Genomic DNA, 115,343 nt, shown 5'->3' with positions numbered 1-115,343 from the left:
GTCAGTCATTTGGGCATTCAAACGATGGAAGGTATTCAATCCCAGGGAATTATATCCACTGTAAAGCATTTCCCCGGACATGGAGATACAGATGTTGATTCCCATTTAGAGCTGCCTATTGTGAATAAAGACCTTGACTCCCTTGAAGAACTTGAGCTTCTTCCCTTTCAACAAGCTATTAAAAATGAAGTTGATTTAGTAATGGTTGCGCATATTTTGCTGCCTAAATTAGATCGTTCCTATCCTTCCTCCATGTCCGAAAGTATCATTACAGATCTTCTAAGAAGAAAGATGGACTACCACGGAGTCGTCATAACGGACGATATGACGATGAAAGCCATAACAGACCATTACGGCATAGGCAAAGCTGCAGTACAGTCGGTCAAAGCAGGTTGTGATCTTATATTAGTGGCTCATGATGAGAACAAGGCAATTGAGGCGATTAATTCAATGAAGGAAGCTGTACGCAGCGGAGAAATTACGGAAAACCAAATCAATGAAAGTGTTAAAAGAATCATTCATTTAAAACAACAGTACCATTTAGCTGATTTACAGACAGATGAACCTAACATATCTAAACTCAATGAATCAATTACTGAGTTAAACTCGGGACGGCCAAACTAATAAAGGATATAGTATAAGGGGATGTTCCATGCCCCTCTTATAAATTCTTTACTGGAAAAACATATAGAGAGCTAAGATTCTCACGAAAAGGATATGCGTGAATAGCAATAAGAGCATTGAATTGTTTTCAATGCTCTTACTTTTTATTGTTTAGTTTAGTTAGTAAATATCTCCTCTGGATGATCAGCAATGAAATACCATAATCCATCTTCTTCAAGCTTTCCTTTACCCGGCAGTTCCGACGATTCAATCTGTTTCATGGCGTGTGAATAGTTCGTATAAAGTCCCTTTAAGTCCTTCTCTTGTATATTCCATTGAAGATAGGGTGAGACCGTATCAAGCAACTCAAGGATTTTGCCGAAATCGTTCTGCTCAAGGAGCTTATCGACGGATGCCTTGATGACTTTCCGCTGCCGTTCGTTCCGGCCTTCGTCGCCCATGGGGTCCTGTTTTCTCATTCGGACATAGGCGAGTGCTTCGTCGGGAGACAAAGTCCGTTTCCCCTTGGAAAAGTGGTAGCCGTCAAACGTGAAGTCCAGTTCATTGTCGATGGTCAGTTCTCCTACTTCTTTGATGACTCCTTCGAACCCGTTCATATTTACTTTCGCATAATAGTCAATGTTGATGTCCAATAACTGTTGAACGGTCTGCACGGTGAGGCTTGTCCCTCCATATGTGTACGTATGATTCAGCTTGGTGCTTTCCTCTCGGCCCGGGATGGATACTTTGGTATCCCTGGGCAGGCTGACGACCTTCGTTATGTCAGACTTCGGATCAATTTCCACTACCATCATGACATCCGGCCTTCCCTTATCATGTGGCCTTTCATCGACTCCCATCAGCAGGACGTAGATTTTATCGTCTGGTGCAGGTTCTTTCTCTTCATTCCCTGCGTCAGGAACGTCAATCGGCTCATACGTTTCATCGAAGAACGCCCCCACTTTTGAAAAAACAAAGAACAGAAGTCCACCTGATAAGACCGTCAATCCAATCAGGACGGTTATGCCTACTTTCCATTTCTTATTCATTCTTTACAGCTCCTCTTTCGTTAAAATGTTACGGTGTCCATTTGTTCTGTCAGTGCCTTCATGCTGTATCCCTTTTCCGTCAGATCTACGAGAAGCTCTTCCAAATATTCAAGGGTCACATCTTTCTCATGAAGCAGAATGATTTTCGGAGATTCTTGATAAGGAAAATCATTGATCTGTTCCATCACATTCGGAACATATTCTTCGCTTAACAGCCTCCAGTCTTCGCTGTCAATGTTCCAGTCCCACATATGAAATCCTGCACGGTCGACGGCTTCCCGGTAGGCTGGAGTCATATTCGGCACCGATCCGTAAGGGACCCTGATCAGGTTGCTGTGAATTCCGGTGATGGACTCCAAGGTCTCTTGTCCTTTTTTCATTTCACCCACAACCGATTGACTAGATTGATAGAATGCCGCCGCATCATGGGTGACACCGTGCATGCCGACTGCATGGCCTTCTGCCGCCATGTCCTCTACGGAATCTTTAAATCTCTTCATATTCGGTTCAAGCATAAAGAATGTCGCCTTGGCATCGTAGCGTTCGAGGACGTTCAGGATGCCTTCTGTGTTTTCATTCGGACCGTCATCAAATGTGAGGTACACCGACTGGTGTACGGCTTGTTCTTCCTGATCCTGTTTATCCTCGGATGATTCCTCCACTCCAGGCTGGTCGACCGTCGATTCCTCTTGTTGAACCGGTTCATCAACCGTTACAGAATCGACTGGTTCATCTTCCTGAGCCACTTGATCAGGAAGCTCTACGCTTTCCTCTGATGCTTTCTTTTCCACTTTATCAGTTTGCTTTTCGGCAGGCTGCTGTTCTCCGGTTTCTTTCGCCATGACCTTTTCTAAGCTTTCCTGTCCCTCGTTACTTTTCGCTTCCCCTATATCCATCACCCAAATGGTCGATACTAGGATGAAGAGGGCTGACATCAGTGCGAATGTCAGCCGCACACTTTTCTTTAATCGTCTTTTCTTTCTGCTCATGCTTTTCACCTTTCCTCCGGCTGTTTTGATCTACTTATATCTTAAGAGAATGCAGTCCGGAAAGGGTTACTAGGCGGTTACAATGAAAGTGCGAAATTTGTTACTTTCTTGTTACTTTTGTCGAATGGATTTACACTATACTATTGAAAGCAAAGGCTAGGATGTGAAATACAGATGAAAAAAATGATCGTTCTCTTAACGGGGATCCTGTTTGTCACAAGTGGCTGTTCGTTATTTCAGTCAAACTCTTCTTTGATGAAGCCTCCGGAGCTTCCTGTTGAACAGCAGGAACTGAAGCAGGCCATTCAAAGCTTCGTCCCTCCACAGGCGGAGTGGCTCTCTCCAAACGAAGATAAAACGGCAGACACCATCCAGGAGACGGATCTCGATGGAGACGGGGAAGAAGAGTTGATCGTCTTCTACCGACTTCCCGAGGAAACATCTCAAATGGAAGGGATCATCCTTGAGAATAAAAAAGGAAAATGGACGAAGGTCGCCGGAATCAAGGATATTGGGAGGGAGTTGATGAAGGTGGAAGCCTCTGATTTAAACGGGGACGGTACGAAGGAACTCCTGATCGGCTTTTCCTATGCGGCAGAAGCGTCTGACTCTGCCCTCGTCGTTTATGATTTGGAAGGAAAAAAGCCCCACAAGCTATTCGAATCCCAATACAGCGCCTTCTTCGCGGATGATTACAATGAAGACGGCAAAGCCGAGCTGTTGCTTTCTTCCTTGATACCGAACCAAGAGCATACCGTCTCCCTCTATGCCTTCCCAAAAGGAAAATCGGAGAAGGTGGATGAACTGGAGCTCGATCCGTATGTCTATCCTTACTACAACTCGGCGTCTGGCTACGTCACCCCGTCCGTCAAAGGGGCGATATTCGATTCCACTGTCGGGGCCCATTCCTCGACTTCGTTCATCGTCGGTGTGAAAAATAAGAAACTCGTAGAACTTGTCCCAAAAGAATTCAAAGATCAATTATTCCGGGCAACATCCGCCAACAGCGAAGACAAAAACGGGGACGGCATTCTGGAGTTTCCCCTCCTGATCGAGGCGAATCCGGACAAACCGTATGTGGACATGCCGTTCATACATGAGTACTATCAATTATCCGATGACGGCCAACCGCAGTTCACCCTGCGCTCCTATCAGAACTATCCATATCAGTATGAACTGGTGCTGCCGGAAGACTGGCCTGATATCATCATCGAAGCCTCCGACGGACGGAGATATGTCAAATTCCTCTCGAAAGAGGATGGTTCCCTCCTTTTTGATGTGTATGTCGAGGACAAAGACGATACGGAATCCCTCGAAGGATGGAATGTCCTGATGGAAAGCAATCAGTTTGTCTATTTGACGAAATCACCGGTGTCCGAATTTAAGAAGTCCTTTCATCCGCTGTCTTCTGAATAGGAGCCACCGGTTTATTTTCAAATGAAATGCAGGTGTTGGAATTGAAGCGAATCATGATCATTGAAGATGAAGAATCGATCAGAGGCTTCATTGAAATCAATTTAAAACGATACGGATACAGTGTGCTGCAGGTGGACAATGCCGAGTCCGGCATCGAGCAGTTGAAAGAGGAGGATACGACCGTCGACATCGTCCTTCTCGATGTGATGCTGCCCGGAATGAACGGGTTCGAAGCGTGCAAAGAAATCCGGGAATGGAACTCATCCATCGGCATCATCATGTTGACGGCTAAAGTACAGGAGATGGATAAAGTCCATGGATTGATGAACGGGGCCGATGATTATATTTCGAAGCCTTTCAGTCCGAATGAATTGATCGCGAGGATTGAAGCGTTACTGAGGCGGATCCGTCCTGTTGAACCGGAAAAGCCTGCTCCATCGATCTATCTGGATGAAAGCAGGCGCCTCCTGAAGTTGAAGGGAAAGGAAGTCGATTTGTCCCCGGTGGAATATGAGCTGATCAGTACCATCCTGAAAGCAAAAGGGAAAGCCATCAGCCGCCACGACCTCCTGGACCAGGTGTGGGGGATCAATTATATGGGGGACCCGAAAATCGTCGATGTCAACATCAGGCGGATCCGGCGAAAAATGGAAGCAGATCCCTCCTCCCCCCGTTATTTGTTAACCGTATGGGGATACGGATACCGATGGGATGAATCCGGGGAAGGAAAGCATAATGGGAATTAGACGGCGATTACTCATACAGAATCTGACGCTGATCACCATGACAATCCTATTATTCCTCGGCATCGTCACTTCCGGCATCTATCATTATTATTACAACGGCACGGCTGAAATCCTGCAAAATCATGCACAGAACTCGGCCTCATTTGCGAAGCGCTATAGTCATTTATCTGCCTATAACTTGAGGGAGAATCTGCAGGATCTTCAAAGCAACTTCTCCATTGATCAGGCAGAAACACAAATTTTGAGCGGAAGTGGCAGAATCTTATCGTCCTCAAGCGGCTTCATTCCAGGGGGAAAACAGGATTATCCCGACGTGAAAGATGCTTTCTCAAAAGGAGAAGGAACCTGGTTCGGCACCAATCCCGCAACAGGCGAGCGCATCCTCGCCGTCTCGGTCCCATTAGAATCCAGCGATAAAACGATTGGCATCCTCCGCTTTGTCACATCACTCGAAGCGTTGGATAATAATTTTCAAACGATCCTGATCACCCTGTTAGCGATCGGAATCGGCATCCTCGGGATCGTATTCGTGGTCAGTACCTTTTTCTCACGGATCATCACGGAGCCCGTCATCGAATTGACGAACGTCTCGAACCAGATGGCAGAAGGAGACCTGGAAGCAAGGGTGGACGGGCAGTACAAAGATGAATTCCACACCTTGAGCCAGACGTTCAACAATATGGGACAAGAACTCCTCCGAACGGAAAAAATGAAAAATGAGTTCATCTCTTCCGTTTCCCATGAACTGAGGACCCCCCTCACCTCCATCAAGGGCTGGAGCGAGACATTGCAGACCGGAGACCCGGAGAATGTGGAAGAAACCAAAACGGGACTTTCCATCATCACGAAAGAAACGGACAGACTGATCGACATGGTCGAAGAACTGTTGGACTTCTCACGCTATCAGAACGGGACATTTGAAATCAACCCGTCCCCTTTTCATTTTGACCAGCTTGTGAAGGAAGTCGTGCTGCAGCTGGATAAAAAGCGCCAGCAAAAAGAACAGGAGATCATCGTGATCCATGATGAACCCTTGAAACTCGTAGCTGATCAGAATAGAATCCGTCAGGTGCTCATCAACCTCATCGAGAATGCCATCAAATATTCCAGTCGAAACAGCACCATCACGGTTCGTTATGGGAAGGGAGAACATGATCTAACGTTTGAAGTCGAAGATGAGGGCGAGGGAATTGATGAAGAGCACCTTAGGCATGTGTCCACCCTGTTTTATAAAGTGAACGAGAATACAGAAGGAGTCGGGCTTGGACTGGCGATTTGCAAACAAATTATCGAGCATCATCATGGGGAGCTTTTGATTAGAAGGAACAAACAGAAAGGGACGACGGTTGGGTTTACGCTGCCGCTGAAGGTGGGGAGAGATTGATGGATGGTGAAGAGGCAGGCTCTGAATGGGGCCTGCCTTTAATGGATTGAGAATCCAGGTGGCCAGCCCACTGGATCCTCATCGGGACACCGAACCTGTCTCCCTGTCCCACTCTCTCTTCAACTCCAGCAAAGACGGCTGACGCGCTTCCCTGTCATCACTCACAGCTCTCAGCGCCACTTCATATAACCCGTCGCTCAGTCTCCACTTTTCCTTGGAACGATCCTGCTCCCCGCCAAACAACGCAAAGGCGGTTGCCCCCATTACATACACGTTTGTGATCTCATCGATCTCGGCACCTTTCTGGAATTCTTCCGGAGACATGAAGCGTGACGCCCCCCACATCCTGCCCATCCTATTGGTATAAGGGCGTTTGGAATATAGGTCTATGTCGCAGATCAACGTCTTTTCTTTGGAAAAATCATAGAGTATGCTGCCGTCATAGAAATCGATGGCCACATATCCTTTCTCCACTGCATGGATGTGAAAGTCGAGGATATCGCGGAACATGTCAACCCTCGTACTGTCCGGAATCTGCATGAATGTTTCACGTGACCGGGGATACATCTTCCCCATGCACTCCCCGTCACTCCATTCAAAGATGGCGGCAAACCCACCACCGACTTCTTCTCCGCGAATCAATCTCACCAAATGGGGATGAGCCAAATCTTCATATATGTTCACGGCAGACTTCAACGCGGCGATCGCCTCTTCCGGCTCCCCTTCATATCGCGAGGTCGGGGCACCGGCGAATTTGATGAACAGTCTCTCATCACCGTTCAGGACCCCGAAACAGATATTGCCCGAGTCCTGATCGTCATAGACTTTAAAGACTTCTCCGTACTTTTTGATAAAAGAAAAATCAAACGGTGCCTTTAATTTATACGGAATATCATCGATGTACTGAACATAAAAGTCCTCCACATACCATGTCGGCACAGGATTCCTCATCCCGTCAAACCAGCCAATCACTTCCTTCGCCTGCTTCTTCATGACGGCGATTTCCTCTTCACCGAACCTCATCGCCCACGGGATGGATGACAGCATATTGCTGCTGATGTAAAAGGTCATGAGTCGGAAGAATTCCTCCGGCGGTCTTCCGTTAAAATAGCCATCGAGCTGTCCCGTGGCAAAATGGGGACTTGCCGATGCACTGAAGGCGATGCGGTTGAACTCTTCCCACGGATCACCGAAATCATGACGGTTAAAGTCGATGATGGAGAGTTCTCCGTTGTCCGAAATGACCATATTCCCGACGTGGTAATCACCGTGATGGAAGGTTTGCGGACGGCCGGCGAAGAGATGCCGGTTTGCTTCTATGTATTCTAAGATAAGATCGCCGGCTTCGATCTTAAGCGGACAGTCGTGGTACTGCCTGATCTTCGTATCTACCTTGCGATTAAACTTTGTTTGCCACACTTCTTCTTCGGGCGGAGCAGGAGTGGAATGGATCTCCTTGAGATAATGCCCCGCCTTCAGTCCGAGCACATATTGTTCCGTTTCCTTTAGTCTCGGTAGCACATCAGCCGCGTCTTTCCCTTCACACCATGTAAAGAGCGAATACACTTGACCGCCGTTTTCACACAACCCGGACTCAAGGGGCACAGACATCGGAATACCCGTATCAGCCAATCGCTTCATGGCCTCGAACTCGCTCTTCTTACTTTCATACTCAGAACAGTCCGCCGTCCGGAGTAGCAGCCTTTCCCCCGTCTCGGTTTCCACAAAATATTTCTTATCACTCGACCATCCCTTGTTGATCGGGTCGACCTTTTTAAACACGTAATCCGTTTTGATATCAAGCATGTGGCACCTCCAGTGAGCCATGAGTCCCCAGGCTCCATTGTCGTTTACTAGATTGGTAACCCTAATTTTACCAGTTTATATATAAAATAGATAGCTTGTAAAGGAGGTCATGGCATCGACTCCCGGACTTTCTCCCTGAACAGATTAGAAGGATATATCTGGGTGTGTTAAAATAATCCAAGTGAGCATTTTTTATAAAAGATTGGAGCTGTAATAATGAAGAAAAGCAATTGGTTGACCGTCACGACTTTATCAGCGATGGTCTTCGTCGGAATGTCCGCCTGTAGTCAATCTTCTGAGGAGGATGCCGCTAGTAAACCTGAATCCGAAGCGGCTGCAGTAACAAGTACTGATTCGGATGATTCACAGGCTGAAGACACGACGGCATCCAAACAAAACGAAAAGGCTCAGTCAGATGAAACATCCGTTGAAGAGAGTAGTCCGGAAGAGGATCCACTCGTCACAAAGGTGCAAGGAAAACAAGCGTACATAGAAAAACTGGACAACATCCAAAAAGAACTCGATGCCATGCCTGAAAAGAAGGATTCAGATAAAGGCGTCACCAACGCCATGAAAAGCTACTACGGAGTGTCTTACGAAAAATATGACGATGCCTTGAATGAGATTTATGCCCTTCTAAAGAAAGAGCTGTCTCCAGAAGTCATGGCAGAGTTAAAAACGGAACAAGTGCAATGGATCGAGGAAAAAGAAGCGAAAGCAGAGAAGGAAAGACTGAAGTATGAAGGTGGCACGTTCGAAAATGTGGCGTGGTATATCTCGCTATATGAATCGACGAAGGCTCGTTGTTATGAATTGGTGGAGGAGTATATGACGGAGTAAGAGTCAGAAATGAAGGCGGGGGCTTTACTGGTCCCCTGGTCCTCTAATTCTCTATAACCACCTCTCCCTCCCCATCGGATACTCCGGAGACGATAAACGAGTCATCTTCTGCATCGTCACCCGACTGGAAGAAGCCAAATTAAAATCGATCGTGGAAGAATTGGATCCTTCCGCCTTCCTTGCTGTCGCAGATATCAATGAAGTACGCGGGGGACGATTTAAGAAGAGGGACATTCATTAAAAATAGCCGTAAGAAAGTGAGCGTCGACCGAGTGTCGGCGCTCACTTCCGTTTACTCCCACGCATAAATTCATGAACGTATGGGCTGACGAACGCATATAGTATCCCAAAGACAAAAGAGGTGGGAAACTGTGCAGACTGTAGTAAACCTATACTGTATGAAGGTGAATAGCGTCTCTGGCAATGGTTCGATCACCATTGGAGAAGCTGTCCATAACAGTCATACGTCGAATAATAAGTCCCAGGGAATCAACTCTTCCTATGGTGATACTTCCCCTACAGAATCAATGATGGAAAATGTATATATCGATCCAGATGTGAATGATCAATCATCTTTAAGCAATGCGGATTCAGTCAATGCGGGAACACCTTTGCCGGTTCCTGTACCCGTAGACCCAAGAGAAACCGAAGAGGAGGATCCTCATGCCGTATCAGATCAACATATTTAATATCAAAGTCAATGGCGTGACGCAGAACGGGAACGTCGATATCGGTCCGACGGTTCACAACAGTCATACCGCCAATGCGAAACTATTCGGAGCCAACTTTTCATTCGGTGATTTCTCGCCTACCGGCTCACAAATGAATACAGGGGTACTCGATCCGGACGTCAGCGATCAAGACCAAATCGCCAACCCGGCCATCCCTTATACCGTTCAAGTTTAGGCGTTTTCATAAGAGGTGATAATCCATGGATATGGAAAAAATGAAAAAATGGCTGGAACTGACCAACCAATACAAAAGCGATAATTTCTGGAACAGCGTATTCGAAAACAATAACCCTTCCCAGTTCTTTTCTACAGATGACGAATTCCCTCGTTATGATGTGTATCAGAACGAATCCCATGTGTGCATCATCCTGGATGCCCCGGGGATCACCCAAGATGATATTAAGTTTTCATTGAATTCCAATACAAACCTTCTGATAAAAGGGAGGATCAGACCCGTATACCCGAAAGAAATGGAAGTCAAGGCAGAACGGTTCTCAGGGGAATTCGAACGAACGATTCCCCTCCCGGAACCGGCCGAAGCGAAAGCCATCAACATCCAGTTTCTCAATGGCCTCATCCAAGTGGCCTACCCCCGGAAAATAGAAGACGTTTCATTACACGGAGGCTCACAATGAAAAAATACTAAAAAGAATGTGAGAACATGTTGTATACTTACTTTCAAAAAAAACTAACTTCATACATTCAAAAAAGTATGAATGCTGAGCAAAATGAGATGAAAGACAAGATCCAGGCCCTTGAAAAGGAAATCCAATCCTTGAAACAGGGCTTAGCTTCAGACGTCAAAGACACGATCTCCAGCCAGCAGGAACCTGCAAAAATTGTGATTGAGCACTTATCCATTGAAAATGTAAACATCGATCACGCCGACCTGAGTAACAACTTCGGGAATCTCGGAATTAAAGACCTAAAGGGACAATTATACATCGGAACCACATATGACAAGTTAAAACCTCCTGCCACCATAGAAAAAGAGCTATCATCGCCTTCCCATCCCACTCAGAAGCCGGCATCCACTCATCCCTCTCCCACAATTAAAGTAACAACAAGAAAACGTTCGTAGAGACAACTGGGGACATTCCTTTGCGATGGGAATGTTTTTTTAATGCAGGTGACGATTATGGTTTATTACAGAGGAAATCATCAAGCACCATATGCCAATCCCTCAGAATGCTATACGCGACAATATCCTGGAGGGTTTGAAACACAGTTAGATATTCTCAGGAAACAATATGCCATGCTGGATCGAAGGGTATACTCACTGTCCCAGAGGCTTGAACAAGTTGAAAAACAACTCGGGATTATTCGCTAGGAAGCGGGGGGACGGTTCTTCTGCTTCCATGGTCACGATTATAGGAGCATGAGAACCGTCCCCCTGCTCCCCTTAATACTCCTCTACTACCGATTCCCCTTCGCTTTGTTCACGATCCATCCACTTCCATTTTTCATGCAGTCTTATCCGACCATCCTTCAGTATTTCAGGAACAGAGGTGCATTGACCTCCCCTGATTTCATGATTCACGTTCACATGGTTATATCTGAACACTAAGCTGCCATCGTCCTTCACAATGCCAATCAGGGTCCCTTTCGTAATATCTCCCCCACTGTACGTAGCTGAAAGGATCTTTCCTTCTTGCTTATACTCAAACACGGTCTTTGAGGACACCTCACCATTTGTTGTATTCTCAATGGATACGAATGTACGTCCGTCATAATTGATCATTTACCGCTCCTCCTTGTTTTGCAAAATTGGATGGGAACGGACCCTTGCTTAGAAGAAGCAAGGTCCGTCCCTCTTATGTACTGCCTGGAAAAAAGACGCTGAATGTCGTTCCCACTCCAGGTTCGCTTTCCACTTTGATTTCACCCTTCATCCGCTTCACGATCTGATAGCTCACCGTGAGTCCGAGTCCCGTTCCTTTTTCCTTCGTGGAATAATAGGGCCTGCCGAGTACTTTGAGTTGTTCAGGCAGCATGCCGGTTCCGTTGTCCTGAACGATGATCCGCATTCGGCCGTCAGGATGGCGACTCGCAGCAGCCGTGATTTCCCCATTTTCTTTTACCGCCTCGATGGCATTTTTCAAAAGATTGAGGAGGACCTGCTTCACCTCCAGTTTCATCCCTCTGATCATCAAATCTTCTTCAATATTCTTATTGATTTTTATGCTGTTCATCACGGCATAGGTCGTCATGACGTCAACGGATTCATTCATCGTCTCGGACAGACTGAACACCTCGTATTCCTCCGTCTGGGGCTTTGCCAGTGAAAGGTATTGATTGATGACGTCCTGGGCGTGATCGAGTTCCTGGATGCTAATATCGATAAAGCTCTTTTGCTGATCCGTTAACGCTTCTTTCTGCAGGAGCTGCATGAACCCCCTCACCGTCGTCATGGGATTACGGATTTCGTGGGCAACAGATGCTGCCAGCTCGCTCACCACGTTAAACTTTTCCGCTTTGATGAGCTCTTTTTTGACCCTGATCTGTTCCAAGCGGCTTTCAATCAAATAGATCGACAGAATCAAGGTGATCCCTATGATGGAGATGGAGCTTGCCATAAATAAAAGCTGCTCCGTTTCTTGGTGTGTGAGTAAATAAAGGGACCGTGTAACCGGGATGAATAAATAAAAACCTGAAATCAGGAGCATTTTGTTTTTCCAGGATAGCTTTCGATACCAGGTAGATAACGGGATCAGCAGCATACTGTAAATCGCATAATTCACGAGGAGAAACATCCATACATGGTCCGTGAACCAGCCGATGACGAGCATGGCAAAAAATGTACTGATCCCCACTCTCTTCCCTCCATAGAGAAATGAAAGGATCACCGGTATCACTTTAAAATCGTACACATAGCCACTGGAATAAACCAGGGGAAAGGCCATCGTAAACAAGAGAACAACAAGATTCATAAGGAAAAAAGGGACGGGAAATCCTCTAGTATCGCCATCCGATTCACTCGTAAACAGTTGAAATAGAAGAATCGTAAACAGAATAAATACCACATGTAATAGTAAATGATGGACCGTTTCTACCATAATGAATCTCCTTCAGGAAAAAATATCTACTCTAACTCTTCGACACTTTCCCGGGAAATCCTCTCTATGACGTGGCGGTTCGACAGAAGCAGAGGGAGGGTTCCGATGCTTCCATTTTGGAAGCACGAGAACCGTCCCTCTGCTTTTACAAATATCCCTTCAGTGTTTGTTGTAATGTACCCTTTATCTCTACCAAACTGTCAAATTCGACCCCTGAATCCACTATATTTCTAACAAGTTCTACCCGGAGGCCTGTAAGGATCGCTTTGCAGCCCATCATATTGATTCCGCTTAGGATCCTCTCAAATTGAAAAAGGACATCCATTTCCATTTCGGCCGTACCTGATAAATCGATAATCAGGGTTTGAATCTTCATCGAACTGATTTCCATCAACACTTTTTCTACCAATGCATGGACCCGGTAAGAATCGATCATTCCGATCAACGGTAATACCGCAATGGTGCTATTAACCGGGATGATTGGAACCGAAAGATTCTCCACCAATTTTCTGTGCGACCACAACTGCTCATCTTTGTAATCGGAGTAGCTGATAAAGAAATTATTCAGGAATTGATCGACGTTGTCATTGATCCTTTTTTCTAAGTCAAAGAAGGCCTTTCGTGGAGGTTCATCCTCTCCATTCTGCTCATCATATTGATAAAGGAAATGCCAAAGTGTCCTCCTTATGGCATGGACCCATTCCAGTTTGAATGCAAGTGTAAGCGAATGCTGCGCCCATGCAACCCCCTCTACTTTTGCAAATGCAATCAGCTCTTCTTCTTTGTCTTCAACGATGTAGTGAGCGACCAGTTCGGCATTCTTTAACAGATCAATGTTTCCTTTTTCGAGAATATCACTGATTTTCCCTTTGACATTTACAGCCTCAGATAATAGTTTCTGTTGAAAGTCCTCTCTATTGGCCTTAAGGAAGTCCGTTACGATTTCCTTATCCAAGGATTTGTAACTCATCATAACCCTCTCCTTTTTCACCTGAATATTTCTTAATTCGTGTCAACGAAAAAAAAATCCTGCTACAAAAAGGGAGAATTCAAAAAGAAGCAGAGGACGGGAACTTCCACCTTTCTACTCCACCACACCGGTCCTTATGATGACGAATTCTGTGTTTACTTTTACGTTAATGTCCTTATACATGTCATGCCATTTCTCATCCGTCAGGTCGGAATGAGATTCTTTTGTTCGGTATTCTTCACCAAAGCCAAATACGTCCGATTGTTTGGACTGTGAATACTTGATGAGCTGATCGATTTCTTTAGTGATTTTTTTACTGAGTTTTTTTTCAATCAAATCCAGGTTTTTGTTTTCCTTTAAATCAATGTCCCGATTGATTTCCTGCAAGCGCGCATTGATATGGATATTAAGGTCGAAGTCCAAGGAGGCGGGATCGATTAATTCAATATTACTTTTGCTTCTAATTGTATCCAGGGCAATCGCAATATCCGTTGATGGGGGGAGTGAGGGCATGAGCGGTTCTTTCTCCCCATTTTTAAAGGTGATCTCGAAACTCCCCGCTTTAAACCGGTCACTCACCAGTTTGACATAGAAGCTGTCACTCGGGGAAATCCTCCCCACCATCTTGTCTCCTTTCAGTAACGCCATGCCGGTAATATTGATCATTTCATCCTCTAATTTCAATAAGGGCAATACAGGGTCCACTCCAATCGAATAATAATCGTGAAGCGTCTCATGAAGGGTGGGTGAAGGAATGACCTCCCCTCTTATGTTTTGCTCAATTTCCTTATATACATATTGGCCGGCATCAGAAAACTGGGGATACTTATGCTTTAAGAGATCGCCTGCATTCCCTTCTACTATAGCGAGGAATGTTAAATCACTGATGGAATGATCCCGGGAAAACGTATCGGCAAGGTTGATCAAACCATCTTTCGCCACATCCTCTCCGAACAATGCCACACGGAGCTGACCTGACTCAAGCTTCTTGGGAGATTTCAAATTGCTTTCGATTCTTGCTCCTTTACTGGTTAACGACCGACTTGAAATCACATTTGTGCTATCCATTGATTGCGGATCCGTCTCAAGGATCAATGTCGTCGTATTGATCTTTTCACCTTCTCCTTTGTCATATCCCACCGTCGTGATCATCCCAATTTTCTCAAGCGTACTGGTTTCTGCACACGACGTGAGGATGAGAAGGAAGACGAGGGAAAGCGTCATGATGAAAGGCCACTTCATGATTTCACCTCTTTTCGAAAGACTTTTTTCTTCAGCCATACAATAAGAAACAAGAAGACTGGATAACAATAGACCAGGAAGAAGGCCAGCTGGGCAAAAACATTATTCAACTGATTGATTTGCTGTCTGGTCACAAACAGCTGAATACAGCCAAATAAAATAAAGGATAATGCCAAAATAAAGCCCCTTCTCCTTTTTTCACCGAACATGCGTGTCAATCCTCTGGAAGCCGACCAGAGGTACAGCATCAAGTTAGGCAGGATCAGGAGCATCCAGAAGGTGATTGCCACATACTCAAATCGTTCGATAAAAGGCAGCCGGACGATTTTAAACAGGGAGAGTGTCCCCCAGATGGTCCGCTCTAATTGACCGCCGCTGAAATAACTTAGTGTAACAAGCATGATGGCCACATAAAGAAGAGAAGTATAAAGTAATCCGATTTGCATATACATGTGAACCTTCTTCTTCTCTTTTATAAAAGGATAAAACGAATAAATGAGTTCGAAACCGATGACGGTAAAGGTCATGGAATAAGTACCTTTCAGGATGTCAGTTGCACTGGATTCAAGGATGGGCAGCAGGTTGGACCAATGACTGAATTGAAGCGGATACCCCAACAGACCCAAGAGCCATAAGGACAGGAACACGCTGAAGAACGAAACGCCTGCAATAATGCGAAAGCCTCCCAGTACCCCATATAGCACCAGCATCATGAGAGTCAGACTGAGGAACCAGGTCGGCACTTCCGGAAACACCCATGCTTGCAATACTTCAATATAATTTCGCATAACGACCAGGAAGGAGCCCATACAATAAAAGATGTAGAGTGCGTTCATGCAGGTGCCCAGCCATTTCCCGTATACATCCCGCTGGATCCCATATAGATCCGAGCTCTCATAGTAGTTCAGGGTTTTCACCATGATAAAGCCGATGATACAGGTCACCACCCCGGAAAGAGCGACAGAAATCCAGGCATCGTGCCCTGCATCCATATAAATAATCCGCTGAAACCCCTGCACCCCAACTCCCAATTGGACAGAATGGATGATGAACATGACCATGAAAGCATTGAGAAGTGATTGTGGTTGTGGGTGTACGTGAATCTTCATAGCTCCCTCCCTTCTCCTTTAACTGGCCTCATTCATCTCCATCGTACTTACTGGAGTCCAATGGCCTGGCCTGATAAGGACGTTTTGACGTATATTTAAGGGGCAGCCTGAAGATACTGTCCGCCCAATCCCTGATCCGCACAGGATAAAAAGGCGCAAGAAACGGGCTCCCCAGGCTTGTTTGTCTCAAGAGATGAATCAGTAAGAAACAAAAAGCAAACATCGTCCCATAAAAGCCCCAGAACCCTGCCAAAATAATGATCGGGAATCGAATGATGCGAATCACATTCCCCATCATGAAGCTTGGTGTGGTGAAGGAAGCCAACGCCCCGAGAGCCACGATGATAATCAGGATGTTACTGGTGAACCCCGCTTGCACAGCAGCCGTCCCGATGACGATACCTCCTACGATACCCATGGTCTGTCCCACTTTCGTCGGCAGACGGGCTCCCGCTTCCCTCAGCAATTCGATGATAAACTCCAATAACAAGGCTTCGATGATCGGTGGAAATGGGACCCTCGAACGGGATTCACTCAACGGAATCAGTAGGGGCTGCGGAATGATCTCATAGTGAAACGTCAATGAAGCAACATAGATTGCTGTAAAAAAGACCGACAGCACCATAGCAATGAACCGGAGAATGCGTAAAAAAGATGCGACCTGCCACTTTACATTCTGATCCTCCATACTTTGGAAGAACTCAACAAAGGATTGGGGGCATCCAATGACCAACGAACTTCCATCCACCAAAATGACGACCTTTCCATTCAGGAGCCAGGAACAGGCCCGATCCGGACGCTCGGTCAAGATCAACTGTGGAAAAATGCTCAAACTATTATCCTCGATCAATTGCATCAAAAGGGAACTATCCAATACTCCGTCTATTTTAATATTGGAAATACGTTCCGTTACGGTCTGCACCATTTGTTCCGAGGCAACCCCTTCTATGTATAAGAGGGAAACGGCCGTATGGGTTTGCTTGCCCAACGTGATGGATTTATTACATAAGTTGGGGTTCACAAGATATCTCCGGATAAGCGAAATATTCGTAGATAAACTCTCATTGAATCCCAACTGTGGCCCGATGACGATGGATTCATTTTCAGGCTTTGCCAAGGAACGGCTGTCTCCTGAACGGATATTCACGGCCACTGCACTTGGATACCCTTCAAGATGAATCAGTACCGCTCCGCCGAGAAGGCTGCTGACACATGGATTCACCTGGTTCTGAAGCTCTATATTTCCGACATTCAACTTCTTTTTCAATTCGTCGGGTGTAAGTTCTTCCCCACCCAGTTGACTGATGATGTCACGGTTTAACATCGTTTTGTCAATCAGCATATCGAAATAAATGAAGGTCACGCCTGGCCTCGGATTCATCATGATAAGATCTGCGCTTTCATGAAACACAGCTTTTATTTCTTTCGTAAAAGACTCACCTGAACTTGAAATGGGAAGGTCCGGCTTTGGTTCTGTTTCGCCTCCGGTTTCCCCGGGACTTCTTTGTTTCCTGCTAAAGAACATATGTAGCCCCTCCCGTGAAGTAGTAGTACCATCATGGTCTTATCCCGATGGAAATATACTCCTTCTTTGCGGGCATAAAAAAGATGCCTGACCCATTAGCCGGTCAGACATCAGATATGATTTTCCCTCATGAGTAGTCTATGTTATCCACATTCCTATGAATCTCGAAAAAGGAGGTCCGTCCCTCTAATTCAAAGAAAGCTCTTTCCCCTTCTCACCGAGGAGTACTCCCGCTGTTACTATGGCACATATGCCGAGTATGACTAAAATCATAAACACGGTATGGAGGCTTGACTCTAATACATGGCCGCTCAGCTGATCACTCAGCCACAGGCCGGAAACCGCAATACCGATGGATTGGCCGAGGTTCCGCATGAGGTTGAACGTTCCCATGGCAGCGCCCCGGATCTTCCATTCAACAGAAGATTGAACGGCCACCGTGAAAGCGGTCAGGGACAATCCGAAGCCAAAGCCGATCATCGCCGTGACCACCATCATAAGGGGAACGGTCGTATCGGCATGAAATAAGACCAAACCGAGACAACCCGCCGTAATGACGGAAATGCCCATGACCGTGATTTTCCCTATGGAGGTTTTGGCCATCAACCTTCCTGACAGCACAGCAGCGAGAGGCCAGGTGATGGACATCGGCAGCATGGTCACTCCGGAAAGGGTGGCATTTAAACCGGTGACCCCCTGAACCCATAAAGGGATATAGAACGTGACCGCAACCAGAATGAAGCCGTGCAAAAAGCCGGCAATCGTCGAAATCGTGATAAAGCGATTCTTAAACAGCGTCAGTGGAAGCATCGGTTCTTCCGCTTTTGATTCAATCCAGAGAAACAGACTGATTCCAGCGGCCGCCATAATGAGCAATGTGAGTATTCCACCTGTCATATGATTTTGTTCCTTAAGGAGAGTCAACGCATACAGAAAAGCAGTAATACTGATGGCAAACGTGAATATCCCGCTGTAATCGATTTTGTGCTTCTTCTTTTCGATGTTTTCCATTAACGACGTCCATAATAGGAACAGTGAGACGATACCAAATGGCAGATTCATATAGAAGATCCAATGCCATGAAATCGTATCGACAATAAACCCGCCTGCTAGGGGACCAGTGATGCCGGCTATTCCCCAGACGCTGCTCATCCACCCCTGCATCTTTGCCCGCATTTCAAATGTGAACACATCCCCGATGATCGTAAACGGCAGGGTGGTGAGTGCCCCCGCCCCGATTCCCTGGATCAAACGAAACAGGACGAGCTGCTCCATGGATTGTGATAACCCGGAGAGCATGGAGCCGATCAGAAAGATGCTGACCCCGATCGTGAACATGATTCTTCTCCCGAATAAATCTGCGAGTTTTCCGAAGACGGGTGTACTGATGACAATCGCTAATAAATAGACCGAGATGACCCACGTGTACAGCTCACTCCCGCCCAGGTCCTCCACAATCTTCGGCATGGCCGTACTGACGATCGTTCCTTCGATGGCGGTTAGGAACGTGGCAATTAATAGAGCAAAGACAACGGATTTTTGTTTGGTTTCTTGATTCATTTTGTCTGGTCCCTCTCTTGTATGTAAATTCCCGAAATACTAGACTAAGAGTCTTTACTATTAAGCGAAAAACACTATCACACATCTATTTTAACATGAAAGAAGCAGAGGGACGGTTCCTTTGCTTCCTGATAATCGATTATGATAACAGGAAGCAGGAGAACCGTCCCCATGCTTCTTATCCAGCCACTTCCCCAAACTGACTATTATACAGATCTGCATAGAAACCGTTCTGTCTGAGCAATTCTGCATGCGTCCCCTGTTCAATGACAGATCCCTGATCCATGACGAGAATCAGATCCGCATCCTTGATCGTCGACAGTCGGTGAGCGATGACGAAGCTTGTTCTGCCTTCCATCAATCGGTTCATGGCTTGCTGGATCAATAGCTCGGTACGGGTATCGACGCTTGAGGTCGCTTCATCCAGAATCATGATCGGAGGATCGGCAAGGATCGCCCGTGCGATGGTGATCAGCTGCTTCTGTCCTTGAGAAATATTCGATGCTTCCTCATTCAGGACTGTATCATAACCTTCGGGAAGAGTACGGATGAAATGATCCGCATGGGCCATCTCGGACGCCTGCATGATTTCCTCTTCTGTCGCACCCGTCTTTCCGTACGCAATATTTTCCCGGATCGTCCCCTTAAACAGCCACGTATCCTGCAGCACCATCCCGAAGCTCCTTCTCAATTCACTTCGAGGGACGGACCTCGTGTCGATGCCGTCGATCTTGATTTTCCCATCATTCAATTCATAGAATCGCATGAGCAGATTGATCAGGGTCGTTTTCCCGGCTCCCGTCGGACCGACGATGGCAACCGTCTGGCCGGGCTTCACATGAATGTTCATATCGTTGATCAACAAATTCTCCCCATATCCGAAGTCCACATGTTCAAACGCAACCTCGCCTTCCGGACGGGATAAGTGCGCCACGGTTTCTTCTTTCACTTCTTCTTCCTCATCCAATAGCTCGAATACCCGTTCCGCCGCTGCCACCGTTGACTGGATGATATTCGCGATATTTGCCGTCTGGGTGATCGGCTGGGTGAACTGGCGAGTATACGTGATGAACGCCTGGATATCCCCGATGGAAATCGCCCGATTCGTCACGAGGATCCCGCCGACGACACTGATAAGCACATAGCTGATGTTTCCGATGAACATCATGATCGGCATGATGATCCCTGAAATGAACTGGGCTTTGCTTCCAGCTTCATACAGTTCATCGTTCACCGAATCGAATTCGGCGCCGGCCTTCTTCTCATGACCGAATGCTTTCACGACCTGGTGACCGGTGAACATTTCTTCAATATGTCCGTTCAATTGACCGAGGGTTCGCTGCTGATCAGCAAAATGCTTCTGGGACCGTTTCAAGATTGGTCGGATGGCAAAGACGGAAACCGGTAAGCTTACCACGGAAATCAACGTCAATAGTGGACTGATCGAGAGCATCATGATGATGATCCCGACAATCGTCACGATCGACGTGATGAACTGGGTCAGACTTTGTTGCAGCGTACTGCTGATGGTATCGATGTCATTCGTCATCCGGCTAAGGGTCTCCCCGTTCGCACGGCCATCGTAATACTTCAGTGGAAGCTTCTCGATCTTTTGATTCACATCTTCCCTCAAGTCATACGCCGTCAACTGGGCGACACTCGACATAATATATTGTTGAATAAAATTGAACACGCTACTGAATACATAGAGTCCCGCAAGCAGCAGCAGGATCTCACCGATTTTTTCAAAGTCGATCCCTGCACCGGGCACTCCTTGGAACTTCGCATAGGCGCCTTCGAATAATTCCGTGATGGCGTTCCCCATGATCTTCGGGCCGATGATGGCAAAGACGGTACTTAAGATGGCGGCAAAAAGAACAGCGATCAACTGTCCGCGGCGCGGTTTCAGATAACCGAGGAGCCGTTTCAAGGTGCTCTTGAAATTCTTCGGTTTCTGCCCCATCATCATCATGTTGCCGCCGCCTGGACCGAATCCTCCACCGTGACCTCCGCCTCTTTGAGGTTTACGTTCCTTACTCATGCCGATTCCTCCTCTGAAAGCTGTGATGCGACGATTTCCTGGTACACTTCATTCGTGTCAAGGAGCTCACGATGAGTCCCGATCCCGGCCACTTCCCCTTTATCCAACACGATGATCTGGTCGGCATCGATCACCGTGCTGACCCGCTGGGCAACGATGAGCACCGTTGCATCAACGGTTTCCTGTTTCAATGCAGCACGGAGCCTGGCATCGGTTTTGTAATCGAGGGCTGAGAAACTGTCGTCAAATAAATAGATATCCGGTTTCCGGACCAGGGCTCTAGCAATCGACAAGCGCTGTTTCTGACCTCCGGAGAGATTCGATCCGCCCTGCTCAATTTCTGCCTGGAATCCACCGTCCATCCGGCTGACGAACTCCTCCGCCTGGGCGATCCGGGCTGCCTCTGCCACTTCTTCATCATTCGCCTCTTCTTTTCCGAAGCGGATATTTTCTGCAATTGTGCCGGTAAAAAGAGTCGCTTTCTGAGGCACAAGTCCAAGCTTCGACCGGATTTCTTCCTGGGAAGCGTCCCTTATGTCCACACCATTGACCCGGATCGTGCCGCTCGCAATCTCATAAAATCGGGGGATCAGATTGATGAGCGTCGTTTTACCTGAACCGGTCCCACCAATGATGGCCGTCGTCTCACCGGGATTCGCGGTAAAACTGACATCCGACAGGGCAGGCTCTTCTGCACCAGGATAGTGAAACGTGACAGAATCGAACTCGAGGGTCCCCTGTTGAACGTCTGCTGCTTTCGTTCCGTTATCTTTAAAAGAAGGCGTCATTTCAAGCACCTTATTGATTCGCTTCGCCGACACATCAGCACGTGGCACCATGACGAACATCATGGACGCCATGACCAGAGCAAACATGATCTGCATGACGTATTGAATGAACGCCATCAAATCCCCGATCTGCATCCCGCCGTTATCGATCCGGATGCCGCCGAACCAGATGACGGCGACGACGGTCATATTCATGACAAGCATCATCACAGGCATCATGAAGGCCATGATTTTATTTACTTTAATCGATACGTCTGTCAGTTCATGATTCGTCCGCTTCAGACGCTCCTTCTCTTCCGGTTCACGGTTGAAGGCACGTATGACGCGGATACCGGTCAAGTTTTCACGAAGTACGAGGTTCAATTGATCGAGCTTTTTCTGGACGGTCTGGAACAATGGAATCCCTTTATAAAGGATCAAAAGGATCGACCCGACCAATACCGGCATCGTCAGGATGATGACGAGGGATAACTTCGCATCCATCAACACCGCCATGATGATCCCCCCGACGAGCATGATCGGCGCACTGATGATCATCCGGAGCAGCATGATCACAACCTGCTGCACCTGGGTGATATCATTCGTCGTTCTCGTAATGAGGGATGCCGTCCCCACTTCATCGAATTCCTGGAGCGAAAATTTTTCAATATGATAGAAAAGCTTGCGACGGACATCGCGTCCCAACCCGACGGCTGCTTTAGAAGAATAGTAGCTCGCAACGATGGAGGCCACCGCACCGAGAGCTGAAACGACGAGCATGAACCCGCCAATCTTCCATATATACGGGATGTCCCCGACGACGACCCCTTTGTCGATGATGTCAGACATGAGGGTCGGTAAGTAAAGGGTCGACATGGATTGAATGAAGATCAACACGAAGATCCCGACGACCATCCATTTATATGTGGATAAGTGTTTCAAGAGCTTAATCATGTGGCATCCTCCTCTTTCCCTTTTTTATCAAAATAGTCGGCAATCCTCTCATGGGCCTCCAGAAGTCCGGCGAACTCTTCTTCGGACAACGTTTCGACGGCCCCGGCCGTCAGCTGATGAATGCTGCCTTCCTGCTTGTGGATGCCTTTTAACATCGTCTCCCCCTGATGGCTGAGGGAAAGAAGCATTTCCCGGCGATTGTCTTCTACCTGCTGCCGGTGGAGGAATCCTGCCTGAACCAGCCCATCGACGGCTTGACTAAGCGTGCTTTTTGGCAGGAAGGTCCTCTCCCCGATCGTCTTCTGAGTCAGCTCTCGCTCAGGGGCGATCGTCACCAATATCGTATATTGCGGGACGGATAAGCCGTTGTCTGCAGCCGTTTTCTGAACGAACCGCATCATCGTCTTATTCACCCTTGAAAAGGAACGCAATAATTGCAGTGCAGGAGTGATCTGCTGATTCCCCATGATATGCCCTCATTTCTAATGGTTAATATAATGAACTGTTCATAATGGAACTATATTAGTCTATTCCATTTGCCGGAGATAGTCAAAGGGAGAGATTCGACAAAATGTGGAAGAGTGCAGAGGTCCGTCCCTCACCTTTTACCATGGTGGATTCATATACTTTTTCATAAGGAGGAGTGAGGAATGAATCATGAGCTAGAGAGGAAAGGCTTGAATGGAAAAGCGGTGGCGTCTATCTTACTGGGGATCTTGTCCGTTGTGATGGTGATTTTTCCTATTGTAGGAGCGACTCTCGGTTTGGTGGGATTTACACTAGGGGTGTTCGGGCGGCGTGAAGTCAAGCAGAATGGCCAGGAGGGGAAGCATCTGGCCATTCTGGGGATCATGTTCAGTTTGGCGGGCATATTGTTCTCCATCTGCTGGGTGGTCATGTCGTATATGACGTTTTCTGGCATGAATTCTTTTTGAAAAGGTGAGGGAACTTCCTTATTGGGACGTTCCCTTTGTTATTTACCGGTTGGAGGATGGAACCTCATTGTGGTTTCCGGAGATTAGCTGGAAGCAGAAGAACCGTCCCCCTGCTTCACCTTCGCTACCCCCATGGCAAAGTGGCGGAACAGGATATTTTCGACCAGTTCTCCTTCATCCTCTTTGCAATCGACAATCATGATGAGTTCGGAGTGAAAGCCTTTCAGCACTCTTCTTCTCTTTTTCAAAACGAGCTCTGTAAAGAGACGGATGGCGAACCCGACCAGAAATCCGACTGCGGCCCCGATCAGTCCCCAGTAAATCGGTCCCCACGCCAACTCAAATCCGATACTGGCCCCGATCACGGCACAAGCCGTCGACAAGGCGGCTCCAATATCTATCAAGGACGTGCCATCTGACCTCTTTAATGTGTCAAATATCTTTCGCTCCTCCTTCATATTATCCAGTGGAACAACGAAGATGTTTTCTTGAGGAATCCCTTTTTTCTCCAATGTGGCAACCGCCAACTCGATGTGAATGGTGTGTTCGAATGTTGAGAAGAGCTGCATGGTTCACTTCACCTTCTGTCCTTTTAATACACGAAACGAGGGGGACTGGTAATTTTCCAAATAATATTTTCTCTGATTCTTATCGTACAATTTATTATTCTCAACCGTGTTCATATAGGAATCAAAAATCGAAAAACCGTACAACGAAGGAAAAAACAACAGCCATTCCGGCTCCAGTACGGCAGTCGCCTTCCCAATCTCACCCAGAAACAAAAGGGAAATTGCTTCAAGACCGTGAGAATAGTAAAAAAACACTACCGTCCAAATGATGACAAAGAATGCCGTCACAATCCGATGGATGTAGAGCTGTCCGAGACCGGGAATAAACAGCGACCAAAGCACGGCCATCACCGGATTTCGCTTATCCAGATAATTGATCTCCAACGCTCCGATACTGAACGTATTAAACCGGTGCTCTTCACGGTCAGCGAGGATAAAGACATTATTCAGGTCCACTGTCGTCCGGTAGCTGTCCCAAATACCAAAGATGTACACAGGGATGTAAATCAACAACCATTGTGTGTCCAAAACATCCTTTGCTTTCTCTATTTCTCCCTGAAAAGAATAAATCATGGCAAGATTGACATTGGACTGAATGTTGACAATAACCTCCCAAATGAACAGAACAAACCCCCTGAGATACTTCGATAGTAGAAGGTGACCGAATCCTGGAAAGGCCGCGCTCCACCATGCCACAATATAAGGATTACGCAAGTGGATTTGAGTAGTGCCCAAAAGACTTACATGAGCCCGGTACCACCTGGCCGTATTATCGTTCGAATAATTTTGCATAGTTCACCTTTATGATCAGACATCCATAACATTTATTCCCATATGAAACTTCTTTTATTCGAAGCGCGGGGAAGCAAAGGGACGGTTCTCTTGCTTCCATCCACTCTTTAGACAAGAAGCTAGGTTAACACACAATCATTCCATGTTTGTCCTGCTTACACTAATATGGAAGAACAATAAAAAAATAGAGGAGGTAACCAAATGTACAAAGGTCAACAAAACTGTCACTCCGGTCAATGCGGATATCCACAAGTATCTCCTGCCATGCAGATGCCTACACAGGTGATGCCAGCCCAATATAGTCCTGTGAAACAATTCACAGAAAATCAAAACCAGGAAGTTCAAATCCCGATGGTCCACCCTAGCCACACCACTCAGGTGCAACACACTCACTATAAATACATCCATTCATTCCCGCACACCCAATCCGTCGTACAATCTACGTCCTGCGAACATGTCTGTGCACCATGTCCGCCAAGACCCAGGCATCGGAGATTTTGGTAATAAACGACCCTCTCTGAAAAGCTGTCCCCCATTCCGGACAGCTTTTCTACATAAAAAAGGACCCTCTTTTATTCAAGAGGGGAGCATGGGGACGGTTCTTTTGCTTCCAGAATCATGTGGGGTTGGAACTTTGAAAATCAATCATCATGCCTCCGTGTCGAATACCCTTTATTAGAGCCACTTTTCTATTCACTCTGCTCCCTCATATACGCCCGATTCCTCCATTTAAACATAAAATAGGTACTCAAAAATAGAATGAGACCAACTTTATTAAAAAGGAAATAAACGTTCGCTATATCCCTAAACGAATCAATCGGGTAAATACCACTCAGAAGCAACGTTGGGAAAACCGTCACCAGCATGACCAGATAATGAACGAGTATCTGTTGGATGAATCGCCATCGCTTTACTTCATAGATGACACTTGCCACTCCGAGGAAAAATGCGATCAGACCGTAAAGGAATAACTGCTTCGAAATCGCTGATGTTCCTTCGAATTGCGTCCACATCAGCGAAGTGACGGTGAAAAGAATAAACGGGATGAGACCTCTAATTAATCCTTTTTTCAGTAGATTCATTGGTTTCCTCGCTCGTTTTCAAAGTATAGTCATTCCAAGCATAATACGTAATCCAAAACGCAATCACGACCAAAAAAGAATATCCCCAGTTATCCTCAGGAAGGATGAAGAAGAGTCCCAAAGTTGTTAGAAGAAATGGTGGCAAGAGAATCCAGTAACGCTTATTTCTATATGGGTTCATAAAGGTATGCCTCCTATTAGCTTTTACTCAAGATACGAAACCGAATTGTAAAAAGTTTCATATTCGGGAAGGTCCGTCCCTCTTCAGAACAAAAAAAGTGGCCTTCTTCAAAAAGAAAGCCTACCTTCCAAACCTCAACTCAACTTCACCGGGGAATGCAAATCATCAGCATCCCGGTAGGACCGATAGGAAACGAATCTCTTTCCATCTTTCGATCCATCCAGATGCAAAATACGGCCAGCCCTGGTTTCCAGGTAGAAATCATGCCTGTCCAGATTCAGTCTGAAAAAGGAAAATGAGTTCCCCAGCAGATTCTTCTTCGTTACGTGGGACTCAGGATTCAGCTGAATAAAAACCGCAAGCTCCTGTACGGACGATGACGGGATATCTGCCATCGAATAGTACGACCCTTTCACATTATCCTTCAACTTATGCATGGCTGCACGTGCCTTATCTTTTAACCTCTTACCGTCAAATTCCATACGTCCACTCCTCACTCCGTTCCTATTAAGAAGAGTCCCCTATCTGTAAGAGAATCATCCGTCATCAAGATCAATTCATAAGAACTTTACTGATGAGGTCCGTCCCTCAGAAGCTAAAAGATCACTTGTATTCCCTGCCAAAGCAGGACTCCACAGCCAGCCATGACAAAGACAATATTGGCGACCATTGACTTCTTATTGCCATTTCTTTTATCTTCAATCGCATCAAACAACCCCTTAGAAATCCAAAAAACAATCATCACTGACCACCCAATGCGGTCATTTGTTGGATCTTCATCGAATAAATACCTTACAAAAATGAACAGGATGATCACCAGTGTGAGTGTTCGAAAGGTATTCCATTTCTTTGATGGTGCTTCTTTCTTCAATATGATCCTCCTATCCACTAATCTTCTCGATCAACCCAACAACCTCTTCCTCATCCCCCGCATCAACCGACACCTTCTCCGTACCATCCACGATTTTCTTCGTATACTCTTCCATCGACTCCTCGATTTGCTCACTGCTCGGCCAGTGAGATGGAACATCGTACACATTGATCGTGCCGTCGCCGTTGCCGCTATAAGTGACGGTTCCGTCTGCCGACGCTTTGCCTGTTAACACGATGACGTCTTCTGGATAGGCGACGCTCTTGTCATCATAAGGATTCAGCTGCTCTCCGGCTGAAATGTGTTGCACGTTCAGTTCTTCTACGTCCCCTTTCCCAATCATCTGCAGCCAAACGCGGGCATATTCGATTTTTTCTGAAGGGTAGGTAGCAAGTGGATCCTTCGTAGTGTCCGATTCTTCTTGCACTTGTTCTTGTCCAGTTACTTCTCCCAAATCCACCGAATCGATTTCTTCATCCGTTACTGCCGCTGCGTCTTCGCTTTCCTTTTCCGGCTGTGCCTCTTCCACAACCTGCGGCTTGCCACCGCTGCAGGCCATCAACAGGAATCCTGTGGCGAGGATCATAATCATCAGCATTCGTTTCTTCAATTTTCTTCCCCCAATACTCTCTCTATAAATCCTGCTTTCCCATCCGAATACGCTTCCCGGTCGTCAGGGAATTGGTTCGCCAGACTTTTTTTCAACTCTGCGTATTCTTCCCTCATAGCAGGGTTGGCGTTCAACCGCTCCCTGAATAGCCGCTGCTGTTCCCACCGCGCTTCCCCTTCCAACATGAGATGCAGATGAGCGACACGCTTATCATGTTCAACCTTTATAAAAAACCTTCTCCACGGACGGTCATCAAGCTCCACCGGCACATAATGCCAATCATCCTCCGCAAGCTTTCCCGCAACTTCTTCCACTTCATGAAAGGATGGAATCTTCGCCATCACATCAATGATCGGTTTCGCCGGAAGGTCGTGGATCGACGTGCTCCCCACATGCTCGACTTCTTTGACACCATAGGGACTCAAACGCTTCATGAGTTCCTTCACTTCCGCTCTTCCTGCCTCAATCCAGTCCGGATTCGGAGGTACGACCTCTATCGATTCCACAGCCCATTTTGGCCAATCACTATTTCCCATCACCCGTCATTCCCTTCTCCAATTCAATCTCATCCCTGATTGGTATCCCGTCATTCCCGATCATCGGAATCTCAGGCTTGATCCGTCTTGCTTTCTCCACGGCATCCCGATGGATCGTCGATATCCTGTAGCCCCTCTTTTGGTAAAATTTCAGTGCCGGCAGATTGTCATTCGTCGTAATCAGCGTGATGCGTCTACACCCGTTTTCGGCAGCCACCCTTTCCACTTCTTTCATAAGCGAGGTGCCGATCCCCTTCTTTTCTTCCAAACTATCAAGTGAAATAATCTCGCATTCAGCGCCTTTCAACACATATGTAATCAAACCTGTGATTCGGTTATCTTTATTCAAAACGGCAAAGCCGTCTAAAGCTGCACAATTATAAACCCCGCTTGAAATCACCATCTTAGGACTTCCCCAATGCTGGTGAAAAAAATCGGTGACCTTCTCTTGCGGTAATTCTTCCAGTGAAACGATGTTCATCTGTTCTCTCCCCTTTTTGGGAAGCAAGGGGACGGTTCCCATGCTTCCATTTCGAGAAACCATTTGCGGTGGTAAGGCTTTGGAGCTCACTCACAAAAAAAACAGAAATCCCTTATGGAACTCCTGTCATCCTGAATCAAATTAAGTTCCCTGCCTTAAAAAGAAAGACTCTGAAAAAGCGAAATCGTCAAAACCAATGTAAGCAAGGAACCTGCCGCCGTAGAAAGGATGATGATTCGGTTATTCTGTTTTCGTTCAGGCTTTTGAAACTCTTGAATGGCGACAAGCCAGATCAACGTTGTAAGTAAGGCCATGATTCCAGTGGACATGGGCATATCTCCTTTTCAATCACTATACTCGAAGATACCATAGATTTAATTGTAAAAAAAGGAAAAAATAAGAATTCAGCGAACAAAAAAAGACCCATGGAATTCACTCCACAAGCCGTTATGCCATTGGATGTTCCACGATGAACGTGATCCATCCTTCCTTATATTCTGCACGGATACACCCCCCGTGCAATTCCATGATCCTCTGGGAAATCGAAAGCCCCAGTCCAGTACCCCTGTGATTTCTTCTCGCCCTGTCCCCTGTATAAAACCGTTCAAACCACGCTTCAAGATCTGTCTCTGGAGGAGCGTTTGTCCGGTTTGAAATCTTCAGGACAGCCATTTCATTCTCCACCTTCAAAGAAATGTATATATCTGAAGGTTTCAGGCTGTATTTCAGGGCATTCATCAACAGATTCTCATACACGCGCACCATTTTCTCCACATCCACCCTGACAGGTATTTCGTGATGAGGGATGGACTTTACGATCGTCAGCTGTTCGTTTTCAAACATGGGGACGGATTCTCCTATCACCTGTTCCAGTAATCCGGCAAGCTCCACTTCATGAACATCCAACGACACGTCCGGGCTTGATAAGTGGGTATATTCAAAGAGTTCATTGATGAGGGATTCAAGACGCTTGGATTTGCCGTACGACGTCTCAAGATAGTCCGGAAGCTGCCCCTCCGTATAGTTCCCCTTTCTCAATAAATCCAAATATCCGATGATGGACGTGAGTGGCGAACGCAAATCGTGAGAAACATTCGCGATCAGTTCATTCTTCGACAGTTCCAGCTGCCGTTCATACTCAAACTTGCTTTCAAGCTCTGTTGACAGATAATTGATATTCTGTGCAAGCTTGCTTAATTCGTCCTGCCCTTGAATATCAATGGTGAGTCCAAGCTCACCGTTCGCCATCTCGTGGACAGAATCTGTAATCTGTTTCAAGTACATCATTCGTTTTCGTACAAGTAGCAAGAATGCCGCCACAAATACGACAATGACAAAAAGAAGGGCAAGATTGTAACCTGCCACGCTGAATTCCGTTAAGTAATTTTGTTCATAAAAATGGAGCAGACCCATGGATATGAGGACCAGTACCCCATAAGCAAGCAGAAAACTGATCCCCACTGCCGCAAGTAACTTGACGAATAACGAATTCTTCAACCGGACACCCGTTTTCCTCATATTTTATAGCCAACTCCCCATACGGTTTGGATATACACCGGCCGTTTCGGATCTTCCTCAATCTTATCCCGGATATTGGTGATGTGGACCATGACCGTGTTATCCGATTTGAGGAACACTTCTTTCCAGACGGCCTCATAGATTTGGCCGACGCTCAGCACCTGGCCCCGGTTCCTTGCAAGGAGCTCGAGGATCGCAAATTCCTTTGGGGTGAGCCTGACCTCTTTTCCCCCGACGGATACTTGACGGTTCCCCGTGTCAATCGTCAGATTCCCGATCTCCAGCGTGCTTTGATTCTGTTCCGTACCGGCATTATACCTTCTATAGCGTCTGAGCTGGGACTTCACCCGTGCCGTTAGTTCAAGGGGATTGAACGGTTTTGTTAAATAATCATCTGCCCCGGATGCGAGACCCTGGATCTTATCCATATCCTGTGATTTCGCCGACAGCATGATGATCGGCATTTGACGCTCTTCCCTGATCTTCATGCAGGCATCGATGCCACTCATATTCGGCATCATCACATCGAGGATGATCAGGTCCACTTCCTTTGAAGAAAGCAGCTTCAAGGCCTCCATCGCATCTTCTGCCTGCACGGTGTCGATTCCTTCATTTTCTAAATAGACAGAGATCAGATTCCGGATATCCGGATCATCGTCCACGATTAAGATTTTTGTCCCCATCTTTATCCCCTCACTTTTCATTACGACAGCATAACACATAAGCAGGTGGAACATTGCGGTACTCACGCGTGACGTCAATATCATCGAAATACTGATCAAACAGCGCCTTTTTCAGTAGGCTGTATTGAAACGTGATGAACGCTCCGTCTGCTTTCAACGAATTTCTTGTTTTATTTAAGATAGCATTTGAAACAGGCTTCGGCAAACTGGCAAAAGGCAATCCCGAGATGACATAGTCGATGGATGTGAGCCCATAGACTTTTAAGTAGTGCTCTATGTTCTCTGCCGTATCGTTCAGGATGACGAGATTCGGTTCCTTTTCATACTTTTCTTGTAACAGTTCATAAAATGCTTGATTACTTTCGAACACGAGGATGATGGTTTCCGACTTCCGGTACTTCAGGATCTTTTCCGTAAACACACCCGTACCCGCCCCGTATTCCACGATACATCGGGCTGTTTGAAATTGGACGGATTCCACCATCTTTTCAGCCAGATAGTCAGAACTCGGCAGCACAGCCCCTGTCTTCCTTGGAAATAACACATATTGTAGAAAAAACGCAGTCGATTTCACGTTCCATTCACTCCTTATCATGATGCTCTATAAGAAGAATAGTCGTGAAATCTTAAGAATCAGGAGTGGAATTTCTTAAGATTTCTTAAGAAATCACAAGGAATTTTATGGTAAAATGAATTCAAATCTAATTTAAGGAGCTATAACCATGCGGACAAAACGGCTATTCGCACTGACTCTCTTTCTCATACTCTTCCTTTCTGCCTGTTCTGGAAAGGATAAAAATCTGGTAGATGGAGATAAACATGTGACCCCATCAATCAATGACGCTATTTCTGACTATATCGTCCAACATTCCGCTGAAGCCTATGCCGGCACAGAAAAGCAGTTTGAAGTCCATAAAGTCTATGGTACGAACGAAAAGGATGGGGTACTGAGCGTCTACATGTGGTCGTATTACGCGGGATTCAACCAAGCGACGGAAACTGAAGCTCAGTCCGGGCATTCCCTTCCTGCAGTCATCCGCTTAAAACAAGATGGCGACACCTATTCGGTCACCGACTACACAGTACCGCAAGACGGCAGTATGTACCAGTCTTCCTTGGAAAAAATGTTCCCGGCGAAGTACGTCAAATCCTCACAGAGGGACAGTGGGGATATCGGGGGACTACAAAAAGAAATGGACAAAAAAGTGAAAGCATGGCTGGAGAAGCCGGATTCCTAAGGGAGAAATAGCATGGAATTGACTATAAGAAGACGAACACAGGAAGATATCAACGAATTCATCACGTGGACGTATGACGGAATCTATTCGTTTTACGATAATAATAGCCAAATAGAAAAAATCCAAGGATTGAAAGAGAGCGTTCATTTGGAACGAGCCTTTTCCGTCGTGGACGAGAAAGAAAACCTTGTAGGAAATTGTGAGTTTTATGATGTGGAAGAAGACGGTGAAACCATCCTGGTCCTTGGGGTACAGATGAATCCTTCCATGACAGGAAAGGGACATGGTCAGGCATTCGTGCAAGCGATCATCGAACAGGGACGTGAACGCCTGAAGTTTTCCCATTTGGAATTGGCCGTAGCGGATTTTAATGAACGGGCGATCCGGACGTATGAAAAAGAAGGGTTCCGGAAACGGGGATCATTCGAAAATGAAATACGGGGCGAAAACTATCCATTTACTATTATGGCGAAGGATTTTTGAAAAAATAAAGGTCAGCCTTAAAGGTCTGACCCCCATCTCCATCACGTCACAGTGGAATCGATAAAATCCTGATCGATCCGATAAAAATGCTCTTTCAGGTTCTCTCTTCCACCCCATTTTCCGTACCAATCCTGCACCCGCTTCACATGTGCCTCGTCGCCCCTCACAAGGGCTTCAATCCTCTCATACTCTTCAAAACTGTCATATTCCCATATCGCAAACACTTCCACTTCCCCATCGCTCTCTTCCTTCATCCATCTCCCCACCAACCTGGATCCGTATTTCAATTGGGTCGGTAACAGCGTTCGATTAAAATGCAAATTAAAATCATCGATAATCCGCAGTGACACACGGTACATCTTTCTTCGGTAAATCATAATGATTCCTCCTTTCCTTTAATGAGGGACGGACCTTCCACACCTCGTTTTGAATGAAACGATTTAGAGGTCCGTCCCTCTTACTTCCCTCCACTCACACCCAATACCTTCGCTTTCACCCAGCTTCCGCCAAATAGTCCCGTGTAAACGAGAACGGTCCCGAGCATGACGATGAAACCGATATAAACGCTCATCATCGTCGGCATCAGGAAGGCACCGATGATGATTGTGGATCGTGCGACAAGGTCCGCTCCGCTGAAGGACAGGTTGGAGAAAGCGGAATACGATCCGCGCTTGTCGCTCGGGATCATGTTCGCCTGCTCTGCGTTTCGGATTGGCGAGTAGATCAGCTCTCCCATGGTCGCGATCAGATTGAAGGCGATCAGGACGTACCACGTGTTGGCGGATGTGACGGTCACATAGCCGATGCCATATAGGAGCAGCCCGATCAAGAGAGCGTTCTTTTTATTCAAGCGATCTGTATAACGATTGATGATGAACGTCAGGCAGACAACGAGCAGCATGTTCTCGATGTTCAGGATACTGAGCATCCTTACCCCGACAATTTCGAAACTTCCGATATTCACCGCCTTGAAGGTTTCTGCCAGGCGAATCCCGATATAACTGTTCAGGGAAAATTCCGCTGCGAAGATGAAGGTGGACCCTGCCACCACTTTCACGAAAGCGGAATCCCTGAAGGCAATCCGGTAATTGTTGACGAGATCGACGAACACATTTTCATGTTTTTTCTGAAGCTGATCTTTAAAATGGTCCTGAAGCCAGATCCCATACGCAATGGGGATCGTCGTCGATGTAAAGGTCAGCATCATGAATAATTCTGTTTGATGATTCAAATACAAGAGTCCCCCAAGGGCGGCCCCGATCGCCATACTCAAATTGACCAGCCAGTAATCCAGCGCGTAGACAGCTTTCCGGTTCTCCGGCGTGGTCGAATCGATGATGATGGCATGCATCGCCGGACGGCCGAGGCTGCTTGTGATGATGAATCCGATATACGCACCTGCGAACAGCAGGATCAGGTTCTTTTCTGGAAAAAGACTGACCGTCATGATGAAAAAGAACAGGGCATTCAGCCAAGATGTTGTGAGTAGAACCTTTTTCCGTGGAAAACGGTCCGAAATGTATCCCCCGACCAGATTGACACAGAATCCGATCACGACGGTCCCGATCAGAAAGATCCCTGCCCAGATTTTATTCAGTTCCTGTGCAAAGAACAGCGCCATGAACGGCATGACTGCGGATGAAACGGCACGATTGAAGAATGACGTGATCATCCGTACTTTAATGTTTTGAGGTAATTCCTTCCACTTCATGTTGTTCCCCCTCCTCTATTTACTGTATAGTAAACTAGACGGAACATTATAAAAATAGACACTTTTCAAATTGATGTCCCCTTTTAGGAGGAGAACCCGCATGGAAAACAAATTACTCACCCTATGGAGGTACTATCCCTCAGGCAGCATCCGCGTGGAGGAAATCTCTGAAACCCTGAAATTAAGCCATAAACAGACCTCCCGCTACTTGAAAAAATGGAATGAAGAAGGATGGATCGCTTTCACCCCGGGTCGCGGGCGTGGGAATGTATCGACCCTGAAATGGAAAAGAGATGTGGAGGAAGTGTTCGAAGAAGAAGTCGTGAAGCGGATGGAGCAGGAGCCGATTGACGAGAGCAGCAAGTATCTCATGTACGATTGGTCCACCGACAGCAAGATGAGGCTGATGAATCATTTCCACAGTAAGCTCGGATTTGTGAAGGAGCCCAAGGATAAGCTGATCGTCCCGAAGCGCTATCCCTTTTTCTCCATCCACCCGTTGGAAGCGGCCGACGTCATGAGTGCTCACCTCGTGGCAAACGTCTTCAACCGACTCGTTTCCATCACAGAAAAAGGGGACATCCTGCCGGAACTCGTACACAGCTGGGACGTTTCATCTAGTAAACTAAGACTTTATTTAAAAAAGGATGTCCGTTTCCATGATGGATCTATTCTGACCGCAAAGGATGTCGCCCATTGCCTCGACCGACTAAAGAACTGCCGGCATTACAGGGAACTATGGGAACCGATCGAAGAAATCGAGGTCAAAACCCCTCTCATCATCGACATCCATCACCCGAGGGGGTGCAGCTACATCCTCCCCATGCTCACCATGATGTGCGCGAGCATCTATAAAGAAAACAAGGGACGGACCTTGGGGACAGGCTGCTTCTCCCTTGAAGAGAATACCGATTCGAAGACCACCCTCACCGCTTTCAAGGAGCATTTCCAGGAAAGGCCTCTTCTCGATACGGTCGAATTCGTTCAGGTGCCTAAGGACTTCAGGGGAATCTATCACTCTCATATAGAAGAAAATCAGTCCCGTTCGGTCGAGTTTGAGAGTGATTCAGGATTCGGCATCGTCGTAATGAATGCACTTCCAGGACGAGATTCCCAGATTCAAAGGAAAGAAGTCCGGGATTATTTGCACTGGGTGATCGCGAAGAAACGCCACACCCTCCCTGACCTCGATCCACGCCTGACTCCAAACGGGAAAAGCATTCTCGTCGGGAAGGATCAAGGCATGACGATCCCAGAAGTCGACCGTCCCCACTTCACGGAACCACTCGTGATCCGCTCTGCCAATCATACGGCGAAAACGACCGAGTGGCTCGTGGAAATCTTTGAAAAAGAAGGGATTCCCGTTGAAGTTCGGTGGTTTTCATTTGCCGATACCCTGACACGGCAGCCGGAGACCTTCCATGTCGATCTGTTCATTCACGGGGAAATCTTTGAATCCAATCAGGATTTTTCGTTTTATCACTTTTTGAAAAACGGCTATTCCCCTCTTGACGGTCTTTTTGAAAAAGAAGGAATATGGAGGGAGCTTCTCGACGCATATCAACATACGCCCTTTGAGGACTGGACCGCTCTAAATATGAATCTGGAAAATAGCCTCATGAAGGAAGCGATCATGATCCCCCTTTATTATGAGAAGCGGTACATCCCTTTTTCCACCGACATTATGAACATCGAAACCAAGCATTTTGGGTATGTGGACTTTGCAAAATTGTGGGTTCGGCCGGAGGTTTAGGGGGAAGCAGGGGGACGGTTCTCCTGCTTCCTTTTCGGGGAGAATCGAGATGACTTATCGATCCGCCTTTTCATTACCAGTGGAATCCCTCCGAATCAGCCCCGTCCAAGAGACTCTTCTCAACCTACCTCCCATCTGTTATGCTATCAAAAACACAGACGATCAAAGGAGTCCCTTACAACCATGATTTCATTCTTCCTCACACTAAAGAGGCTGGTCAAAGCTTTATGGCAGGCTTTTAAACTAAAAAACTTCCAGGTTCTCTTTACCATGGTCCTGGTCATGTTATTCTCAGGCACCCTTTTCTATGTGAAGCAGGAAGGCCTGCCGGTAATTGACGCCCTTTATTTTTGCGTGGTCACGTTAAGCACAATCGGGCATCCTACCTTTGAGCCTCAAACGACTTTTGGCAAGATATTCACGATGATCTATATTTTTGGCGGGAACGGGGTCTTCATTGGGATGATCGGGTATGTGGCGTATGCGATGATCCAAAAACCGGAAAAACAAAAAAGGAATGCTGAGAGTGAATAGCATTCCTTTTTTATTTGGAAGCACGAGAACCGTCCCCTTGCTTACCTTTCAAACTCCAATGTCACCCCGTCCCCGTTCTCTTCGTCGGCTTTCATGATGTTGACGGTTTGGATGTAACCTTTCACTGCTTCATCCCCATGAACCATGGACGTATCGGGATCGGCTTCCTTCAACACCTGTAATCCGGGCAGTTCATCCAGATTTCCCGCTTGTTCGATTAATTGCTGCTTAATCTCTTCTTCTTGTCCCTCTGGCTCAAAGGTCAATTCAAATCGGTAACGTGTCGATAAATCCGGCCTGAAGTAGGATTTCTCCCTGATTGATCCGTCTTCTTCCACCGAAGTTCCGATCCCTACCGTATTGGCAGGCACTTCATTCAGAGTACCAGCCGTTTCCTCCTGAATTTCTTCAATCGACGCATTTCCCTTATACGGCTTTAACTTTATTTCTAGAATCGTGTCAGGCGGAAGATCCGTCTCCCCTGAGATCACCATATTCTCCCCATCCAACGTAAGCTTTGCATCAATATTAAACGCTGGTTCCTCAGGCTCCTCCTCCACGACGTCCTCCTGCTCCTGCACGTCCGCTTTTTGCCGATGTTCTTTTTGCACTTCTTTTTGTTCCGCGTTTTGAGCGAATGGATCAAAGACCACCCGGCAGGCAGTGAGAAACAAACAAGAGGCAGTGAGTAATACAAGTACAACTATTTTCCGACACATTTTCCTATCACCTTCGACAATATTTTCTGAATAGTGTTTACTATTACATACCTTTATTGTACCATTTATATAGTAAAAATTGTCATTTCCCCTAAAGTTAGTCAGGAGGATTCTATGAATAAAGCATTACGCACGCCTTTACAGTTTGTGATTGTGTTCGTTGGTTTGTTTCTACTCAGCGGCATCAGCGCCTTGTTGGATTATGATACAGAGCTTGTCATTAATGTGGGGGCATACGGCCTTAGGCTATGGGATACGATTCTAGAACTCGCTTCCCCTTCTTCCATTGTCGTCCTGTGGGGGGCTGGTAATAAAAAATACGGTATGTTCGAGATTTTTTCCAGCACCTATCCATATTCGTTCACCATTTTGTTCATCTCCTTTTTGGCCGCCATCATAATTTCGGTAGTAGCAAGTTACCTGATGATGCTCATGCCACGGAAGCTTTACCGCGCTTCGGAAAAGGTGGTCAACGTTCTCGACGGAATTCCGGATGTATTCCTCGTCGTATTATTCCAATTGTTTATCATCTGGCTATTTAAAAGAACGGATGTCCTCTTATTCGACATCTACACGACCGGGGAAGAAAAAATCTACACGCTGCCCGTCATTTGCCTCTCGTTCCTGCCCGTGGTGTTTTTAGTGAAACAATTCTTATTCCAGCTGAAGGAAGAAGAAGGTAAACCTTATGTAGAATTCTCCTATTCAAAAGGGTTCAAAAAGAGTTATACGATCTGGTTTCATGTATTCCGGAATGTGTGGATCCACTTCTTCCTGCATTTGAAGCCGATTTTCCTGCTCATGCTATCGAATCTTCTTGTCATTGAGATTTTATTCAATATCAAAGGCTTCATGACGGTCCTGCTGAGAACCGCCACCTCGTCATCGCCGGCCTTTTTCGTCGGGATGCTTCTGATCTTCGTCCCGTTCTATATTGTGTTTACAATCGGTTCATTACTATTGAAGAAATGGCTGAAAGGAGGAGAATACAATGTCTAAGACGGCCATGAAACGATTGGCATTTCCTGTGTTGATTATTGTCGGACTGCTTGTGGCAAGCTTCCTGGTTCCCGTTCTCAATCCCGATTATGACGAAATCACTCAATATTTATCGGATGAGAACAATAAGGTGATCGCCGCACCGCCTTTCACGCCTGAGGAAATGCCACTTCTCGGAAGTGATCGACTGGGCAGAAATTTCCTGCTCCTCCTGATTGCCGGTGCGAAATTCACGATCTTCGCAGCCCTGGTCATTGCGGCGCTCAGGATGATCTTTGGATTTGGTTTCGCCCTTCTTTACACGTTTCTGCCAGGTTCATTCACCCGCCCATTGAAAGGGTTGGGAGAGTCATTTCAATACCTTCCCCTTGCGATTGTCGTGTTTGGACTGCTGGCACCGATAGAGGGGGCCTTCCAGGGAGGGGCACTTCCATCCGGCCGCTACTTTTTCATCCAGCTTGCGGGGATTGCGGCCATCACAATCCCATCTCTCGGAATCTATCTGGGAGAGGAAATGAAGCTCTTTATGAAGCATGAATTCGTCGACGTGTCGAAGAGCATGGGGGCAAACCGTATTCATCTCATACGAAAACATCTCCTGCCACAATTTCTGCGTCATTCAATCGTGTTATTTTCCGAACAGGTATCACAAGCCCTATCCCTCCTCATTCAACTCGGCATCATCCTGATGGCCCTTGGCGGAATGAAGGTGGCGGAATTTGCAATAGGCTTTGAACCAAGCAACCCGGTCTATTTTTCCGAGACAAACGAATGGGCTGCCACCATCAGCATGAACATCCAGCAAGTATTCTCCACGCCCATGCTCGTGGTCGTTCCCTTAATCCTATTCTCCATCCTGATCCTAAGCATCAATTCCATCAGCGCCACCTTAAAGAAAGCACTGATCGACAGCGATCTACCAGTTAAAAAGAAGGTAAAAGAAGAGAAGAAATCAACCGAACGAGCCGTTCATTCCGAAGAATTGTTTACGTTAAAAGGGTGAAGCAGGGGTGAAGCATGGGGACGGTTCTCCTGCTTCCTTCCCGGCTCATATCTTTTTACATTCCGGTAAAGGAGACACTGAAAAATGGACTATCGAATTGAGCAATTGGATTTTGAACTCAGATTGGCAGGAAAAGGGGAACCCGTTAACACCAACCGAGCCTTTAACATCATCCCGACCCTCTGGAGCAAAGCGAAGAAAGACGGCTTCATGAAGGAACTAATCGATATGTCGTGGGAGAATCCGAAATGCTCCTTGGAAGGAATATTGGGGGTTTGCGGGAAGGAAGCGGCGATATTGGATGAAGAATTCACGTATTTCATGGGGGTACGGTATGACGGGGAGCCCCGTGAAGGAATGGAAACGCTCGTGATTCCCCAAAGTACTTGGGCCGTTTTTCCGAATGTGCGTGAAGCCTGGAAACGATTATATACTGAATGGGTGCCGGCATCAGGGTATGAACTGGCGAATGTACCTTGTATTGAATGTTATTATGGACCGGGACATAAACCCAGGCATGAGCTGTGGGTGCCGATCCTATCAAAGTAAGCACGGGGAAGCTCCCCGTGCTTACTTTTTTCTATTAAGAAGAAGCAACAGAACCGTCCCCATGCTTCCGTTCAATGATGTCCGAGATGAAGGAATAAATATTAGCCGGGTGCTCAGCGATTCGGTGAAGAAGATATAAGTACCATTCGCTTCCATATGTGACGTAGACTTTCGTCTGAATATGAGAGTCTTTTAGCGACGCCTGTAAGTCCGGACGCACTCCATCGAGCATTTCTACTTCTACAGTGGATCCATCGAGCAATCCTTTTTCTTTTAATTTCATTAAGATATTTTCATCATGCGTCGCAATGGACAGTGGGTGTTGATGTTGGACACATGTGGTGACAAATTCGATATATCGCTCATCAAGCTCGGCAGACCTCGGAATGTATAGCTCCTTTGGCTCCTGATAAGCCCCCTTGACCAATCGGATTCTGCCCGGATATTTCAGGAGGTCCTCCAGGTCACGATCGGAGCGTTTCAAATGCGCTTGTAACGTGATCCCTACATTGGGGTATTCAGTAGAGGCATTTTTGTAAATAGATAGAATTTGATCGGTCTTCGTGGATTCCTCCATACTGATCATCAGTTGAATACCGTGCTCCGCTGCCTCTTTGGCCAATACTTTCAGATGACACAGTGCCAGTTCCTCAGATACCATCATACCGATATGGGAAAGATCAAATGAAACCGTAGCCTTCAACTCGGCAGCCCCAAGATCGTTTATGATGTCCCTGAATTCATTTTTGGCGAGAATACACTCTTCTTCTTTTGAAGTATTCTCTCCCAAGTATTCCAATGATACCTCGTACCCCTCATTCGATAACGACATCACGCGTTCCAGCCCTTCTCTGCGTGTTTCCCCAGCCACAAACCGCTTGGCCCCTTTCATGAAAATCGGGTAAAGGTCTTCTGAGTGTTGAATATAGCTTTTGAGCCCCTGATCCCTGGCAATGGATTTAAGAGCGTTTGAGAAACGAATTTCTTCATTTACCTTCAATCGGTTCACGTCCTTCCTTTTTCTCTAAGGTGAAAATCTCCCTGTACTGTCCCGGTGTAAGCCCAATGAACTCCATAAAGAAACGGCTGAAATGACTTTGATCCACAAATCCCGTCTCCATGGCCGCGTCCAGCGGTTTCATATTCTGCTCCAACCGCTTTTTGGCCTCACTGACACGGATCGTCTGCAAATATCGGTACGGGGTGATGCCCTTAATCCGGGTAAAGGAGCGCAATAGTGAATATTTGTTCCGATTCGCCATCCTGGCCAAGTCGTCCAAGGTGACAGAATCTGCATAATGGACTTTCAGGTAATTGCACACATCCTCGATTTCCTGCTTCACCACTCTACATTCGGCTTCCTTTGTGACCGAGGCATATTCTTGAATAAGCTGATGAAATAGGAAATAGAACGTCTCTTCCTTTTCAAAATCGACAATCTCATCCATGATCATCTGATGAAGCTTCTTCAGTAAGGGAGCATGCTCACTGCGATAGGCAACAGGAGAAGTAAAGGAAGGAAGATCATCCTCCCCTGTCATCTCTTCCGTCACCTTTCGCATGATATCAGCATTAATATTCAAGCAGCGATAATCCAACGGTTGATCATCAATCGGTTCACAGGAGTGATTATCAAATGGATTGAAAAAAATCAGATCCCCCGGACCGATCTCATACTCTATATTCTTACAAGACATTCGTCTTTGACCACTTTCAATAAACCCAATCACATAATACTCATGGAAGTGGTTAGGAAATTTTTGCATGATGCCCTCAAAACGATACGATTCAATCTGTAAATCCCGATCGTACCGGACACTTCTCTCACCTTTTCCCACCATAACAACCTCCCTTTGTGTTTCTGAAGAACAGTGTAACACATCTCATGGGAGGCTTCTTGTATGATATTGACGGTAGCATGGGGACGGTTCTCTTGCTTCCTTTTGTAATAAAGAAATCCAAGAGAACCGTCCCCATGCTTCTTAGATGAAACGTGAATACCTCAACGACCGGTAGTCCTCCTCCCCTTCATTCCCATAACCAAGCTGCGCATTTTCATAAACAAACCCTCTCGCCTCATAAAAAGGAATCCCCTTCTCATTCCCTTCCTGCACAGACACCCACTGCTTACTGGCATGGAATTCTTCTTTCTGCTGCTGGGTGATGGCCTCTAACAAGAGGGTCCCGATCCTTTCATTCCGTCTTGATGGATCCAGGTATAAAACAAACAGCTCTCCTTCTGTGTCCCCTATCATCCCGCCTCCACCGGCGCCAAGGACTTCCCCGTTTTCGACTGCGACAAAATAGCCTCCCCAATTCCGGTCCGATGTGGTCACTTCCTTCAATATTCGTTCCTCGTTATAAAACTCTTCTATCACTCTTTCAATATAGTTCTTTGCATAAATCTCTTTGTACGTCGCCTAATAGCCATCCGAGCACACTTTCTTTATCCCTTTTATGTGAGTCTGGTTTGCTTTCTGAATATGTATCATGATTCACCCTCCAATTCACTTTGATAAAAGTTGAACGATTTTATCCGTTTGTTTTTGATTAATTTTGTAATAATGCTCCCTACGATCACTCGAGATCAACGTTTCATTCTTGTCGAAGCCTTCGTGAAGATATAAAATTTCTTCACTCTTTTGATCTACTAGCTTTAGTTTATATGTAGGCTCTATGGCTATCTTATATCGTGTATGCGTAATTTTATTCGACCGATTGAGGATTCCTGTGACCGTTGAAATGATCTCGGGATCCGTAACCGGCTTAACCTCATCAAACGATTCATCGTATGTCTGGATGGTCATACTCTTCACTCCAGTAAATCCGTTGTACAACATGGAATAGCTGATGAGCCCAAATAAGAGGACGAACAGGACTGTCAATATGATTTTTTTCAATTCTCACCCACTCCCTTCATCCAATTATTTCAAATTAATTCCTATATATCTACTTATTTCTCCATCTAGTGAAAACGTCACATACTGAATAGAGTTCCCATAAAATGGTGATTCTGAAGGAACAAAAACAATGATCTATTTTTCTAAATGACCCCTGATTTACAAAATATTCACTTGTTGGATGAGGTTTCCATCCCCTATCATTTTAAGTAGAAGGAAACACACCTTATGCTATTTCCTCTAAAGAACGCGTTGCACTATTTCACTATTAATATCCCATTCTCTTAGGGGAATGACATGCTCCAACCGGGACGGAGCACAGGGACGGAGCACGGGGACGGTTCTCGTGCTTCCTTTTGGACATTCAAACCCAGAAATGGAGGCCAACATATGGAAAAGAGATCAACTGTTTTTACAGCCACCCGCGGGGTCATGACGTCTGAAGTCGGGGTGATCAGTGGAGAACTTGAACTGGTGACAGATTGTGAGGAGAATGGTGCCCTTACGCTATCGATCACCTACGTGGGGGCTGAGGAGTGGTATTCATTGCCCGGTGAGGAATATCGCTTACATGATGTACGGAATCATGAGGTCGTGCATAAGATGCTTGCTGCCGTGTTGAAACGTCCGTAAAAACCAAGGGGACTGGTCCCCCGGCCTCTTTACAAAAAAAGAGCCAAGGTCCCCCTGGCTCACCCTCCTACTTCTTTTCCATCACCGCAAAGTAATTGTCTTCATGATCAGCAAAGTTAAATACCCTGCCGGCAGGCATATTGACGACTTCCCCAACTTTGATTTTTTTATTGGAAAGATCCGTATACAATTCATCAAACCGGTCGGTGAAAAACATTAAAGAAGGCGTACCCAGATTGACCCCAGCCGACATCTTAGCCACGAATTCCTTGTTGTGCAGAACGATGCTGGTTTCGGCGTCCTTCGGGGCCACTTCGATCCATCTCATTCCTTGACCGTTATCTTCCTCAGCCTTTACGATGAATCCCATTTTTTCTGTCCAAAATTGTACTGCTTCATCCTGATTATTAACGTATAACATGATTTGACCGACTTTCGTCATCATTGATCATTCCACTCCTTTAGAATAGGTTCCCTTGTATTTATTACTTATTTAGTAACTGAAGAGCTTCTTCCAGGCGATCCCACGTTTCTGTGATGCCTTGGATCATGCCCATGTCCATCACGGTCTTAAGGGCGTCTTCTGACGAATAAAGAGAACGGCTGATCAGCTTCGTCCTGCTTCCCATGTCGATGAATTCCATTGTCACTTCCGTTTCAGGCAGGTCTTCATTTGTGTTACCTTCCGCATCGGAGAACGCATCGACGTAGACTATTTTCTCCGGTTCGATGATTTCTTTATAGACCCCTTTCCCCCAAGATTCCATTCCATAGAATTGACCTTGGTTGGAATCCACACACTTCATACAGTAGTGCCAGACGCCGCCAGGACGGAAATCCACGCGGCATACAGGTAACTCCCAGCCTCTAGGTCCCCACCAGGCCTTAAGATGCTCAGGTTCTTTGAACATACTGAACACCAGGTCACGGGGTGCATCGAAGATCCTCTCCAGTACAAGTACCCGGTTATTCTCCACTTTGGAAAGCATTTGATTGCTGTTGGACATATCGTTCCCTCCTCAGGTTCTAAATGAGTTGAAAATACGTATGTAATGACATGATGGCTTCTCTGCAAAAAAAGCAGCTCTTTGTAGTATTCTTCAGAAAAACCTTAATTCCTTCTGGAGAAGCAAAGGAGAAGCAAAGGGACGGTTCTTGTGCTTCCTTTTCGGTAAAAAAAGAAGCAGCAGAACCGTCCCCAAGGATGCACCACCATCCCGCATTACCACATTCATTTTCCCAGTGAAAATGGAGCATAATATCCATAGGAGGTGAAATGATGAACAACAAAAAGAAAACACCCAAAGAATACAGCACATCCGAAAAGAAACAGGACCGACACAACGATAACGCCAAAGCGGCAGCCTCTCTACAATCCGAAGCCCCAAGGATTAGTACAGATAATCTTTGAGAGGAAGCAAAGGGACGGTTCTCGTGCTTCCTTTTCGGTAAAAAAAGAAGCAGCAGAACCGTCCCCATGCTTTTGTTTAAAATACCAATTCAATGCCCACTGATAATAATAAGATTAATAGACCATAACCGAAACTCGCTTCCAATACTGTATAGGTACATTCACGTTTATTCTCAACATATTTCCATTCCATGTAAGCTTTCAGGAATGAACCGCTGATGAGAATGAGCAGTATGAACGAGTAAGGATTCTGATACCAGTGCTCAAAATCAAAAATGACATCTATCAAGACACATGCGAACAAGGCGACCATCATGATTTTCCTGTGTAATGTATCCACTTTTTCATGGTGTTCATTGATGATATCATGGGAAAATATTTTCCGTTTTCCCACACCGAGCCAGCTGCTTATCCCCCGGTGGAATGTGTACATCAGCAAAAGGTAGATCATCAAGATGAGCATGATTTTTAAGAAGAAGAGTCCCATCCTCCTCCCCCTTTCCGAAAAAAGATTTTCAGGGATATGTCCACTGCAGAAAAGGAAGCAGCAGAACCGTCCCCATGCTTCTTAAAAAGAACCCAGCAACCCCAACTGCAACACAACCACTACGGCTGTCATCACCAGAAACCATTCTGTTACCGTTAAGATCGCCTGCTTTGGGACTTCACTATATCTATACTCAAAGAATGCTTTCACACCATAGTCCAGCATGGAGCTGAGAATCATTCCCATTATCAACAAATAATGAAAGGCCTCATTGTTAATCTGAACCAGTATGATAATAGGTAAGATGAGACCGGTCAAACGCCCCACCCATTTGTCCACTTTACGATGCAATTCATTAATATAATTGTTAGAAAAGAACTCCTTCTTTACTTTCTCGATCTTCAACGTTCTTCGCAAAATAAATTTAACAAACGAGATAAGGGCAAACACGACCAACGCAATCAAGACAAATTTCAACCAGAACATTCAGCACCCCCTATTCATCTATTTGACGATTTTCAAATCATGAAGGTTTCAAGGACCACCCTCTAAATTTGAATATATATCCATAATAAGTAAACCTTATCATACATAATAAAGGAATCGTCATTTACTTATTGAAATAGTAGGGATAGGATTGGATTAAGATTAAGTTCTACTAACATTAGGGGGAGATACGATGATCCTAGGTCTGCACCACGTCCAAATCACCATTCCAAAAGGCTCTGAAAAGGAAGGGAAAGACTTCTATTGCGGTCTTCTTGGCTTACCTGAAGTTGAAAAACCCGCCTCACTAAAAGGTCGAGGCGGGTTTTGGTTGAGAGTCGGAGACAGAGATGTTCACATCGGCACGGAAGATGGAGTCGACCGTTCCAAAACGAAAGCGCACTTAGCTTATCGGGTGGATGACATCTCCACTTGGAGAAATGTGCTAGAGAAACATAACATTCAAATCCTTGAAGGAATCCCGATACCCGGATTCGATCGTTTCGAGTTCAGGGATCCATTCGGGAATCGGGTGGAAATGATTCAAGCGGTTTAGAAGCACGGGGACGGTTCTCGTGCTTCTTTTTTACATCAGATGGAAGCAGCAGAACCGTCCCCATGCTTCCAGGCTTTTTTAAATCCGTCATAGCTGTTGATCACGGCTGCGACTAGGAGAGCAACGGATATGGTCAGGTAAAGCCACTGAAAGTTGAAGGAGCCGTTGAATAGTTCCTGGATTCGATCGATGAATCCAGGATTCAGCAACTCCGTATTCCTGAACATGAACATAAAGGCTAGAACGGGAATGAACTGATAGACTGCATTCACGATCGCAAGCTTCCTGGTCCAGACCCCCGCTTTCCATTTTTTAAAGAGCAGATGAAGTTCCAAGGCGATCAGGAATACGACCAACGGCCAATACCCAATGAGCACATCACCGTTGAAAAAAGGAGTGAATATTCTTCCGCTGTCCGTCTTTTCATACATACCGACGATACTTGAGGCTTTAAAGTAACAGCTGGACCAGATGATCGTCCAAACCAAGCCTCCGAAAATCTCAAACTTGGAAATTCGTTTTTCTTTCGGGATATATGGAATGTCTTTCAAGTCATCAGGCGTCCACTCTTTCCCTTTCATGGTGATGGGAGTCTGACTGTCTGTTGAAACGGTCCGCTCGATGACGGCAAATGTGAGGGTCACCCAAAAGAAGACCTGCATGGCTGTTCCGATGGCCTCGCCCAGCCCATTTCCTACAATCGACAAGAGCACCTCGATGGGATTTGATTCCCCTGAATAGCTCAAAACAGATGAAACGGCCAACACGATGAACGTGATCGCAACGGAAAGCGGGAGAATGATCTTTAATAGCGTTATATACAGATCATAATATCTCGGACCGATCAGATGCATCGGCCTGTCTTGATAATTCGAAGCCAATACGGCCGGATTTCCAAGTGAAGTCAGGACCTCTCTCACATCCTCTTCTGTGTAATCGTCCGGCAGCATGTCTTCAATCGTCGATTTCAATTCCAAGGCAATATCATCCCGGTTCTTCTCCGGAAGCCTCCTCATCACTTCTTGAATATAGAGTTCAACAAGCTTCATCCTTCCTCGTCCCCCTTTAATAAAATGGCCAATTCCCCAGACATCTTTTCCCATTCGGTCTGTAACTGTCCTAAGATCTCAATGCCGTATTCGCTCAACACATAATACCTCCTCGGCCTGCTTTCCGTCCGGTCCCAGCTGCTCGTGACCAGTTCCTGTTTCTCCAACCGGCGCAGCAGTGGATAGAGTGTACTCTGTTCCATCGAAATTCCGCTTTTCTCCAATAGTTGTACAAGTGAATATCCATACTGCGGTGTCCGCAATTGACTCAATACGGCCAGGGTCAAAGTCCCCCTCCGCAGCTCCGTCGTCAACGATGTCAGCAGTGTCTTATCCATACGTTCACCTCTCTGCTTGAAAAATACTGTTTGTCGTACACTATATAGTTTATACTATGTATCATACACTATGGACGTGCAGAAAAGAAAGACATTTTTTTCAAGAAGCATGGGGAAGCATGGGGACGGTTCTCGTGCTTCCTTTTCGGTTAGAAAAGAAGCAGCAGGTCCGTCCCTCACCAATTCCCACTATTTCCCGTCTCCCTTTTTGTTTTATTTCTATTCCAAATGGTTATTGAATAATAGGAAATAAAATTATAGAAATGAGGTAGTAAAAAATGAGAGAAAATCATGATCAAGCTAGCGGAAAGCAAAAGCAGGTTAAAGGTGATTTGAAGAAAGGCTTAGGTAAACTGACAAACGACGATTCTACGATTGCGGAAGGCGAACGCGACAAGGATAAAGGAAAGATGCAAGAAAAAGTCGGAGATGTGAAGGAATCGATTAAGAAGAGTTGGTAACTGAAATTAGGAAGCACGGGGACGGTTCTCGTGCTTCCTTTCCTGTCAAACGGAAGCAGCAGAACCGTCCCCATGCTTCCTCAACCCAGCCTTCACTTCATCACTCGCAAAGGCAGCTTCGACACTGTTCATGTAAATCGCCCGATAGTCCTCTTCATTCATGGCAAATTCAGCCCAGACGAGTTCACATTCCTTCGTCATTGTGGTATCCGATACCGTTCTGTTGTCGGTATTGATGGTGATCTTGATGCCGTCCCGGTGAAAATCATAAAGTGGGTGATCGCGGAACTCCGCCACAGCTTTTGTTTGAACATTACTTGTCGGGCAAACTTCAAGTACGATCCCCTTCTCTTTTACAACCTGATATGCATCAGGGCAGTTTGTAATATAAACGCCGTGCCCGATTCGTTCGGCCCCGAGCCATTCAACCGCCTCGAGCACATTTTTCCCGATTCCCGTTTCACCGGCGTGGATGGTGACTCTGTAGCCACATTCTCTGGCGAGGGCAATCGGTTCAATGAATTTCCCGCAGAATCCTTCCTCTTCAGACGCACATAAATCAACCGCGACGACTCCTTTTCCGATGAAGCCCTTACCCTTTTCAACGACCTCAAAGGCACTTTCCGGAGACATCGTCCTCATACAGCACAGAATGATATTTCCTTTTATATCAAATTGCTCTTCCGCCTCTTTCATTCCTTCGATGACACTTCCGATAATCTCTTCGACCGATAACCCGTTACGTGTATGAAGTAACGGGGCGAACCGGACCTCCATATATTTCACGTTTTCCCCCGCTGCATCTTCATAGAGTTCAAATGTGATTCTCTTTAAGTTTTCTTTCGACTGCATCACGTCATTGGGGATCGAGAACTTCTCCAAGTATTCATCCAATGATTCGCAATCTAACGGGGCAATGAGTTCCCCTCTCATCTCTTCCCTATCAAATGAAGGGATATGGATCCCGTCCTTCCTTGCTAATTCAATAATCGTCTCGGTTCTGACACTCCCATCCAGATGGCAGTGTAGTTCAATTTTAGGCATTTTTGAATAATTCATGGTGGACCTCCTCAATTTTTCTATAAAAAAATCCTGATTACGAAGAAAATACACCGAACGGTACCTTCTTCGTAATCAGGATTTTCTGGTTCCTGGTAGAGACCTCCAAACCATATTATTGGAGTTATACGAATGTAAAAATCATATTTGGTTTTTTATAACGATAATAAAATTCGGGGAGAAAGTCAAGGGAAGCATGGGGACGGTTCTTATGCTTTCTTATCAGCCTTATTGGAAGCAGGAGAACCGTCCCTGTGCTCTTGCCTTAAATAAAGTCACTCAATAATAACCAATAACAAGGGTTCAGTGGAAGATTTGGCGGTACCGGGATAACGGTTGTATTGTATCCGACGATAAAGCTTGCCGGATCCGTCGCAGATGCCCATCCCGCCGTGAACGATTCATTGACGATGGTATTATTCGTGCTGAAAATGTCTGTCGTTCCAATATAGCTCGTATCAATGCCGGATAGCCCTTTTCCGGCCGTATTTTGAACCGTATTTCCATAAAAAGCGATAAATTTAAAGATATTAAAATTGGCCACATTAAATAAGACAGGCACATTTCCTTCGTTAATCGTCGTATTATCGATGATATACAATCCAAAATTGGACCCTGTGAATTCTTCCATCAGAACAAGATGCCGCAGTGTAAATGGAGACGTCAATTGTGTATTATTCCTTACAACCAGGTCTCCCTTCAGCGTACCTGAACTGGCAGCTACATTCGTGATGATGATGAAGCTGCATCTGACTGGCCCGGAGTCCGAGACAAACGTGTTGGTATCAATGATACTCTGCCCTGAAGTAGACGAAATACTGATATACCGATAGTTATTGTTAGCCGCCGCCCCAGGCGCATAATTAAAGTCGCAATTGGTGATCTGGAATTCGGTGGCAATCAGTGATACACCGAATTCGCATACCGTGATTTCACAATTATCCACATAAATTCCTGTCGCTGATAGATTCCCCACCCGAATGACCGATTCAGTGGATATGATGGATGGGAAATTCTGTTCGATGGTCATGTTCTGGATCACCACATTGGATACCGTGACATTGAACATGAACGTGACAGTATTATTCGACGTAATGACTGTCGTCGCACCTTTACCTTGTCCTTCTATTGTAACCGACTTGTTCACATTCAAGCTGGCATTAATGACAAAGGTTTCGGCATCGAGTAATAATCGATCCCCGTTTCCTGCCGCAGTCAAAGCAGCCTGAATCGTCGTAAAGGTCCGAGTGGATCCTACAAGCAGGGTATTTCCTGTTGGAGAGGGGACCGTCCTTGTGGTCGGAGGAACAGGTTGTTGTTCCTTGTAATAAAGATTCCCCGTGGAAAGATCAATATAAAGATCCCCATCATTTCCTATATCGCAGGTCGGCGAGCCCACCCCTGTTAGAACGGGTGTCCCGGATGGTCCCTGTGGGCCTTCTGGTCCTTGGGGTCCCTCTGGCCCCTGTGGTCCTTCCGGGCCTTGAGGTCCCTCTGGTCCCTGTGGGCCTTCCGGGCCTTGAGGTCCCTCTGGTCCCGGTGGCCCTGGTGGCCCTGGTGGTCCTGGTGGTCCTGGTGGTCCTGGTGGTCCCGGTGGTCCCGGCGGCGGAGGATAAAAGTCGCATCCCTCAGGTGGAAGTATGCTCCTAAGACCGCTCTGAATTCGTTTGTTATTTAACACTTCATCACCCCTAAAAACAATCTTTCCTGTTATAGTATGTTGTATTTTCAGGAATGCTTGGACGAATGGACAAGTGGTAAGGAGCATAGGAACGGTTCTCATGCTTCCTTTTGGTCAGAATGGAAGCAGCAGAACCGTCCCTATGCTTCCGTGGCAAATCAGCCACATTTCTTCACGAATCTCTTTGCTATTCCTACAAACAACCCAACTTCCGTACCTGGTCCCTTCCCCATCCCAAACGTTCCCACTCCAACCTTCAGCATCCATTATGTTAAAATATAGTTGGAAACTACAGTAAAAGGAGAGGCGTTACGTACATGATCGATCAAGGCAGACAAACATATACCAAAGCAATCTGTGATAAAGTATTGAGTCAAAAGCAAGAGCTGATTGTTCAAAAGGATAATTTACGGTCAAGCGAGTACCGCAATATAGAATCCAAGCTTCATAGTTGGCGTGAGGATATCATCGACATTTATGCGAAATCGATTGAGAGTGACCTGGATACGGCATTCGAACAATTGAAGGAGTGGGGGGCGGAAGCTGTCGATACACTCGTTAACTTCAATCTTCCTTTGGAGGTAGCCCTGGATGAAGTGAGAGATTACCGGAATTTGATCGGGCAAATCATAAAAGAGGAAGCCTCAAAATTTGATATATCATTTGATCAATTCTATGATCTGATCTCAGATTTTGATGCTGTGGTGGACAGGGCCGTACATTGGCTGACCATGTCGTATACAAGAAGATTTTATTCGCGCATAAATGCGGCAGAAGCGACAGCACTCGAATTATCCATCCCCGTGATCAAAATCACGAAGCAAGTAGGAGTTCTCCCATTGATCGGAGACATTGACACCGAAAGAGCTCAGGAACTGATGGATAAAGCACTCTCAAAAGGGAACGATTTATCCCTGGAATACATGGTGATTGACCTATCCGGCGTTCCGATCATCGATACGATGGTAGCAGACCGTATCTTCAAGGTAGTAGATGCCCTCTCCCTGATCGGAATCAGAACCATCCTATCCGGAATCAGACCCGAGATCGCCCAGACCATGACCCACCTTGGAATCGACTCATCCAACATCGCCGTATCCTCCAGCCTTCATATCGCATTGGAGAGATTTTTAAAAGAATAGAGAAGCATAGGGACGGTTCTCATGCTTCCATATTGGCAACTTAAACAAGCCACGGGACCTATCCCCGTGGCTTGTTTGGCATGTTTTTAACTGGTAGGATTCTGCAAAATCATATCGATGTGGGGAATCCCATCATCCAGATAGGTTTCCGTTATCGCCTTGAATCCAAATGACCCATAGAACTCCCGCAAATATTCCTGTGCCTGAATCTTCACCGGCTGGTCCCCCCACTCATCATGAATGAAGGCCAATCCTCTTTTCACCAGCTCGCTTGCGAACCCTTTCCGACGATAGGCTTCCTTCACGAGGACCCTCCCGATGGACGGTTCTTTGTAGGAAACACCCTCAGGTAGGAGCCGTGCATAGGCAACCACCTTCCCGTTTTCTTCCTTATAAAGATGATGGGCGTGCAGATCTTTCCCATCGACTTCCAGGTAGGGACATTCCTGTTCCACGACAAACACCTGGGTCCTTACTTGTAAAATATCGTATAGCTCTAGGGTTGATAGTTCATTGAAGCTCTTTACCTTCCAGCTCATGATATGGGGTCACCTCTATTATTATTTAAAAAGCTACAGGGACAGATACCCTGGCCTGTTTCTCCATTACTCTGAGATTATTATAGCAGTTTTTCAAAGGATATGGGGTCCCTCTACTGTGGCTCTTCTGTATACCTCCACTAAAGCATCAAATAAAAAAAGACAAAGGCAGCTCATGCCTTTGTCTCCATCCTCTTTCTATTCAATGCCTAATTCATTTTTAATATCTTCCAAGGTCTTTCCTTTATATTTCTCCACTGGTTTCGGGGCAGAATCAACACCAGGATCGGCTTCAAGGAAATTGTATTCGACTAATTCGAAGTCCTTTGCATCAACCGTTCCGTCAAAATTCAGGTCGGCGTTTTGATCATCTGTTCCCCAGCTGTTTTTCATCTCGATCGCATCCATGATATCAATGACACTGTCCTGGTTGATGTCCCCGGCATCCTGTGTCCGCAGAGGTAAGCCATGCCACGTGCCGACAATCTTATCTTCCCGTTGATCAAAGATCGTGAACGTGGATTTGACCGGGAAGTGTCCTGGAATCGTCACTTCCATCTCGAAAGACTTATCGGTCACTGGGAGCTTCGCTATGAAGTCATTGTTGCGGACCATTTCCCCGTCATGTACGTTGCCTTCCCAATCGGTCACCTTGATGGAAACGGGAGCTTTTGAATAGTCTATATTATTGTCATATACTCCGTCGGTACCAAAGAATCCTTGGGCCTTGATGTCCCCTCTTATCTCAGAATAGCTGCGCAGCAGTTCCGGATATTGTCCTTCAAAATACCCCATTAAATTAGTCGTTTGATCATTTACGTCTGTATACTTGCTTGAGAAGGTCGGTGCCGTCACATAGTTCATTCTGTAGAATTTAGCATCCTTCGCTTCAAAAGTTACTTCTGCCATTGGAATGTCTCCATTTACTTCCACTTCCGGATTCTCCACATTTAGTTGAACATCAAGATGTCGTTTCGAACTGGTTTTTTCCTTGTCCTCATACGTAATGTCAGAATCACCATACGCAAGGAAATCCGGGTGGATCTTCACGTCCGTCAACTCAAGTTGATTACTGTCGTAATCTACTGAGAAAGATCCTTCTTTCAGTTGCTTCACATTATGAGACGACAGTGTCATCGTCAGCTTATCGCCAGCCATGAGTTCTTTTTTATCCATGGAAGCCGTGGCATATTGTGTGCCTTCTTTTACAAAGCTATTCACAATGGGTCCACCCTGTGCGAAGTTTCCGGCGGAGTCGTATGCGAAGAACCCAACAGGATACCGGCTGAGAATCGGGTTCATCAAGATTTCATCCGAAAGGTTCCCTTCACCATCAGTATTTAATACCCCTGTTGGAAATGGCGATCCATAATGATAGGCAATGTAATTATTTGTTTGGGATGCTTCGAGTCCCGCTTTCTTCATATCTTCAATGGTCTTATCAAAGAGGGACATGGAGAATGGAACCGTCTCTTGTCCTTCCTTATACTCATACACACCCGTCGGCAATGTACTTGAAAATTCCGGTGCTGTATTATCAATGAATGTATCGGTTTCTTTCGTGAACGTTTTCCCTTCACTGTTCGTCCCCACTAATCTTAGCTTGTAATGGCCTTCCGGTGCCAATGCAGGGTTGACTGAGATACGTTTATCTTCATACGGGTAATAGTAACCTGCAAAGGCAGAGTTAATGATGATTCTCTGTCCCTCATTGATCCCTGAAGCATCCATGACCCCGACCAGTCCCATTTCTTTATTCGTCTTCCCATCCACCAATACGACGCTGATCTGTTCCATAGGTGACTTCAACGTGAAATCCATTGGGGTATAATTGAATATAGCTCCGAATTGATTATTCTCTTTCGTCGAGAAGTTGAAAGCTCTGACTGATTCAAATCCTTCTTCGGAAATCCGGATACCAAATGGGATTTGATATTCTTCAGAAGGATCTTCCTCATTCACATAACGGATATATCCTTCATAGTACCCCTCTTCAGCTGTTTTAGGGATATTTAAGAATACGTTTGTTTTCTTTTTCTTCCCGGCCTTGACCTTAACCTTTTCATCAAAAGATAGATGGATTCCGTTTTTGGAAGCGTCATGGGACTGATTGGTAAACTCCACACTTCCAGTAAACGTTTTCGTCTCTTCACCGGAGTTCTCGATCATAATCGTACGCTGATCTCTCAGTGACTTGTCAATATACTGAAAGCCGAAGCTCATCCCACCGGTCTTCTCATCAATGCTCATTTCTTCTCCATTCATGAGGGTGGTTGTCTCATCAATGACCTGAAAATTCATATTTGAATGAATGGCTTCATAAGGATCCACCCTGCCGGCGCCGACTTCATAGACACTGTAATCACCGTTCATAGAATCCGCGGTGTTCATGAAGATGGACTTCACATCAGCCGGTTCCAAGTTTTGATTGGATTGTAATAATAATGCCGCCATCCCTGCTACATGGGGGGATGCCATGGATGTTCCCGATAACCTTGCATAGGCGTAATCATACGTTCCGTTTTCTTTATCGTTGATATAGGAAGGAACCGTTGATAACACCCCCACACCAGGGGCAACAATTTCAGGCTTGATATCATAATTCATTCTGGATGGGCCCCTTGAACTGAAATCGGCCAGGCGGTCACCCTCTGTGGTGATAGCCTGCATATCGCTAAAGGTAAAGGTTTCACCTTCCTGAATGCCTGCCTTCACCGCTTCTCCTTCTGCCTTTGTCAGGGAGAAGGTAGGAATGAAATCGACGCCCTCCCCAAGGAAATGAGGGATATGTCCTTCTTCACCATTGTTGTTATAAATGATGACGGCTTTCGCTCCATGCGCTGCTGCCGCTTTGATCTTATCCACAAACGCAACCTCACCACGGCTGATCAAGGCGATATTCCCGGCAACCGGCTTACCGATAAAATCATTGTTACTGGCAGCAAGACCCACATCCACAATCTGCATACTGCTATTCTCTAAATCTTCGAGATGATCACTATAGTTTCTGGCCATCAGCCGAAGATTGACGCTTTCTGCCCCATATTGACCTTTGAATGTCGCGATATCAATCGGAACATCACTTGCGCCTACCGTTAAGGCAAGGGCAGCGGTTCCAGGTGAGCCTAATGTAAAGGATTCACTTCCCGCATTACCAGCAGAAACGACAGCCGTCACTCCGCTGAGAACAGCGTTATTCACCGCTACAGAAGTCGGATACAGGGGATCATTGACACCTGCCCCAAGCGAAAGGTTGATGACATCCATTCCGTCCGCAACGGCACGATCAATCCCTGCAATGACCCCTTCACTCGACCCTCTTCCATAAGGCCCGAGGACACGGTAGCTATATAGATCGGCTTCAGGTGCCACCCCTTTTATGCTATATTCGCTTTCATTATCCCCTTCACCGGCAACCGTACCGGCCACATGAGTCCCATGTTCAGTATAATAGGAATTGCCATTCGAAAATTCCGGTAAACCGGACTCTTTCCATTCTTGATACGTTGCTTCCATAGGATCATCATCATTGTCCACGAAATCATAACCGCCTTTATAGACTTCATCCAGGTCAGGATGGTGATAATCAATCCCTGTATCAAGGACCCCCACTTTGATTCCTTTGCCGGTAAACCCTTCATTATGTAGCTTATCGACTCCTAAGTAAGGAAGGCTTTCCATCATATACTCTTCCGCTGATGGGTTAGATTGCTCCTCTGAAGGAACCGGTGGATCGATCTGAACGTCGACGTTGCTGTAGACCGCTCTTACCACATCCAGATTGATTAATTCTTCAATTCGATTAGCTGGAAGTTCTAAGGAAACACCGTTCATGGCGCTTTTAAACACCTGACCTACCTTGTAACCGTTATTACTTTTACCCTTGAACATTTTAGCTAATTCATTTTTGAAGTCTTTTTGATCCTTTTCTACATGTGCCTTTGCTTCACCAGAGTCCAGGTTCTTTCCTTCCAGTTTCGCCTTCAACTGAGCGACCTTTTCAGGATGGTGATCAAGCTGCACGATGACTTTCACCGGGCTGTCACTCTTAAGGTTAACCGTTCGATCTAAATAAAGACCTTGTTTCTCCACTGACTGAAGCTGCTTATAGTTTTCCAGCTGCTGTGGCGACATGTTGGCAAGTACGGATTCAATGGAAGTTGGTTTTTCTGCCAGGACATTCAATGCAGGAATATTCCCGGAACTGAGCAATAGGCCTGTCCCCAATGCATACACTAACATTTTTTTTCTCTTCATTTACTGATCCCATCCCCTTTATCTTAATTTTCTAACACTTTGAATATAGCATTGGTCACGCCTGTCACCTATTGGGAAAGCCCTGTAGGTAGATAGATCTGAGTTCAAAGGTTAGAAAAGGACAACAGGATGAAAGCTCTGCGCTGGAATCAAGACTGTTCGCCTAATATACGCAAGTACTGGCCCATGTTTCGATCCTCCCTGTAATTTCCTTTTAAAGTGAATATTAAGGATAAAAAGACCAGGTCTATCAGCTCATTTCACTTTCCCAAGGAGGAACATTTTCTCCTTTTCCTACTCAAAAGGGAGCAACAGAACCGTCCCCGTGCTTTTAGACGAATTAAAGAAAAGACGGCTATCATAAATGATAACCGTCTGAATGCAGGAGCTTTCCTTCATCGAAATCCTCCCACACATCATGAATAATATTGACCGTTTAATTCCTGAAGCTCATTCACCGTCACAAATGAATACCCTTCATCGGATAATGACTGAATAACCCCTTCAAGAGCCTTCAGCTCTTCACCCGTTTTATCATACATGGCATGCATTAAAATGATCGAACCCGGTATAACATGGTCGTTGACATATTTAATCTTATCATCAGCGTCCGTATAGAAGGTATCCGGTTCGATGTTCCACATAATTGTGTCTCGATCATGCTTCGATAAATAATATGGCAACCCCACAATCTTTTTCCCGTTTGGCGGTCGAAAGTCAATTTCCCCTGAATAACCAGCTTTCCGAATTAACTCGTCTGTTTTTTCGATTTCTTCTTTAATGAACGAAGGTGATTTCATAATCATCCGGTGATGAGAGTACGTATGATTTCCAATTTGATGCCCTTCTTCTACCAGTTTCTTCGCTTCTTCAGGATTCTCTTCCATTTCATGCCCGATCAGAAAGAACGTTGCTTTGATATCATACTTTTTCAACAATGCGATGATGTCATCAACATTCTCTGTGGGACCGTCATCAAACGTTAGAGCCACCACTTTTTGATTGGTTTCCACTTTCTCGGTCAGCCCTCCAAATAGTTGAAAGGTTCTTGCATTCATCAATTTAAACGCACCGAAAAACAATAAAAATATGATTACAATGACAGCTAGAATAAGAATAAGTTTCTTTTTCATCCGTTGTGATTTCCCCTTTTTAGTTTTAGTGAAGCATAAGTGAAGCATGGGGACGGTTCTCCTGCTTCCTTTTTGACTAAGATGAAGCATTAGAATCCCCTCCTCTATCATACTTCAAGATTATAGCTACAAAAAGTTCCACTCCCAAGCATGGAGTGAAGCTCAGCTATACCTTATCCGTAAAGAACAGCCTTCAAAATGGGCGAAAACATAAACAAAGAGACGTATCCCACCTTTGGCAAAGTGAGGTACGTCCCCATTTATCTATTAAATAAGAAAGTGTTGGAGGAGCGCTGGGATCGTTCCTTTTAGCAGAAACTACCTTTTACTCTTCGTGCCCAATCCATTCTAATATCGATCAAACTCCGGAGTAAGACATAAATCCACCATCTACAGGTACCGTAATCCCCGTTACAAATCCAGAGGTTTCCTCATCAACGAGCCATAGAAGTGTGCCTAATAAGTCTTCAGGTTTACCGAATCTTCGCATAGGGGTATGGGAAATGATTTTGTCTGATCTCTCTGTTAGGCTGCCATCTTCATGTGTTAATAACGACTTATTTTGCTCCGTCAAAAAGAAACCTGGAGCAATAGCGTTGATTCGAATGCCTGAGTCAGCCATGTGAACAGCTAGCCATTTGGTAAAGTTGTCGATTGCTGCTTTGGCTGCGCTATAGGCAGGTACCTTCGTCATAGGTGAAGGTGAACTCATGGACGACATATTGATGACGACTGCCCCTTTACGATTCAGCATATTCTTGGCAAATACCTGAGTAGGGATGAGTGTACCAAGAATATTCAAATCAAACACAAATCCGAAACCTTCTTGAGATAGGTCAAAAAAGGACGTTACATTCCTTTTTTCTAGATCTTCCATTTTTAATGTTTCGGTAGAAGTTGTACCCTTGGGGTGGTTTCCTCCTGCACCATTGATTAGGATGTCACAGATCCCCAGTTGGTCCGTAATCACTTTTTCAGCTTGCCTTACATTTTCTACATTAAGTACATCACAGGAGACCGAGATGGCTTCGCCACCAGCGTCCCTAATTTCCTTGGCAACCTCTTCCCCTTTTTCTACCGATCGATTCAGGATGGCTACCTTCACGCCTTGGCGCGCCAGTTCCTTAGCCATCGAACTGCAAAGAACGCCACTACCTCCCGTCACTACTGCCACTTTCCCCTTCAGGTTTTCATGCTGTGGAAGCATTAGGCATTCCTCCCGGCGCGTTCTAGTGAATCCCATATTCCCCATAGGTACATGATTCCCAATCCCCTGTCATAAAGTCCATAGCCTGGTCTGCACTCTTCTCCCCAGATATGTCTTCCATGATCTGGTCTTGCATACCCCGTAAACCCTTTTTCATGGTAAGCTTTCATGATTTCCAGTATATCGACAGAGCCATCCCTTGATCGATGGGAAGTCTCAATGAAATCACCATTCTCGTATACCTTTACATTTCGAATATGGGCAAACGGGATTCGATCTGAGAACTCCCTGACCATATCGGCTACCCGATTATCTGGGTTGGCTCCAAGGGATCCACTGCAGAGTGTCACTCCATTGGAAGGACTATCGACAAGTGAAAGGACTCTTCTGATGTTTTCTTTATTGGTGATGATCCTTGGCAATCCAAATATGGAGAAAGGGGGATCATCAGGGTGTATGCCCATTTTAATGTTGTGTTCTTCAGCAACTGGAATGATTTCTTTCAAGAAATATTCAAGGTTGTGGAATAAATCCTCTTCTGTTACGTTTTGATATGCTTCAAACAATTCTTTCAGCTTCGACAATCTTTCCGGTTCCCAGCCGGGCATGGTGAAAGAAGAGTTCTTCGAAATCTTATCTACCAACTCGAGTGGATCCATATCTTCCACTTTTTCCTTCTCGAAAAATAATGCAGTCGATCCGTCTTCCATTTCCTTGAACAAGTCAGTTCTAGTCCAATCAAAGACAGGCATGAAATTGTAGCAGATCACTTTAACACCAGCAACTGCCAGTTTTTTGATCGTTCTCTTATAGTTTTCAATGTAGGTATCACGTGAAGACAAACCTAGTTTAATATCTTCATGGACGTTTACACTTTCTACCACATCAATATTCAGCCCATTTCTTTCTGCCTGGTTCTTAACTTCATCAATTCTTTCCTGCGGCCATTCCTCTCCTGCGGGAACATCATGCAATGCCCAGACAATTCCTTCAACCCCGGGGATTTGTTTGATGTGTGCAAGAGAAATGCTGTCATTACCTTCTCCATACCATCTAAATGTCATTTTCATTGATCGAACCCCCTATTCCTATGTATATAATTTAGTTGTTCTTGCTTCTCTCACAATCTCACAATATTGTTTTGCCAGTTTTGTCACCTCATCATAGTTTCCCAGAGACGCGGGTTTTGTGAGGTCACTCCCGATCCCGATAGCTACTGCCCCACTATTGATCCACTCCGCTGCATTTTGCAGGTTCACTCCACCCGTAGGCATCACGGAGACCTGCGGAAGTGGACCTTTAATGGATTTAATGATTGAAGGCGTATACGTATTGCCAGGAAACAGTTTTACTACATCCGCCCCATATTCCATCGCTGTTTTCATTTCGGTGATGGTCATACATCCTGGCATGTAAGGAACACCATAACGATTGCACAGTTTGGCAGTTTCCGTATCAAAGCAGGGACTTACGATATATTCAGCTCCAGCCAAAATGGCAATTCTTGCTGTTTCACTATCAAGGACGCTTCCTGCTCCAAGGATGAGCTCTTCCGGTCTGAAAGTTTCTTTCAGGGAACGAATCACCTCTTCTGCTCCCGGTACAGTAAAAGTAACTTCAATGGCACTTATCCCGCCTTGGATACAAGCACTTGATATTCTTTCTGCATCGCTTTTATTTTCTGCACGCACAACGGCTACTACCCCAGACTCAAGCATTCGGTTTAATATATCGATTTTTTTAATCATCGTTTGTTACGTAACATGACGTAACTTCCCCTCCCTCATTTGAGTCTTTTACCTTTACTCTTATTTCTCGAATGAAATGACCACTTTCATGACTTCCTGCGGTGAAGTCTCTATTAGTTGAATCGCTTCATGTATTTGTTCTAGTTGAAATATCTGAGTAACCATCCCGGTGGTATCAAATGACTGTTCATTAAACATTCCAATAACCCCTGGGAATTGATTCGTTTGCAGCCTCGACCCTGTGATGGTCACTTCTTTTTTGGTAATGGGTAGTTGTTTGATTTGAGACGGTCTTTCATCAAACCCAAGGACAACCACCCTGCCCGCTACTGAGGCTACTTCAATTGCTTGTTCAAACGTTTGTGGTAGACACACCGCATCGATGACAACATTTGCACCCTCTTGCTTGGTTATCTCCATAAGCTCTTCCGTCACATTTGACCGGGAGGCATGAATGGTATAATCTGCTCCCCATTCCTTTGCAAATTCCAACCGGCTCTCATTTAAATCGCTGATGATCACGGTTGCCCCTTTCGATTTAGCGACTTTCAGGCAACAGAGTCCGATTGGTCCGGCACCCATAATAAAGACTGTATCCCCGTTCTGAACATCTCCGCGCCAGTTGGCTTGGGCACCGATCGTGAAGGGTTCGATCAGGACGGATTCTTTCCAGTCAAGGTCTCCGTTTACTTTATGGACCAATTTTTGCGGCATCACCATATATTCCTGCATACCACCGTCTCGGTGGACGCCGTAAACTTCCAGGTTACTGCACACATTTCCTCTACCTGTCCTGCAGGCATAACAATGTCCACATGACTCAATGGGCTCAATGACGACTTTATCTCCTACCGATAATCCCTCTACCCCTTCCCCGATTGCCTCTACTTCACCCGTTACCTCGTGCCCGATGACTCTCGGTAAAGTGGCAAGGGGATTTGTACCGTGATAGATGTGGATATCAGAACCACATATCCCGACCATTTTCACTTTGATCAGCACTTCCTCTTTCGCTGTAATGACCGGCTTATCTTTTTCTACAATGTTCAGATTGTGTGGCCCTGTGACTTGAACGGCTTTCATAGATTAGCAACTCCCTTTCAATAAAGACTGATTCCTCTACTTAAATAAACTAGGTAAGAACAGAGTGATTTGAGGAACGAAAGCGACCAGTAACAGTACCACTAGACTTGCCCCCAGAAAAGGCAGAAGTGCCTTAGAGGTTTTCCCGATAGATACCTTTCCGATACTGGAAGCAACGAATAGGCACACCCCAACGGGAGGCGTCGATAGTCCGATGACCAGATTCAGCACCATCATGACTCCGAAATGAACCGGGTCCATTCCAACACTTGAAGCGACCGGTAATAGTACTGGGAATAATATAACCAACGCTGCGATTGTTTCCATGAACGTCCCGACAAACAGCAGCAATAAGTTGATTAATAAAATGACGACAATCGGATTCTCTGAAATCCCCAGAATTCCATCCGCTACAAGAATAGGAATCTGTTCACTCACGAGGATCCAGCCAAACAGATTCGCGAATCCTACGAGAAACATAATGGACGCCGTGCTGACCATAGAATCGAGAAGAATTTTTGGGAGATCTTTCAGCTTGAGCTCTTTATAGACGAACATTCCGACTACCAGCGCATACACAACAGCTACAATTGATGCTTCTGTCGGGGTAAAGTATCCACCAAGTATTCCAAATAAAATGACCAGTGTCATTAGCAATGCCCAGAACGCACCTGTAAACGATTTAGCAATGACACTGATGGGCTGTCGATTTCCTTTTGGGTATTTCCGTTTCACGGAAATAACATATGTGACGGCCATTAAACTGAGTCCCAGAAGGACCCCTGGAACGGCACCAGCCAAGAAGAGATCTCCGATTGACACGCTTGCAAGTGTCCCTACGATGATCATAGGGAGTGACGGAGGGATGATTGGTCCTACTGTAGAGGATGACGATGTAACGGCTGCAGAGAAGTCGGCATCATAGCCCTCTTTTTTCATCGCTGGAATCATCACGGCACCGATACTTGCCGTATCCGCCAGGGCAGTACCCGAAATGCCGGCAAATCCCATGGAAGAACCAACATTTGCTAAGCCAAGCCCCCCTCTGATATGTCCAACGAAATTATTGGTGAAGCCGATAATTCTCTCCGTAATTCCCCCTGCATTCATTAAGTTACCTGCCAAGATAAATCCGGGTATACATAACAATACGAAAGAATTCAGCCCTGCAAACATTTTCTGAGGGACGATGGAAAGAGGAATGTCGGCCATAAGCAGATAGATGATTGAGGAAATCCCCAAGCTGAATGCAATGGGAACACTAATAAAAATTAAGATTAAAAATGAAATAAATAGGATGACTGCTAACATCAGCTTTCACTCCTTTCCTTAGGGTGGATAAATACATTCATAACGTGAAAGATTGCATAAATCGCGATAAAAACAAAAGAAATCGCTATGCTCGCGTGTATGACAGACATATCCACTGCCATCGTTGCAGATGTCTGTCCTTTCCCCACTTCGATGAATGTATAGCCGTGGTAGGCAATGACAAAGGAAAGAATGACAACGACTAAGTAGATAAATGCTTCGTAATATTCTTGTACTTTTTGAGGTAATAATCCCGTTAAGATATCAACACTTATGAATTCTTTATTTTTCAGGGCAAGTGGTGCCCCAAAGGAAATCGAATAGATAAACAGGAATCTGGTCAATTCTTCCGTCCAAACAGCTGTGTATGGCAAATAACGGGAAAGGATTTGTATCAGCACCACGACAATCACACCAAGAAACGATAGGATCGTGGCGGCTTCCAGCGTCTTCGTAAGGATATTTGTCCCCTTCATTCATCCCCACTCCTTTCTTTATAAGAAGGCATATGCTTCACATTGAACGTTCCACATATGCCTTTCATGCTTATTCCACTGCTAAAATTTCTTCATATAATTTGTATTGTTCATCCGTTAAGCTCTCTTTGATTGCCGGTTTCATCACTTCACGGAAGGCATCCTGATCGACTTCATTGAATTTCATACCTTCATCCTTCAGCTTCTGTTCATACTCTTTGATTTCTTTGTCAAAGAGATCTTCCCCGAATGCTTGAGCTTCCTTGGCAGCCTCTTTAACAGCTTTTTTGTTGTCTTCACTTAAAGCTTCGAATTGCTTGTTTCCAACCAGGATATAAATCCAGGAATACACATGTTCTGTTTCATTTACATATTTTTGCACTTCATACAATCCGCCGCTGTGAATAAGGTCAACGGGATTTTCCTGACCGTCGATTACATTTTGCTGCAAACCTGTAAATACTTCATTAAAGTCCATGACTTGTGGTTTGGCCCCTGCCGCTTTCCAAGCATCCAGGAATAACGGAACATTTGGAACACGCATGCTGAATCCTTTAAGGTCTTCAGGTGTGCTGATCGGTTTATTGGATGTTAAGTTCCGAGGTGCACGAGTATGGTAATACAGTGGCGTTAAGCCTACTTTTTCTTTAATTTCTTCTTCAATCTCCTTACCGATGTCCCCTTCTACCACTTTTTGTAAGTGATTCGCATCTCTGAACGCGTATGGAACCGCCATTAATGCAGCCTTTGGAGACCAGTTCGCCATCGTTTCCCCTGAAATGACCAGATCGGCCGTTCCAGCTTTGATGCTATTGATTGTATCTGTTTCCCCGCCTAACTGATTACTTGGATAAACAGTGATTTCAATCTGTCCATCGGTCTTTTCTTTCACTAAATCTGCAAACTCCAAAGCTGTTTTATGCCAAATATGATTTTCATCTGCCAAATGTCCAAATTTCCATTTAATTTTTTTCTCTCCGCCGCTTCCTGAAGATGATTCAGAGCCGCAAGCCGAAAGAAGTAAAATGATTGCAGTAAACATGGCCATCCATTTAAATTTTTTCATTATCGTTGTTTCCCCCTTGTATTTGATTATCGCCGTGAACACGTAAAAGAGTTATTTCTTCCCCTTGAAATTCCCCTCTCTTGAATCACTCCTTTCAAGAATATCTGGCTCATTGTTCTGACCGTAAGTAGTGATAAACGGTTTCCGGAATAGGTACTCCTTCTTTCAGGTGCCTTTCTTCCTTCAGTTGTTCAGGCTCTCCCGGCACAAGTACCTGCTTGAATCCCTCTGCCGGTTTGACCTGGTGAATTTCTTCAATCATCCCGTCCATTCCATTCAGGAAATCTTCTTTATTGGTAAAAAAGGATGGATTGATGGCACAAACATAGTGGCCCAGTTTCCTATATTGGTTGTAATCACCATACATTTTCGAAATATGTGGTCCAAAGGCTGCTCCGGCTAATAAACCTGAGAAGATATCGACCACCATTCCTAATCCGTATCCTTTTGGTCCTGCAAAAGGAGTTAAAGCGTTTACCTTATGGGGATCTGTGGTAGAGTTTCCCTCTTCATCAACTCCCCATCCGTCAGGAATGGCCGTCCCCGCTTCCTTTGCATAAAGGATTTTCCCAAGAGCAACGTTACTTGTAGCCATATCTAAAATGATTGGTTTATGGTGTTTTGCAGGGAACCCATATGCGATGGGATTTGTACCCAGAAAGGGTTCTGCCCCGCCAAACGGCACCACGATCTTATCTGTATGCGTCATGGCTACCCCTATCAACCCTTGTTGTGCTGCCTGTTGGACAAAGTAGGATAGTGCCCCACAATGGCTGCTGTTTGTGACCGTGATCATGCCGATTCCGTTCTGCTTTGCCAGTTTAATAGCTTCTTCCATCGCGTTCTTTGCTACTACATGACCGAGGCCGTCATCCCCGTTATAGATACCTGAACAAGGACCTGTCTTCTCAAAGGAGAAGGTAGGGCTCTTATTCATTCCACCCTCATCCAGCCGTCTGACATAGTGTTCCGTCCTTAGTACTCCATGGGAGCGGACACCCCTCAGGTCTGCATGTACCAGGACATCGGCAACTGTTTCTGCCTGTTGTAATGGAAGCCCGGCTCCAACAAGTTTGGCTCCTGCTAATTGCTTCAGTTCCTCATGTGATACGTTTACTTCCCCCATTATTCTCCCCACCATTTTTTAGAATGAAATACCACTTGCTACTCCATATTCGCATGCCTTTTTAACAGATCACGATGACGATTCTCCCCCTCTAAAAGGGCAAGGATGATGGCATCCATCAGCAGATGGGCGCTTTGGTCGAATTGGCTTCCAAGGGGTTGAATGGTTGCAGGCTCTTCCTCCCTGCGGTATTTGGTAGCAGCCGGTATCACCAGTGTTCCATCCGTCGATAACCCATGTCGTACAGAAGCTGTAATTAAAAATGTATTAGCTGCTTTTTCTTTCGTCTTAGTAAAATGACTAGCAAGGGAAGTCGACGTACCCGATGCACTGATCCCAATCAGAAGGTCACCTTTCTCAATACTTGGTGTAACCGTCTCACCAATGACGTACACATTGTATCCACAATGCATGAGCCTCATGGCAAATGCTTTCCCCATTAAGCCCGAGCGGCCCTCTCCATAAAGAAAAATGCGTCTTGCATCGTTGATCTTCTTCACAAGATCCTCCGTTTCTTCCATATCAATTGCATGAAGCACAAGTGAATTCTCGTGAAGGATCGTTTCAATCAGCTGCTTCATCACTCGCCAAGCCCCCCTTTCCATCAGCGTTCGATGAACTCTTGTTCTCCAAGTTGAATACGTACATCCTGAAGATAAGGGAGACCTTCATTATCCCCTGATACACTGACCACCATAGAGCCGATTGTATTGGCAAACGTCAGGATCTTTTCCAATGGCCATCCTTGCAGGACCCCATATAGAAAGCCCGCATCGAAGCCGTCACCCGCTCCTACAGTGTCCACCACTTTCCTGGGGGGGACAGGCTCTGAATGGATGATTTCACTATTGTGATATCCAACAGAACCTTCAGCTCCTTTTTTCAACGCAATATATGAAATGCCGAAGAGCTTCGATTTTTCAATGATTGCCTTCTCGTCTCTCGTATCAAACAGTATTTCAGCCTCCTCTAAGCCCGTCAGTAAAATATCTACAAAGGGAAGGAATGCTGCTAATACTTCTTTCGCTCTTTTTTTGCTCCACAATTTCAACCGGATATTCGGATCGAAGGAGACGAGGACTCCATTCCGCTTCGCTAATGTGATGGCATGCTTAATGACTTCTACATTCTTTTCATCAATTGCTGGAAACACACCGGTTATATGTAAAATTTTCGAATTGGCAATATAGGATTCTTCTAAACTTTCAGGCGTAAGGGTTAGTGTAGGAGAATTCAATCTGTAGTAAAACGTTCTTCCTGCCCCGTCTTCCAACACTTCTTTAAAATTGACCGAAGTTGGGTATCCATCTACCAACCTAAGCTGGGAAGTATCGATTCCTTCTCCCCTTACGAAGTGCTGGATATAGCGGCCAAATTCATCGTTCCCCAATCGGCTGATCCAACCCGTCTCCAGCCCAAGCCTTGCACATCCGATCGCTACATTCAATTCCGCTCCCCCTACATTTCGTTCAAATGAATGAACAAATCGCATCGGTCCTTTTGATGTCGGATTCATTGTAATCATGGCATCACCAATGGTAATGACCTCTTTCATAGTGCCAACCCCCTCTTTCTTTATGTTCTTTAACATGATTGCCGAATCATCAGTTCCGGTTGAAATCGATAAATTTGTTTCTCTTCGATAAAGTCCGGGTCTTTAATTTTATTCAGCAATAATTGAGCTGCCTGTTTCCCCATTTCATACGTCGGCTGAGCGATCGTTGTCAGTTCCGGTGTAAACAAGCTGGCAAATGATACATCATCAATCCCAATCAAAGCTAAATCGGTTGGCATGTTTATACCATTTGCCTTTATATATCTTAAGATCTCGATTAATGTTAAGTCATTCCCTGCGATCAATGCCTGGGGCGGTTCTTCAGAAGAAAGCATGTCATGCAGACCATCCTGTATCCATTCAAGTTCTAACGATTTGATATGGTCTTCCCGGATCGGAATCCCGTTCTCTTTTAACGCTCTTCTAAAGCCATTGATCCGTTCCACCCTTGGAGTTACATGTCTTTGCAACGATGTGGTCATGATGCCGATCCGGTCGTATCCTTTATTAACAAAATGATCGACCGCCATTTTTACAGCGCTTTCATTATCAAGCATGATGGAAGAGGTTTTCAGGTCTTCCACAATCCTGTCGACAAACACCAGAGGATATTTTTCTTTGACCATACTGTTGTAAAGGTCAATATTTCCACCTGTCGGAAAGATGATCAAGCCGTCCACTTGTTTGGCCCTCAACATCTCGATATACTTTCTTTCCTTCTCAGGATTATCATCCGCATTACATACAATGATGTGGAAGCCTTGTTCATTGCAGATATCCTCCACGGCACGAATCGTTTGTGTTGAAAAAGTATGTAGAATATTTGCGACGATCACACCAATGGTAGACGTCGACTTCTGCTTTAAACTTCTGGCCACAATATTCGGGTGGTACCCCAACTCTTCGATTGCCTTTTTGATACGTTCTTTTGTCTTTGGAGCCATGTAATCGTATCGTTTATTCAAATATTGAGAGACTGTACTTTTAGAAACCTCTGCATGCTGGGCCACATCTGAAATTGTAATTTTTTTCATAAACTCTACTCCATATCACCGGTACTAAATCGGTTTAGTAACAGTGAAAATTTTTTTGATTATACCATCGTACTTATTGCCTTCAAGTGAGTAAAACGGTTTACTAAATCGGTTTAGTTGTTGATTGTTTTCAATTATAAGAAAAATGAAAGCGTTTTACAATAGTTTTTTAAAAATTTTTGTATTTTTTTGAATAAATAAACAGAAATGCCTCCCCTACGTTCTGAGGAAAAGCATTTCCGAGTCTTTTATTTATTTTATAGTAATTGACCTTAAAATGGTCCCCAATTCATCATAACCCCTATCGTAAGAAAGATAGAACCAAGCACAATCCATATCAATAACAAAGGCATCATAAAGCGAATCCACTTAGTCCAAGAGATCCCGGCTATCGCCAGATTTGCCATAAGGATTCCAGAGGTTGGGGTAATGGTATTCGTGAACCCGTCTCCCATTTTGTAAGCTTGAACCGCCACTTGGCGGGGAATTTCCATTAAGTCTGCAAGTGGTGTCATAATCGGCATAACGATGACGGCTTGTCCACTCCCTGAGGAAACGAGAATATTAAAGATCAAATTGGCTACGAACATAACCAATGCTCCTACGACGCTTGTGAAAGGTGTCATCATGTTAGCCATTCCTTCAACGACGGTATCAAGAATCCTACCGTCTTCCAGGATGACTACGATGGATCGGGCCATCCCGATAATCAATGCCCCGTATACTAACCCTTTCGCTCCCTCAAAGAATTCCGATACGAGTTTATTAGGACTCATCTTCGTAAGAATAGCTGTACCGGCAGCAATAATCAGGAAGATGGCAGCCATTTCATTTAATGACCACTTATACTGAAACACACCGAATACATAAATACCAATCCCTACAACCAGCCATGCCAGTACAAGCTTGTGCAGCCCCGTAATGTCCTGCTTCTCCGATACTTCATTCTTTTCATCAATTTTCGGGAAAGGCTTCTTTCCTAAAACACTCTTGGAAGGGTCATTCTTAATTCTCTTGGCGTACCAAGCAACATACGTTACCGTTGAAATTAATATAGTGAGGTAAATAACAATTCGATAGCCGATACCAGAAAACAATGGAAGCTGGGCAATTTGTTGAGCTGTTCCTGTTGTCAGAGGGTCTAAGAAAGCAGTGTTAAAACCTGCATACGCTCCTAAATAGATTATGGACACTCCTACGATGGCATCGAGCTTCATAGAACGGGCAAGGATGATGCCAATGGGGATGAACGCGATAACCGCGTTGACAATGATACCGAGTGCTCCAAAAACAGAGAATAGTATACTGACACCAGCAATCAATAATATTTCTTTATTCCTTGTCTTCTCAATGGTTTTAAAAATGAGGGCATCAATCGCTCCAGTTGATTCGATGACAGCGAACGCTCCTCCAATAATCAGTACCAGGAAAATCAGCGGCGCAGAGCTGATCATTCCTTTTTGAATCGCCAAGAAAACATCCATCAATGTAGCCGGAGATGAGTCCACATTCTGATAACTATCCGGCACAACCATTGTAATGCCGTCCACTTCTTCTCTCGAGAACTCTCCAGCCGGGATTATGTAAGTCATGATAGCAATCAATACGAGGATCCCGAACAAGATTACATAAGCATCGGGGATCCCCCACTTCCGCTTCTTTTCCTTCGACGTGACTGTTTGAACTTCCATCGCCTTCCGCCTCCCCTTCTTAATCTTCTGAATATTCTGTTGACTATCACCATAATAAATCATACAATTTAATTTAACAACAATAAATTATAAACTTTATTTTACTGGAGATTTGATTATGGATTATTTAGAAAACACTCAGAAACACTATCCCCACTTAACAAAAGGGCTGAAACAGGTGGCAGAGTCTTTACGTTCAAATCCTGTTCTGTTTGCAACCCACCCTGCTAAAAAAACGGCAGAAATCATTGATGTCAGCGAAACAATGGTCATCCGCTTTTGCAAAGCAATCGGATACGCAGGATATGGAGAATTACAAAAGGATGTTCAACAGAGTCTATTATCCTTAAAACCGCCCAAAAGGGAACACGGACAGGAACAAGCGAACTCTTTCGAACGAATCATGCAATCAGATGAGGAAAACATTCATCATGCTTCCCTTAACATTGATTGGGAAGTGGCCAAACAAATCGTGGATTGCCTCGTTCAATCCAAGTCCACCACGATAGTCGGTTACTACCACTCTTTTTCTTATGCTCACTGGTTCTATTTCCTGCTGCATCATTTACTTGATAACACCTCTCTTTATCGGCCGGAAACGGATATCGGCTTTACGAATAAAGGAAGCGATCATACAGTGATCATCTTTTCTTACTATCGTTATGCCTTAGAGGGGATCCGACTTGCAAAGGAGGCGAAAGAAAAGGGGAACAAGATCATCATCATCACCGATTCCAAGCTCTCCCCCATTGCTGAATATGGTGATTATGTTCTTACTATTCATTCAGCTAAGAAATCAATACTTGAGAAAGGTCCCATCACGTTTTCGGTGTTAAACGCATTGCTTCTGCACATCGCTCAGAAAACAGGAAAAATGGACTTTGTTAATCCCGCCAATACCTATTATATAAAGTGAGAGGAGAACACAAATGAAAGCACCATTTAAAGAGAAAATCCAAAATACCTTTGATTACCTGCATACCCATCCTGAAATAAGTTGGGAGGAAACGAACACCACCACCTATATCAAAAACACCCTTGAAAAAGCCGGTTGCCGTGTAAAAACGTTCGAAGACTGTACCGGGGTAATCGGGGATTATGGGAACTTTAGTGGAAACGTTCCGATCATTGGTATAAGAGCAGATATCGATGCCCTATGGCAGAAGGTCGACGGTGAGCTGCAGGCCAATCACTCCTGCGGTCATGATGCCCATATGACCATGGTACTTGGGGTTTTGTGGAACCTTCAGGGGGATGAAGATCTGAAAGACAAGATCGGCATCCGCTTTATCTTTCAGCCTGCTGAAGAAGTAGGAGCTGGCGCACTGAAAATGGTCGAAAAGGGAGCTGCGGATAAAATCGACTACTTGTACGGGATTCATCTGCGCCCGATTCAGGAGACGGCGAATGGTTTCGCTACTCCCTCGATCCTCCATGGTGCAACAGGTTCATTGGCTTTTGAAATACGGGGAGATGATGCCCATGGAGCCCGTCCTCACCTGACTCACAATGCCATTGAGATCGGGAATCACATCCTTAATGCTTTAAATACAATTCATTTAAACCCAAGCATTGCCCACTCAATCAAAGTGACGAAATTTCATGCGGGAGGAAAGAACCTGAACATCATTCCAGGCAGTGCTTCCATCGGTCTTGACCTGCGTTCCCAGACCAATGAACTCATGGAGGAACTGCATGAAAGAGTAACCGAGATCCTTCATACCACTAGTGAATTATATGGAGTACCCATTGAAGTAACAAAGGATTACGGTATCGCTGCCGCGGAGGTAAGTGAGGACGCACAGGCTTATGCACATCAGGCCATCGTCAATGTCCTGGGTGAAGAGAAAGCAAACCCTCCACTCGTGACGCCCGGCGGGGATGACTTCCATTTTTACACCATTAAGAAACCACATCTTAAAGCCACTATGGTAGGACTTGGCTGTGATTTACAACCCGGTCTCCATCATCCTGATATGGAGTTTGAAAAGGATTCATTGTTTAATGGCATTGAGATCTTGACTGAAATTGTGAAACTTCATTCAAGGAAGGATGGATAAGAGTGAATCCTATTTTTATCAAAGAAATCGTTCTTCACACCATCAGCGTCTCTCTAAAATCACCTTTTACAACAAGCTTCGGCACCCTTCAGACAAAGGATGTATGTCTCGTCGAAGTCATAGATGAATCCGGTGTCACCGGATGGGGAGAAACCGTCACAAGCGATGAGCCCTATTACAATGAAGAAACGACCGAAACGGCAAGGTATATCCTAAAAGACTTTCTCATTCCTAAATTGATCAAGAAAGAAATCAGCGACCCCAAGGAAGTTCACCATATGCTTTCATTTGTACGCCGGCATCACATCGCCAAATCAGCAATCGAAACAGCGATTTGGGATACCTTCAGTAAAAAGAACAATAAACCGTTATATGAACTATTGGGGGGAGAAAAGAAACCCATTGCTGTAGGAAAAAGTATTGGCATACAGAATTCCCCAGATGAATTGGTTTCGAAAGTCGCTCAATATGTAAACGATGGCTTTCATAAAATTAAAGTTAAAATTGCTCCAGGTGCAGACATCGACTATATCAGGAAAGTTAGAAATGAATTCCCTGATATCAACCTAATGGCAGATGCCAACTCTGCCTATTCACTTAAAGACACGGAGCATTTGAAACAGTTGGATCAATTTCATTTACTCATGATCGAACAACCACTTGCTCACGATGACATCATTGATCACAGTATTCTTCAGAAAGAATTATCAACGCCGATCTGTCTTGATGAAAGTATTCACACATATGATGACGCCAGAAAAGCAATTGAACTGGGTAGCTGTAAAATCATCAATATCAAAATCGGCCGTGTAGGTGGGCTGCAGGAATCCATTAGAATTCATGACTTGTGCAAAAGACACAAGATCCCCGTCTGGTGTGGGGGAATGCTTGAAACCGGTGTCGGGAGGTCTCATAACCTTCACATGACTACCCTTTCAAACTTTACGATTCCTGGTGATACAGCCCCATCCTCCCATTATTGGGACGAGGACATTATTGAGGAAGATATCGTAATGGAGAAAGGATACATCCGTATTCCTAAAGGGAACGGTATAGGCTCAGAAGTCTGCAGAACCTCCCTGCAAGAGAAACTCATCCAAAGGGAATCCTTTCAAAGTGCCTACTCTCCCCATCCGATTCCAGTTTAAAAGTTATACTGGATTCAGAACTATCAGAGCCACGGTACCCGTCCCCTTGATCCTAGTACCATCTAACAAAAAAAGCGAGCTCATCCAACACCAGGACGAGCTCGCTTCAATATTTAAAGAGCTTCATGCCCCTCATCAGAATACCCCTTTTATAACTTCAGGAAAACACAGATAGAGACTGATACCTCATCTGTTTGCCCAAAACGAAGAAAACCACGGTACTTTCGCCCTCTGCGCCAATTCACACAATATCATCGTAGTATCATCATTCCATTTCCACTATAATAGTAAGAAGGAGGTGAGAAAAATGGACAAACAAATCGTGAACATGTTATTTGATATTCAACGGAACATGAAGGAATTCGACCAGAGTTTGAAAGAGCTTAATCGTAATATGGAAGGGCTCAATGGAAAACTGCAAGGACTCGACGGGAAAGTGCAAGGACTCGACGAAAAAGTGCAAGGACTCGATGGGAAAGTGCAAGGCATCGATGGAAAAGTGCAAGGACTCGACGAAAAAGTACAAGGACTCGATGGGAAAGTGCAAGGCATCGATGGAAAAGTGCAAGGACTCGAGGGTAATATGAAAGAGTTAGGAAATGATGTAAAAGAAATAAAAGAAACAGTCAATCGAATTGAAACATCACAGACAGAAGATGTCATTGCTTTGTTAAAAGTAGGCAGCCAACGTTCTGAAACAGACTTTCATTATCTGAACACCAGAATCACTAATATTGATAAACGGGTTTTCACTCTTGAGAATCGAGCTGAAAGGTAATCTTCATTACTATATATAAAGTTTTGATGATGATCTTATACCTACTCTTCGTTCCCTCTCACCATGATCCACACTCCATTTCTTCGAATCCCATTTCGTTCAACCATTCCATTACAAACCGAAAAAGGGTGTCTGACCTACTGAGGTCAGACACCCTTTTTCACGACTCATTACCTCCAAAATGCTAGAAAAGTAACCCTTCACACCTTTATATTCCGTCCCTTCCACCTCACAGAATGAAACACATTCACCCGGACAAAAGAATAAATGAAAATCCCTGCGAAGAACAAAAAGAACATCGGATAAAACGGGAAATACCCCCATCTAAAATTCCCGACCCTGCGGGCAAACCAGGCTGTTTGAACGGCATAGAGTATATACAATACCCCATAGACGATCATAGCGGTGGTATTTCCCACAATAATCGAAGAAATCAATGAAGACGCGGTGGTTAAACTACCGGTTATCCACAATATGACCATCAACATTACCAAGGGATGTGTGGACTTGGAACCAACGGCAAAGCTTTTGCACCAGCCTTCGATCAGGCTGCCCACCCCTTCCGGATACATGCGGAACGAAATGATTCCTCTCCCGCCTAGGCAGCGAACGGGAAGGTTCTGTTCAAGAAAGGCCTCCCCCAGTGCGAGATCATCCATGATGGCCCCCTCGATTTTTTCATGCCCACCGGATAAGAAGTAATCGTCCCGGTCACATAGAATACAGGGACCGAACGAACCGGCGGCTTTGAATCGGGATCCCCAGACGGTGAATAGGTTCATGCCCACCACGACGATGATATTAAAGATAATGGAGAGATGCTCATACACACGCTCCACTGTGTGATAGGGCTGCAAGGCAAGGATCCCCCTGGCGCCTTTTCCCTGGTAGTAATGAAGAAGATTACGTAGTCCATCCACACTCATGAATCTGGTATCTGCATCGAGGAACAGCAGCCAGCTCCCTTTTGCCTCCTTGGCACCGCGCCAGCAGGCAGACGATTTCCCTGCCCCGTTATTCTGGAGGACCGTGACACCGTAGCTTTCCGCGATGGCCGCGGTACGATCCGATGAATCGTCATCCACCAACAGAACCTCAAATCCCTTGAACCGCTGCTCCTGCAACGACTGCAATAACGGGGTGATCCTCGCTTCTTCATTCCTCGCTGGGATAATGATGGACAGAAACGGCAGGCCCTCCGTATTGTTGGATTTGTAACGTGGGACCGGCAAGGACCAAAACAGGATAACGGCAATCGCAACCCCGAGGACCCCCAGGACGAGATTGATCACTTCTGAAACTGTCATGTAACCTGCCTCCTTCCTCTACGGCTAATGTGACAATCCCCGTTGAGGTTGTATGTTCGCTGAATAATCGTACACTTTGCCTGTATCATCCTGGATCAGTTCCTGTGCGGTGATCCTGGCTGATAACAGCACGATCGGGACACCGGCACCGGGATGGGTGCTGCTTCCTGTGAAGTACAGATTCTCACAATGGCTTGCCTTGCTCTGCGGACGTTTGTGGTTGCTTTGATCCAATGTTGGCTGCAAGCCGAATGTCGCCCCGCGGTATGCATTGAATTTCGATTCGAAATCCAATGGTGTCGTATACGTTTCGGTGACAATTTCATCTTCAACATTTTCAAATCCGGGGATATTCTTTAATTCATTTAAAATATAGTTGCGATAATAGGAGATGGTTTCCTCGTCCCATTGATAATCCGCTGTAGCAATATTTGAAACAGGCATCAGAATGTACAGACCGTCCTTCCCCTCAGGTGCAAGGGATGGGTCCTTCTTTGAAGCGATGTACACGTAAAAGGAGGCATTCGTTAATTTCTTCCCGTCAAAAATATCCTCCAGGTTCTGATTGAGCTTTTCGTTAAAAATAAATGTATGTACATGATCGACCTCTTCATATTTCCGGTTCATCCCGAGATACATCAAAAAACAGGAACAAGAGTAGTTCATGCTGTCGATCTTCTTATCCGTAAATCTGCCCTTGGAAGCCTTGTCTTTCACCAGGTGTTTCATGGCATAAGGGAAGTCTGCGTTACAGACCACATAGTCTGCAGGGATTTTCCCGGCGTCCACGATAATCCCGTCCGCCTTGCGGTTTTGAATGGAGATTTCCTCTACCGCCTTGCCGTAGTGAATCGTTCCCCCAAGTTCCTTGAAGAGCCTCTCCATCCCTAAAGCCATCGTATACATTCCGCCTTTGATGAACCATACGCCATATAAAAATTGAATCATCGGGATCATCGTATAGAAAGATGGACTTTTTAGAGGAGAAATGCCGATGTACAGCGTTTGAAAGCTGATCAGCTGCTTCAGCCGCTCATTCTTGATGAATCTCCCCATAAACGTGTCTGCCGTGTCGTATGGTTTCATTTGCAGCACTTTCGTCAACAGGGGGAAATTATAGAAATCCGTTCTCTTACGGAAAGGTCTTTGAAGAATGTGTTGCTTGGCGATGACAAATCGTCTGTAAATTTCATGCAGGTATTGAAAAAATCCTTCCGTATCCTCTTCGCTGAGGGATTCGATGGTCTTGGTCATTTGGATAAGGTCTGTCGAGATATCAAAAGGCTGGTCGGGAATATCCGTGAAATAGGCCCGGTAGATCGGATCCAGTTTTTCCATGGGGATATAATCATCAGGGTCACGTCCGCATAATTCGAACAGTTCCCGGTAAAGTTCCGGCATCATGACGATACTCGGACCCAGATCAAACGTGTAGCCGTCCAGTTTAATTTGATTCATTTTGCCCCCGGGGGTGGATCCTTTTTCATATAACTCCACCTCGTACCCCGCGTGCTGAAGCCTGATGGCACTGGCAAGTCCCGCAACACCTGCCCCAACGACTATCACCTTCTTACTCATAATGCGTTCCCTCATTTCCTTACATTAGTCTGCTTGATTCCTTGCCAAGTCCTGCCGTGATGGCCGAGATGCGCCCCCGATTGTAGCGCTGAACCACAATAATCGGAAGGTTGAAGACAAGGGCATACAGGATCATCACCCATCCTGCCCATGCTGGATTCCAGATGAAGAACAGCGGAGCAGGGAGAATGGAAAGCAAGTGGGTGAGTTCCGCGCGTTTCGTTTCCGCCGCAAACACCATCAGGTCCCCCGCCTTCGTCCCATGCAACCCTTTTTTGCTGTATCCCTTTTTCAAAAAAATCGTGCCATCGAGAATAAGTCCCTTCCACGTTTTCACCCGGAACAAACGCTGCCACAGTTTTCCCGATTGTTCAAAAGAGAACGTCCGAAACCAGAAATGGTCTTCCAGGAACCAAGTCAACGGCAGTCTCAAACAAATGACCGAAATGGCGAGATGAAAGAACGTCCAGGCAAGTATATCGATGATAATGATCCAATGGACAGGCAGTGATACGATCATGACATCACCCCTTGGTTTAAAAGGTTCAATAGTTTTGCTACAAACGAGAAAACCAGCCTTTCCGGTAACGTCTCCAGAAAGGCTCGATTATCTTCAGGCAAGGGATGAATCCCTCTCCACAATCTGCTCCCCTACAAGCTGGCCGCTTAAGGTCACCATTGGCATTCCGCCGCCGGGGTTCACCGTTCCCCCGACAAAATAAAGGTTGTCATAGCGTTCACTCTGTTTCGGATGCTTGAACCCTTTATTCTTCTTTTTGTCTGACACGGTCCCATAAATCGCCCCGCGGTCGGAGCCATACGTGCGCCTGATATCTTCCGGCGTCCACATATCACGAGTGACAATGTTGTCACGCAAGCCATCGAGGCCCATTTTCTCCAATTTGATGAGGACCCGTTCAGCGAATTGTTCATAGTCGGCTTGAGTATACGGATTTTCATCCCGGATAAACGGAATATGAGGCAGCACTTTGATGTTTTCATGCCCTTCAGGTGCCTGTGTCGGATCGGTCTTATTGACGTTTACAAGATAAATGACCGGATCCTCCGGTAATTCACGGCGATGGAAGATCGATTCCATTTGCGCCTTCATATTTTCGGCGAAAAAGAAATTATGATGGCGCAGCTGCGGATAACTCTTCTTCACGCCGAGATGCATGACGAGACCGGAACTCGCCGGTTCAAATTTCTTTTTTAATTTTTTAATATAATGGCTGTCTTCCTCCAGCAAGCGCTCGTATACCGGAATGACTTCCATATTGGAAACAAAGTAATCCGCCGTGAGTCTGGTCCCGTCTGCCAAAACAGCTCCAGTGATTCCGCCATCCTTCTTTTCAAGCTTGACGATGGGCTTTCCAAGATGGAAGGTGACTCCGACTTCTTCCGCGAGCTTAACGAGGCCGTCGGCGAGCTTGTGCAAACCGCCGGGGACATACCATACGCCCTGGTCATGCTGCATGTAGATCATCATATTCATCACGGCCGGCGCATCGTAAGGGGACGAACCGACGTACTTGATGAAATAGGAAAGCATATCACGGAACTGTTCATTGCTGATCCGCTTATCGAGGGATCTATGTACAGTCGATAACAGGTCAAAGTTCTTCAAGGCGGAGAACAGCCCCGTATGCTTCATCATCCCTCTCGTCGAATCAACACCGTGCTTGAATAAGGTTTTATCCGTCATATTATAGAGAGTCTTCGAATAATCCAGCAGCTTCTGATATTCACGAATGTCCTTTTCAGTGAGAGAAGCGTTCTTCTCCCGCATGTCGTTCACATCTTCATATAAGTCTATGATATTTCCATCGGGAAAAAAGGAGCGCCATTGATGATCCAGCTTCTCAATCGGGACATAATCCTTCATGGACTTTCCGCTTGCCGCAAACAATTTTTCAAAAATATGGGGCATCGTCAATATGGACGGGCCAAGATCAAAACCAAAGCCATCCTGATCGAGCCGGTTCAACTTTCCTCCAATGTGATCGTTTTTTTCATATAAAGAGACATCGTACCCAGCCTGTGCCAGTGAAATCGCAGCCGACACCCCGCCGAGCCCGCCTCCAATGATAAGTACCGTTTTATTTTTCAATGGTCACCGTTCCTCCTTTTCGGAAATCTTATGTGGAGCATATATGTTTTCTAAATCCGACTGTCCTTGTGCCAGTTCCATACCTATCTCCTCCTGATCCGTCTCTGGATCATCGAACTATATTCTGTTTGTTCAGACTTTTCTCAGCATCAAGTCTGTACATTCTGCCCTTATCTTATACCCTTTCTCCCTTTAAAGAAAAACGTTGGATGTGTTTTGCAGGAGGCGCTTCGGCCACAGCCTTGATTTTCCCTGCGATCATTTGCCAGGCTTCTTCTGCCTTTTCTTTAGGTCCGAGATGGGTAAACGCATGGGAACAGCTCCTGAATAACTCTTCTTGCACATTCACCCCTGCTGCTTTTAATTTCCCCGCGTAACATTCAGCTTCCGGCCTGAAGGCATCAGACTCAGCTATGAGAATCAGGGCTGAGGCTAGGCGTCCGTTAACCTCGGCACGGACAGGGGAAGCGAGAAGATGCCCCGCCTGTTCCTTCACGGGGAGGTAGCACATATGGATGAAATGGGCTACTCCCGGAAATCGCGAACGCCACCAGCCCGGTTCCGGCTTCTCCGCATGAGGGGTGACGAAATCCAGCATAGGGCATGAGAGCACTTGGAGCAGAGGCTGCTCGTCCCCTTTCTTTTCAAGGTAAAGACAAAGGGCTGCAGCAATATTGGCCCCTGAGCTTTGTCCGCCCACCATGACCTTCTTTGCATCAATCCCCAATTCTTCCGCTCTCCCTTTCACCCATTGTAAGATATCATAACCCTGTTCAATGGCTGTCGGAAAAGGATACTCGGGTGCTTTGCCATATTCGACATTCAGAACCACGCACTCGGCCTGATTCGCAAGATAGCGGCAATAGGGATCATCCAGCTCCTTATCATTCATGATGAACGCCCCGCCATGGAAATTGATATAGACAGGGAGCTTTTTCGGTTTTGCTCTCAAAGGATAATAGAAGGAAACGGAAGTGGGCCCGATAGATGTGTCAACCATCACATCTTTTTTCATTTTTACTTTCTGCTGAGGAATCATAGGTGGGTTTTTGGATTGATTAGAATAGAGGCGCAGTAATTTTGCGATAATCATAGGGAACATACACGGAACCTCCCTTTATGAAAAGAGTATCTAGCATTCTACGAAAAATGGATCAAGTCCATCTTTCGTCTGTCTCTCACACTCTTTTCACTATTCCCTGTTTGTTCCCCGGAAAAACTAGGAAGGTTCGATAGGACAGTCCGTTTGTAGAGATTCGGATATGAATAGATAAGGTTCGTCAGGCTTTCTATTATCTAATATTCCACATAAAGTGGCATAACCCTTTTTTGTGGGAAGCACGGGGGAAGCATGGGGACGGTTCTCATGCTTCCCTTGACTAACAACAAAAATACCATCCTCAATAGTCCATGAGAATGGCATTAAACTTTTAGTATGTGTTGTTCAATGATGGAAGTCATCTCTTCAAAGGTATATTTGTGATTCACTACATCCACAGTAAAATCTTGTTCTTCTTCGATTCCCATCGTCCATTTATAATGATTGATCTTCAGGAAAACAATGAGTGAAGCAAGAGCCGTTCGTTTATTGGCATTATGGAACGCATGGTTTTTTGCAATGGATTCAAATAGAGCGGCTGCCTTATCATAGATTTCAGGATAAGCATCACGACCAAACGCTGATTGTTTTGGACGGTTAATGGCTGAATCCAGAAGGTGCGCATCTTTAACCCCCACTGGTTCATTTGGAGAATACAGCCGAATTTGAATCGTATTGATCGCAATCACCTGATTCGTTGTCAAATAAATGATTTGATTCATTATTTATCCACCAATCCTTTAAATGCCTGATCATGTTCCTTTATCACATCATTCAAGATGTCCATGAATTCAGCATCGACGCCTTCTGGAAGTGTTAGCTGCTCTTTTTTCCTCAACACAATTTTCCCTTCTACGACCTCAACCTGCACATCATCTCCCTGTGCTAAACCGACTTGCTTAAGTAGATCAGTTGGAAGCGTAATGCCAAGGCTATTCCCTATCTTTGTAACTTTCCGTTCATATTGTTCCAATTATCTCACCTCTCCTCATAACGTTATAACCATTATAACATACTAACGTAAGATATTCACCGGGCATAAAGCACAGTAGAAGCACAGGGACGGTTCTTCTGCTTCCTTTCTTTTCTACCAGAAACCAAGCACCCTACACTCCCCACCCAACGAGAATCATCTAATCCAATCATTTAATATGAAAAAACAAAAAGATAACCTCCCTCAACTCGAACAGGTTATCTTTTTCCATCTCATAACATTAATACCCTTTTCACCAGTTGCAATTCCTTTTCTGAGCATCCCGATTCCCCATATCTTACCCTCTCATAAATAGGGATAATCTCCATTGGTCCGTTAATTCTCTTAAACCACTCATTGATCGTTTCGGCAGGTCGCTTCTGATTGTGTGTGCCGAGTGTCTTCTCCCATTTTTGTAGAGATTTCCTTACCAGATGAATGTTGCTTTGACTTTCTTTTTTTAGAGAAGATGAATGTTCTACAGACACTTCCTCATCATTTTTTGCTACAACAGGAGAAGAAGATGGTGATTGGTCTCTCCCTTGTTGGTTCTTACGATACTTTCTATAGACGAAATAACCTGTTATCCCTATACACAAAGCCAATAGCGAAAAAAGAAGATAGTTTCTTTTCGTTTCACTCGTATCTTCCCCTATAAACGGAGAGAGCACAGCTTCTAGTAGAGGCTCTACTTCCGTACCCTCCTGCGCTTCCTCGTCCAGTTCGGTAGACTCCCCAGTAAAATGAGTCTGTCCCTTCATCTCAATATCTTCATCTGTAAACAAATGATCTTTTACATTAGAAGAAAGGGTAGTAGAAAGAGAGGTCAGGGAGAGGCTGATTAAACAGGCAATCAACAAAACGAAAGCGATCGTCATCATTCTATATTTCATGCCTCTTCCCCCTCATCTCTTTACCTGTATCCAGTTGGTTTTTTTATCATCAGGCGCCGTCCCAACGATCAATACTGATGATTGTGGATTCTTATCCCTTTTCACTTGGTCAAAGAAGTGATTCGTCGATAAGAACGTCCCATTTGTATGAATGAATGCAGTGGCTTTATATACTTTCTTTATTTGTTGCATGTTAGAAAGATTCTCAACTTTTAATATGCCATTTTTATGTGAAGCATAATTTACATAGAATTCGATTTGGCAGCCTTCTTTTATCAGGAGTGAACATAACGCTACTGAGTATTCAATTAGGGACTCCATATCTTTTCTGATAAAAAAATTCCCGTTTCCTACAAAATTCAGTAGCACCGAATAGACATTTCCCTGTACCTTTTCATATTTTTTAGCCACTATTTTATTTTCCTTTGCAGTAGCGAGCCAATGAATATGTCGAAAGCTCTCATTTTCATAGTCTTTTGTGCCGATAATGCTCAGTTCATCCTTATAGAAAGAGTAATAGGATGATTGATTACCAGAAACAACCGAGCGGAAATGAAGCTTATTTAATGACTGGAACGGAGGATATATTTCAAATATCGGGAAACCATCACTCGAATATTCAAGTCGATAGGAGAGGAGGGTAAAGGGGTCCGCTACGATGATTTCAAAATTGGACCATTGATGAAGCCCTCTTCCTTTGGCTCTCATTCTTACAGGAATCGTCTTCTTTGACCTTGGAGGTAAATCAACGACTACTTTGTGAATGGTTGATTCACTCCCATCCGATTGAAGAAACACAAAGCTCTGATCATTCTCACTTTCCATCATAAGCTGCATGCGGTATATAGGAAAAAGGGAATCATTCGCTAGTTCAATGTAGAATTCCTCTTCATCCCCAACACTCGACGCAAGGGTATACCTTTTAAATTCCCACCGGATTTTTGTATGTACGTAGTGTAGGTAAACCCTGCCGATTGCCATTAAAATGAGAAATAACGCTAATAAAAAGGAGATGATACTGAATTCAAAAAAACTGGTGATAAGAAATAATATGACAACGAATAGTAGAAAATGAGGCGAAGAAACAAAGGACTGATCGACTTCCGCCCTCATTTAGGCCTCCACCGGAACGGTGACCCCATCCATAATTTCCTGAATAATATGGCCTTTCGTCGCCTTGACTTCTCCTTCTACATTCAATACGATCCGGTGACCCAGTAAAGGTTGGGACAAAGCCTTAATATCTTCAGGAGTACAATAGTCTCTGCCATGAATATAGGCCCGAGCCTGGATGGCCCTCATGAAAGCCAATGATCCCCTTGGACTTACTCCAATGTCTACATATTTATGCTTTCGCGTGGATTGGATAATGTCTAACAAATAATCCTCCATATCATCTGAAACAAGTACTCTCTTTACTTCTTCCTTCATATTCAAGACTTCCTCTACACTGATCACACGATCGATTGAGTCCATAGGATTTTTCAATCTAAATCGTTTAAGCATCATTTTCTCATGTTGAGGAGAAGGATAGCCTTGTTTAATCGTTAGCAAAAATCGATCTAATTGGGCATCCGGCAAAGGAAATGTTCCCGTTGCATCAAACGGATTCTGAGTCGCAATGACGATGAATGGTTGGGGAAGTGGTGCAGTGACTCCACCCAATGTCACATTCTTCTCCTCCATCAATTCCAATAAGGCCGATTGAGTACGTGGCACGGCCCGATTAATTTCATCGATTAATAAGACGTTACTGAACACAGGCCCTTTACGGGTCTTAAAATCACTTTCCTTCATGTCAAAGTACTCCTGGCCAAGGATATCCGATGGCAAGGTATCCGGTGTAAATTGCAGGCGGCTGAATGTTCCCTCTATACTTTTCGAGAAGCACTTTGCCATCGTCGTTTTCCCTGTTCCAGGCACGTCTTCAAGTAAAATGTGACCATCACTTAATAACGCGATCATCATTAATTCAATTTCGTTTTCTTTATCCACCATGACTTGTGAAATATTCTCTTTCATTTTCTGAAGCATATATATTCTCCTTTGAGTGAGATTATAGTAGTCAGTATAAGTATAACAAAAAATCCCAATATTTTATCCATTTTATGGTTAGGTGAGCACAGGGACGGTTCTCCTGCTTCCATTTCACCTACCAACACCCCATACACTTCAAACTATCCCATTCCCTCCCCTTTTTCCTCAGCTATTCGTGAGCCAAGGGACCTTTCCCCCGACCTACTTTAATACGCCGAATTCAATGGCATGAAAACCCTTGAACTTTCATCTATATAAATTAGACTTAAAGTAATGACCATTAGAGAGGAGGACCTTATGTGGAAAAGAAAACACTCACATTTAAGCTGTCTGATGACGGATATTATGAGCTCCTCAAATATATGCCCTACTTTAGAAAAGTTCACTTGTTTGGAATCATAGGCGTGTTCGTGATTTCCACAGTATTCTTTTTGTATTGGAATCACGAATTTCAAGAATCAGCAAATACATCTTCCCCAGTGATGTTCGCATTTATATTGCAAGTGATGTTCCCAGCTCTATTGGCGTTCGGTTTATCCCTTGTCGTACACTTTCTGTTGTATCTCTATTTTCGCTTCAGGATCCATGTTTTCCTAAAAAAATCAGCCCACCGTTTAAAAGAGAAATACCAGCCAGCAAACGATGAGGAATACATGATTGTGTTTGATCAGGATCAAAAGGCCTTCTTACTTGGAAATCGACAACAGCAGATAGAGATTGGTCAGAATTTAAAAGTGGTATCTACTTCTAGATATCTTCTTTTTTATGATGGGGATGGGAAGTCTCAGGAAAAGTTTTATATTCCTAAGGATGGGGATCAGGGACATCAGGAAAATGTAGCTTATATTTTGGATTACTTAGAGAAATTATTAGAGGTACAGTTTATAGAAAAAGGTAAAAGATCGTCGTGAATGTTAACTTGATTTATAGGAAAAAGAAAGAAGAGGTCCCCTCCATTCTAATTTCGAATTCACCTTGAACATCATTCATTTGTCCAAATAACAATTCCTCCTAAACTTTATTCTTTAAAACAGATGATTTATAATAAACATAAATAAATCAAAGTTGGTGATGTAAATGGAACCTATAAGAATTGATCAAGATGATGTAAAAAAAGCAATTCAATCGGGGCATTCATACATCCAAGTCGGCAAACGAAAGTACTTATTAATGGAAGTAGAAGAAGTCAGTCACGATGATGGTTACCAAGTAACCGATCCTGATGAGGAAAAGCAATTATTGAAGGCATTGGAGGAAGATAATCCAGTCCTTTCAGAAGATGAAATCAAGAAGATGTTAGAGAGCTAAACCCATGAAGATTGTGTGGAGAAAGTCGGCGATTTCTTCCCTTATAGATTTAGATAGATAGAGACAAACCATTGAACTCCAACCGATTGCCACCTATTTAAAGGAAACCATTGAGTTCTATTTCATACAACAGGACTTCTCCATTTATGTTCCTGGAAGACATGTTCTCGTTAAAAAAATGCCTGTGGACCTACGAATGGTTTTAATATCAATTGGAAAGTCAGATCCCTATAAAGTCTTTTATAGAATAAAAATGAATCAAATAGAAATCTTTTTAGTTCATCATCCTTACCAAAAAGTCAGTTGAGTAATGAGGATATAGGCTAATGCTTATAAAAAAGATCCACCTCTTCACATGAAGAAGTGGATCTTTTTTGGTTAAACGTATCGTTTATCTATATTGAGGATGAGACACCCATTCCTGTTTAAGATTCTATTCACTCAAATGTTGAATAGCATAATCCGCTTCCTCTTGAGTAAACTGTTCTCCGTATTCAGAAACGAGTTGGTCTCTTATCGCTTCTGGTGCCATAGCCATGGAATCTTGATAACTCTTTGCTTTTTCCAAGGCATTCTTTTTAAAATCAGCTTTCATTGTATCAATCGCATATTGTGCTTCTTCCGCAGTGAACTGTTCACCGTGCTCTGAAATGAGCTGATCATAGATTCCTTGTTTTGACATGTACATCGTATCAGAGTAAGATTCCGCCTTTTTCAAAGCGTTGTCCTTCCAATCATATTCAAGCTTCCCCATGGCATACGTAGCCGCTTCCTCGGAAAACTTTTCACCAAACTCTGAAACTAATTGGTTATGAATTGCCGCTTTGGACATATTCATGATCTCAGCGTATGTTTCCGCTTTTGTTAAAGCGGATGCATGTTCTGCTGGGACGTCATCTTCCACTTTTGCTTCTTCTTTTTTGGGTTCCTCTGTTTTGGGCTGTTCTGTTTTAGGCTCCTCTTTTTTAGGTTCCTCTTTTTTCTTTTCTGACTCTTTTGGCTCAACCGCCACGGGTTCAGTAGCCTCTGACTTGACTTCCTTTTCCTTCTTATCACCCGTCTCAGTATCATTCCCACCAACAGCTGCTGCAACAATCAGAATCGCAATAACCCAGACCCACCACTTTTTATAAAACGGTTTTTTCTTTTTTGGTGATTCCCCCACTATCTGTACCCCCTCCATATAGTAAGCATACATAAGTAGTATATTTTCCTTAATTATCAAACATGCAGGGAAGTAAGGGGACAGGTAACTTGGCTTCTTTGGCCTCAAAAAAACGCAGCATTCAGGACCGAAAGCTGCGTTTTACTTTCACTTCACTGCTACTAAAAAATTCAAGAAAATAGAATTGAATCATTTACTTAAAAAGTGTAAAATTACACTAAACTAACTGTATATAGGGTGGAGGGACTCATATGAAAAAAGTTTTTTTCCAGTTAATACTGTCTTTAGGAATCTTTATATACACCTTTTTCATCTTTGGGTGGGCGTCAAGTTATTTAATGTTGGAGGATAATTGGAAAGAAATGCTCACATTCAACAAGGACGCAATGACCCCACAGGATATTTCTGATATTGATAAACTTATTTATGGGTTCCATCATGCGCCAATATCTATCACTCTTTTAATGATTGCAAGTTTCCTATATGCGCTCTGCTTAATTTTCTTTATAATCAGGCGTAGGCTTCTCACTAAAAATCAAAATCATCTTTCCAAGTAGTTATGGAAGCATGGGGACGGTTCTCGTGCTTCCAATTAGAGGAAGGAGACCAAGGAGCAAGGTGCGTGGCTTCATTAATACCAAGGAACCTATTCCTGTGGCTATCTCTGATTTAGTTTCGACTCGCCTTTAGAGTAAATAGCAAACAAGAATACTTTATACATAAATCACACTCATAATAAAGGCAATAATAGCAAAAGGAACCGGAATAAAGGGGACTATACTTAAGAAACCAAGGAAACTACCTTTCTCTTTTCTGTACTTAACCATATAGAAGATGTTAGGGAGAATAAAAGTGAAAGTGATTTGAGTTATTATTGTTGCCATATCTGCTGTATAGGTTTCTTCATCCCCAGTAAGAACTATACCTACAACAAATACAACAGCCAGAACCATGTAAGCTGGAGATAATTTCAAAATGAATCGTAAGAATCGTTTAACCACTTCATCACCCCTTTCTGACTATTTCACTAGGGAGGAGAGATCTCCTTCCTTGGTACTCAAGGAACCTCGGGGACAGGTCCCTTGGTTTCGAAAAAAAATAGAAAAAATAAACAAAACGCTGGGTTTTTCATCTCCAAGGGTTTTGTTTTTATGAGTTGCGGATATTTATAATCACTTAAAAGTTACACATATAACCCTAATGCTTTTATGACCTCTGAAACCTGTTGATCTTCTACCATTTCTTTAAGCAAGTGCCACTTAACCTCTTTTAATTCTTGTTGGTTTTTCGGTAACTCAGGGTCATAGCCTAATGTTGGTGTTGAATCTTGCCCTATTACTTCAACCAAGAAACACTTTTCAACTCCAAATTCATAAGCACTTGTATATAAATATTTAGCCACTTTTACTTTTAAATTAACTTCTTCTTGTACTTCTCGAATTGCAGCTTCTTCAAATGTTTCTCCCTCTTCCACTTCTCCTCCTGGTAACGTCCAAAAATTGTTAAGACCGTTGACAATACGAACCATAAGAATACAATCATTTTGAATTAAAACTGCAAACGACCTCGGTCTATTCCTCATTTTTCCACCTCATAAACATATTCATTATTAAAACATTCTGCTCATTCGTTCAATAGCATTCCTACATAACCTCTTTACTCACTTTAACATAAAATGACAATTTCACTCTGGTTAATCAAGATCGCCACAGAAAATAGCACTACAATTAACACATTGACAACAGCTAGTTGACACTAGCTGTTGTCAATGTGTTATTCAGCTTACAAACCCCTATATTAATTGATATGTCGAAAACCAATAATCATTGATGCAACAAGGAAAAAATAATAGACCAAATCACATGCGATTTGGTCTATTATTTTTTGTGTGCTTCTCCACAAAACCTGAACTACTTATCAATAAACACCGGGAATTAATATAGTGCTTACACACTCTTCATTCTATCTCTCTATCATCACACATAACCTCTTTTATCACTTCTTCAACAAAGATCGGAGTCTTTACAAATGCACTTTCAATTAATAATCGCTCGGTTCGTTTATGAGCATCTTTTCCAAACGGACCTACGTTCAAGACGGGTCCTTCTAACTTATGCATTTCGTTGAATGGAATGGTATAGGTTGTGTTCCAAACCGGAGTGTTTTCTTCGAATACCCCCCAACCATTGTTATCATCTTTGTAGTTCACATAGCTAAGATCAGAAATCCCATTAAAATAGTGCGCTTGTTCAACAGGCAGGTTGAATAGGTCCTTAGCTACTTTCGATACCCTTTGTATACATCTTGATACTAAAGGATGTTCAGATGTATTCACCGAAGGATAATATGGGGGAGTAAACATTATTACAATCGCTGGGGTCAGCTCCTGACAGTTAATTAAGAGTGTATCAGCAATCCGAAAAGATTTCTCCCTATCATCCCCTTGATTATATCCGATATCATGCTTCAAGGCCTCTATATACTCTTTCCCAAGTTTTTTTTCGGCATAATCAATTAACTCAGAGTAGCGAAGGACGCTTACTTCTCCTACAGAAGGAATGTTCTCTCTTTCACATAACTGGCGATACCATTCGTTACATTCTTCCGCTGCCGAGACAGCCACTTCTTCAAATAATTTCATCACATCTGCAGCGGTTCGTTTCATAGTGAACACATTATAAAGGGCGACTGTTCCATAAGGAGTCTGCGCTGAATAATTCAGTCTTAAATCTTCTTGCTGCAGCGTAATCGGAAGAGGGCTATTCTCACCATATTCTGTTTCTCTAAAAAGTGGATTCCACTCCATTTTCCGGGTTAAAAAAGAAGCAATAAAAGAGGAGGTCATACCACTCAAAGGTTCTCCCACATGAGTTTCTCTTCCATAGAAAAGGGCAGAAGGCATAATTTTCCCGATGGTTCCGGAGTAAACGTAATATGCTGTATCAGTCGGTTTCTGAGAAAATACTGGTTCTCCATTTAAGAATAGTGTATAGCTTAGATCATGTACCGATTTGAGTTCGTTTAATGCTGCCACCGCTGCTCTCATTCCAGATGAATTGACTTCTTCATCCGGCACAGTCAACAAAACAAGGTTAACTGGCCACTGTTCATAGGCTGCCTTTTCTATAATCGCCATATGGATGGCTAATCCTGCTTTCATATCCATAATCCCGCGTCCCCACAGATAATCTCCTGAACGCAGATCGTTTTGGGCTTCGGGATGTAATTCACTGATATAATGTTCCAACTCCTTGGTTAACACTTCCGGATTAAAGGCCAGTGCCTCCAGTTCCCCATACTCCTCAGTACTCACCGTATCAAAATGACTGATTAACACAATGGTCTTCGTGGATTCTTTATTCAAATAGAGAGCCGTTAAGAATTGTCTTCCAAAATCGGCTTTCCCTAACTGAAGCATCTCTGGGTTTTGCTTGAAATAAGGGATTTCCTTCATCTTCTCCGAAAGTTTCACAGGGAAATCGATCTCCCTTTCCGTTAAAGTTCTGCTGTCCCAGCTCACCAACTCACACAATAATGCTCGTAAAGACTCAGGTGTCCCCCATTGACTCATGAGATAACCTCCTTTATCTGATACTGATTGATCCAATTCTCTATGCGACAGAGTCCTTTTTCTAATACTTCCATACTGTAGGCGAAAGAAATTCGAATATACCCTTCTCCTAAATGTGTAAATGCGCTACCTGGTACGACCGCTACTCCCCCTTCTTCCAACAAGCGAGTAGCAAATTCCATAGAGGATAGGTTTAAATGTTTAATAGATGGAAAGATATAAAACGCCCCTTTTGGAACCACCACATCAAACCCCATCTCCACTAACCGTTTGCAAACAAAATCCCTCCGCTTTTTATAAGCGATATTCATTTCTGAGGGAACATGGCGATTGTTGGTCAACGCTTCAATTGCAGCGTATTGTCCGGGTACCGAGGCACAAACGACGTTATAAATGTGAACCTTCACAACATGGTCCATAATCGATTCAGGTCCTAATACAAACCCAATTCTCCATCCTGTCATTGAATGTGATTTGGATAAACCATGTATGAGAAATAAGCGATCCTTCAAATACTCATATGCTGCAAATGAATGATGGCTGTCTTCAAAAGCATTTTCACTATAAATTTCATCCGAAATAATAAAGACATCATGCCTTTTCATCACCATTGCCAGCTCATCCATCTCTTCCCTGCTTAAGGTTACACCTGTTGGATTAGAGGGGTAGTTAAACAAGACGGCTTTCGTTTTGTCCGTGATTAAGGACTCAAGCCTTTCGGGAGAGGGTCTAAATTGGGTTATAGAAGTATCTAAGTAAATGACTTTCGCACCACACATGGTAATAATGGGTTCGTACCCTGAGTAAAGTGGTGCTGGTAAGATGACTTCATCCCCTTCTTCCAATATGGTCCTGAACACAGAATCAATGGCTTCGCTTGCGCCATTCGTTACAATGATTTCAGTTTCCGGATTATAATCCAGCCCATACTGATCCGCAAAGAAATCCCTAATGGCCCGGCGCAATTCTGGTAAACCTGCGTTATGTGAATAACCTGTTTGATCAGAAACAATGGCCCTGATTCCCGCTTCCTTTACAGATGGTGGTGTCGGAAAGTCAGGCTGTCCTACTGTTAGATTGACGGCGTTGGGATAGAAAGCCAACTGATTGGAAAACTGACGTATCCCCGGAATCACTAACCCTCGGGCTCTAGCATTTATAGTAGTTGACATATGCTTCTACACCTTTCTCTTTACCACTACTTCGTAAACCCTGGCAACCAGAGAGAAAGCGGTGGAAAAAATGTGATAACAAGGAGACAAATGAACATAGAAACAAGAAACGGAATGATTGCCCAAGCGATCTTTTCAAATCGGACCCCACCTACGCTGGATGCAACAAATAGATTGACTCCAAGTGGTGGGGTAATAAATCCAATGGCCAGATTCGCTACAAGAATAACACCGAAGTGGACAGGATCAACACCGACGGCTACTACGATTGGTAAAAGAATCGGAGTCAGGACCACTAAAGCAGATATCGTATCGATGAACATCCCGACAATCAAAAGGAGGATATTGATGGCAATCAGGATGATGATTGGATTTGTAGATAACTCTGTCAGAAAAGTAGCAATATCATTCGGAATCTGCTCCAATGTCATAAAGTAAGCAAATGAGACGGAGAGACCTATAATAATCATAGTTGTCGCATTAATGACGACTGCTTCCCGAAAGCTCTCAAACACCGATTTCCACGTCAGTTCTTTATAAACAAATAAACCAACGATCAGTGAATACACGACGGCAACAACAGCAGCTTCCGTTGGAGAGAACACCCCTCCATAAATCCCTCCTAAAATAATAACGGGGATTAAGAGGGCCCACTTCGCATCATTTAAAGCCTTTAACACATCTTTAAAATGAAAAGACGCTTGTTCTTCAGGAGAATATCCTCGTTTTTTCGCAATGAAATAAGCCGTCAACATGAGAGCTAACCCAATCATAAGCCCAGGCAAAATACCGGCTAAGAACATATTCCCAACGGAAACCCCTCCAATTACTCCATATAATACAAATGGAATACTAGGAGGTATGATGACTCCGATAGACCCTGCAGAAGCCGCTACAGCCGAGGCATACCCACCACTATAATTACGTGCAATCATTGCAGGGATCATAAACCCACCAATGGCTGCAACAGTTGCCGGCCCTGATCCAGAAATAGCTGCGAAGAACATACATGAGACGATGGTGACCATGGATAGACCACCTACCATCCAGCCGACCAAAGCTGTTGCAAGATTTAATAGTCTCTGAGAAACGCCTCCTTTCCCCATTAAGATCCCGGCAAGCATGAAGAATGGTATCGCTAATAAAGGAAAAGAGTCCAAAGAAGTAAACGCTTTTTGGGTGATAATATCCAAAGGCAAAGTTGAGCCAAAATAAATGGCGACGAGAGCAGATACTCCCAGGGATATGGCAATGGGTACACCAATTAAAAGACAAACAGCCAGGGTCCCAAATAATAAAGGGATGATCATACTTCCACCTTCCCATTCTCAGAACGCCATATCAAAACGAATTGCTGTACCAGTCGCATAGCCATACCTGCTCCACCTATGGGAATAGCTAGGAACGGAAGCCACATTGGTATTTGCATGGCCGGCGTGATTTGACCATTTTGGAAACTGGCAAGAACAAGCTGTGTCCCAAAGATGGCGAGAAACACAGCCAGTCCAAACCAAACAAGTAATGAGAGCGATTCAAGTATTTTCCTAAATGTCCCCTTGAAGAGCTCGATAAATGCTTCAATCCGAATATGTTGTCGCTTCTTCACTGCATAGCTAGCACCGATCCACACCTGGAAGATATGTATGTAACGAGCCATTTCCTCTGTCCAACTGGGGGCAGAAGAAAAGACGTATCGTCCAACTACTTGAGCAAATATAAGGGCAACCATCAAGGCTAACGTAAGTACGAGAATGAATTCTTCGAAATACTCCAGATTCTTCTTCATCTATGCTGCTCCTTTCAAAAACGAGGAATCAAGGGGGATGAGCCCTGATTCCCGATTTTCAATATTCGTTATTGGCTTCTAATGCCTTGTTAACTAAATCTTCACCGATTTTCGGTACATATTGATCGTAAACAGATGATGCCGCTTCACGGAATGCATCTCTTTGTTCCTTTGTTAACTCATTCACCTGCATACCGTTTTCCTTCAATTTATTCAAAAACTCCACATCTTGTTTCTGAGCAAGACCACGCTGCTCATCACGGTATTCTTCTGAAGCTTCGTTAACGATCTTTTTCAAATCTTCTGGTAATTCATTGTAGAAGTCATTATTCATGATAAGAGCCGTTGCAGCATACACATGTCCGGTTAAAGATAGATAATCTTGAACCTCATAGAACTTATTCGTATAGTAAAGGGAAACGGGACATTCCATGGCATCGTAAGTACCTTGTTGCAGGGCAGTGTATAATTCACCAAATGCAAACGGTGATGCATTGGCTCCGAAAGCTTTGAATGTGTCGGTATGAAGAGGGTTTTCAAGCGTTCTAAACTTCAGTCCCTTCACATCTTCTGGGCTTTCAATCGGCCCTTTATTATTAGACATATGGCGGAATCCATTTTCTCCGAACACTAATCCCTTAAGATCATTCTTTTCAAGGTCGGCCATTAATTCTTGTCCAAGTTCTCCATCAAGTGCTTTATAGGCCGCTTCATTACTATTAAATAGGAAGGGTAAATCAAACACTAAGAACTTTTCATTAAAAGAAGCTAGAGGAGCTACGGCAGGGATTGTCATTTCAATGTTCCCTAACTGAACAGCTTCAATTGCTTCACGATCTGAACCATACAGCTGACCATTTGGGTAAAGCTCTACTTTAATCCGTCCATCTGACTCCTTCTCCAACTTCTCCTTGAAGGTAACGGCTGCAACATGGGAGGATTGTTCCTCCGGTACTAAGTGAGCAATTCGAATGGTATACGTGTCCTCGGAACCTTCACTTGAAGAAGTACTGGGACGCCCACAGGCCGACATGATTAATATGGCAATGAACAATAATGGAAAGATTTTTTTCAATTTAATTCCCCCTCTTGATAATATCCTTGAATTCTCCGTTCAATGTTTTTCATATGGTTGGACATTTCCTGTTTTGCTGTTTCAACTTGCTTTGATTGTAGAGCTTTAAAGATTCGATTGTGTTCTTCAAATGCTTCCTTTGCACTCAAACGGAGCGTATTGGACAATACAAGAAATGCCCGATTAACCCCGGTGTTTGAAGTATGTATCATTGCTCGCAGCTTTGGATTTGGATTTTCTTCTGCTAATAAGAGATGAAACTCACGGTCGAGTTCAATGAACTCTTCGTAGCAATCCTCGTTAATCGCCTGCCATTGACTTTTCAAATTTTCATCTACTTTTTCTAGCAAACTTCCTTGTAATGAATCTACGATTATTTCAAGATTGTACACTTCTAGTAACTCACGAATCTCGAGAAACTGTAACGCGTCTTCTTCTGTAAATGAAGCGACAGTGGCCATTTTTGCATCTGAGATCACCACAAGACCTTCTGCCGCAAGTCTCTTCAATGCTTCACGTATGGGGGTTCGGCTGATCCCCAACTCCTCTGCCAGCTTTTTCTCAGGAAGTTCTTCATGGGGTGCTAATTTACCAGAAATGATGTCGGTTTTGATTAAATTGAAGGCTTGCTCAGCTAATGTCTCTTTCTTAATAATTCTTTGCAAGTCACTCCCTCCTATCTCTTCATTATTTATTTTAAATCATGATGTCTCTGTTGTCTGTGGTATACCTCATACCTCGCAAGGTGGTATACCGTATACATATATAGTAAATCATGGTAGTATAGATGTAAATATAAAATTTAGAATATTTAAATTATTAAGGGGAGGGATGTAAATTGACTAGGAATTGGTTACATGAATTAATTGATGGTTTAGGTGAAAAAAAGGTTGGGATAAGTGATGGTGATCGATTTCGCCATAGTAAAGATGAATCCTCTCACTCGCCTGTAGAGCCTGAAGTAGTTGTTTTCCCAGAAGAGAAAGAGGATATTTTATTGGCGTTAAAGCTAGCCAATACATTCGATATTCCCATCACCCCTTTTGGATCAGGATCTGGTTTAGATGGACAATCTATTCCGATTCGCAAAGGGATATCGATGAATTTCGAACGTATGAATCGTGTCATTTCTTTTCAACCTGAAGACTTGACCGTTACGGTTCAGCCAGGAGTCACAAGACTAGATTTGAATGAGGTGATTAATCCCCATGGTCTACATTTCCCCATTGACCCTGGAGCAAATGCAAGTATTGGTGGGATGGTCGCGACTAATGCCAGTGGCACGACAGCTGTCAGGTATGGGTCTATGAAGGATCAAGTGTTAAATCTAGAAATAATCTTAGCAGATGGAAAAGCAATCAAAACGGGAAGTAACGCCAAAAAGTCGTCTAGTGGGTATCACTTGAATAGTTTATTCACAGGTTCAGAAGGTACATTGGGAATCATTTCTGAAATCACGTTAAAGTTGCATGGCATCCCTGAACATACCATCGCAGCCAGCTGCACCTTTGATTCACCTAAAGCCTGCGTTGAGGCAGCCCATTCTGTCTTAATGAGCGGAGTCCCTGTCTTGAGAATGGAATTAGTCGATGCCAACAGCATTAAACAAGTCAATGAATATGGAGAGTATCATTTGCCTGTACAACATACCCTTTTCTTTGAATTTTCTGGTACTCATGTGTCAGCGAAAGACGACGCGAATATAGTCGGAAAATTAATGGAAGAATGGGGATGTGAAAATTGGAAGCATGCAAGCGGGTCAATAGAGAGAGCCACGATTTGGCGTGCACGGCACGAATTAGCTTATGCCTTCAGACATATAAAGGGAATGGCCGTATCTGGATCTGATGTGTGCGTCCCTATATCCAAACTTGCATACCTGGTTGAATTCGCACGAGAAAGAATTGAAGCAAGTGGATTGTTGGGAGGTATATTCGGTCACGTAGGGGACGGTAACTTTCATACGATTGTCGTATATAATCCAAAAGACTCCACGGAAAGGAAGCAGTCAGAGGCGATTAATAACGAACTTGTATTAAAAGCATTAGAACTAAAAGGCACTTGTACGGGTGAACATGGTGTAGGCATAGGAAAGATGAAGTACCAGGAAGCAGAACATGGCCATGCCGTCGATGTAATGAAATCGATCAAAGCATTACTAGACCCTCACTCTCGATTTAACCCCGGGAAAATGTTTGCTGGCAAAGGGGACTAAGGTCCCCTTTGCCAGTTTTTTTCTTGGAAGCGCAGGGACGGTTCTCTTGCTTCCGTTTCATCCACAACAAAACCCTCCCTACCTCCTCAACAATCCCCCCGCTAACCCTCTCTCGCCCACCATATCCATCATAAAATGAAGCATGCAACAAACATCGTCATCCCGTCCCCCCTTCTTTAATAACCATAATATCGTGATTATACTTATAACCTATCAGTATATAAATAAACAAAAATGTAATAAAATGGAGAGGTGAGTATCTTTGTGCCTCTTCAAAGAGTGTGACAGATTGCCAAGAGAAATATTATATAAAAAAGTGGTTTCTTAAAAAGCACAGTCATGAAAACCATTGAAGAAGAGAGGAAGACCCTAAATGCAAAAGAAAACATTCACATTCAAGCTGTCTGATGACGGATATTATGAGCTCCTCAAATACATGCCCTACTTTAGAAAAGTTCACTTATTTGGAATGACAGGATTGGTCGTAATCTCCATAGCATTAGTTCTCTACTGGAATCACGTGTTTCAAGAATCGGCCAGTACATCTTCCCAACTGATATTCGCACATATATTACAAGTGATGTTCCCAGCTCTATTGGCGTTAGGCTTATCCCTTGTGCAATTCTTGGTGTTCTATTTGTATTTTCACTTCCGAATCAATACCTTCCTGAAAAAATCAGCCCGACGTTTAAAAGAGAAGTATCAGCCAGCAAACGATAAGGAATATACGATTGTGTTTGATCAGAATCAAAATGTCTTCTTACTTGGAAATCGACAACATAGGATTGGTCAGAATCTTAAAGTAGTATCTACTTCTAGACATCTTCTATTTTATGATGGGGAGGGGAAGACTCAGGAGAAGTTTTATATTCCTTTGGATGGGGATAAGGAGCATCAGGAAAATGTAGCGTATATTAAGGATTACTTAAATAAAACCTCCGGGGTAAAGTACGAAGAAAAAGGAAAAAGACAATCGTGAATGTTTAATCACGGTCTTTTCCCTTTTTTAGGGTTCAAGTCATAATGTGACTATGTCTAATCTGTCCTCGTGTTATAAAAAAATTGATTGTCCAATACAGCACAGGAATGATCGAAAACATTAGAAAATACACCAATGAGTGAACATTCATTTCCAACATAACTTCCAGATTTCCTGTAGGTAACAATATGATCAGGAAATAGATCAGAGAGTGCAACAAAAGTGATTTCTTAATAAAATTTGATTTTCTGAGTAGCATCCAATCAATGAATAGGGATAATGGCAATCCAACAAGAAGCATGACTAAAAAGGTTATGGGTAAATAGATCAGATATCCTAGAAATTCAAAAACACCCTCATATACAACGTAAATTGCATTAGCGATAAAACTGCAAATGGTAAGGGATAGTAGTTTATTAAGAGGTTTATTAAATTCAATCAAAATATCCCTCCTCTTCTGATTTCATCATTAGAACAGTGTGTTGACCAAACTCATAAGTATTCTTCATTAACGTTTATCTAATTTCAGTAGAAATCGGATAAAGCCTGAAAAGTCAAGAATGGGAACGAATGCTGTGCTTTACTTTCACTTCATATTGACCCTTCACTAACCTACTCAAAACAATTTTTTGAAATTCCTTTTATTGTAATTGTTATTGTTTTTCAAGTTTAACCTTTGTAGTCGTCCCCAAAGCAAAAACCTCATAACTTAATACTCCATCTTGGTATGTCATAGTTTTAGTATCATCTGAAGATGCAAGCATAGCATTTTCCGTTTTACTATGGTCATTTTCTGAATCCCAAGTATAAGGTTCGTCTGCAGTTGTTGGAGCGGTAAAAGAGCCAGCCCAATAAAGAGATTTTGTGTCGCCGTTATCGCTTACCCAGTAGATTTCAATTGTATCATTATTGATTGTAGCAGCTTGATAAGTGTCTGAGGATTTACTATTTGTTTGCTTCCACTTACCTGTTAACTCAGGTATTTGCTTTGAAGCTTTATCGCTGTTTCCTGAACTAGTGGAACTACACCCAGAAAATAGACCTGTAAGCATTGTTACAAAAAGGGCAATGAATATCGTTTTTTTCATTTTTGGCATCCTCCTACTTTTGATTTATCTAGTCATTTTCCGACTCGAAATGCGACTTCCAATTGATCTTTTGAAGTTAACCAAGGACGGTTCCCTCTGTATGAGTAGAACAGATTCCGTCCCCACTCACTCCCTAGCTTCCCTGGTACCCTCCACCGTTCATAAACGATTTCAACTCTTCCAGATTCTCACCGTCCATCAGATAAGTCACTCCAAACGTTTCACCTTTTCCACTATGATTTAAAGCAATGTCTAAATCGTGGACAATTCTCTTCATATACATATAGGAATAATTCAGATCCAGACTGGCCGGCTTCCATTCATTCACAGCTGTTTGAGCTTCCGTCTCCCCTCCCGTGTCGTCTATATGGGCCGTTCTAACATACTGAAGATGCCCGATCGTGGCAGCAAGCTTTCTGACATTCAACAAGTCGCTTGATTTAGGTTTATCCTGAAACCTTAGGAATTCATCAACCTCATTGGATACTTTTTGTGACTTTAAATACCAATCATATTCCTTGTCAAACCCAGCTTCGACCAGAGAATCGTCCATAGGCTCCTCCAAAATTCTCTTCAAGCTCTCAACGACTCTAACGGCTTCTTCCTTATTTTCCATGAAGTTTTCCTTCATCTCAGTCTGAGCTTCTTCTTCTATAGACTTAAATGACTTCACTTCTACATTCGCTTCCTTTTCAACGGTCTTTTTTGGTTCAGATGTTTCTTCTGCTGAACAACCGACCAATACTGTGCCGATTAGAACGAATGCGGCATAATTCTTTAATTTCCCCAAACTAAATTCCTCCTATATTCCCTTTAATCTCCGTAAGCGGATAATACTCCTTTGCCCCAATTCCTCTCTCAATCATTCTTTTAATATAATTCACTTCATTCTCCAGCTACTCTAACTTATCATCACTCACTTCATAACCTCCAACGAGTTCGCCCAATTCATCTGAATAATGAATATCTATATATTAACAATACCATAATTTGGTGCAGTAAGACTTAGCAAATGAAATACTAAACGCTATGGTTAATCAATTTGGGGAACCAATGAGACAGGTAACTTGGTTTCCTTTGCCTCAAAAAAACACAGCATTCAGGACCGAATGCTGTGTTTCACTTCAGAAAATTCGTTTTAAGCTCACATCAAACCAGAAAACCACAACCCCAAAGTCGTCCCAATATAATTCCCAATAATATACCCCAACGTCCCCACTACAAGGATCGGTCCGATCAAATCCTTCCATCCTTTCGCAATGGCCATCGCAGCAGCCGTGGTCGGCCCTCCGACATTGGCATTGCTGGCCAGAAGTATCTCTTCAAGGTCATACTTTAATAGCTTTCCTGCAGTCAGTGACACAGCCATGTTCACTACGACAATAATGAACACGAATACAAGTAGCAGCGGAGCATTTTGGACAATGAGGGGAATCGATGCCGGAATACCAATCACCACAAAGAACAAGTAAATGAGGAACGTACCGATTTCCTGGCTTCCATTAATCGATTCAAAGTACTTCGGAAACAGGGCAAGTGCCAGGAATGTCAATGTCGTCAACATTAAGTACTGGTCGCCGAACAACCCATTCAGCAAGTTGAGAAAGAAAGACGTCTCCTCCCCGGAAGGAATCACTCCGTCCAGGAATTCGGCGATTTTAAACGAAACCATCACGAGCAGGAAGGCAGTCCCTACAGACAACGCAATATCCTTTAGAGAGATATCCTTCCGCTCCCAAAAGCTTTCCGCAAGAGTCTTCCCCTCTTCCTTCATTCTTCCGCTCTCCACTTTTTCCACATGAGGTGCGTTAAAGCGTCTCCTGAAAAAGCCCATGGCCGGGATCATCATCAGAACGATGAAATAAATCGCCATCATTAAATTGTCTGCGACCACGGCGGAAGACACCATTTCCCCAGGAGCTTCGAACTTTGCTGCCATGGCTGCAAAATTGACCCCGCCTCCAACATAAGAGGCACTGAGCATCGCGCCAATCTTATCAAGGACTGGTATATGATCCTTTAACAAAAAGAAACTGATGATCACCCCTGCAACGGTACCGACCGAACTGATCAAGAAAAGAATCAGAAGCCGTCCACTTTCCTGCCAGATCTTTTTAAAATTCACATGGAAAAGCAGCAGCGGAATGGCAAGCGGAATGATGAATGTCCAGACAGCATCATAAACAGGTGAGGCTGTTGGAATGACTCCCGTATTTGATAGTATAATAGCCCCGATCAGCGCAACAATCGCACCGGATATCTTCGCCGCCCAGCTGTAGCGCTGTTCTAAGTAGATACTTGCTGAAGCCCAGACTACTATAATTCCCCATAATGTTATGTAATCATCTGCTTTGATAAGTGTCCCTTCCAAAACGTTTCCTCCTTTTTACAGTTATTCTCACTATCCATATAGTACCTGTAGTAGGTGGAAAATTCAAAATATTGGTGATAGGAAGGCCCCTGCATTTTCCAACTCGTGTATACTATTTATATATCAAATCAAAACATCCGGAGGGAAAAACATTGTCTATAGCAGCCTACTCAAAGTTCAATCAATATAAAAATAAAATCCATTCATTAGCGAAACCGACCTCAAATGAATCGCTTATGAATGAAACATTCCTATTAGAAAAAGATCCAAAGAAGAAACTTGAAATCTACTATGCTCCTTTTGAACACCTAAACGAGCAGGCCAAAGTCGTCATCGTCGGGATCACCCCTGGCCTTCATCAAATGAAAAAATCATTTGAAACAGTATGGAATCTAAAAGAAGTGAACCTCACAGACGAAGACGTCTTAAACGAAGTCAAAAAGAACTCAAGCTTTGAAGGTCCGATGAGAAAGAACCTTATCACCATGTTGAATGAACTTAATCTTCCCAATTACTTAGGGATTTCATCCACAAGTGAGTTATTTGAATCATTCAGCCACCTAGTACAAACCACTTCCGTCCTCCCTTATCCCGTTTTCTATAATGGCAAGAACTACAGTGGCTCCACGCCAAACATCGTAAAGACTGAGGTCCTTAGAGAATACATACTACAATCGTTCCCGAAAGAAATGGAGCACCTAAATAACCCACTGATCGTTCCTTTAGGTGTGAACGTCTCAAAAGCCCTTACTTATCTTGCAGAACAAGGTCTTATTGATTCTACGTCCATCTTAAACGGCTTCCCTCATCCTTCTGGAGGCAATGGGCATCGGCATAGGCAGTTTGCTGAGAATAAGGAGGGGATGATGGAGAAAATGGAGGCTTATTTTAATAAGGTTCAGCTAGCTTAAGAGTGAGTCAATAAACTATGCATGGCATGCTTGTGATACAAATCATTCGGGGCACCGAATGATTTGTTCACAGGAAAATACTATCTACATATAAAAAAGCATCCTATAACAGAATGCTTCACTACATCATCTTAATCTTTCTTCAATTGTCAAAGTCGGAAAGTAGTCCCCAGAATATACGGGGACAGGTACTCCGGTCTTTTTTTCAGAAAAAAACCGCTGTACTTGTTTTTCTCGTGCACAGTCCTTAGCCGCTTCAGACTATCCAAGGAAAATAAATGGAATCATTAACATATTTTCCGGTAAGATAAAATAGACAGGTAGTTCCAGAAAAATAGAATAATAGATTGTGAGACAGGAATCGTATAAGCAATGGAGGGTAGATATGGCGTTTAAAATTCACATCATGGTTTTGTTGGTCTTTTCGTTGGCGAATTTGGTGTTTTTCATCTTTTATCCCTTAAAATATCATTTGTCTCTTCGGACACTCAGGAAAACCCTTTATACATTGTTTATAGGAGCGATATCCACCGGTTTGTTGATGGATGAACTCCAATTGTCTAATTGGGAGTTTATCTTGACCTTGACTGCAATCGTGATTTTCATGGATTTAGGCATTCTTCTCACTCCGAGCATTATGAAAATTTGGAGTGCCGAGTTTCAATACACCGATTATGTGGAAGATATTATCAAGACCAATGACAAAATCCATAAAGCTATGGTCTACCGAGTTGAAGCAGTTTCTGAAATGATCCAGAAAAACAATGAGCTTCTCTCACCCTCAAGGGGTTACACGGAACAAGAGTTAAAAAACTATCTGGATATGTATGCCGAGAAGTTCGGATTCAATGTGCAGATTCACCGGGTCCGGGGTATAGAGTTTTCAGCAGATGACGTAGATCCGGCCGTGAAAGGTGGTTTGGCTTCTGATGAGATCCAAGTACTTGTCGAAGCCTATCGCTTAACAGAAGGAATCAGGATGACAGTGGAACAAATCAAGACCATAAATAATTTTGACTTAAACAGTGAAGAAGAGGATGTAGAAAGCCTGGCACAATCAGCTGTCGTGTCCCTTGTTGATGACGAAAGCATGCTTGTACCGGTATTTATGAATACAGACCAGTTCATTATCGTCTTAAAAAAAGAAATGGGTGATGTGTTAGAGGTAGATGCGATCCACATCACCAATTTAATCTATCTCTTCTATTCGCTTTAAAACAAACCGTGGTATAATAATAGAAAGACCACTTCATTAAGGGAGGGTTTTACATGATCGGACAATTTAAAGAAAAAGATTCAAGAAAAGGGAAAGTAATCACAGTAAACGGCCGGCGGGTAAAAGTGTCAGCCACTGCTTCCAGAGTGACCCATCTATCTGAGAAATCAACGAGTAAAATGTCACGGAATGTCCAGCAGTTGAATAAAAAGGTGTTGCAATTTATCAACAATCAATAGAAGTAACAAGACTCGCAGGAAGCACAATCATGCATCCTGCTTTTTTATTTAGTAGTATACTTCTTCCCCCTCCTGAATAAGATGGATAGTAATAAAACCCTGACAGGAGGGGAAAAACATGGACAAGAACCCAAATAAGAAACCAACCCCCAAAAAAGTCACGCATCTCAAAGGCGAGACCAAAATAGATAAAAAGAATAAAGAAGCACTGAAAGTCATTAAGTCGATCAAAGGGATGTTTGGATAAGGTAGTGGATAGACAGCAGGATGTATCATCCTGCCGATGATTAAGTGATCGCTCCCAAGCTGAATGATCTGTTCAAGCCTGCATTCCATTTGGATGGGGGCCTCTTTCACACGCTTCGGCCTCACAACGACACTGTCAACCCCCGTCACCCCCGCCGCTTCAAACTCACCAACGCTGCTTGGAAGGTTTTCAGCACTCTTCTGCATTTCATTTCCAAGAAATGTAATCACGACATTAATCACAAATTCTTTCTGTCCCCGAATATTAACGAGCGTATCCTTTTCCGTCCCTTCCCTCTCTCCCACACCTGGTCCAACAGAAATCGAGAGCATAGGCGGATTCCTCGACGCCACCGAAAAAAAGCTGAACGGCGCAAGATTCAATTCTCCCGATTCGGATATGGTGGACACCCATGCGATGGAAAAACGGTGCCTGACCCCCAGCACGCTAAAGCTTTACCATGCTGGGCATCAGGCACCAATCTTTAGTTCAAGAATGTATAGTTATTATCAATTAGAGGTCCGTCCCTCTAATTCTCTTATCGCGCTGATCGCCCCTATTTTTGTACAAACAGTAGCCCCCACGCGATTGCTGATTGAAATGACGTTCTTTAATTCTTCGAAATTCTCTAGGAACGCTTTCGGATCCGGATAGTGATTGAGTTGATGCAGTGTTGCCCCAACGAATGCATCGCCCGCCCCCGTAGAATCAATGGAATGAACGGGAATGCTTGGGATGATACACGATTCCTTTCCATTTGAAACGAGTGTTCCATCCTTTCCAAGGGTGACGGCTACCGTATTGGCTCCCAGTCTATGAAAACATTCGACTCCATCTGATAAAACGGCGAATCCAGAAATGATTTTACATTCCTCTTCACTTACTTTGACGAAGTCTGCATGACTGATGCACTGCTCCGCCACCCTAACGAAGTCCCCTTCTTTCCCTTTCCATAAATCGCTACGAAAGTTCGGATCAAAGGAGATGAATTTCCCTGCTTCTTTGGCCGTTTGGATAAAGGATACGTATGCAGACTTAAAAGGATCATCCAGTAAAGCGGTAGCCGATCCGAAGTGAATGATGGAAGATTCCCTCCAGCTACTTTTATAAAGCTCTTCTTTGTTCAGATGGGCATCTGCCCCACGATTAAACACGAAATCTCTTTCCCCATCTTCTTTTAATGATACAAATGCCAGAGTCGTAGGATGATGCTCATCAAGAAGAATGGAAGAATCATCAATGGTAAGATCTTTCATAGTCTTTTTCAAAAAATGACCGAAGGGGTCATTTCCTACTTTGCTCAGGAATCTGGCGCGCCCCCCAAGTGTGGTAATGGTGGCACACACATTAGCCGGAGCCCCCCCTGCTTGCTTGGAAAAATGTTGTCCTTGAGCCAGGTCTGTATTGATATCAGTACAAAAGAAATCGATGAGCAGTTCACCGATACATAAGATCGAAGAGTCATTCATGCTCTCGCCCTTCCTTTCCCCAGATAGAGGAAAGCTCGGTAACCGAGAGCTCTTCTACCTTGGCACTCCCTCCATTGGCAGTGAGAGAAAGGGTGTGGTTCGTTCCCTTTGGGAAGATCAGGTTGGTTAATACTCCCCGTCCTCCCTGTGCAAATACCTCTAAGGAAGATGAGTCCAGGAATAACTGAAGGTTGAGTATATCGTCCATTAATGCCACAGGACATTCGGAAATTCCCGGAAATGAATCCGAAAACTCATGTTCTCCTGACTGAGTCCGATCGACCGTTAACAATTGGTTAATTCGATTGTACCGGATACTCGTTTTCTCATCGGATGAATGGTGGATCGTCAAACTGAACTCCTCTGCCTCTTTCAACGTTACAGCCAGATTCACTTCCACTAATTCATGATTCACATCCATTAAGGATGCTTCTTCCGTTACCTCTATTGCTTTAGTGACCTTTGATTCTTTTCTGATTCCGCTGATTTCGGATACAGGTTTTTGTAAAAGCTGAACACCATCTGCATTAGAAATCAAAGTCAATTCTCGAGGCAGCGTCATGGCTCCTCTCCATGTTTCAGTTGGTACCTGATTTGCATATCTCCAGTTGTTCATCCATCCAAGATAGATGCGTCTTCCGTCCTTTTCAGGAATATCAGACCAGCTCACTCCCGCATAATTGTCCCTTCCGTGATCAAGCCAGAGGATGGTGTCCGCATTATGATGGTTGATGAACGTCTTGCCGTCAAAGTCCCCAATAAAGTACTGTGTCCTCGACCCTTCCTTGAAATCGGGATTGTCACCAATGCTCACCAGCATCACCCATTTCACATGATCCGGATTTCCGTCGACCATAAGTGGAAACAGATCCGGGCATTCCCATACTCCGAAATGGGCTCCTTCGTCCTGGCCGAATTCACTGGCGAACTCCCAGTCGATCAAATTAGGTGACGTATAAATGGTAATCGTCTGACCTGTCGCCAGCACCATGACCCAAATTTCAGATTCCTCATGCCAAAATACTTTGGGATCCCGGTAATCGGTAATGTCTTCATCTGACAGAACAGGGTTTCCCTCATATTTCTCCCACGTCCTGCCTTGATCAAGACTATAGACCAGACTTTGCCTCTGTCTTGGACGATCGGAATCCGGATATGTGCCCGCACTTGTATAAATGGCGACGAGCCCCCCATTCCCCTCTTCAAAGAAACCCGATGTATTCTTCCAATCCACCACGGCGCTTCCAGAGAAAATAGCCCCATGCTCATCGGGATAAAGAGCGATCGGCAGCTCATCCCAATGGATCAAATCACGGCTAACCGCATGCCCCCAGTGCATTGGTCCCCACGTGGTTCCATGTGGATGATATTGAAAGAAGAGATGATATTCCCCTTCGAAATAGACCATCCCATTCGGATCATTCAGCCATTTTTCCTTCGGGGAAAAATGAAATTGTGGACGATAGGTTTCTGAATAAAGGCTCATTTTTTCTTGATAATGATTCGTCATATGGATTCTCCTTTTGCATTTGAAAGGCTGCACGATTGCCTGGGCAAGGTACAGCCTGAATGTCATTATGATTGGTTACGGTCATATCCATTCTGCTTTATTTTCAGCCACTCCTGTAACCCGAGGCGGTCGAGTTCTTTCAAGTAATCCGCCCATTCTTCATCGGCTTTCCCGTTTGTGATCCATTCCGCCTTCTTACGCTGCACATAAGCAAGCAAATCGGTCTCGATCTTCGAAAGCTTATCTAACTCCTCAAGGGAGAAGAATACTTTTGGATAGATGTTATCCGCCTTCATATCTGGTACCATGACATCCTTCATGAGCCCCAGTCTCCAGGCAGCATCGTCCGGTTTTGTCGTCACGGGTCCATAGTATTCGTCCAAGATTGCCAGTGGACCGCCTACGGATGTCTTTTCCCTGAGCTCAACAGGAGCCGTTCCTTCTAATGGAAGGTGCTTTAATGAATTGCTGGCACTATCCATTTCGAAGATGTTCTGCTGTTTGTCATCCCCATATGTTCCCCAGTTATTCTGAACCGATTGTAGCGGGTTATAGAATTGATCGATCCATTTCGCCGTCAGTTCAAGGTTCTCGTTCGCACTCGTGATGACCATTCTGTTCCGGTCAAATCCCATACCGTTCGTTCTTGCCACATTCTTCGTTCCATCAGGTCCTTCAAGGGCCGGCATAAGGTCATATCGATCGTTCATACCCGTGATATTGGCTTTATCCCATGTGAAGTACATGCCGTAGCGTCCTTCTTTCCCTTTCGACAGGTAGGTGTTCCAATCCTGTTCAAACGCTTCTACGTCAATCAAATCTTCTTTATATAATTCATTCAAATAATTGATGGCATCCTTATACCCTTCGTCGGCTGCCGTCAGCTTCACTTCGCCGTCGTTGGTGACGACCGTGTGATCCCAGTTCTCACCGAGTCCGAATGAACCGAACAAGAAGGACACATCTTCACCTCCATGGTTGATGATGAAAGACATCGGGATTTCATCTGCCTCTCCATTCCCGTTAGGATCCTGTGTCTTAAATGCTTTCAGGACTTCTTTAAGTTCATCGGTTGTTTTCGGCATCTCAAGCCCCAGTTTATTCAGCCATTCGACATTGATCCAAGGGAAGTCATCAACAGAGTGGATGCTTTCCTTCCCTGAACCAAGCTCTTCAATCCAAGGAAAGGAATAAATATGTCCATCCGGTGCCGTCATCATCGAACGATATTCAGGCGCAGCGTCCAAGACCTTTTTCAGGTTGGGCATATGCTCATCAATCAGATCCTCAACAGGAACGATCGCCCCATCCTTCGCAAGCTTCAACAGCTCATAGTCACTGTATCCCGCATTCATGATCGCGTCTGGAAGCTCGCCGCTCGCGACAGCCAGATTCCGTTTTTCATTGAAGGTTTCCCCTGCTGTATAATTGGTCCAGTCGATCTTCACTCCTGTTTCTTCCTGGAGCCTTTTGAAGATCAGCTTTTCATTTGGATCATCTGGAGCAAGTGGTGAGCTCGATGTCATCATCTTAAGCGTCACTTGTTCCTCTAACGGAAACTTCACATTTTCCAGTTCATAATTCTCAGAAGAAGCACTTTCACTGTTGTTGCTGCACCCTGCTGCAAGCAGCATGCCAGACATTAGAATCGCCGACATTGTCTTCGTCTTTTTCCCCATTGTTAAACCCCCATTGATAAAATATAGATTATTTTAAAGATCCCACCATTACACCTTTTTCAAAGTATTTCTGGAAGAATGGATACATAATGATCAGCGGTAAGCTCGCTAATACGATGGATGAATACTTGATCATCTCTGAAATTCTTTGGAGTTCCGCAGCAGCCTGCTGGTCAGCGATCATTCCCGGCTGCACCTCATTCTGGATGAGGATCGATCGCAGAACGAGCTGTAACGGGTACAAATCCCGGTCTTCAAGGTAGATCATCGCATCGAAATATGAATTCCATTGTGCGATGAACGCATAGAGCGCAATGACAAAGATAATCGGTTTCGATAATGGAAAGACGATATTCAAGAAAATCTTGAACTCCGAAGCCCCGTCGATCCGTGCTGCTTCCTTCAACTCATTAGGAATCGACTTGAAATACGTTCTTGCAAGGATAATGAACCAAACGTTGATGGCATTGGGAAGGATGATCGCCCAGATCGTGTTCAGCATCCCTAAGTCCTTCACCACCATATACGTCGGGATCAACCCTCCGTTGAAGAACATCGTAATGAGAAAGAACACCATGATGAACTTTCGTCCGACAAGTCCTTCAGCCGAGAGGGAATAGCCGGCAAAGATGCAGACACTCACGGTGATGAGGGTGAATCCGACAGAATAGAGAATCGAGTTGATGAATCCTTTGACAATGGTCCCGTCCTCAAAAATTCGTTTATATCCCTCGAGCGTCCAATCCGAACCGCTGATGAGAAATCCTTTTTTCACGAGAACATTCGGCTCAAGAACCGAAGATAGTAGAACGTACATCAAAGGGAACAGAACGATGATTACGACTCCCCCAAGCAGGATTTTGTTAATGAAAAGAATGAGTTTATCACTCCTGGTGTATTGGTACATCTCGTTTCCCCCTTTCTATAAAAGACCTTCACCTTCGTTTAATTTCTTGACTACACGGTTGACGAAAACCAATAAGATGACGTTGATGACGGCATTGAACAACCCTACTGCCGTGGCGAATGAATAGTCACCGGCCTGCAGCCCCCGCTTGTATACATAGGTCGAAATGATTTCCGAGGTTGGCAGATTCATAGACGTCTGTAACAGATAAGCTTTCTCAAATCCAATCGCCATGATGCCTCCTGCAGCTAAGATAAATAGAACCGCCATGACAGGCTTCAATGTCGGTAGATCGATGTGCCAGATACGCTGCAGCAGGGACGCCCCATCTACGGTTGCTGCATCGTGGAGCTGGGGATCCACATTGGCGAGTGCTGCCACATAGATGATGGATGCCCACCCTGCACCTTGCCAAACCCCTGACCAGATATAGATGCTTCTGAAGGCATCGGGATCAGACATGAACGAAATCGGCTTATCCGTAAATACCGACAGCACCGCATTAATGGGGCCGGTAGGTGATAGGAAGAGAAAGATCATCCCCGAGATGACGACGACCGAGATGAAATGCGGTGCATACAGGATGAGTTGTACATTTTTCTTTACTCCTGCTTTTCGGAGCTGATTCAGCATGAGTGCAAGGATGATGGGAATCGGAAATCCGATCAGTAGCTCGAAGGAACTTAATTTCAACGTATTGATCAGGATATCCATGAAATTCGGAGACGATAGAAAGTCCGAAAAGTGTTTCAACCCCACCCATTCACTGCCATTGATCCCCCTGATGGGACTGAAATCCTTAAAGGCGATGGATGCGCCATACATGGGAACATATTTGAAAATGATCGTAAGAATGATGGCTGGTGCAAGAAACAAATAGAGAATATAGTTTTTCTTCATATAATGGAGCTTTGATTTGAGTTTCGAATTTTTCTGTGTTTCCGTTATGACTGCTGTATCTGCCTTCGCAAGTTCTTGCAATCGTTTGACCCCCTTTAAAAAAAATCAAGTTGTGTGTTATACAATGACCTGCCTGTTGAGTTCACTTTACTAGAATCCTAGAATGAAAACGTTTACTATCTTCGGATGAAATAGTTTAAATTTTTTGGAAGTTCACCGCACAAAAAAACCTCCGGCGTCTGCCAAAGGTTTCTACTCCAAATCATTCAGTTCTTCATTAATCGTTCTTACCGCCTTATCTGCTGACGTTTTGACGTCTTTCCCTCCGATCCCCACGTCTTCAAATAACGTTTTGACCGCTTCACTCACGACTGGATAAGCAGGGGTAATCGGTCGATTCCTTGAGTACTTTTGTGCCTGTTCAACAAAAATATTCTTAGGGTACTCATTGAATTCAGGAAAGGCTTCGGCAACAGAATATCGCGCAGGAACATCTCCGGTGATCTCCACATACTTTTTCGCTCCTTCAAAGCTGGTGACATATCGGACAAACTCCCATGCTTCATCGGGATAGTCGGTTTCAGACGATATACCGAGGGACCACCCTCCGTTTGGAACCGCCTGTTCGCTCCCTTTCGGCAGGGGGGTAATGCCGAAGTCCTCACCCAGTCGGAAATCAGGATTCATACTACTGAGACTCTCTACCATCCAGGAACCGAGGACGGTCATGCCGAGCTTATCGGTTTCCAATGCCTCCTCGGGAAGTTCGACCTTTGCCACCCGGTGTTTCTGATAGAGATCCTGATAAAACTGCAGGGCTCTCAGGGAAGCCGGGGAGTTCAAATATCCACTCGCTGTCTGATTGTCCGGATCCAGGACATCTCCTCCAAATTGCCAAAGGATAGGCATCTTGAAGTAGGAAGGTGACTCCCCATCCGGGAATCCTTGAGCCGGGTCGATCCCCGTGATGTCAGGTGATAAAGCAGAGATCTTCTTAGCTGCCTCGAGAACCTCCTCCCATGTCATCGGGTCATGTGGATTTTTGGAAGGGAGGGATACCCCTGCTTTTTCGAACAAGTGGATATTATAAAAAAGGGCGACACTCGACTCTGCAACGGGTGATAAATAGATTTTATCCTCGTATGTGATCCCCTTTAACGTAGGGGCTGCGAGATCCTCGATATGACCTTCCTGTTTCATATAATCGTCCAGGGACATCAGTCCACCCGCACTGGCATAAAGGGCGAGAGTAGGCGTATCGATCGTCAAGATATCAGGTGGATCACCTGCTGCCATTTCGGTTCTTAGTTTCAACTCATAATCACCATATGGTACAGGAATCATCTTCACTTCGATCGTAGGATGCTCCCTATTAAAGTCTTCCACCAGCTCTTCATATGCCTGATTCTCAAGCTCTGTCCCTTTGTTTCTCCAGAATGTCAGGTGGATTTTGACTTGTTCATCTTGTATTTCACCAGCCTTATCCCTGCTGCTTTCCTTGAAGGAGGTGAAAGAGAAGATGCTGTAAATGCCGGCTGTCAACATGAGTAGCGCAGCGAGAACATAGATAATGGGCAATTTATACTTCACCGTACCTCCCCCTTTTCCACAGCCATGGATTTCCGGTAATCAAGTGGCTTTTGCCCAAACCGTTTCTTAAACACCGTACTGAAATATCCGGAATTGGAATAGCCGACAAGATGGGCAATTTCGATGACCTTTAACTGTTCATCCATCAACAGGGAACGGGCTTTTTCCATTCGGAGATTCACGAGATAATCGCTGAAATTCTGTCCTACCAGTTCTTTGAACATCTCCGATAAATAGGCCGAGTTGATATGGAATTGATCAGCAAGGGAGGTAAGTGAAATTTCATTGGTGTAATGCCTGTCCATATACCGCCTTACATTCTCCACGATGGCAATGCCATTAGAGGAATGGCGGGTTTCACTCACCTTTTCCGCAATCATTCTTGCAAGGTCCAACAGTTCTCCTTTAACCCGGTCACGGGAAGTCAGTTCCCATATCCCCAGTTGACAATTCCACATCTTCTTCTTCAAATCATCGGTATATAGATCATATTTTCTTGCCATGGACCCAAGCATGAAGAGCACCCGGCTTGCTGCAAAGGAATACGACATCACGGATTGCCGGTCGCATTCAGCAAGAGTTGTCAGAAGATGTTTTTTGAAGCTCTCGAAATCCCCCTGCTCCATACTGTTTGACAACTTCCATTCTGCATCCTCAGTGAACTCGGCGGTCTGTTTACTCGATGTCCCGTCGATGAGCTGGGACATGATATCAGCTGAACTTTGGCTCCAGGAAAGAAGGGCCGAAATATATCCGTTCTTTAATTGTGATAAGCCCCTGACCACTTTCCCCAGTCCGATGACCGTTTCAAGATTGAGATAGGCGCTGACATTCTTTTGTAGCTCCTGAACAAAGTGAGGGACTTGATCTCCCCCTGAATGATGATGACACAAAAAATGAATCATATTCGGATAACTAGCGTCATAGAAGGACATGATGCCTTCATGCTCATAGGATAATTCTCTGCACAACATCTTGAACGGCAGAAACAAATCCCTCACTTGTTCGGAATCACTACTTCGAATCTCTACGGTAATGAACTGGACGACAGCGTCCTCACCTGCCAGCACATCGAGCTTCAACTGACTCAGTCTCTCCCTTGAAATATTCTTCTCCGCCCATTCATCTTTCACCAAATGAAGCAGGTACTGCTCCCTCATTTCCTCGGCGTGGAATTGGTTCATTCTATCCGTTTCCATCCTTCTCTGCTTCTCCACTTCAATCTCGCCCTTACTTTTTCTAAGGGCAGCCGTCAATTCCTCGGGATCGACCGGCTTAAGCAGATAATCCTTTACTCCTTCGACCAAAGAGGAACGGACATACTCGAAATCTGCGTAACCCGACAGGACGATTACCTTGATCTCCGGATACTTACCCGATAACGCTTTCACAAGTTGCATCCCGTCCATGACCGGCATCCTGACATCGGTCAGGACAAGATCAGGCATCACCTCTTCAATGACCTGTAACGCTTCCTTACCATTCGAGGCTTCACCGGCAATAAAGAAGCCTTCTTCTTCCCAATCCACTTTCCAATTCAACCCTCTTCGGATTTGAATCTCATCATCGACCAGAATCACTTTCAGCATGAAGATCCCCCTCTCCACTTTTTATGCGCAAGACAATGGTTGTACCTATATTCTCTTTAGATGTAATGTGATAGGTGAAATGTTCTCCGTAATATAGCTTCAAACGTCCCAGGACATTTTTAAGCCCTATGCTTCGTCCTTTGCTTTCAAGTACTTGACTGGTTTCATGACGACTCAGGTCACGTTCCAACTCTTCCACAATAGACTCAGGGATCCCTATTCCATTGTCCTCAATCACAATTTCCACCCAGTCATCCATTTTCTTCGTCGCAATGCGAAGAACGGCCTCGGTTTTTTCTATGAAGCTATATTTCACAGAATTCTCCACAAGTGGCTGGATGATAAACTTGATGATCGGGAGCGTAGAGGCTTCAGGATCTTCCTCAATGGAAACGGAAAGAGCCTCTTCATAGCGCAGCTTCAGAATTTCCATAAACCTCCGTATATAGGTCATTTCTTCTCCGAGGGTCACCATGTCCGATTCCGTATTGAGGGAATAGCCCATAATCCTCCCTAAATGGATTGTGACATCGATCACCTCTTTGTTCTTCCCTTGAGCTGCGAGACCACCGATGGTTTCCAGTGTATTATTGAAGAAATGGGGATTGATTTGCAGGAGCAGCGCCTTGTATTCCGCATCCCGTCTGCGGATATTGGCTTCATATTCCGTTTCGATCAGAGTGTCGAGGCGGTCGGTTGTCTGGCCGAACACATCTACCACATAACCAATCTCATCATTTGCTGTCTTTATGGAAGGAATCAATTGCTTCGCTTTCTTAAATTCTCCCTTTTCAACCAGCTTCATGGCACCGGTCAATTTCCCCAAAGGCTTTACGATAGTTGAAGAGAAAAGATAAGACGCCATGATCGTCAATAAGAATATCCATCCACTCGTCAAAAGGAGATTCCTCTGAAGCTCATTAATCTGAGAGAACAGTTCGGACTTGGTAATTTCACTGACCAGCACCCAGTCTCCTACTCTTGCCTTCTGATAGAAAATCATATACTCTTCTTTCTTGAAAGGGACCTCTATTAATCCCGAGCTATTATTCTCCGTCTTAATGGTCTTTAAGCTTTCTTCTATTACATTCTCCGGTGTATCGACGCTGCCAGTAAGCACATTTCTTCCGAGGCTGTCGAGGAGATACACTCTCCCCTTCTCACCCAGCTTGATCTTGCTTAGAGCATTCTCAAGAAGGGACGATGGAAAGTTCACCTTGATCACGCCGGATAAATCAAGGGTATTGATATCAAAGAGTGGCAGAAGGTAACTGTTCACCTGATCCGCCATCAGATCATTATGAGATCGAAGCCAACGTCGATCATCTTTATAGAATTCATCAAACCAAATGGTTTTCTCCAGAGGTGGAAGATTCCCGGCAGTCCCCGTCCCATCATTGAGGTAAACCGCTACGGACATCGACTTGGAATTGTTGATCATCATCGAAGATAACTCCGCCTTTAACTGGTTCTTCATCAGGAGACGTTCAGCATCTGTTGCCTTCCTTTCATCCTCCTCGGACTTGATCCATTCCTGAGTCGTAGGGTTCACCAGTACCTGCTTTCCTAAATCCTCTGCCTGCGACGTGATCGAATCAATATACAGGGAATACTGCTCCATCATTTCAATCGTCGAACTCGTCGTACGTTCCTCCATGATGGACGTAAACCAGTTCGGAATCAGAATCGACAGAACAAGAAAAGGAAAGGTCAGCAGCAAAGTGAAGATCATAAATAATCGGTTGCGAAGTGAGAAAAACATGTGGCCTCCATGGTTAATGCAGAATAGGATTCTATTGTTAGAAAAGTGAAACTACTATTCTACTAAATTTACCATAGAATGGGTGGGGTTAAAAAGGAGAAAATTAAGAAGCACAGGGACGGTTCTCCTGCTTCCATCAGCATCCTT

General features: G+C 44.5%; 121 protein-coding genes, 2 pseudogenes and 1 riboswitch (1 of these 124 cut by a window edge). Of the genes and pseudogenes, 36 read left to right on the top strand and 87 right to left on the bottom strand.

Annotated elements, in window-relative coordinates:
* A protein-coding gene (gene nagZ / locus P8596_RS05100) for a beta-N-acetylhexosaminidase (protein WP_279726263.1) crosses the window boundary here: on the top strand, positions 1-624 show its final stretch. Its footprint begins 1,113 nt before the window's first position; 624 of the gene's 1,737 nt are visible here — the last part of the coding sequence; its start codon lies off the left edge, out of view; it ends in the stop codon at positions 622-624.
* Positions 625-779: 155 nt separating this feature from the next.
* On the opposite strand, the gene P8596_RS05095 is transcribed toward nagZ, so the two are convergent.
* Both P8596_RS05095 and P8596_RS05090 read right to left on the bottom strand, forming a co-directional pair.
* Complete coding sequence (locus tag P8596_RS05095) at positions 780-1,652, bottom strand: LCP family glycopolymer transferase (RefSeq protein WP_279726262.1); 873 nt, start codon at positions 1,650-1,652, stop codon at positions 780-782.
* 20 nt (positions 1,653-1,672) lie between these two features.
* Entirely contained in the window at positions 1,673-2,641 is a 969-nt protein-coding gene (locus tag P8596_RS05090; protein WP_279726260.1) for a polysaccharide deacetylase family protein, read from the bottom strand.
* Between the two features lie 174 nt (positions 2,642-2,815).
* Between P8596_RS05090 and P8596_RS05085 the strand changes: the two genes are divergently transcribed.
* The 3 genes from P8596_RS05085 to P8596_RS05075 are packed head-to-tail and all read left to right on the top strand — an operon-like array spanning position 2,816 to position 6,187.
* Entirely contained in the window at positions 2,816-4,057 is a 1,242-nt protein-coding gene (locus P8596_RS05085; RefSeq protein WP_279726259.1) for an FG-GAP repeat domain-containing protein, read from the top strand.
* A 41-nt stretch (positions 4,058-4,098) separates the two neighbouring features.
* Complete coding sequence (locus P8596_RS05080; RefSeq protein WP_279726258.1) at positions 4,099-4,803, top strand: response regulator transcription factor; 705 nt, start codon at positions 4,099-4,101, stop codon at positions 4,801-4,803.
* Positions 4,793-6,187, top strand: a complete 1,395-nt coding sequence (locus P8596_RS05075; RefSeq protein WP_279726257.1) for a sensor histidine kinase — start codon at positions 4,793-4,795, stop codon at positions 6,185-6,187. Before P8596_RS05080 ends, P8596_RS05075 begins: the two co-directional genes overlap by 11 nt.
* 78 nt (positions 6,188-6,265) lie before the next feature.
* On the opposite strand, the gene P8596_RS05070 is transcribed toward P8596_RS05075, so the two are convergent.
* On the bottom strand, positions 6,266-7,993 hold the full coding sequence (locus P8596_RS05070) for a phosphotransferase (RefSeq protein WP_279726256.1): 1,728 nt from the start codon (positions 7,991-7,993) through the stop codon (positions 6,266-6,268).
* Positions 7,994-8,209: 216 nt separating this feature from the next.
* Here P8596_RS05070 and P8596_RS05065 point away from each other — a divergent pair, with 216 nt between their 5' ends.
* From P8596_RS05065 to P8596_RS05040, 6 genes and pseudogenes are all read left to right on the top strand, one after another.
* Complete coding sequence (locus tag P8596_RS05065) at positions 8,210-8,833, top strand: lysozyme inhibitor LprI family protein (protein WP_279726255.1); 624 nt, start codon at positions 8,210-8,212, stop codon at positions 8,831-8,833.
* 79 nt (positions 8,834-8,912) lie between these two features.
* A pseudogene (locus tag P8596_RS05060) lies at positions 8,913-9,074 on the top strand (DUF2179 domain-containing protein); the annotation flags it as partial.
* A gap of 157 nt (positions 9,075-9,231) precedes the next feature.
* Positions 9,232-9,522, top strand: coding sequence for a spore germination protein (locus P8596_RS05055; protein WP_254653225.1), 291 nt, complete (start codon positions 9,232-9,234; stop codon positions 9,520-9,522).
* Complete coding sequence (locus P8596_RS05050) at positions 9,497-9,739, top strand: spore germination protein (protein ID WP_224520951.1); 243 nt, start codon at positions 9,497-9,499, stop codon at positions 9,737-9,739. Before P8596_RS05055 ends, P8596_RS05050 begins: the two co-directional genes overlap by 26 nt.
* Positions 9,740-9,764: 25 nt before the next feature.
* Positions 9,765-10,199, top strand: coding sequence for an Hsp20/alpha crystallin family protein (locus P8596_RS05045; protein WP_279726253.1), 435 nt, complete (start codon positions 9,765-9,767; stop codon positions 10,197-10,199).
* 26 nt (positions 10,200-10,225) lie between these two features.
* Positions 10,226-10,645: a hypothetical protein gene (locus P8596_RS05040; RefSeq protein WP_224520953.1), complete on the top strand. Its 420-nt coding sequence runs from the start codon at positions 10,226-10,228 to the stop codon at positions 10,643-10,645.
* 321 nt (positions 10,646-10,966) lie between these two features.
* Here the strand turns inward: P8596_RS05040 and P8596_RS05035 are convergent, their stop codons facing one another.
* The 10 genes from P8596_RS05035 to P8596_RS04990 all read right to left on the bottom strand — a co-directional run bounded on the left by P8596_RS05035 (position 10,967) and on the right by P8596_RS04990 (position 23,255).
* Positions 10,967-11,305 carry an avidin-fold protein gene (locus P8596_RS05035; protein WP_279726251.1) on the bottom strand — a complete coding sequence of 113 codons (339 nt, stop codon included), beginning with the start codon at positions 11,303-11,305 and terminating at the stop codon, positions 10,967-10,969.
* Between the two features lie 73 nt (positions 11,306-11,378).
* Entirely contained in the window at positions 11,379-12,620 is a 1,242-nt protein-coding gene (locus P8596_RS05030; protein ID WP_279726250.1) for an ATP-binding protein, read from the bottom strand.
* Positions 12,621-12,765: 145 nt separating this feature from the next.
* Positions 12,766-13,590: an STAS domain-containing protein gene (locus P8596_RS05025; protein WP_481900336.1), complete on the bottom strand. Its 825-nt coding sequence runs from the start codon at positions 13,588-13,590 to the stop codon at positions 12,766-12,768.
* Between the two features lie 114 nt (positions 13,591-13,704).
* Positions 13,705-14,832 (bottom strand): Ger(x)C family spore germination protein, encoded by a 1,128-nt coding sequence (locus tag P8596_RS05020; protein WP_254653220.1) that lies wholly within the window; start codon positions 14,830-14,832, stop codon positions 13,705-13,707.
* Entirely contained in the window at positions 14,829-15,941 is a 1,113-nt protein-coding gene (locus tag P8596_RS05015; protein WP_279726247.1) for a GerAB/ArcD/ProY family transporter, read from the bottom strand. Before P8596_RS05015 ends, P8596_RS05020 begins: the two co-directional genes overlap by 4 nt.
* A 28-nt stretch (positions 15,942-15,969) precedes the next feature.
* A complete protein-coding gene (locus tag P8596_RS05010) occupies positions 15,970-17,466 on the bottom strand; it encodes a spore germination protein (protein WP_254653219.1) in 1,497 nt (498 codons plus the stop codon).
* A gap of 186 nt (positions 17,467-17,652) precedes the next feature.
* Positions 17,653-19,026 carry an MDR family MFS transporter gene (locus P8596_RS05005; protein WP_279726245.1) on the bottom strand — a complete coding sequence of 458 codons (1,374 nt, stop codon included), beginning with the start codon at positions 19,024-19,026 and terminating at the stop codon, positions 17,653-17,655.
* A 178-nt stretch (positions 19,027-19,204) separates the two neighbouring features.
* Positions 19,205-21,067: an ABC transporter ATP-binding protein gene (locus P8596_RS05000; RefSeq protein WP_279726243.1), complete on the bottom strand. Its 1,863-nt coding sequence runs from the start codon at positions 21,065-21,067 to the stop codon at positions 19,205-19,207.
* On the bottom strand, positions 21,064-22,788 hold the full coding sequence (locus tag P8596_RS04995) for an ABC transporter ATP-binding protein (RefSeq protein WP_279726242.1): 1,725 nt from the start codon (positions 22,786-22,788) through the stop codon (positions 21,064-21,066). The genes P8596_RS05000 and P8596_RS04995 overlap by 4 nt, the downstream gene beginning before the upstream one ends.
* On the bottom strand, positions 22,785-23,255 hold the full coding sequence (locus tag P8596_RS04990; RefSeq protein ID WP_279726241.1) for a MarR family winged helix-turn-helix transcriptional regulator: 471 nt from the start codon (positions 23,253-23,255) through the stop codon (positions 22,785-22,787). The genes P8596_RS04995 and P8596_RS04990 overlap by 4 nt, the downstream gene beginning before the upstream one ends.
* 183 nt (positions 23,256-23,438) lie before the next feature.
* Here P8596_RS04990 and P8596_RS04985 point away from each other — a divergent pair, with 183 nt between their 5' ends.
* The gene (locus P8596_RS04985; protein WP_279726240.1) at positions 23,439-23,723 is read left to right on the top strand and encodes a DUF4190 domain-containing protein; all 285 of its coding nucleotides are present in this window, start codon (positions 23,439-23,441) and stop codon (positions 23,721-23,723) included.
* Positions 23,724-23,806: 83 nt separating this feature from the next.
* Here the strand turns inward: P8596_RS04985 and P8596_RS04980 are convergent, their stop codons facing one another.
* Positions 23,807-24,292, bottom strand: coding sequence for a hypothetical protein (locus P8596_RS04980; RefSeq protein WP_279726239.1), 486 nt, complete (start codon positions 24,290-24,292; stop codon positions 23,807-23,809).
* Positions 24,293-24,295: 3 nt separating this feature from the next.
* Entirely contained in the window at positions 24,296-25,084 is a 789-nt protein-coding gene (locus tag P8596_RS04975; protein ID WP_279726238.1) for a hypothetical protein, read from the bottom strand.
* Positions 25,085-25,285: 201 nt separating this feature from the next.
* Between P8596_RS04975 and P8596_RS04970 the strand changes: the two genes are divergently transcribed.
* Positions 25,286-25,588 (top strand): CotD family spore coat protein, encoded by a 303-nt coding sequence (locus tag P8596_RS04970; RefSeq protein WP_279726236.1) that lies wholly within the window; start codon positions 25,286-25,288, stop codon positions 25,586-25,588.
* Between the two features lie 185 nt (positions 25,589-25,773).
* Here the strand turns inward: P8596_RS04970 and P8596_RS04965 are convergent, their stop codons facing one another.
* The 11 genes from P8596_RS04965 to P8596_RS04915 all read right to left on the bottom strand — a co-directional run bounded on the left by P8596_RS04965 (position 25,774) and on the right by P8596_RS04915 (position 31,620).
* Positions 25,774-26,166, bottom strand: a complete 393-nt coding sequence (locus tag P8596_RS04965; RefSeq protein WP_279726235.1) for a DUF3021 family protein — start codon at positions 26,164-26,166, stop codon at positions 25,774-25,776.
* Entirely contained in the window at positions 26,138-26,347 is a 210-nt protein-coding gene (locus tag P8596_RS04960; protein WP_279726234.1) for a hypothetical protein, read from the bottom strand. The genes P8596_RS04965 and P8596_RS04960 overlap by 29 nt, the downstream gene beginning before the upstream one ends.
* 134 nt (positions 26,348-26,481) lie before the next feature.
* Positions 26,482-26,829, bottom strand: coding sequence for a hypothetical protein (locus P8596_RS04955; protein WP_279726233.1), 348 nt, complete (start codon positions 26,827-26,829; stop codon positions 26,482-26,484).
* Between the two features lie 113 nt (positions 26,830-26,942).
* Positions 26,943-27,218, bottom strand: coding sequence for a hypothetical protein (locus P8596_RS04950; RefSeq protein WP_279726232.1), 276 nt, complete (start codon positions 27,216-27,218; stop codon positions 26,943-26,945).
* Between the two features lie 10 nt (positions 27,219-27,228).
* A complete protein-coding gene (locus tag P8596_RS04945) occupies positions 27,229-27,828 on the bottom strand; it encodes a YdeJ family lipoprotein (RefSeq protein ID WP_279726231.1) in 600 nt (199 codons plus the stop codon).
* Positions 27,825-28,364 carry a GrpB family protein gene (locus tag P8596_RS04940; RefSeq protein ID WP_224521150.1) on the bottom strand — a complete coding sequence of 180 codons (540 nt, stop codon included), beginning with the start codon at positions 28,362-28,364 and terminating at the stop codon, positions 27,825-27,827. The genes P8596_RS04945 and P8596_RS04940 overlap by 4 nt, the downstream gene beginning before the upstream one ends.
* The gene (locus P8596_RS04935; protein WP_279726229.1) at positions 28,354-28,845 is read right to left on the bottom strand and encodes a GNAT family N-acetyltransferase; all 492 of its coding nucleotides are present in this window, start codon (positions 28,843-28,845) and stop codon (positions 28,354-28,356) included. The genes P8596_RS04940 and P8596_RS04935 overlap by 11 nt, the downstream gene beginning before the upstream one ends.
* Positions 28,846-29,000: 155 nt before the next feature.
* On the bottom strand, positions 29,001-29,174 hold the full coding sequence (locus P8596_RS04930; RefSeq protein ID WP_229596970.1) for a hypothetical protein: 174 nt from the start codon (positions 29,172-29,174) through the stop codon (positions 29,001-29,003).
* A 118-nt stretch (positions 29,175-29,292) separates the two neighbouring features.
* Entirely contained in the window at positions 29,293-30,363 is a 1,071-nt protein-coding gene (locus tag P8596_RS04925) for a sensor histidine kinase (RefSeq protein ID WP_279726228.1), read from the bottom strand.
* Entirely contained in the window at positions 30,360-31,046 is a 687-nt protein-coding gene (locus P8596_RS04920; RefSeq protein ID WP_279726227.1) for a response regulator transcription factor, read from the bottom strand. The genes P8596_RS04925 and P8596_RS04920 overlap by 4 nt, the downstream gene beginning before the upstream one ends.
* A gap of 10 nt (positions 31,047-31,056) precedes the next feature.
* Positions 31,057-31,620 (bottom strand): class I SAM-dependent methyltransferase, encoded by a 564-nt coding sequence (locus P8596_RS04915; protein WP_279726225.1) that lies wholly within the window; start codon positions 31,618-31,620, stop codon positions 31,057-31,059.
* A gap of 148 nt (positions 31,621-31,768) precedes the next feature.
* On the opposite strand from P8596_RS04915, the gene P8596_RS04910 reads away from it, so the two are divergent.
* Both P8596_RS04910 and P8596_RS04905 read left to right on the top strand, forming a co-directional pair.
* Positions 31,769-32,284: a hypothetical protein gene (locus P8596_RS04910; protein ID WP_254653205.1), complete on the top strand. Its 516-nt coding sequence runs from the start codon at positions 31,769-31,771 to the stop codon at positions 32,282-32,284.
* A gap of 12 nt (positions 32,285-32,296) precedes the next feature.
* Positions 32,297-32,767, top strand: a complete 471-nt coding sequence (locus P8596_RS04905) for a GNAT family N-acetyltransferase (RefSeq protein WP_279726224.1) — start codon at positions 32,297-32,299, stop codon at positions 32,765-32,767.
* Between the two features lie 41 nt (positions 32,768-32,808).
* Here P8596_RS04905 and P8596_RS04900 read toward each other — a convergent pair whose 3' ends face one another.
* Both P8596_RS04900 and P8596_RS04895 read right to left on the bottom strand, forming a co-directional pair.
* Complete coding sequence (locus tag P8596_RS04900) at positions 32,809-33,144, bottom strand: NIPSNAP family protein (protein WP_279726223.1); 336 nt, start codon at positions 33,142-33,144, stop codon at positions 32,809-32,811.
* An 80-nt stretch (positions 33,145-33,224) separates the two neighbouring features.
* Positions 33,225-34,478 carry an MDR family MFS transporter gene (locus P8596_RS04895; RefSeq protein WP_279726222.1) on the bottom strand — a complete coding sequence of 418 codons (1,254 nt, stop codon included), beginning with the start codon at positions 34,476-34,478 and terminating at the stop codon, positions 33,225-33,227.
* Between the two features lie 100 nt (positions 34,479-34,578).
* Here P8596_RS04895 and P8596_RS04890 point away from each other — a divergent pair, with 100 nt between their 5' ends.
* Positions 34,579-36,231 (top strand): ABC transporter substrate-binding protein, encoded by a 1,653-nt coding sequence (locus tag P8596_RS04890; protein WP_279726220.1) that lies wholly within the window; start codon positions 34,579-34,581, stop codon positions 36,229-36,231.
* 183 nt (positions 36,232-36,414) lie between these two features.
* The gene (locus P8596_RS04885) at positions 36,415-36,765 is read left to right on the top strand and encodes a potassium channel family protein (RefSeq protein ID WP_279726218.1); all 351 of its coding nucleotides are present in this window, start codon (positions 36,415-36,417) and stop codon (positions 36,763-36,765) included.
* Between the two features lie 41 nt (positions 36,766-36,806).
* Here P8596_RS04885 and P8596_RS04880 read toward each other — a convergent pair whose 3' ends face one another.
* The gene (locus P8596_RS04880) at positions 36,807-37,484 is read right to left on the bottom strand and encodes a hypothetical protein (RefSeq protein WP_279726217.1); all 678 of its coding nucleotides are present in this window, start codon (positions 37,482-37,484) and stop codon (positions 36,807-36,809) included.
* Between the two features lie 114 nt (positions 37,485-37,598).
* Between P8596_RS04880 and P8596_RS04875 the strand changes: the two genes are divergently transcribed.
* The 3 genes and pseudogenes from P8596_RS04875 to P8596_RS04865 form a co-directional block, all read left to right on the top strand.
* Positions 37,599-38,483, top strand: coding sequence for an ABC transporter permease subunit (locus tag P8596_RS04875; protein WP_224520985.1), 885 nt, complete (start codon positions 37,599-37,601; stop codon positions 38,481-38,483).
* Positions 38,476-39,486 carry a hypothetical protein gene (locus tag P8596_RS04870; RefSeq protein ID WP_279726216.1) on the top strand — a complete coding sequence of 337 codons (1,011 nt, stop codon included), beginning with the start codon at positions 38,476-38,478 and terminating at the stop codon, positions 39,484-39,486. Before P8596_RS04875 ends, P8596_RS04870 begins: the two co-directional genes overlap by 8 nt.
* A 58-nt stretch (positions 39,487-39,544) precedes the next feature.
* Positions 39,545-40,035: pseudogene (locus P8596_RS04865) on the top strand (GyrI-like domain-containing protein); the annotation flags it as partial.
* A gap of 34 nt (positions 40,036-40,069) precedes the next feature.
* On the opposite strand, the gene P8596_RS04860 reads toward P8596_RS04865, so the two are convergent.
* From P8596_RS04860 to P8596_RS04845, 4 genes are all read right to left on the bottom strand, one after another.
* Positions 40,070-41,035, bottom strand: a complete 966-nt coding sequence (locus P8596_RS04860; RefSeq protein WP_279726214.1) for a proline dehydrogenase family protein — start codon at positions 41,033-41,035, stop codon at positions 40,070-40,072.
* Entirely contained in the window at positions 41,022-41,876 is an 855-nt protein-coding gene (locus P8596_RS04855; protein ID WP_279726213.1) for an AraC family ligand binding domain-containing protein, read from the bottom strand. Before P8596_RS04855 ends, P8596_RS04860 begins: the two co-directional genes overlap by 14 nt.
* 141 nt (positions 41,877-42,017) lie before the next feature.
* Positions 42,018-42,371, bottom strand: coding sequence for a GNAT family N-acetyltransferase (locus tag P8596_RS04850; RefSeq protein WP_481900335.1), 354 nt, complete (start codon positions 42,369-42,371; stop codon positions 42,018-42,020).
* 171 nt (positions 42,372-42,542) lie between these two features.
* Positions 42,543-42,935, bottom strand: a complete 393-nt coding sequence (locus tag P8596_RS04845) for a hypothetical protein (protein ID WP_279726211.1) — start codon at positions 42,933-42,935, stop codon at positions 42,543-42,545.
* A gap of 390 nt (positions 42,936-43,325) precedes the next feature.
* On the opposite strand from P8596_RS04845, the gene P8596_RS04840 reads away from it, so the two are divergent.
* Positions 43,326-43,568 (top strand): hypothetical protein, encoded by a 243-nt coding sequence (locus P8596_RS04840; protein ID WP_279726209.1) that lies wholly within the window; start codon positions 43,326-43,328, stop codon positions 43,566-43,568.
* Between the two features lie 67 nt (positions 43,569-43,635).
* Here P8596_RS04840 and P8596_RS04835 read toward each other — a convergent pair whose 3' ends face one another.
* Both P8596_RS04835 and P8596_RS04830 read right to left on the bottom strand, forming a co-directional pair.
* On the bottom strand, positions 43,636-44,013 hold the full coding sequence (locus P8596_RS04835; protein WP_224520991.1) for a VOC family protein: 378 nt from the start codon (positions 44,011-44,013) through the stop codon (positions 43,636-43,638).
* A gap of 40 nt (positions 44,014-44,053) precedes the next feature.
* Positions 44,054-44,575, bottom strand: a complete 522-nt coding sequence (locus P8596_RS04830) for an SRPBCC domain-containing protein (RefSeq protein WP_279726208.1) — start codon at positions 44,573-44,575, stop codon at positions 44,054-44,056.
* Positions 44,576-44,844: 269 nt separating this feature from the next.
* Here P8596_RS04830 and P8596_RS04825 point away from each other — a divergent pair, with 269 nt between their 5' ends.
* Positions 44,845-44,979, top strand: a complete 135-nt coding sequence (locus P8596_RS04825) for a hypothetical protein (RefSeq protein WP_263497602.1) — start codon at positions 44,845-44,847, stop codon at positions 44,977-44,979.
* Positions 44,980-45,055: 76 nt separating this feature from the next.
* On the opposite strand, the gene P8596_RS04820 is transcribed toward P8596_RS04825, so the two are convergent.
* Both P8596_RS04820 and P8596_RS04815 read right to left on the bottom strand, forming a co-directional pair.
* A complete protein-coding gene (locus tag P8596_RS04820) occupies positions 45,056-45,466 on the bottom strand; it encodes a DUF4181 domain-containing protein (protein WP_279726206.1) in 411 nt (136 codons plus the stop codon).
* An 81-nt stretch (positions 45,467-45,547) separates the two neighbouring features.
* Entirely contained in the window at positions 45,548-45,952 is a 405-nt protein-coding gene (locus tag P8596_RS04815; protein WP_279726205.1) for a DUF4181 domain-containing protein, read from the bottom strand.
* 193 nt (positions 45,953-46,145) lie between these two features.
* Between P8596_RS04815 and P8596_RS04810 the strand changes: the two genes are divergently transcribed.
* Positions 46,146-46,508 carry a VOC family protein gene (locus P8596_RS04810; RefSeq protein ID WP_279726203.1) on the top strand — a complete coding sequence of 121 codons (363 nt, stop codon included), beginning with the start codon at positions 46,146-46,148 and terminating at the stop codon, positions 46,506-46,508.
* A 35-nt stretch (positions 46,509-46,543) separates the two neighbouring features.
* Here P8596_RS04810 and P8596_RS04805 read toward each other — a convergent pair whose 3' ends face one another.
* Together P8596_RS04805 and P8596_RS04800 are read right to left on the bottom strand one after the other, a co-directional pair.
* Positions 46,544-47,557 carry an HAAS signaling domain-containing protein gene (locus P8596_RS04805; RefSeq protein WP_279726202.1) on the bottom strand — a complete coding sequence of 338 codons (1,014 nt, stop codon included), beginning with the start codon at positions 47,555-47,557 and terminating at the stop codon, positions 46,544-46,546.
* The gene (locus P8596_RS04800; protein ID WP_279726200.1) at positions 47,554-47,895 is read right to left on the bottom strand and encodes a PadR family transcriptional regulator; all 342 of its coding nucleotides are present in this window, start codon (positions 47,893-47,895) and stop codon (positions 47,554-47,556) included. The genes P8596_RS04805 and P8596_RS04800 overlap by 4 nt, the downstream gene beginning before the upstream one ends.
* A gap of 278 nt (positions 47,896-48,173) precedes the next feature.
* On the opposite strand from P8596_RS04800, the gene P8596_RS04795 reads away from it, so the two are divergent.
* A complete protein-coding gene (locus P8596_RS04795) occupies positions 48,174-48,356 on the top strand; it encodes a CsbD family protein (protein ID WP_279726198.1) in 183 nt (60 codons plus the stop codon).
* A gap of 45 nt (positions 48,357-48,401) precedes the next feature.
* Here P8596_RS04795 and add read toward each other — a convergent pair whose 3' ends face one another.
* Positions 48,402-49,415 carry an adenosine deaminase gene (add, locus tag P8596_RS04790; RefSeq protein ID WP_279726197.1) on the bottom strand — a complete coding sequence of 338 codons (1,014 nt, stop codon included), beginning with the start codon at positions 49,413-49,415 and terminating at the stop codon, positions 48,402-48,404.
* A gap of 52 nt (positions 49,416-49,467) precedes the next feature.
* A riboswitch (purine riboswitch) is annotated at positions 49,468-49,567 on the bottom strand.
* A gap of 113 nt (positions 49,568-49,680) precedes the next feature.
* Positions 49,681-51,096, bottom strand: a complete 1,416-nt coding sequence (locus tag P8596_RS04785; protein WP_279726196.1) for a right-handed parallel beta-helix repeat-containing protein — start codon at positions 51,094-51,096, stop codon at positions 49,681-49,683.
* A gap of 317 nt (positions 51,097-51,413) precedes the next feature.
* Between P8596_RS04785 and P8596_RS04780 the strand changes: the two genes are divergently transcribed.
* Positions 51,414-52,238 carry an STAS domain-containing protein gene (locus P8596_RS04780; protein ID WP_279726194.1) on the top strand — a complete coding sequence of 275 codons (825 nt, stop codon included), beginning with the start codon at positions 51,414-51,416 and terminating at the stop codon, positions 52,236-52,238.
* Between the two features lie 86 nt (positions 52,239-52,324).
* Here P8596_RS04780 and P8596_RS04775 read toward each other — a convergent pair whose 3' ends face one another.
* From P8596_RS04775 to P8596_RS04705, 15 genes are all read right to left on the bottom strand, one after another.
* Positions 52,325-52,777, bottom strand: coding sequence for a GNAT family N-acetyltransferase (locus P8596_RS04775; RefSeq protein WP_279726192.1), 453 nt, complete (start codon positions 52,775-52,777; stop codon positions 52,325-52,327).
* Positions 52,778-52,975: 198 nt separating this feature from the next.
* Positions 52,976-57,034 carry a S8 family serine peptidase gene (locus tag P8596_RS04770; RefSeq protein WP_279726191.1) on the bottom strand — a complete coding sequence of 1,353 codons (4,059 nt, stop codon included), beginning with the start codon at positions 57,032-57,034 and terminating at the stop codon, positions 52,976-52,978.
* Positions 57,035-57,450: 416 nt separating this feature from the next.
* Positions 57,451-58,167 carry a polysaccharide deacetylase family protein gene (locus P8596_RS04765; protein WP_279726966.1) on the bottom strand — a complete coding sequence of 239 codons (717 nt, stop codon included), beginning with the start codon at positions 58,165-58,167 and terminating at the stop codon, positions 57,451-57,453.
* 358 nt (positions 58,168-58,525) lie between these two features.
* The gene (locus tag P8596_RS04760) at positions 58,526-59,374 is read right to left on the bottom strand and encodes an SDR family oxidoreductase (RefSeq protein WP_279726190.1); all 849 of its coding nucleotides are present in this window, start codon (positions 59,372-59,374) and stop codon (positions 58,526-58,528) included.
* On the bottom strand, positions 59,374-60,444 hold the full coding sequence (uxuA, locus tag P8596_RS04755; RefSeq protein ID WP_279726189.1) for a mannonate dehydratase: 1,071 nt from the start codon (positions 60,442-60,444) through the stop codon (positions 59,374-59,376). Before uxuA ends, P8596_RS04760 begins: the two co-directional genes overlap by 1 nt.
* Positions 60,445-60,462: 18 nt before the next feature.
* The gene (locus tag P8596_RS04750; RefSeq protein ID WP_347815202.1) at positions 60,463-61,122 is read right to left on the bottom strand and encodes a bifunctional 4-hydroxy-2-oxoglutarate aldolase/2-dehydro-3-deoxy-phosphogluconate aldolase; all 660 of its coding nucleotides are present in this window, start codon (positions 61,120-61,122) and stop codon (positions 60,463-60,465) included.
* Positions 61,123-61,182: 60 nt separating this feature from the next.
* Positions 61,183-62,205, bottom strand: a complete 1,023-nt coding sequence (locus tag P8596_RS04745; protein WP_279726184.1) for a zinc-binding alcohol dehydrogenase family protein — start codon at positions 62,203-62,205, stop codon at positions 61,183-61,185.
* Positions 62,206-62,241: 36 nt separating this feature from the next.
* Positions 62,242-63,516 carry a TRAP transporter large permease gene (locus tag P8596_RS04740; RefSeq protein WP_279726182.1) on the bottom strand — a complete coding sequence of 425 codons (1,275 nt, stop codon included), beginning with the start codon at positions 63,514-63,516 and terminating at the stop codon, positions 62,242-62,244.
* A complete protein-coding gene (locus tag P8596_RS04735) occupies positions 63,516-63,992 on the bottom strand; it encodes a TRAP transporter small permease (RefSeq protein WP_279726181.1) in 477 nt (158 codons plus the stop codon). Before P8596_RS04735 ends, P8596_RS04740 begins: the two co-directional genes overlap by 1 nt.
* A 70-nt stretch (positions 63,993-64,062) precedes the next feature.
* Positions 64,063-65,058 (bottom strand): TRAP transporter substrate-binding protein, encoded by a 996-nt coding sequence (locus tag P8596_RS04730; protein ID WP_279726180.1) that lies wholly within the window; start codon positions 65,056-65,058, stop codon positions 64,063-64,065.
* A gap of 109 nt (positions 65,059-65,167) precedes the next feature.
* On the bottom strand, positions 65,168-66,184 hold the full coding sequence (allD, locus tag P8596_RS04725) for an ureidoglycolate dehydrogenase (protein WP_279726179.1): 1,017 nt from the start codon (positions 66,182-66,184) through the stop codon (positions 65,168-65,170).
* A 38-nt stretch (positions 66,185-66,222) separates the two neighbouring features.
* Positions 66,223-66,765 carry a 6-phospho-3-hexuloisomerase gene (hxlB, locus tag P8596_RS04720; RefSeq protein WP_279726964.1) on the bottom strand — a complete coding sequence of 181 codons (543 nt, stop codon included), beginning with the start codon at positions 66,763-66,765 and terminating at the stop codon, positions 66,223-66,225.
* A gap of 23 nt (positions 66,766-66,788) precedes the next feature.
* Positions 66,789-67,739 carry a sugar kinase gene (locus tag P8596_RS04715; RefSeq protein ID WP_279726178.1) on the bottom strand — a complete coding sequence of 317 codons (951 nt, stop codon included), beginning with the start codon at positions 67,737-67,739 and terminating at the stop codon, positions 66,789-66,791.
* Between the two features lie 29 nt (positions 67,740-67,768).
* A complete protein-coding gene (locus P8596_RS04710; protein ID WP_279726177.1) occupies positions 67,769-68,773 on the bottom strand; it encodes a LacI family DNA-binding transcriptional regulator in 1,005 nt (334 codons plus the stop codon).
* Between the two features lie 272 nt (positions 68,774-69,045).
* Positions 69,046-70,464: a YfcC family protein gene (locus P8596_RS04705; protein WP_279726175.1), complete on the bottom strand. Its 1,419-nt coding sequence runs from the start codon at positions 70,462-70,464 to the stop codon at positions 69,046-69,048.
* Between the two features lie 118 nt (positions 70,465-70,582).
* Between P8596_RS04705 and P8596_RS04700 the strand changes: the two genes are divergently transcribed.
* From P8596_RS04700 to P8596_RS04685, 4 genes are all read left to right on the top strand, one after another.
* On the top strand, positions 70,583-71,380 hold the full coding sequence (locus P8596_RS04700; protein WP_279726173.1) for a MurR/RpiR family transcriptional regulator: 798 nt from the start codon (positions 70,583-70,585) through the stop codon (positions 71,378-71,380).
* A gap of 13 nt (positions 71,381-71,393) precedes the next feature.
* On the top strand, positions 71,394-72,524 hold the full coding sequence (locus tag P8596_RS04695) for a M20 peptidase aminoacylase family protein (protein WP_279726172.1): 1,131 nt from the start codon (positions 71,394-71,396) through the stop codon (positions 72,522-72,524).
* A gap of 11 nt (positions 72,525-72,535) precedes the next feature.
* A complete protein-coding gene (gene menC / locus P8596_RS04690) occupies positions 72,536-73,672 on the top strand; it encodes an o-succinylbenzoate synthase (RefSeq protein ID WP_481900334.1) in 1,137 nt (378 codons plus the stop codon).
* Between the two features lie 307 nt (positions 73,673-73,979).
* Entirely contained in the window at positions 73,980-74,450 is a 471-nt protein-coding gene (locus tag P8596_RS04685) for a hypothetical protein (protein WP_279726170.1), read from the top strand.
* A gap of 200 nt (positions 74,451-74,650) precedes the next feature.
* Here the strand turns inward: P8596_RS04685 and P8596_RS04680 are convergent, their stop codons facing one another.
* The 10 genes from P8596_RS04680 to P8596_RS04635 all read right to left on the bottom strand — a co-directional run bounded on the left by P8596_RS04680 (position 74,651) and on the right by P8596_RS04635 (position 84,498).
* The gene (locus P8596_RS04680) at positions 74,651-75,757 is read right to left on the bottom strand and encodes a glycosyltransferase family 2 protein (RefSeq protein WP_279726168.1); all 1,107 of its coding nucleotides are present in this window, start codon (positions 75,755-75,757) and stop codon (positions 74,651-74,653) included.
* A gap of 24 nt (positions 75,758-75,781) precedes the next feature.
* Positions 75,782-77,335, bottom strand: coding sequence for a phytoene desaturase family protein (locus P8596_RS04675; protein ID WP_279726167.1), 1,554 nt, complete (start codon positions 77,333-77,335; stop codon positions 75,782-75,784).
* Between the two features lie 19 nt (positions 77,336-77,354).
* Positions 77,355-77,855, bottom strand: a complete 501-nt coding sequence (locus tag P8596_RS04670; RefSeq protein WP_279726166.1) for a glycosyl-4,4'-diaponeurosporenoate acyltransferase CrtO family protein — start codon at positions 77,853-77,855, stop codon at positions 77,355-77,357.
* 93 nt (positions 77,856-77,948) lie between these two features.
* Positions 77,949-79,445 (bottom strand): phytoene desaturase family protein, encoded by a 1,497-nt coding sequence (locus P8596_RS04665; protein WP_279726164.1) that lies wholly within the window; start codon positions 79,443-79,445, stop codon positions 77,949-77,951.
* Between the two features lie 175 nt (positions 79,446-79,620).
* Positions 79,621-80,547: an alpha/beta hydrolase gene (locus P8596_RS04660; RefSeq protein ID WP_279726162.1), complete on the bottom strand. Its 927-nt coding sequence runs from the start codon at positions 80,545-80,547 to the stop codon at positions 79,621-79,623.
* 320 nt (positions 80,548-80,867) lie between these two features.
* Positions 80,868-81,266: a type II toxin-antitoxin system death-on-curing family toxin gene (locus P8596_RS04655; RefSeq protein ID WP_279726160.1), complete on the bottom strand. Its 399-nt coding sequence runs from the start codon at positions 81,264-81,266 to the stop codon at positions 80,868-80,870.
* Positions 81,266-81,517: an AbrB/MazE/SpoVT family DNA-binding domain-containing protein gene (locus tag P8596_RS04650; RefSeq protein ID WP_279726159.1), complete on the bottom strand. Its 252-nt coding sequence runs from the start codon at positions 81,515-81,517 to the stop codon at positions 81,266-81,268. The genes P8596_RS04655 and P8596_RS04650 overlap by 1 nt, the downstream gene beginning before the upstream one ends.
* Positions 81,518-81,750: 233 nt before the next feature.
* Positions 81,751-82,410 (bottom strand): hypothetical protein, encoded by a 660-nt coding sequence (locus P8596_RS04645; RefSeq protein WP_279726158.1) that lies wholly within the window; start codon positions 82,408-82,410, stop codon positions 81,751-81,753.
* Between the two features lie 12 nt (positions 82,411-82,422).
* A complete protein-coding gene (locus P8596_RS04640) occupies positions 82,423-83,523 on the bottom strand; it encodes a DUF58 domain-containing protein (RefSeq protein ID WP_279726157.1) in 1,101 nt (366 codons plus the stop codon).
* A complete protein-coding gene (locus tag P8596_RS04635) occupies positions 83,524-84,498 on the bottom strand; it encodes an AAA family ATPase (protein WP_347815214.1) in 975 nt (324 codons plus the stop codon).
* Between the two features lie 248 nt (positions 84,499-84,746).
* On the opposite strand from P8596_RS04635, the gene P8596_RS04630 reads away from it, so the two are divergent.
* Both P8596_RS04630 and P8596_RS04625 read left to right on the top strand, forming a co-directional pair.
* Positions 84,747-85,358, top strand: coding sequence for a hypothetical protein (locus tag P8596_RS04630; protein ID WP_279726155.1), 612 nt, complete (start codon positions 84,747-84,749; stop codon positions 85,356-85,358).
* A 166-nt stretch (positions 85,359-85,524) separates the two neighbouring features.
* Positions 85,525-85,755 (top strand): hypothetical protein, encoded by a 231-nt coding sequence (locus P8596_RS04625; protein WP_279726154.1) that lies wholly within the window; start codon positions 85,525-85,527, stop codon positions 85,753-85,755.
* 433 nt (positions 85,756-86,188) lie between these two features.
* On the opposite strand, the gene P8596_RS04620 is transcribed toward P8596_RS04625, so the two are convergent.
* Complete coding sequence (locus tag P8596_RS04620; RefSeq protein WP_279726152.1) at positions 86,189-86,920, bottom strand: Ltp family lipoprotein; 732 nt, start codon at positions 86,918-86,920, stop codon at positions 86,189-86,191.
* A gap of 251 nt (positions 86,921-87,171) precedes the next feature.
* Between P8596_RS04620 and P8596_RS23870 the strand changes: the two genes are divergently transcribed.
* Complete coding sequence (locus tag P8596_RS23870) at positions 87,172-87,477, top strand: DUF4306 domain-containing protein (protein WP_481900319.1); 306 nt, start codon at positions 87,172-87,174, stop codon at positions 87,475-87,477.
* Positions 87,478-87,633: 156 nt separating this feature from the next.
* On the opposite strand, the gene P8596_RS04615 is transcribed toward P8596_RS23870, so the two are convergent.
* The 8 genes from P8596_RS04615 to P8596_RS04580 all read right to left on the bottom strand — a co-directional run bounded on the left by P8596_RS04615 (position 87,634) and on the right by P8596_RS04580 (position 95,189).
* Entirely contained in the window at positions 87,634-87,921 is a 288-nt protein-coding gene (locus P8596_RS04615) for a hypothetical protein (protein WP_279726151.1), read from the bottom strand.
* 182 nt (positions 87,922-88,103) lie between these two features.
* Complete coding sequence (locus P8596_RS04610; RefSeq protein WP_279726149.1) at positions 88,104-88,502, bottom strand: NUDIX hydrolase; 399 nt, start codon at positions 88,500-88,502, stop codon at positions 88,104-88,106.
* 375 nt (positions 88,503-88,877) lie between these two features.
* Positions 88,878-90,491 (bottom strand): M20/M25/M40 family metallo-hydrolase, encoded by a 1,614-nt coding sequence (locus P8596_RS04605; protein WP_279726148.1) that lies wholly within the window; start codon positions 90,489-90,491, stop codon positions 88,878-88,880.
* Positions 90,488-91,663 carry an aminotransferase class I/II-fold pyridoxal phosphate-dependent enzyme gene (locus P8596_RS04600; protein WP_279726147.1) on the bottom strand — a complete coding sequence of 392 codons (1,176 nt, stop codon included), beginning with the start codon at positions 91,661-91,663 and terminating at the stop codon, positions 90,488-90,490. The genes P8596_RS04605 and P8596_RS04600 overlap by 4 nt, the downstream gene beginning before the upstream one ends.
* Before the next feature lie 26 nt (positions 91,664-91,689).
* Positions 91,690-92,973 carry a TRAP transporter large permease gene (locus P8596_RS04595; protein WP_279726145.1) on the bottom strand — a complete coding sequence of 428 codons (1,284 nt, stop codon included), beginning with the start codon at positions 92,971-92,973 and terminating at the stop codon, positions 91,690-91,692.
* Complete coding sequence (locus P8596_RS04590; RefSeq protein ID WP_279726143.1) at positions 92,970-93,449, bottom strand: TRAP transporter small permease; 480 nt, start codon at positions 93,447-93,449, stop codon at positions 92,970-92,972. The genes P8596_RS04595 and P8596_RS04590 overlap by 4 nt, the downstream gene beginning before the upstream one ends.
* A gap of 58 nt (positions 93,450-93,507) precedes the next feature.
* The gene (locus P8596_RS04585; RefSeq protein ID WP_279726142.1) at positions 93,508-94,524 is read right to left on the bottom strand and encodes a TRAP transporter substrate-binding protein; all 1,017 of its coding nucleotides are present in this window, start codon (positions 94,522-94,524) and stop codon (positions 93,508-93,510) included.
* Positions 94,521-95,189, bottom strand: coding sequence for a GntR family transcriptional regulator (locus tag P8596_RS04580; protein ID WP_279726140.1), 669 nt, complete (start codon positions 95,187-95,189; stop codon positions 94,521-94,523). Before P8596_RS04580 ends, P8596_RS04585 begins: the two co-directional genes overlap by 4 nt.
* A gap of 173 nt (positions 95,190-95,362) precedes the next feature.
* Here P8596_RS04580 and P8596_RS04575 point away from each other — a divergent pair, with 173 nt between their 5' ends.
* Together P8596_RS04575 and P8596_RS04570 are read left to right on the top strand one after the other, a co-directional pair.
* Positions 95,363-96,739, top strand: coding sequence for an FAD-binding oxidoreductase (locus P8596_RS04575; protein WP_279726138.1), 1,377 nt, complete (start codon positions 95,363-95,365; stop codon positions 96,737-96,739).
* A gap of 373 nt (positions 96,740-97,112) precedes the next feature.
* On the top strand, positions 97,113-97,718 hold the full coding sequence (locus tag P8596_RS04570; RefSeq protein WP_279726136.1) for a hypothetical protein: 606 nt from the start codon (positions 97,113-97,115) through the stop codon (positions 97,716-97,718).
* Between the two features lie 653 nt (positions 97,719-98,371).
* Here the strand turns inward: P8596_RS04570 and P8596_RS04565 are convergent.
* The 3 genes from P8596_RS04565 to P8596_RS04555 all read right to left on the bottom strand — a co-directional run bounded on the left by P8596_RS04565 (position 98,372) and on the right by P8596_RS04555 (position 101,177).
* Positions 98,372-98,806: a hypothetical protein gene (locus tag P8596_RS04565; RefSeq protein WP_279726134.1), complete on the bottom strand. Its 435-nt coding sequence runs from the start codon at positions 98,804-98,806 to the stop codon at positions 98,372-98,374.
* Between the two features lie 133 nt (positions 98,807-98,939).
* On the bottom strand, positions 98,940-99,596 hold the full coding sequence (locus P8596_RS04560; protein ID WP_279726133.1) for a hypothetical protein: 657 nt from the start codon (positions 99,594-99,596) through the stop codon (positions 98,940-98,942).
* 354 nt (positions 99,597-99,950) lie between these two features.
* Positions 99,951-101,177 carry a DUF819 family protein gene (locus P8596_RS04555; protein ID WP_279726132.1) on the bottom strand — a complete coding sequence of 409 codons (1,227 nt, stop codon included), beginning with the start codon at positions 101,175-101,177 and terminating at the stop codon, positions 99,951-99,953.
* 152 nt (positions 101,178-101,329) lie between these two features.
* On the opposite strand from P8596_RS04555, the gene P8596_RS04550 reads away from it, so the two are divergent.
* The 3 genes from P8596_RS04550 (at position 101,330) to P8596_RS04540 (ending at position 103,543) form a co-directional block, all read left to right on the top strand.
* Positions 101,330-102,088 (top strand): hypothetical protein, encoded by a 759-nt coding sequence (locus P8596_RS04550; protein WP_279726131.1) that lies wholly within the window; start codon positions 101,330-101,332, stop codon positions 102,086-102,088.
* Between the two features lie 385 nt (positions 102,089-102,473).
* Positions 102,474-103,304, top strand: a complete 831-nt coding sequence (locus tag P8596_RS04545; protein ID WP_279726130.1) for a type II toxin-antitoxin system SpoIISA family toxin — start codon at positions 102,474-102,476, stop codon at positions 103,302-103,304.
* A 53-nt stretch (positions 103,305-103,357) separates the two neighbouring features.
* Positions 103,358-103,543 carry a hypothetical protein gene (locus P8596_RS04540; RefSeq protein ID WP_279726129.1) on the top strand — a complete coding sequence of 62 codons (186 nt, stop codon included), beginning with the start codon at positions 103,358-103,360 and terminating at the stop codon, positions 103,541-103,543.
* A 48-nt stretch (positions 103,544-103,591) separates the two neighbouring features.
* Here the strand turns inward: P8596_RS04540 and P8596_RS04535 are convergent, their stop codons facing one another.
* From P8596_RS04535 to P8596_RS04495, 9 genes are all read right to left on the bottom strand, one after another.
* On the bottom strand, positions 103,592-104,236 hold the full coding sequence (locus P8596_RS04535) for a flavin reductase family protein (protein ID WP_279726128.1): 645 nt from the start codon (positions 104,234-104,236) through the stop codon (positions 103,592-103,594).
* A gap of 63 nt (positions 104,237-104,299) precedes the next feature.
* Positions 104,300-105,259, bottom strand: a complete 960-nt coding sequence (locus P8596_RS04530) for a carbohydrate kinase family protein (RefSeq protein WP_279726127.1) — start codon at positions 105,257-105,259, stop codon at positions 104,300-104,302.
* Positions 105,252-106,769 (bottom strand): glycoside hydrolase family 32 protein, encoded by a 1,518-nt coding sequence (locus P8596_RS04525; RefSeq protein ID WP_279726126.1) that lies wholly within the window; start codon positions 106,767-106,769, stop codon positions 105,252-105,254. Before P8596_RS04525 ends, P8596_RS04530 begins: the two co-directional genes overlap by 8 nt.
* Positions 106,770-106,834: 65 nt before the next feature.
* A complete protein-coding gene (locus P8596_RS04520) occupies positions 106,835-108,448 on the bottom strand; it encodes an ABC transporter substrate-binding protein (RefSeq protein ID WP_279726125.1) in 1,614 nt (537 codons plus the stop codon).
* 28 nt (positions 108,449-108,476) lie between these two features.
* Positions 108,477-109,355, bottom strand: coding sequence for a carbohydrate ABC transporter permease (locus P8596_RS04515; protein ID WP_279726124.1), 879 nt, complete (start codon positions 109,353-109,355; stop codon positions 108,477-108,479).
* Between the two features lie 15 nt (positions 109,356-109,370).
* Complete coding sequence (locus P8596_RS04510) at positions 109,371-110,336, bottom strand: ABC transporter permease (protein WP_481900318.1); 966 nt, start codon at positions 110,334-110,336, stop codon at positions 109,371-109,373.
* A gap of 171 nt (positions 110,337-110,507) precedes the next feature.
* Complete coding sequence (locus P8596_RS04505; RefSeq protein WP_279726123.1) at positions 110,508-111,845, bottom strand: ABC transporter substrate-binding protein; 1,338 nt, start codon at positions 111,843-111,845, stop codon at positions 110,508-110,510.
* Complete coding sequence (locus P8596_RS04500; protein ID WP_279726122.1) at positions 111,842-113,434, bottom strand: response regulator transcription factor; 1,593 nt, start codon at positions 113,432-113,434, stop codon at positions 111,842-111,844. Before P8596_RS04500 ends, P8596_RS04505 begins: the two co-directional genes overlap by 4 nt.
* Complete coding sequence (locus P8596_RS04495) at positions 113,409-115,196, bottom strand: sensor histidine kinase (protein WP_279726120.1); 1,788 nt, start codon at positions 115,194-115,196, stop codon at positions 113,409-113,411. Before P8596_RS04495 ends, P8596_RS04500 begins: the two co-directional genes overlap by 26 nt.
* Positions 115,197-115,343 lie beyond the last annotated feature (147 nt).

The organism is Rossellomorea sp. DA94, from assembly GCF_029834455.1.
Lineage (GTDB): Bacteria > Bacillota > Bacilli > Bacillales > Bacillaceae_B > Rossellomorea > Rossellomorea vietnamensis.
Note: the sequence above shows the minus strand (reverse complement) of the source record. Positions and strands in the feature narration are given on the sequence as shown.

Coding starts and splice junctions, on each gene's coding strand:
- P8596_RS05095 (WP_279726262.1), bottom strand. CDS start 1,652: ATGAATAAGAAATGGAAAGTAGGCATAACCGTCCTGATTGGATTGACG.
- P8596_RS05090 (WP_279726260.1), bottom strand. CDS start 2,641: ATGAGCAGAAAGAAAAGACGATTAAAGAAAAGTGTGCGGCTGACATTC.
- P8596_RS05085 (WP_279726259.1), top strand. CDS start 2,816: ATGAAAAAAATGATCGTTCTCTTAACGGGGATCCTGTTTGTCACAAGT.
- P8596_RS05075 (WP_279726257.1), top strand. CDS start 4,793: ATGGGAATTAGACGGCGATTACTCATACAGAATCTGACGCTGATCACC.
- P8596_RS05070 (WP_279726256.1), bottom strand. CDS start 7,993: ATGCTTGATATCAAAACGGATTACGTGTTTAAAAAGGTCGACCCGATC.
- P8596_RS05065 (WP_279726255.1), top strand. CDS start 8,210: ATGAAGAAAAGCAATTGGTTGACCGTCACGACTTTATCAGCGATGGTC.
- P8596_RS05055 (WP_254653225.1), top strand. CDS start 9,232: ATGAAGGTGAATAGCGTCTCTGGCAATGGTTCGATCACCATTGGAGAA.
- P8596_RS05050 (WP_224520951.1), top strand. CDS start 9,497: ATGCCGTATCAGATCAACATATTTAATATCAAAGTCAATGGCGTGACG.
- P8596_RS05045 (WP_279726253.1), top strand. CDS start 9,765: ATGGATATGGAAAAAATGAAAAAATGGCTGGAACTGACCAACCAATAC.
- P8596_RS05040 (WP_224520953.1), top strand. CDS start 10,226: ATGTTGTATACTTACTTTCAAAAAAAACTAACTTCATACATTCAAAAA.
- P8596_RS05035 (WP_279726251.1), bottom strand. CDS start 11,305: ATGATCAATTATGACGGACGTACATTCGTATCCATTGAGAATACAACA.
- P8596_RS05030 (WP_279726250.1), bottom strand. CDS start 12,620: ATGGTAGAAACGGTCCATCATTTACTATTACATGTGGTATTTATTCTG.
- P8596_RS05025 (WP_481900336.1), bottom strand. CDS start 13,590: ATGAGTTACAAATCCTTGGATAAGGAAATCGTAACGGACTTCCTTAAG.
- P8596_RS05020 (WP_254653220.1), bottom strand. CDS start 14,832: ATGAAGTGGCCTTTCATCATGACGCTTTCCCTCGTCTTCCTTCTCATC.
- P8596_RS05015 (WP_279726247.1), bottom strand. CDS start 15,941: ATGAAGATTCACGTACACCCACAACCACAATCACTTCTCAATGCTTTC.
- P8596_RS05010 (WP_254653219.1), bottom strand. CDS start 17,466: ATGTTCTTTAGCAGGAAACAAAGAAGTCCCGGGGAAACCGGAGGCGAA.
- P8596_RS05005 (WP_279726245.1), bottom strand. CDS start 19,026: ATGAATCAAGAAACCAAACAAAAATCCGTTGTCTTTGCTCTATTAATT.
- P8596_RS05000 (WP_279726243.1), bottom strand. CDS start 21,067: ATGAGTAAGGAACGTAAACCTCAAAGAGGCGGAGGTCACGGTGGAGGA.
- P8596_RS04995 (WP_279726242.1), bottom strand. CDS start 22,788: ATGATTAAGCTCTTGAAACACTTATCCACATATAAATGGATGGTCGTC.
- P8596_RS04990 (WP_279726241.1), bottom strand. CDS start 23,255: ATGGGGAATCAGCAGATCACTCCTGCACTGCAATTATTGCGTTCCTTT.
- P8596_RS04985 (WP_279726240.1), top strand. CDS start 23,439: ATGAATCATGAGCTAGAGAGGAAAGGCTTGAATGGAAAAGCGGTGGCG.
- P8596_RS04980 (WP_279726239.1), bottom strand. CDS start 24,292: ATGCAGCTCTTCTCAACATTCGAACACACCATTCACATCGAGTTGGCG.
- P8596_RS04975 (WP_279726238.1), bottom strand. CDS start 25,084: ATGCAAAATTATTCGAACGATAATACGGCCAGGTGGTACCGGGCTCAT.
- P8596_RS04970 (WP_279726236.1), top strand. CDS start 25,286: ATGTACAAAGGTCAACAAAACTGTCACTCCGGTCAATGCGGATATCCA.
- P8596_RS04965 (WP_279726235.1), bottom strand. CDS start 26,166: ATGAATCTACTGAAAAAAGGATTAATTAGAGGTCTCATCCCGTTTATT.
- P8596_RS04960 (WP_279726234.1), bottom strand. CDS start 26,347: ATGAACCCATATAGAAATAAGCGTTACTGGATTCTCTTGCCACCATTT.
- P8596_RS04955 (WP_279726233.1), bottom strand. CDS start 26,829: ATGGAATTTGACGGTAAGAGGTTAAAAGATAAGGCACGTGCAGCCATG.
- P8596_RS04940 (WP_224521150.1), bottom strand. CDS start 28,364: ATGGGAAATAGTGATTGGCCAAAATGGGCTGTGGAATCGATAGAGGTC.
- P8596_RS04935 (WP_279726229.1), bottom strand. CDS start 28,845: ATGAACATCGTTTCACTGGAAGAATTACCGCAAGAGAAGGTCACCGAT.
- P8596_RS04930 (WP_229596970.1), bottom strand. CDS start 29,174: ATGTCCACTGGAATCATGGCCTTACTTACAACGTTGATCTGGCTTGTC.
- P8596_RS04925 (WP_279726228.1), bottom strand. CDS start 30,363: ATGAGGAAAACGGGTGTCCGGTTGAAGAATTCGTTATTCGTCAAGTTA.
- P8596_RS04920 (WP_279726227.1), bottom strand. CDS start 31,046: ATGGGGACAAAAATCTTAATCGTGGACGATGATCCGGATATCCGGAAT.
- P8596_RS04910 (WP_254653205.1), top strand. CDS start 31,769: ATGCGGACAAAACGGCTATTCGCACTGACTCTCTTTCTCATACTCTTC.
- P8596_RS04905 (WP_279726224.1), top strand. CDS start 32,297: ATGGAATTGACTATAAGAAGACGAACACAGGAAGATATCAACGAATTC.
- P8596_RS04900 (WP_279726223.1), bottom strand. CDS start 33,144: ATGATTTACCGAAGAAAGATGTACCGTGTGTCACTGCGGATTATCGAT.
- P8596_RS04895 (WP_279726222.1), bottom strand. CDS start 34,478: ATGAAGTGGAAGGAATTACCTCAAAACATTAAAGTACGGATGATCACG.
- P8596_RS04890 (WP_279726220.1), top strand. CDS start 34,579: ATGGAAAACAAATTACTCACCCTATGGAGGTACTATCCCTCAGGCAGC.
- P8596_RS04885 (WP_279726218.1), top strand. CDS start 36,415: ATGATTTCATTCTTCCTCACACTAAAGAGGCTGGTCAAAGCTTTATGG.
- P8596_RS04880 (WP_279726217.1), bottom strand. CDS start 37,484: ATGTGTCGGAAAATAGTTGTACTTGTATTACTCACTGCCTCTTGTTTG.
- P8596_RS04875 (WP_224520985.1), top strand. CDS start 37,599: ATGAATAAAGCATTACGCACGCCTTTACAGTTTGTGATTGTGTTCGTT.
- P8596_RS04870 (WP_279726216.1), top strand. CDS start 38,476: ATGTCTAAGACGGCCATGAAACGATTGGCATTTCCTGTGTTGATTATT.
- P8596_RS04855 (WP_279726213.1), bottom strand. CDS start 41,876: ATGGTGGGAAAAGGTGAGAGAAGTGTCCGGTACGATCGGGATTTACAG.
- P8596_RS04840 (WP_279726209.1), top strand. CDS start 43,326: ATGGAAAAGAGATCAACTGTTTTTACAGCCACCCGCGGGGTCATGACG.
- P8596_RS04835 (WP_224520991.1), bottom strand. CDS start 44,013: ATGATGACGAAAGTCGGTCAAATCATGTTATACGTTAATAATCAGGAT.
- P8596_RS04830 (WP_279726208.1), bottom strand. CDS start 44,575: ATGTCCAACAGCAATCAAATGCTTTCCAAAGTGGAGAATAACCGGGTA.
- P8596_RS04825 (WP_263497602.1), top strand. CDS start 44,845: ATGATGAACAACAAAAAGAAAACACCCAAAGAATACAGCACATCCGAA.
- P8596_RS04820 (WP_279726206.1), bottom strand. CDS start 45,466: ATGGGACTCTTCTTCTTAAAAATCATGCTCATCTTGATGATCTACCTT.
- P8596_RS04815 (WP_279726205.1), bottom strand. CDS start 45,952: ATGTTCTGGTTGAAATTTGTCTTGATTGCGTTGGTCGTGTTTGCCCTT.
- P8596_RS04810 (WP_279726203.1), top strand. CDS start 46,146: ATGATCCTAGGTCTGCACCACGTCCAAATCACCATTCCAAAAGGCTCT.
- P8596_RS04805 (WP_279726202.1), bottom strand. CDS start 47,557: ATGAAGCTTGTTGAACTCTATATTCAAGAAGTGATGAGGAGGCTTCCG.
- P8596_RS04800 (WP_279726200.1), bottom strand. CDS start 47,895: ATGGATAAGACACTGCTGACATCGTTGACGACGGAGCTGCGGAGGGGG.
- P8596_RS04795 (WP_279726198.1), top strand. CDS start 48,174: ATGAGAGAAAATCATGATCAAGCTAGCGGAAAGCAAAAGCAGGTTAAA.
- add (WP_279726197.1), bottom strand. CDS start 49,415: ATGAATTATTCAAAAATGCCTAAAATTGAACTACACTGCCATCTGGAT.
- P8596_RS04780 (WP_279726194.1), top strand. CDS start 51,414: ATGATCGATCAAGGCAGACAAACATATACCAAAGCAATCTGTGATAAA.
- P8596_RS04775 (WP_279726192.1), bottom strand. CDS start 52,777: ATGAGCTGGAAGGTAAAGAGCTTCAATGAACTATCAACCCTAGAGCTA.
- P8596_RS04770 (WP_279726191.1), bottom strand. CDS start 57,034: ATGAAGAGAAAAAAAATGTTAGTGTATGCATTGGGGACAGGCCTATTG.
- P8596_RS04765 (WP_279726966.1), bottom strand. CDS start 58,167: ATGAAAAAGAAACTTATTCTTATTCTAGCTGTCATTGTAATCATATTT.
- P8596_RS04760 (WP_279726190.1), bottom strand. CDS start 59,374: ATGCTTCCACAGCATGAAAACCTGAAGGGGAAAGTGGCAGTAGTGACG.
- uxuA (WP_279726189.1), bottom strand. CDS start 60,444: ATGAAAATGACATTTAGATGGTATGGAGAAGGTAATGACAGCATTTCT.
- P8596_RS04750 (WP_347815202.1), bottom strand. CDS start 61,122: ATGATTAAAAAAATCGATATATTAAACCGAATGCTTGAGTCTGGGGTA.
- P8596_RS04745 (WP_279726184.1), bottom strand. CDS start 62,205: ATGAAAGCCGTTCAAGTCACAGGGCCACACAATCTGAACATTGTAGAA.
- P8596_RS04740 (WP_279726182.1), bottom strand. CDS start 63,516: ATGTTAGCAGTCATCCTATTTATTTCATTTTTAATCTTAATTTTTATT.
- P8596_RS04735 (WP_279726181.1), bottom strand. CDS start 63,992: ATGAAGGGGACAAATATCCTTACGAAGACGCTGGAAGCCGCCACGATC.
- P8596_RS04730 (WP_279726180.1), bottom strand. CDS start 65,058: ATGAAAAAATTTAAATGGATGGCCATGTTTACTGCAATCATTTTACTT.
- allD (WP_279726179.1), bottom strand. CDS start 66,184: ATGGGGGAAGTAAACGTATCACATGAGGAACTGAAGCAATTAGCAGGA.
- hxlB (WP_279726964.1), bottom strand. CDS start 66,765: ATGAAGCAGCTGATTGAAACGATCCTTCACGAGAATTCACTTGTGCTT.
- P8596_RS04715 (WP_279726178.1), bottom strand. CDS start 67,739: ATGAAAGAGGTCATTACCATTGGTGATGCCATGATTACAATGAATCCG.
- P8596_RS04710 (WP_279726177.1), bottom strand. CDS start 68,773: ATGAAAAAAATTACAATTTCAGATGTGGCCCAGCATGCAGAGGTTTCT.
- P8596_RS04705 (WP_279726175.1), bottom strand. CDS start 70,464: ATGGAAGTTCAAACAGTCACGTCGAAGGAAAAGAAGCGGAAGTGGGGG.
- P8596_RS04700 (WP_279726173.1), top strand. CDS start 70,583: ATGGATTATTTAGAAAACACTCAGAAACACTATCCCCACTTAACAAAA.
- P8596_RS04695 (WP_279726172.1), top strand. CDS start 71,394: ATGAAAGCACCATTTAAAGAGAAAATCCAAAATACCTTTGATTACCTG.
- P8596_RS04685 (WP_279726170.1), top strand. CDS start 73,980: ATGGACAAACAAATCGTGAACATGTTATTTGATATTCAACGGAACATG.
- P8596_RS04680 (WP_279726168.1), bottom strand. CDS start 75,757: ATGACAGTTTCAGAAGTGATCAATCTCGTCCTGGGGGTCCTCGGGGTT.
- P8596_RS04675 (WP_279726167.1), bottom strand. CDS start 77,335: ATGAGTAAGAAGGTGATAGTCGTTGGGGCAGGTGTTGCGGGACTTGCC.
- P8596_RS04670 (WP_279726166.1), bottom strand. CDS start 77,855: ATGATCGTATCACTGCCTGTCCATTGGATCATTATCATCGATATACTT.
- P8596_RS04660 (WP_279726162.1), bottom strand. CDS start 80,547: ATGTTCCCTATGATTATCGCAAAATTACTGCGCCTCTATTCTAATCAA.
- P8596_RS04655 (WP_279726160.1), bottom strand. CDS start 81,266: ATGAATCAAATCATTTATTTGACAACGAATCAGGTGATTGCGATCAAT.
- P8596_RS04645 (WP_279726158.1), bottom strand. CDS start 82,410: ATGAAATATAGAATGATGACGATCGCTTTCGTTTTGTTGATTGCCTGT.
- P8596_RS04640 (WP_279726157.1), bottom strand. CDS start 83,523: ATGAGGGCGGAAGTCGATCAGTCCTTTGTTTCTTCGCCTCATTTTCTA.
- P8596_RS04625 (WP_279726154.1), top strand. CDS start 85,525: ATGGAACCTATAAGAATTGATCAAGATGATGTAAAAAAAGCAATTCAA.
- P8596_RS23870 (WP_481900319.1), top strand. CDS start 87,172: ATGAAAAAAGTTTTTTTCCAGTTAATACTGTCTTTAGGAATCTTTATA.
- P8596_RS04610 (WP_279726149.1), bottom strand. CDS start 88,502: ATGAGGAATAGACCGAGGTCGTTTGCAGTTTTAATTCAAAATGATTGT.
- P8596_RS04605 (WP_279726148.1), bottom strand. CDS start 90,491: ATGAGTCAATGGGGGACACCTGAGTCTTTACGAGCATTATTGTGTGAG.
- P8596_RS04600 (WP_279726147.1), bottom strand. CDS start 91,663: ATGTCAACTACTATAAATGCTAGAGCCCGAGGGTTAGTGATTCCGGGG.
- P8596_RS04595 (WP_279726145.1), bottom strand. CDS start 92,973: ATGATCATCCCTTTATTATTTGGGACCCTGGCTGTTTGTCTTTTAATT.
- P8596_RS04590 (WP_279726143.1), bottom strand. CDS start 93,449: ATGAAGAAGAATCTGGAGTATTTCGAAGAATTCATTCTCGTACTTACG.
- P8596_RS04570 (WP_279726136.1), top strand. CDS start 97,113: ATGCAAAAGAAAACATTCACATTCAAGCTGTCTGATGACGGATATTAT.
- P8596_RS04565 (WP_279726134.1), bottom strand. CDS start 98,806: ATGAAAAAAACGATATTCATTGCCCTTTTTGTAACAATGCTTACAGGT.
- P8596_RS04545 (WP_279726130.1), top strand. CDS start 102,474: ATGGCGTTTAAAATTCACATCATGGTTTTGTTGGTCTTTTCGTTGGCG.
- P8596_RS04540 (WP_279726129.1), top strand. CDS start 103,358: ATGATCGGACAATTTAAAGAAAAAGATTCAAGAAAAGGGAAAGTAATC.
- P8596_RS04530 (WP_279726127.1), bottom strand. CDS start 105,259: ATGAATGACTCTTCGATCTTATGTATCGGTGAACTGCTCATCGATTTC.
- P8596_RS04525 (WP_279726126.1), bottom strand. CDS start 106,769: ATGACGAATCATTATCAAGAAAAAATGAGCCTTTATTCAGAAACCTAT.
- P8596_RS04520 (WP_279726125.1), bottom strand. CDS start 108,448: ATGGGGAAAAAGACGAAGACAATGTCGGCGATTCTAATGTCTGGCATG.
- P8596_RS04515 (WP_279726124.1), bottom strand. CDS start 109,355: ATGTACCAATACACCAGGAGTGATAAACTCATTCTTTTCATTAACAAA.
- P8596_RS04500 (WP_279726122.1), bottom strand. CDS start 113,434: ATGCTGAAAGTGATTCTGGTCGATGATGAGATTCAAATCCGAAGAGGG.
- P8596_RS04495 (WP_279726120.1), bottom strand. CDS start 115,196: ATGTTTTTCTCACTTCGCAACCGATTATTTATGATCTTCACTTTGCTG.